This is a genomic window from Phaeobacter sp. B1627 (assembly GCF_006265095.1).
Taxonomy (GTDB): domain Bacteria; phylum Pseudomonadota; class Alphaproteobacteria; order Rhodobacterales; family Rhodobacteraceae; genus Epibacterium.
In genome coordinates, this window is record NZ_VCNK01000018.1 from 115,344 (window position 1) to 202,000 (window position 86,657).

The 86,657-nt window shown below is 62.5% G+C and carries 78 protein-coding genes, 1 tRNA gene and 1 pseudogene (1 of these 80 only partly in view); 33 read left to right on the top strand and 47 right to left on the bottom strand.

Going from position 1 to position 86,657, the window contains the following annotated elements:
* On the bottom strand, nt 1-736 hold the 5' portion of the coding sequence (locus FGE21_RS10565; RefSeq protein WP_255731501.1) for a Hint domain-containing protein. 287 nt of this gene lie to the left of the window's left edge; 736 of the gene's 1,023 nt are visible here — the first part of the coding sequence; it begins with the start codon at nt 734-736; its stop codon lies beyond the left edge, outside the window.
* Between the two features lie 299 nt (nt 737-1,035).
* Between FGE21_RS10565 and FGE21_RS10570 the strand changes: the two genes are divergently transcribed.
* The 3 genes from FGE21_RS10570 (at nt 1,036) to FGE21_RS10580 (ending at nt 4,261) form a co-directional block, all read left to right on the top strand.
* Entirely contained in the window at nt 1,036-1,815 is a 780-nt protein-coding gene (locus FGE21_RS10570) for an SDR family oxidoreductase (RefSeq protein WP_139663256.1), read from the top strand.
* A gap of 6 nt (nt 1,816-1,821) precedes the next feature.
* Nucleotides 1,822-2,940, top strand: coding sequence for a hypothetical protein (locus FGE21_RS10575; RefSeq protein ID WP_139663257.1), 1,119 nt, complete (start codon nt 1,822-1,824; stop codon nt 2,938-2,940).
* Between the two features lie 181 nt (nt 2,941-3,121).
* Nucleotides 3,122-4,261 carry an ABC transporter ATP-binding protein gene (locus FGE21_RS10580; RefSeq protein ID WP_255731502.1) on the top strand — a complete coding sequence of 380 codons (1,140 nt, stop codon included), beginning with the start codon at nt 3,122-3,124 and terminating at the stop codon, nt 4,259-4,261.
* An 85-nt stretch (nt 4,262-4,346) separates the two neighbouring features.
* Here the strand turns inward: FGE21_RS10580 and FGE21_RS10585 are convergent, their stop codons facing one another.
* Nucleotides 4,347-5,030, bottom strand: a complete 684-nt coding sequence (locus FGE21_RS10585; protein WP_139663258.1) for a YafY family protein — start codon at nt 5,028-5,030, stop codon at nt 4,347-4,349.
* A gap of 389 nt (nt 5,031-5,419) precedes the next feature.
* Here FGE21_RS10585 and FGE21_RS10590 point away from each other — a divergent pair, with 389 nt between their 5' ends.
* Genes FGE21_RS10590 through FGE21_RS10600 form a run of 3 tightly spaced genes read left to right on the top strand, consistent with a single transcriptional unit; the run spans nt 5,420 to nt 7,003 of the window.
* Nucleotides 5,420-5,635 carry a twin-arginine translocase TatA/TatE family subunit gene (locus tag FGE21_RS10590; protein WP_139663259.1) on the top strand — a complete coding sequence of 72 codons (216 nt, stop codon included), beginning with the start codon at nt 5,420-5,422 and terminating at the stop codon, nt 5,633-5,635.
* A gap of 7 nt (nt 5,636-5,642) precedes the next feature.
* A complete protein-coding gene (tatB, locus tag FGE21_RS10595; protein ID WP_139663260.1) occupies nt 5,643-6,119 on the top strand; it encodes a Sec-independent protein translocase protein TatB in 477 nt (158 codons plus the stop codon).
* Entirely contained in the window at nt 6,116-7,003 is an 888-nt protein-coding gene (locus tag FGE21_RS10600) for a twin-arginine translocase subunit TatC (protein ID WP_139663261.1), read from the top strand. Before tatB ends, FGE21_RS10600 begins: the two co-directional genes overlap by 4 nt.
* A gap of 162 nt (nt 7,004-7,165) precedes the next feature.
* Here FGE21_RS10600 and FGE21_RS10605 read toward each other — a convergent pair whose 3' ends face one another.
* Genes FGE21_RS10605 through FGE21_RS10615 form a run of 3 tightly spaced genes read right to left on the bottom strand, consistent with a single transcriptional unit; the run spans nt 7,166 to nt 9,914 of the window.
* On the bottom strand, nt 7,166-7,936 hold the full coding sequence (locus FGE21_RS10605; RefSeq protein ID WP_139663262.1) for an ABC transporter ATP-binding protein: 771 nt from the start codon (nt 7,934-7,936) through the stop codon (nt 7,166-7,168).
* A gap of 8 nt (nt 7,937-7,944) precedes the next feature.
* Nucleotides 7,945-8,901, bottom strand: a complete 957-nt coding sequence (locus FGE21_RS10610; protein ID WP_139663263.1) for an iron chelate uptake ABC transporter family permease subunit — start codon at nt 8,899-8,901, stop codon at nt 7,945-7,947.
* Complete coding sequence (locus tag FGE21_RS10615) at nt 8,898-9,914, bottom strand: iron ABC transporter permease (protein WP_139663264.1); 1,017 nt, start codon at nt 9,912-9,914, stop codon at nt 8,898-8,900. The genes FGE21_RS10610 and FGE21_RS10615 overlap by 4 nt, the downstream gene beginning before the upstream one ends.
* A 251-nt stretch (nt 9,915-10,165) precedes the next feature.
* On the opposite strand from FGE21_RS10615, the gene FGE21_RS10620 reads away from it, so the two are divergent.
* Both FGE21_RS10620 and FGE21_RS10625 read left to right on the top strand, forming a co-directional pair.
* Nucleotides 10,166-11,155 carry an ABC transporter substrate-binding protein gene (locus FGE21_RS10620; protein WP_176695413.1) on the top strand — a complete coding sequence of 330 codons (990 nt, stop codon included), beginning with the start codon at nt 10,166-10,168 and terminating at the stop codon, nt 11,153-11,155.
* A gap of 219 nt (nt 11,156-11,374) precedes the next feature.
* Complete coding sequence (locus FGE21_RS10625) at nt 11,375-13,465, top strand: TonB-dependent siderophore receptor (protein ID WP_176695414.1); 2,091 nt, start codon at nt 11,375-11,377, stop codon at nt 13,463-13,465.
* Nucleotides 13,466-13,593: 128 nt separating this feature from the next.
* Here the strand turns inward: FGE21_RS10625 and FGE21_RS10630 are convergent, their stop codons facing one another.
* Both FGE21_RS10630 and FGE21_RS10635 read right to left on the bottom strand, forming a co-directional pair.
* The gene (locus FGE21_RS10630) at nt 13,594-17,556 is read right to left on the bottom strand and encodes a non-ribosomal peptide synthetase (RefSeq protein ID WP_139663267.1); all 3,963 of its coding nucleotides are present in this window, start codon (nt 17,554-17,556) and stop codon (nt 13,594-13,596) included.
* On the bottom strand, nt 17,553-17,750 hold the full coding sequence (locus FGE21_RS10635) for an MbtH family NRPS accessory protein (protein WP_139663268.1): 198 nt from the start codon (nt 17,748-17,750) through the stop codon (nt 17,553-17,555). The genes FGE21_RS10630 and FGE21_RS10635 overlap by 4 nt, the downstream gene beginning before the upstream one ends.
* Nucleotides 17,751-18,092: 342 nt before the next feature.
* Here FGE21_RS10635 and FGE21_RS10640 point away from each other — a divergent pair, with 342 nt between their 5' ends.
* The 7 genes from FGE21_RS10640 to FGE21_RS10670 all read left to right on the top strand — a co-directional run bounded on the left by FGE21_RS10640 (nt 18,093) and on the right by FGE21_RS10670 (nt 25,914).
* Entirely contained in the window at nt 18,093-19,448 is a 1,356-nt protein-coding gene (locus FGE21_RS10640) for an MATE family efflux transporter (protein WP_139663269.1), read from the top strand.
* Nucleotides 19,445-20,635 carry a PLP-dependent transferase gene (locus FGE21_RS10645; protein ID WP_176695415.1) on the top strand — a complete coding sequence of 397 codons (1,191 nt, stop codon included), beginning with the start codon at nt 19,445-19,447 and terminating at the stop codon, nt 20,633-20,635. The genes FGE21_RS10640 and FGE21_RS10645 overlap by 4 nt, the downstream gene beginning before the upstream one ends.
* Nucleotides 20,632-21,525 (top strand): alpha/beta hydrolase, encoded by an 894-nt coding sequence (locus tag FGE21_RS10650; RefSeq protein ID WP_255731503.1) that lies wholly within the window; start codon nt 20,632-20,634, stop codon nt 21,523-21,525. The genes FGE21_RS10645 and FGE21_RS10650 overlap by 4 nt, the downstream gene beginning before the upstream one ends.
* A 211-nt stretch (nt 21,526-21,736) precedes the next feature.
* Nucleotides 21,737-22,810: a GNAT family N-acetyltransferase gene (locus tag FGE21_RS10655; RefSeq protein ID WP_218062779.1), complete on the top strand. Its 1,074-nt coding sequence runs from the start codon at nt 21,737-21,739 to the stop codon at nt 22,808-22,810.
* Nucleotides 22,810-24,132: a lysine N(6)-hydroxylase/L-ornithine N(5)-oxygenase family protein gene (locus FGE21_RS10660; RefSeq protein WP_139663270.1), complete on the top strand. Its 1,323-nt coding sequence runs from the start codon at nt 22,810-22,812 to the stop codon at nt 24,130-24,132. Before FGE21_RS10655 ends, FGE21_RS10660 begins: the two co-directional genes overlap by 1 nt.
* 222 nt (nt 24,133-24,354) lie before the next feature.
* Nucleotides 24,355-24,912, top strand: coding sequence for a sigma-70 family RNA polymerase sigma factor (locus FGE21_RS10665; protein ID WP_139663271.1), 558 nt, complete (start codon nt 24,355-24,357; stop codon nt 24,910-24,912).
* 159 nt (nt 24,913-25,071) lie between these two features.
* Nucleotides 25,072-25,914, top strand: coding sequence for an ATP-binding protein (locus tag FGE21_RS10670; RefSeq protein ID WP_139663272.1), 843 nt, complete (start codon nt 25,072-25,074; stop codon nt 25,912-25,914).
* Between the two features lie 353 nt (nt 25,915-26,267).
* Here the strand turns inward: FGE21_RS10670 and FGE21_RS10675 are convergent, their stop codons facing one another.
* The 22 genes from FGE21_RS10675 to FGE21_RS10780 form a co-directional block, all read right to left on the bottom strand.
* Entirely contained in the window at nt 26,268-27,524 is a 1,257-nt protein-coding gene (locus FGE21_RS10675; RefSeq protein WP_139663273.1) for a peptidoglycan DD-metalloendopeptidase family protein, read from the bottom strand.
* Nucleotides 27,525-27,659: 135 nt separating this feature from the next.
* Nucleotides 27,660-28,307, bottom strand: coding sequence for a protein-L-isoaspartate(D-aspartate) O-methyltransferase (locus FGE21_RS10680; protein ID WP_139663274.1), 648 nt, complete (start codon nt 28,305-28,307; stop codon nt 27,660-27,662).
* Nucleotides 28,304-29,086: a 5'/3'-nucleotidase SurE gene (surE, locus tag FGE21_RS10685; protein WP_139663275.1), complete on the bottom strand. Its 783-nt coding sequence runs from the start codon at nt 29,084-29,086 to the stop codon at nt 28,304-28,306. The genes FGE21_RS10680 and surE overlap by 4 nt, the downstream gene beginning before the upstream one ends.
* A 224-nt stretch (nt 29,087-29,310) precedes the next feature.
* Nucleotides 29,311-29,958: an SDR family oxidoreductase gene (locus FGE21_RS10690; RefSeq protein WP_139663276.1), complete on the bottom strand. Its 648-nt coding sequence runs from the start codon at nt 29,956-29,958 to the stop codon at nt 29,311-29,313.
* Nucleotides 29,959-30,109: 151 nt separating this feature from the next.
* Nucleotides 30,110-30,367, bottom strand: coding sequence for a hypothetical protein (locus FGE21_RS10695; RefSeq protein WP_139663277.1), 258 nt, complete (start codon nt 30,365-30,367; stop codon nt 30,110-30,112).
* A 176-nt stretch (nt 30,368-30,543) separates the two neighbouring features.
* Nucleotides 30,544-31,107, bottom strand: coding sequence for a DUF2199 domain-containing protein (locus tag FGE21_RS10700; RefSeq protein WP_139663278.1), 564 nt, complete (start codon nt 31,105-31,107; stop codon nt 30,544-30,546).
* 219 nt (nt 31,108-31,326) lie between these two features.
* Nucleotides 31,327-32,847 carry an amidophosphoribosyltransferase gene (gene purF, locus FGE21_RS10705; protein ID WP_139663279.1) on the bottom strand — a complete coding sequence of 507 codons (1,521 nt, stop codon included), beginning with the start codon at nt 32,845-32,847 and terminating at the stop codon, nt 31,327-31,329.
* 540 nt (nt 32,848-33,387) lie between these two features.
* Nucleotides 33,388-34,104 (bottom strand): Hint domain-containing protein, encoded by a 717-nt coding sequence (locus FGE21_RS10710; protein WP_139663280.1) that lies wholly within the window; start codon nt 34,102-34,104, stop codon nt 33,388-33,390.
* Nucleotides 34,105-34,503: 399 nt separating this feature from the next.
* On the bottom strand, nt 34,504-35,058 hold the full coding sequence (locus FGE21_RS10715; RefSeq protein WP_139663281.1) for a CvpA family protein: 555 nt from the start codon (nt 35,056-35,058) through the stop codon (nt 34,504-34,506).
* A 41-nt stretch (nt 35,059-35,099) separates the two neighbouring features.
* Nucleotides 35,100-36,476, bottom strand: coding sequence for a DNA repair protein RadA (gene radA / locus FGE21_RS10720; protein ID WP_139663282.1), 1,377 nt, complete (start codon nt 36,474-36,476; stop codon nt 35,100-35,102).
* Between the two features lie 220 nt (nt 36,477-36,696).
* Nucleotides 36,697-37,185, bottom strand: coding sequence for a paraquat-inducible protein A (locus FGE21_RS10725; RefSeq protein ID WP_139663283.1), 489 nt, complete (start codon nt 37,183-37,185; stop codon nt 36,697-36,699).
* An 83-nt stretch (nt 37,186-37,268) separates the two neighbouring features.
* A complete protein-coding gene (locus FGE21_RS10730; RefSeq protein ID WP_370285627.1) occupies nt 37,269-38,027 on the bottom strand; it encodes an ABC transporter ATP-binding protein in 759 nt (252 codons plus the stop codon).
* Entirely contained in the window at nt 38,024-38,806 is a 783-nt protein-coding gene (locus FGE21_RS10735; RefSeq protein ID WP_139663284.1) for an ABC transporter permease, read from the bottom strand. The genes FGE21_RS10730 and FGE21_RS10735 overlap by 4 nt, the downstream gene beginning before the upstream one ends.
* Nucleotides 38,803-39,840, bottom strand: a complete 1,038-nt coding sequence (gene alr / locus FGE21_RS10740; protein ID WP_139663285.1) for an alanine racemase — start codon at nt 39,838-39,840, stop codon at nt 38,803-38,805. Before alr ends, FGE21_RS10735 begins: the two co-directional genes overlap by 4 nt.
* Before the next feature lie 353 nt (nt 39,841-40,193).
* The gene (locus FGE21_RS10745) at nt 40,194-41,711 is read right to left on the bottom strand and encodes a replicative DNA helicase (RefSeq protein WP_139663286.1); all 1,518 of its coding nucleotides are present in this window, start codon (nt 41,709-41,711) and stop codon (nt 40,194-40,196) included.
* A gap of 252 nt (nt 41,712-41,963) precedes the next feature.
* Nucleotides 41,964-42,644 carry an orotate phosphoribosyltransferase gene (locus FGE21_RS10750; protein WP_139663287.1) on the bottom strand — a complete coding sequence of 227 codons (681 nt, stop codon included), beginning with the start codon at nt 42,642-42,644 and terminating at the stop codon, nt 41,964-41,966.
* Between the two features lie 77 nt (nt 42,645-42,721).
* Nucleotides 42,722-43,774 (bottom strand): dihydroorotase, encoded by a 1,053-nt coding sequence (gene pyrC, locus FGE21_RS10755; RefSeq protein WP_139663288.1) that lies wholly within the window; start codon nt 43,772-43,774, stop codon nt 42,722-42,724.
* A 66-nt stretch (nt 43,775-43,840) separates the two neighbouring features.
* Complete coding sequence (locus FGE21_RS10760) at nt 43,841-44,800, bottom strand: phosphoadenosine phosphosulfate reductase (protein ID WP_139663289.1); 960 nt, start codon at nt 44,798-44,800, stop codon at nt 43,841-43,843.
* 194 nt (nt 44,801-44,994) lie between these two features.
* A complete protein-coding gene (locus tag FGE21_RS10765) occupies nt 44,995-46,083 on the bottom strand; it encodes a glycosyltransferase family 2 protein (RefSeq protein ID WP_139663290.1) in 1,089 nt (362 codons plus the stop codon).
* Between the two features lies 1 nt (nt 46,084).
* Nucleotides 46,085-48,478 carry a glycosyltransferase family 2 protein gene (locus FGE21_RS10770; protein ID WP_139663291.1) on the bottom strand — a complete coding sequence of 798 codons (2,394 nt, stop codon included), beginning with the start codon at nt 48,476-48,478 and terminating at the stop codon, nt 46,085-46,087.
* Nucleotides 48,478-49,137 carry a sulfotransferase gene (locus FGE21_RS10775; RefSeq protein WP_139663292.1) on the bottom strand — a complete coding sequence of 220 codons (660 nt, stop codon included), beginning with the start codon at nt 49,135-49,137 and terminating at the stop codon, nt 48,478-48,480. The genes FGE21_RS10770 and FGE21_RS10775 overlap by 1 nt, the downstream gene beginning before the upstream one ends.
* Complete coding sequence (locus tag FGE21_RS10780; RefSeq protein WP_139663293.1) at nt 49,134-50,165, bottom strand: glycosyltransferase family 2 protein; 1,032 nt, start codon at nt 50,163-50,165, stop codon at nt 49,134-49,136. Before FGE21_RS10780 ends, FGE21_RS10775 begins: the two co-directional genes overlap by 4 nt.
* 240 nt (nt 50,166-50,405) lie before the next feature.
* On the opposite strand from FGE21_RS10780, the gene FGE21_RS10785 reads away from it, so the two are divergent.
* The 7 genes from FGE21_RS10785 to FGE21_RS10815 all read left to right on the top strand — a co-directional run bounded on the left by FGE21_RS10785 (nt 50,406) and on the right by FGE21_RS10815 (nt 58,957).
* Nucleotides 50,406-51,353 carry a MoxR family ATPase gene (locus tag FGE21_RS10785; protein ID WP_139663294.1) on the top strand — a complete coding sequence of 316 codons (948 nt, stop codon included), beginning with the start codon at nt 50,406-50,408 and terminating at the stop codon, nt 51,351-51,353.
* Nucleotides 51,354-51,530: 177 nt separating this feature from the next.
* Nucleotides 51,531-52,787, top strand: a complete 1,257-nt coding sequence (locus tag FGE21_RS10790) for a VWA domain-containing protein (protein WP_139663295.1) — start codon at nt 51,531-51,533, stop codon at nt 52,785-52,787.
* Nucleotides 52,788-52,910: 123 nt separating this feature from the next.
* Complete coding sequence (locus FGE21_RS10795) at nt 52,911-53,912, top strand: XdhC family protein (protein WP_176695416.1); 1,002 nt, start codon at nt 52,911-52,913, stop codon at nt 53,910-53,912.
* Nucleotides 53,909-54,910 carry a molybdopterin-binding protein gene (locus FGE21_RS10800; protein WP_139663297.1) on the top strand — a complete coding sequence of 334 codons (1,002 nt, stop codon included), beginning with the start codon at nt 53,909-53,911 and terminating at the stop codon, nt 54,908-54,910. The genes FGE21_RS10795 and FGE21_RS10800 overlap by 4 nt, the downstream gene beginning before the upstream one ends.
* Nucleotides 54,911-55,046: 136 nt before the next feature.
* Nucleotides 55,047-55,532, top strand: a complete 486-nt coding sequence (locus FGE21_RS10805; protein WP_139663298.1) for a (2Fe-2S)-binding protein — start codon at nt 55,047-55,049, stop codon at nt 55,530-55,532.
* A 167-nt stretch (nt 55,533-55,699) separates the two neighbouring features.
* Nucleotides 55,700-58,078: a xanthine dehydrogenase family protein molybdopterin-binding subunit gene (locus tag FGE21_RS10810; protein WP_139663299.1), complete on the top strand. Its 2,379-nt coding sequence runs from the start codon at nt 55,700-55,702 to the stop codon at nt 58,076-58,078.
* A 90-nt stretch (nt 58,079-58,168) separates the two neighbouring features.
* Nucleotides 58,169-58,957: a xanthine dehydrogenase family protein subunit M gene (locus FGE21_RS10815; RefSeq protein ID WP_139663300.1), complete on the top strand. Its 789-nt coding sequence runs from the start codon at nt 58,169-58,171 to the stop codon at nt 58,955-58,957.
* An 86-nt stretch (nt 58,958-59,043) separates the two neighbouring features.
* Here FGE21_RS10815 and FGE21_RS10820 read toward each other — a convergent pair whose 3' ends face one another.
* Together FGE21_RS10820 and infC are read right to left on the bottom strand one after the other, a co-directional pair.
* Nucleotides 59,044-59,682, bottom strand: coding sequence for a methyl-accepting chemotaxis protein (locus FGE21_RS10820; protein ID WP_139663301.1), 639 nt, complete (start codon nt 59,680-59,682; stop codon nt 59,044-59,046).
* A gap of 172 nt (nt 59,683-59,854) precedes the next feature.
* Nucleotides 59,855-60,403: a translation initiation factor IF-3 gene (infC, locus tag FGE21_RS10825; RefSeq protein WP_139663302.1), complete on the bottom strand. Its 549-nt coding sequence runs from the start codon at nt 60,401-60,403 to the stop codon at nt 59,855-59,857.
* Between the two features lie 192 nt (nt 60,404-60,595).
* Here infC and FGE21_RS10830 point away from each other — a divergent pair, with 192 nt between their 5' ends.
* Entirely contained in the window at nt 60,596-61,291 is a 696-nt protein-coding gene (locus tag FGE21_RS10830; protein ID WP_255731510.1) for a hypothetical protein, read from the top strand.
* A gap of 331 nt (nt 61,292-61,622) precedes the next feature.
* On the opposite strand, the gene FGE21_RS10835 is transcribed toward FGE21_RS10830, so the two are convergent.
* From FGE21_RS10835 to cobA, 6 genes are all read right to left on the bottom strand, one after another.
* Nucleotides 61,623-62,477 carry a ferredoxin--NADP reductase gene (locus tag FGE21_RS10835; RefSeq protein ID WP_139663303.1) on the bottom strand — a complete coding sequence of 285 codons (855 nt, stop codon included), beginning with the start codon at nt 62,475-62,477 and terminating at the stop codon, nt 61,623-61,625.
* Nucleotides 62,478-62,592: 115 nt separating this feature from the next.
* Nucleotides 62,593-62,997 (bottom strand): DUF934 domain-containing protein, encoded by a 405-nt coding sequence (locus FGE21_RS10840; RefSeq protein WP_139663304.1) that lies wholly within the window; start codon nt 62,995-62,997, stop codon nt 62,593-62,595.
* A 3-nt stretch (nt 62,998-63,000) separates the two neighbouring features.
* A complete protein-coding gene (locus FGE21_RS10845) occupies nt 63,001-63,762 on the bottom strand; it encodes a phosphoadenylyl-sulfate reductase (RefSeq protein WP_139663305.1) in 762 nt (253 codons plus the stop codon).
* A 3-nt stretch (nt 63,763-63,765) separates the two neighbouring features.
* Nucleotides 63,766-65,433: a nitrite/sulfite reductase gene (locus tag FGE21_RS10850; RefSeq protein ID WP_139663306.1), complete on the bottom strand. Its 1,668-nt coding sequence runs from the start codon at nt 65,431-65,433 to the stop codon at nt 63,766-63,768.
* Nucleotides 65,426-65,734, bottom strand: a complete 309-nt coding sequence (locus tag FGE21_RS10855; RefSeq protein WP_139663307.1) for a DUF2849 domain-containing protein — start codon at nt 65,732-65,734, stop codon at nt 65,426-65,428. Before FGE21_RS10855 ends, FGE21_RS10850 begins: the two co-directional genes overlap by 8 nt.
* Entirely contained in the window at nt 65,734-66,501 is a 768-nt protein-coding gene (gene cobA / locus FGE21_RS10860) for a uroporphyrinogen-III C-methyltransferase (protein WP_255731519.1), read from the bottom strand. The genes FGE21_RS10855 and cobA overlap by 1 nt, the downstream gene beginning before the upstream one ends.
* Nucleotides 66,502-66,725: 224 nt before the next feature.
* On the opposite strand from cobA, the gene FGE21_RS10865 reads away from it, so the two are divergent.
* A complete protein-coding gene (locus FGE21_RS10865) occupies nt 66,726-67,205 on the top strand; it encodes an Lrp/AsnC family transcriptional regulator (protein ID WP_139663309.1) in 480 nt (159 codons plus the stop codon).
* A 114-nt stretch (nt 67,206-67,319) separates the two neighbouring features.
* On the opposite strand, the gene FGE21_RS10870 is transcribed toward FGE21_RS10865, so the two are convergent.
* Nucleotides 67,320-68,504 (bottom strand): cytochrome P450, encoded by a 1,185-nt coding sequence (locus FGE21_RS10870; protein WP_139663310.1) that lies wholly within the window; start codon nt 68,502-68,504, stop codon nt 67,320-67,322.
* A 61-nt stretch (nt 68,505-68,565) separates the two neighbouring features.
* On the opposite strand from FGE21_RS10870, the gene FGE21_RS10875 reads away from it, so the two are divergent.
* From FGE21_RS10875 to FGE21_RS10895, 5 genes are all read left to right on the top strand, one after another.
* Entirely contained in the window at nt 68,566-70,317 is a 1,752-nt protein-coding gene (locus FGE21_RS10875) for an ATP-binding protein (RefSeq protein WP_139663311.1), read from the top strand.
* Nucleotides 70,314-71,555, top strand: coding sequence for a sigma-54-dependent transcriptional regulator (locus tag FGE21_RS10880; RefSeq protein WP_370285631.1), 1,242 nt, complete (start codon nt 70,314-70,316; stop codon nt 71,553-71,555). Before FGE21_RS10875 ends, FGE21_RS10880 begins: the two co-directional genes overlap by 4 nt.
* 243 nt (nt 71,556-71,798) lie before the next feature.
* Nucleotides 71,799-72,803 (top strand): DctP family TRAP transporter solute-binding subunit, encoded by a 1,005-nt coding sequence (locus FGE21_RS10885; protein ID WP_139663312.1) that lies wholly within the window; start codon nt 71,799-71,801, stop codon nt 72,801-72,803.
* A 183-nt stretch (nt 72,804-72,986) separates the two neighbouring features.
* Nucleotides 72,987-73,664: a TRAP transporter small permease gene (locus FGE21_RS10890; protein ID WP_139663313.1), complete on the top strand. Its 678-nt coding sequence runs from the start codon at nt 72,987-72,989 to the stop codon at nt 73,662-73,664.
* Entirely contained in the window at nt 73,664-75,040 is a 1,377-nt protein-coding gene (locus FGE21_RS10895) for a TRAP transporter large permease (RefSeq protein ID WP_139663314.1), read from the top strand. The genes FGE21_RS10890 and FGE21_RS10895 overlap by 1 nt, the downstream gene beginning before the upstream one ends.
* A 128-nt stretch (nt 75,041-75,168) precedes the next feature.
* Here FGE21_RS10895 and tpiA read toward each other — a convergent pair whose 3' ends face one another.
* The 6 genes from tpiA to rimK all read right to left on the bottom strand — a co-directional run bounded on the left by tpiA (nt 75,169) and on the right by rimK (nt 80,026).
* Complete coding sequence (tpiA, locus tag FGE21_RS10900; RefSeq protein ID WP_139663315.1) at nt 75,169-75,918, bottom strand: triose-phosphate isomerase; 750 nt, start codon at nt 75,916-75,918, stop codon at nt 75,169-75,171.
* Between the two features lie 183 nt (nt 75,919-76,101).
* The gene (locus tag FGE21_RS10905) at nt 76,102-76,458 is read right to left on the bottom strand and encodes an iron-sulfur cluster assembly accessory protein (protein WP_139663316.1); all 357 of its coding nucleotides are present in this window, start codon (nt 76,456-76,458) and stop codon (nt 76,102-76,104) included.
* A 113-nt stretch (nt 76,459-76,571) separates the two neighbouring features.
* Nucleotides 76,572-76,934: an SUF system Fe-S cluster assembly protein gene (locus FGE21_RS10910; RefSeq protein WP_139663317.1), complete on the bottom strand. Its 363-nt coding sequence runs from the start codon at nt 76,932-76,934 to the stop codon at nt 76,572-76,574.
* A gap of 267 nt (nt 76,935-77,201) precedes the next feature.
* Nucleotides 77,202-77,474, bottom strand: coding sequence for an NfeD family protein (locus FGE21_RS10915; RefSeq protein WP_139663318.1), 273 nt, complete (start codon nt 77,472-77,474; stop codon nt 77,202-77,204).
* Entirely contained in the window at nt 77,471-78,361 is an 891-nt protein-coding gene (locus FGE21_RS10920) for an SPFH domain-containing protein (protein WP_139663319.1), read from the bottom strand. Before FGE21_RS10920 ends, FGE21_RS10915 begins: the two co-directional genes overlap by 4 nt.
* A 249-nt stretch (nt 78,362-78,610) precedes the next feature.
* The gene (gene rimK / locus FGE21_RS10925; protein ID WP_139663320.1) at nt 78,611-80,026 is read right to left on the bottom strand and encodes a 30S ribosomal protein S6--L-glutamate ligase; all 1,416 of its coding nucleotides are present in this window, start codon (nt 80,024-80,026) and stop codon (nt 78,611-78,613) included.
* Nucleotides 80,027-80,096: 70 nt separating this feature from the next.
* Here rimK and tgt point away from each other — a divergent pair, with 70 nt between their 5' ends.
* Nucleotides 80,097-81,227, top strand: a complete 1,131-nt coding sequence (tgt, locus tag FGE21_RS10930) for a tRNA guanosine(34) transglycosylase Tgt (RefSeq protein ID WP_139663321.1) — start codon at nt 80,097-80,099, stop codon at nt 81,225-81,227.
* 350 nt (nt 81,228-81,577) lie between these two features.
* Nucleotides 81,578-83,986: an endopeptidase La gene (lon, locus tag FGE21_RS10935; protein WP_139663322.1), complete on the top strand. Its 2,409-nt coding sequence runs from the start codon at nt 81,578-81,580 to the stop codon at nt 83,984-83,986.
* A 232-nt stretch (nt 83,987-84,218) separates the two neighbouring features.
* On the opposite strand, the gene FGE21_RS10940 is transcribed toward lon, so the two are convergent.
* Entirely contained in the window at nt 84,219-85,283 is a 1,065-nt protein-coding gene (locus tag FGE21_RS10940; protein ID WP_139663323.1) for a Glu/Leu/Phe/Val dehydrogenase, read from the bottom strand.
* Nucleotides 85,284-85,411: 128 nt separating this feature from the next.
* Here FGE21_RS10940 and FGE21_RS10945 point away from each other — a divergent pair, with 128 nt between their 5' ends.
* Nucleotides 85,412-85,879 carry an Lrp/AsnC family transcriptional regulator gene (locus FGE21_RS10945; protein ID WP_139663324.1) on the top strand — a complete coding sequence of 156 codons (468 nt, stop codon included), beginning with the start codon at nt 85,412-85,414 and terminating at the stop codon, nt 85,877-85,879.
* 170 nt (nt 85,880-86,049) lie between these two features.
* Nucleotides 86,050-86,124, top strand: a tRNA-Val gene (locus FGE21_RS10950).
* Nucleotides 86,125-86,197: 73 nt separating this feature from the next.
* Here FGE21_RS10950 and FGE21_RS20385 read toward each other — a convergent pair.
* Both FGE21_RS20385 and FGE21_RS20390 read right to left on the bottom strand, forming a co-directional pair.
* Nucleotides 86,198-86,473, bottom strand: a complete 276-nt coding sequence (locus tag FGE21_RS20385; RefSeq protein ID WP_370285634.1) for a tyrosine-type recombinase/integrase — start codon at nt 86,471-86,473, stop codon at nt 86,198-86,200.
* Nucleotides 86,413-86,657 (bottom strand): annotated as a pseudogene (locus FGE21_RS20390) (hypothetical protein); the annotation flags it as partial. The gene FGE21_RS20385 and the pseudogene FGE21_RS20390, both read right to left, overlap by 61 nt.

Below are 86,657 nucleotides of genomic sequence, written 5' to 3' on the forward strand. Positions count from 1 at the left end.
GTGCGCGGACCAGAATCTCTGGTGTGCCAACACCAATGGCGTCGGTGCGTTGATACAGCATCAGCCGGTGATCCGGACTGACCTGCAGATCGTGATCGTTATTCAGTGCCCCTGCGCGGATCAGGATGGGCGCCATCGACCCTGTTGCCCGCGCCGTTGTGCGGCCAATCCAGACCACCGGCTGCACACCGCTGTCACGGGTGAGGACCCGATCGCCCGGCGCCAGGTCTTCAATCGCGATTTGTGCGCCGGTTCCCAGGGTGATGCGGGTGCCGCGGGCGAAAGAGACGCAGGCCATCTCGGCGAGCCGGCTCCGCGCCTGCTTCCGGTCTGCGCTCAGGAGCCGGTACCCGGTCTGGGGCGCGAGCGGTGTCTGCGGCACCAGGTAAGTGGCGTCGATCAGACCGTCTGTACCAACCTCAACCATGATGAGAGCGTCGACCGCCTCGCCCACCTCGGGCATCAGCGAAATGGCGCAATCCAGATGCAGGGTCGAGCCGGCACGCCCCAGTTCGCTGTCTTCGGACACGCCAAAGGTGCCATCCGCTCGCGCCGCGATCCCAAGACGACAGGGCGGGCGCGGATCGGCCAGCTCATAGACGTCATCGAGCACCAAATCCTCCATCACGCCCAAGGGATCGCCGGTGTTTGCGCCGAATTCCACACGGATCTGATCGGCAGGATAGGCCTGGACCGACTGGGTGGCGGATGCGTCACGGGGCAAAGGACTGGGCAAAGCGGTCTGACTTTCGCAAGGGTGTGATCGGCGCAAGGGTGTGATCGGCCAGCTGACACCTTCCTGCGCCGGAGCCGGAAACGGCCTGTGACACAGGGGCGGTCAAGTGAGCCGGTCAACTGAGCAGGTCAAATGTCGTCCCATATTGTGGCCTCATAATGGTAAACAGCAGGTTGACACTGCGGCGGGATCCCGGCGGGCCGATGAAAAAACCGGCCCGGTTTCTGAAAGGTCTCTGGCCAATCGGGCCTGTGGCTGGCAGGTTCCCGACAATATCGGCCATTAGGGGGAGGATCAGGATGGATCTGGGTATTCGTGGAAAACGCGCGCTGGTTTGTGCATCAAGCAAAGGCTTGGGGCTGGGCTGCGCGGAGGCACTGGCCGCGGCCGGGGTGGATCTGGTGATGAACGCACGCGGCGCCCCGGCGCTGGAAGCGGCCGCCGATGATCTTCGCACCCGCTTCGGGGTGGAGGTAGAGACCCACGCCTGTGATGTCACCGATGCCGACGCCCGCGCGGGCCTGATTGCAAAGGCGCAGGACGTGGATATTCTCGTGACCAATGCAGGCGGGCCGCCGCCGGGTCTTTGGAGCGACTGGGACCGGGAGGATTTCATTGCGGCCCTGGACGCCAACATGCTCACGCCGATCGACCTGATGAAAGCGCTGATGCCCGCGATGATCGCGCGGGGCTGGGGGCGTGTGGTGAATATCACCTCACAGTCGGTCAAGGCGCCGATCGCGGTGCTGGGCCTGTCAAACTCCGCTCGCGCCGGGCTGACGGGCTATGTGGCCGGCACCTCGCGTCAGGTAGCGGGACAGGGCGTCACCATTAACAACCTTTTGCCGGGTATCCATGCCACTGACCGGGCTGATTCTCTGGATGCCGGGGTTGCCGAGGCACGCGGCATTACCCTTGCCGAGGCCCGCGCGCAGCGCGCAGCCACCATCCCGGCCGGGCGCTATGGCAGCCGGGAAGAATTCGGCGCCGCCTGTGCTTTCCTCTGTTCGCAGCATGCGGGTTTCATTGTCGGCCAGAACATTCTGCTGGATGGCGGTGCCACCAATATGACGATCTAGACCCCGATGGCAGAGCCCCTCTTGCTGAAGGACCAGCTCTTCAATCAGGCAAAGCTCCGCTATCTGGCGGGGCTTTTTGAAGCCGCTGACCCGGCTTTCGCCGCCGGGCGATTTGAGGCGGCAGTGATGTCCCGCCTGCCTGCGCTGGAACTGAAGGCCCGGATCCACTGGATCGCCGAGCAACTGGCGCTGCATGTTCCGGGGTCTCTGGCCGAGGTCGCGCCGCTGATCCTGAAGGCGCTGCCGCCGCCGCTGGACCCCGCGCGTCAGGATGACGACTTCGGAGATTTCATCTTCGCCCCCTTGGGGGAATGGGTGACCTCCCTGACCATCAACGACGGCGACCTGCCGTTGGCCCTGGATCTGCTGCAGGATCTCACCCAGCGGTTCTCGATGGAATATGCCATTCGTCCGCTGTTGAAACGCTGGCCGGAGCCGGTGCTGGCGCGGATGAGAGACTGGGCGGGTCACGACCATTACCACGTCCGCAGGCTGGCGAGCGAGGGCAGCAGACCGCGTCTGCCATGGGGGCTGGGCGTGGACCTGCCGCTGCGGGCGACCGTGCCGATCCTCGACCGGCTCTGCGCTGATCCGACCCGTTTCGTCACCCGCTCTGTGTCCAACCATCTGAACGATATCGCCAGGAAAGACCCCGAGATCGTCATTGACTGCCTGACCGATTGGCAAGGGCGCGCCGTGCAGACGCAGAAAGAACTGGACTGGATGACGTCACATGCGTTGCGCGGTCTGGTCAAGGCGGGCGATCCCCGCGCGCTGCGGCTGTTGGGATATGATCCTGATCTGGCGCTGAGCGCCCGGCTGACGCTGCCGCAGACCGCGCGCATCGGCGGCAGGCTTGATCTCGGCTGTCACATCACCGGCAGTGCCGGGGCGCGGGTGCTGGTGGATTATGCCGTCACCTTTCAGCGCGCAGGCGGCAGGACCGCGACCAAAGTCTTCAAGTGGAAGACAGCAACACTGGGGGCAGACGGGCTGCGGCTGACCAAGGCGCATCCCCTGCGGGCGCAGGCGTCGACCTTCACCCTGTTGCCCGGCACCCATGAGGTGACGCTGTTGGTCAATGGCCGCCCCTGCGCAAAAGACGGGGTGGAGTTTCTGATCTGACCTGGACCAAGGCTGAGACCAAGACCGGGATCAAGGCTGGGACCAAGACCGGGAACAGGACTGGGACCTGCACCCCCCGCCACAAGGGCGAACGGGCGGGGGCGCTTGCGCGGGTCTGTCCCCCTTGGTATCAGCGCAGAACCCCGATGTTGTGCCCGATAACCAGGACAAGGCTCCCAGTATGACCGCCACAATGCCCCACAGGACGACACAAAACCCGCGGCCGACCGAGCTGGCGACCGGTCAGGATGTGGTGCCGCGACTTGAGATCCGCAACCTGCGGCGGTTCTTCGAAGGGCGGGCGGTGGTGGACGACGTATCGCTGCGGGTGCAGCCAGGGCAGGTCACATGCCTGCTCGGTCCGTCGGGCTGCGGCAAATCCACCACCCTGCGGATGATTGCAGGGGTGGAAATGCAGGACGAGGGAGAGATCTATGTCGATGGCCGGCTGATCTGCGACACCGTGTTTCGGGTGCCGCCGGAGCGGCGTGAAATCGGCCTGATGTTTCAGGATTTCGCCCTGTTCCCGCATCTCAGCGTTGGTGACAATGTGGCCTTCGGTCTCAAAGGCACGAAGGAACACAAACGCAGCCGCGCACGGGATCTGCTGGACCGCGTCGCGCTGGGGCAGTATTTTGACGACTACCCGCATCAGCTTTCGGGCGGTGAGCAGCAGCGGGTCGCGCTGGCGCGTGCGCTGGCGCCGCGGCCAAAGATCATGCTCATGGACGAGCCGTTCTCCGGTCTGGACAACCGCCTGCGTGACGGCATCCGGGATGAAACGCTGAGCCTGCTGAAAGAGGAAGACACCGCCGTGCTGCTGGTCACGCATGAACCAGAAGAGGCCATGCGGATGGCCGATGAAATCGCACTGATGCGGGACGGGCGGATCATTCAGCAGGGCGCGCCCTATAACGTCTACACCCGTCCTGTCGACAAGGCCGCCGTTGCCTTTTTCTCCGACATCAACCTGCTGCATGCACAGGTCAACGGGGCGCTGGCCGAGACGCCTTTCGGCCAGTTCCTTGCCCCTGGTGTGCCGGATGGAACCGACGTGGAGATCGTCTTTCGCCCGCAACACCTGCGTATTGATTTTGACCGCAGCGGCCGTGGTCCCGAAGCCACGACCACCGAGGGCGTACCTGCGCGCGGCGTTGTGCAGCGAGCGCGGTTTCTCGGCAACGAGAGCCTGGTGGAGTTCCGGATGGATTTCGATGGATCGGTACTGAAGGCAACCGTGCCCAATGTTTTCCTGCCGGCAGAGGGGCGTGCCATGTGGCTCACCGTGCCCCGCAACCGCTGTTTCGTCTTTCCCCGCTGAGGCAAGCCGAAATCCAGGCCGCCATAGGCCGGGCTGTCAGTCATAGGCGGGGCCGGGCGATATGGCCGAAGGGCTGCCCTTGCCACTAGTCAGCGCTCTGTCGGCCCGAGGCATAGTCCTGCAAGCGCTTGCCGGGTTCATCAACGAAAAGTTCCGGAAGCGCCTGGGCCTCCTCGATCAGGTCCACGCGGAACACCCGGAATTCCTGTCGCAATTCGCACCAGGCCGTCAGCATCCAGACACGTCCCCAATATTCCATATGAAGCGGCCGGATCACCCGTGCGCTGAGCGTACCGTCGGGGCGCCGATAGGCCAGCGACAGCTTTTGCCGCGCTTTGATCGCGGCGCGCAGAGTGGGCATCTGGGCAAGGCCCCGCGCCGCGTCGGCAAAGGGGTAGACCGCGAACTTCCACGCATCGGCGGAGGCAACCGTCTCCACCGGCAGAACCGCGTCGACCTTGGCCGCGAGCGACTCTGCGGCGGCTTTCAAATCGGTGTCGGCTGCCTCTGCCACAATGGCCATGCCGAGGTTCAGCGCCTCCAGCTCTGCGGGCGTCAAGGTCAGCGGCGGCAGGGTGATCGCCTCGCGGACCGTATAGCCGACACCGCGCTCGCCCTCGACCGGCACGCCAGAGGCCACCAGCGTCTCCATGTCGCGATAGATGGTGCGCTGGGAGACCTGCAGCCGCGTGGCAATGTCCTGCGCCCGGTGCAATTTGCCGTCGCGCAGGATCTGCAGGATTTCAAAGAGGCGGTCGGTACGGCGCATGACAACAGCTTTCGCCCAGGCAGCACCGAAAGGTCAAGCCGCTGCTCCCCACACGTGGGCAGGGTGCACGCCCCTGTTGCGAGGATCGGGCCGCGCAGGATCAGGCCCTGCGGCTTTGGGACCGGAAGCAACGTGGCGTGCAGCACTCGTTCGGGCCGCATTCGGGCTGACGTGATCACCGCAGGGGCCATCCTGCGCCCCGGACAACTGACAAAAACCTGTCAGTAGTAGCGTGTGGCAGCGGAAATACGGCTTGCACCGGTGAACTCTTGCGCCTCTGAGGTCTGCGCAGGCTTTGCGCCGGGATCTGCAGGCCGTATCACTCAGGGCAGGTTTAACGGACACCGGCGCATCCAACGGCTGCCGCGTATACAAGAAAGGCACATCCCATGCTCAACAATATCGGCCTTCCCGGCATTCTCCTGATTGCTGTCGTCGTTCTGGTTCTTTTCGGTCGTGGCAAGATCTCATCGCTGATGGGGGAAGTTGGCAAAGGCATCACCTCGTTCAAAAAAGGCATCAGCGAAGGCAGCAAAGAGCTGGAAGAGGACATTGCGGATGGCGCCCGCGACGTCACCCCGGATGCTGAAAAAGACAAGGCGTAAGATCTAGATGTTCGATCTTGGCTGGACCGAGCTTCTGGTCATCGGCGTTGTCGCCCTGATTGTCGTAGGCCCGAAGGATCTGCCTGTGTTGTTCCGCAACGTGGGCCGGTTCGTCGGCAAGGCGCGCGGAATGGCGCGCGAATTCAGCCGCGCCATGAGCGATGCCGCCGATGAGGCGGGTGTCAGCGACATCCAGAAGACCTTCAAATCCGCGACCAATCCCATGGGCGCGGCGATGGACAGTATGAAAGACGCCACCCGAGAGCTGACGTCATCGCTGGACCCGACGAAATTCGACTCTGCGAGCGAAACCGGAAAGCTGGCCGCAGATCGGGCAGAGAGCGCCAAGAAAATTCAGGCGGCCACTGCGCGTGCCGCCGCCGAGCGCAAGGCCCGTGAGGCTGCGGAGGCTCTGGCCAAGGCAGAAGAAGCCGAGGCGGCCCTCGCCCCACCAGCCGCCCCCGACAGTGAGACCAAGGCATGAGCCAAACCGAAGATATCGACGATTCCACGGCCCCGCTGATCGAGCATCTGGCGGAACTGCGCACCCGGCTCATCCGCGCGGTGATCGCCTTTGCGGTGGGGATCATCCTGGCGTTCATGGTGGCCGAGCCGATCCTGCAATTTCTGGTGCATCCGATCGAGGCGACCCTGCGCGAGCTGGGCGACCCGTCTCCGACGCTTCAGTATACGTCGCCACAGGAATATCTGTTCACCCTGTTCCGGATCTCCATGGTGTTCGGTTTTGCACTGTCTTTTCCGGTGATCGGCTTTCAGCTGTGGCGGTTTGTGGCGCCGGGGCTCTACAAAAGCGAAAAGGGCGCCTTCATGCCGTTCCTGGTCGCGTCGCCGTTCATGTTCCTGCTGGGGGCATCCTTTGCGCAATTCGTGGTGACACCGCTGGCCATGCAGTTCTTTCTGGGCTTTGCGGATGTCAGTTCGATCTTTGCCGATCTCCTGTCGCGGGCGTCGGGAGAGGTGCCGGTGGATGTTGCGGTGGTGCCGGAGACCAGCGAAGGCATCAAGATCACGTTTTTCGGCAAGGTCAACGAGAGCCTCGACATTACGCTGAAGTTCATCATGGCCTTTGGTCTTTGCTTTCAGCTGCCGGTGCTGCTGACCCTGATGGGCAAGGCCGGGCTGGTCAGCGCTGCGGGTCTCGCGGGGATGCGCAAATATGCGGTGGTGGCGATTTTGCTGCTGGCTGCGGTGGTGACGCCACCGGATGTGATCACCCAGCTCATTCTCTTCACGGTTGTCTACGGGCTCTACGAGATTTCGATATTCCTGGTCGGCCGGGTCGAGAGATCGCGTGAGGCCAAGCTGCGGGCCGAAGGCTACTATGACGATGAGGTCGATGAAGATTAACCACCGTCCTGCGCGCGGTCCTCTACGCCGCCCTGCACTTTGAACCGGAAATGGCGCGCCCCCTGAGCAGGCGCGCCATTTTCTCTTGTGGACAGGCCAGAGGACAGGCAACAGGACGGGCAACAGGAGAGGGGCGAAACTGCCGCGCGCGTAGCGCATCCCTCAGGCGGGGAGCACTACAGGGGTTGCATAGCGGGGATCCGGCAGGATCTGACAGGGCAGATCAAAGACCCGCAGCATGGTGTCCTGTGTCACCACCTCTGCGGGCGGGCCTGCGGTGATCACCTCTCCGGCCCTGAGGGCGACCAGATGATCGCAGAACCGGGAGGCCAGATTGAGATCATGCAGCACCGCGATCACCGTCTTGCCATGGCTGCGGGCGAGGTCCGTCACCAGCTCCAGTATGTCGATCTGATGGTGCAGATCCAGAAATGTCGTCGGCTCGTCAAGCAAGACCAGCGGTGTGTCCTGGGCCAGTACCATGGCAATCCAAGCGCGTTGACGCTGACCACCGGACAGGGACGCGACGGCCCTGTCGGCAAGATCCGACAGGCCGACCCGGGCGATTGCCGTCCGGACCGCCTGCCGGTCATGCTGGGTCATCGGGCGAAAGGCGCGCAGATAGGGGGTGCGGCCGCGTGCGATCAGATCCGCGACGGTCATGCTGTCGGGGGCCTGAGCGGATTGCGGCAGGATCGCGATCTGGCGGGCGCGCTCCGTGGCGGACAATGCGGACACCGGCTGATCCTGCCAGTTTACGGCACCGTGCTGCATCGGCTGCAGCCCGGCAATTGTGCGCAGCAATGTGGTCTTGCCGCAGCCATTGGGGCCGATCAGCCCGGTCACCTTTCCGGTGGGGAGGGCCAGCGACAGGTTCTGCAGGACAGGTTGCCCGGCCAGCGACACGCTCAGGTTTTCGATCACAACGCTCATATGGCCTCCTAGAGCTGACCTGTGCGGATGCGCCGCGTCAGGATGTAGATCAGCCACGGCGCGCCGATCATTGCGGTGTAGATCCCCGCCGGCAGCAGGGCCGATGGGGCAAGCGCCCGTGCCGCCATGTCCGACAGGGTGACAAGGGCGGCCCCCGTCAGCGCCGTGCCAATCAGGTTCGGTCCGCCACGGCCAAGGCGGCGCGCCACGGGGCCGGATACAAAGGCGACAAAGGCGAGGGGGCCTGCGACTGCGACCATCGCCGAGGCCAGCAGGGCGGCGCCTGTGGCCAGAGCCGGGCGCCACGCCCTGAGCCGGATGCCCCAGGCGCGCGCCAGATCATCGCCCAGTTCGATCCGGTCCAGAACCCGTTCGCTGCCGGCCAGCCCAAGCCCGAGTGTGGCGGTGACCCCGGCGGCAAGGGCGGCTTCGGGCCAGCCGATGCTATTGAGGGACCCTGCAAGCCAGGCCATGGCCTGGCCGGCGGCTGCGTCACCTGCGCGTATGATCATGATGTTCAACCCCGCCGAACAGGTGATCCCGCAGCCAATCCCGTAGAGGACCAGCCGCTGTGGATCGATACCGCCCGAGCGTGACAGCGAGAGCGAGAAGATCAGCGCCATCGTCAGAAGTCCCCCGGCAGCGGCTCCGGCCATCGCCGCGCCGCCGGCCAATTGCAGGGCAACGCCGCCGAATGCCGCGCCTTGGGTGATGCCGACAATATCGGGAGAGGCAAGCGGGTTGCGGAGCAGGGACTGAAACACCGCGCCCGACAGGCCCAATCCGGCTCCGATGCTCAGGCCCGCAACCACGCGTGGCAATCGCAGCTCCCAGATCAGGAAATCGCCATTTGGTCCCGCGATGAGACCGTCCCACAGGGCGTTTGGCCCGAGCCAGATCCGTCCGGCCGCCAGCGACAGGGCCGCAAGCGCCAGCAGGGCACAGATTGCGACGGTCATCCTCATGTTGCGGGCCTCAGGACGCGTGAGAGCAGCACCATGAACGCAGGCCCTCCGATGACAGCCAGCACAAGGCCGATCGCGATCTCCGAGGGGCGCGCGGCCACCCGCCCCAAGGTGTCGCAGGCCAGCACCATGGCCGCGCCAAGCGGCAAGGCGGCAACCAGGGTCAGGCCGGTGGCCGAACCGGTCAGACCCCGCACCAGATGCGGGATGATGAGGCCGACAAAGCCGAGCGGCCCGGCCAAAGCGACCGAGCCGCCGGACAGCAATGTCACAGCCAGAAGGGCCGCGGCCGCCGCGCGGGCAGGCCGGGCCCCGAGGCCTGCGGCGACATCGTGGCCGAGGGCAAGGGCGTCCAGACCTCGGGCCGCAGCGAGCGCCAGCGCGACACCGGCTGCAAACACCGGCAGCAGGCGGGTCAGAGTGTCGAAGGTTGCCTGTCCCAGCGATCCGACCATCCAGAAGCGATAGAGATCGCGGGTCTCCGTATTCAGCAGGACAACGGCGGCCACCATCGACAGGCACAGGCTGCTGATCGCAGTGCCGGCAAGGGGCAGGCGGATCGTCAATGCCCGGTTGTCGGAGGCCTCCTGTCCGCCCGCCAGCGCCCAGACCGCAGCCGCCGACAGCCCCGCACCGATGATCGCCGCAAGAGCGATGGCAGGCACATCCTGCGGACCAAAGCTCCAGAGCACCGCGACCACCGCCAGCGCCGCCCCGGCATTGACCCCCATCAGACCGGGATCGGCGAGCGGGTTGCGGGTCAGCCCCTGCATGATCACTCCGGCCCCTGCCAGCGCGGCGCCGCAGATGGCGCCGCTCAGGGCGCGCTGCAGCCGCAATCCGCGCAGGACACCATGGAGCGGATCACCGGGGTCAAATGCTGTCAGCGCCTGCCAGAGGGTCGCCACCGGTATCGAGCGCGCGCCAAAGGCCAGCGAGGCCGCAAAGGCCGCGAGAAAAACACCACAGGACATGGCGAGGATCAGCAGGGGCGAATGGGATCGGATGCGCATGAGTTGGCCGGGAACACGGAACGGAACGGGCTTGCACTGCGCTGGCTGCCCCTGAGTGAACCACTCGGTCTGCGGGGTCAAGGGGCCGCGCGCTTTGGCTGGACTGGACCCCGACCTGACCCCGAGCCGACCCTGACTTGGCCCCGACCTTCCCAAGACTTGACCCGGGCCCTGCAGGGCGCTAGCCGGATCGGGTTCCCAGCCGCCTGTCCATCCCCGGCCAGGCTGTTCTCCAAGTTGAAGGAATGACCATGCGGGTTTTGCTCACCACACTCCTGATCCTGTTGTTTGCTCCCATCACCCAGGCGGCAGAGTTTCCGGTCCGGATCGTCCACCAGTATGGGGAGACGGAAATAGCGGCGGAACCCCGGCGGGTGATCTCCGTCGGCTATCATGAGCAGGACTTTCTCTATGCGCTGGGCATTGCGCCGGTGGGTGTCCATGAGTGGTTTGGCGGCTATGACTACGCCACCTGGCCCTGGGCAGAACCTGCGCGGCGAGCCCTGGGGGCGGTGCCGGAGGTGCAACATGGCTTTGAGATCGATATTGAATGGGTGCTGGCTCAGGAGCCGGACCTGATCGTTGCGACATTTGCGCCGCTGGACGAGCGCAGCTACCGGTTGCTGTCGCGGATCGCGCCTGTGGTTGCGCCGCCGCTGGGCTATCCCGCATGGGGCGCCCCCTGGGAGGCCGAACTGCGCCTGATCGGGGAGGCGACCGGGCGGTCGACGGCCGCCGAGGAGATCATTGATCAGCTGGATCAGCGCCTCGACGACCTGGTGGCGACGCATCCTGAACTGGCCGGACAATCCGGAACCGCGGCGCATTTCTCGGGTGGGCGGATTGTTGGCTATCGGCCGAGCGACGGCGCGAACCGGTTGTTGGCGCGCCTTGGGGTCGAAACGCCCGAGACCTTTGAGGAGCTGGCCGGACCGGGGGGGAATTTTGGCGTCAGCCCGGAACGGCTCGATCTGTTCGACCTCGATGTGGTGCTTTGGCTGACGGATGAGCCATCGCGGGGCATCATCGAAGGGTTGCCGGGGTTCGCTGGCTTGCGTCTGTCCCGAGAAGGCCGATCGGTTTGGGCGGATCGGGAGCTGATGGGGGCCATGAGCTTTCAGTCGCCCCTGTCCATAGATTGGGCGTTGAACCGTCTGGTCCCGGCGCTGGTAGCGGCGGTGGATGGCAAACCTGCGACACTGGGTCAGGAAGTTCAAACTCTGGCTCCTGTGACCCGTTGACCGCATCGCGCGAGTTTAATAACTGGTACTCAACCGAGGCACAGATCCAATCTCTTACCAAGGCGGCCACCGGGCACATTGCCCGAAATTTTAATTTACGCTGACTCGGTGCTCTTTTCAGATTTTGTTGTCGAAGGCGAGAACCGCCCGGGTCGGCCAGATTGAGACCGGACCGAAATGAAAATTAGATGCCTATTTGTTCCCCTCGGGAGCAAACGCATGGTCGCGCTTTTTCTAAGTTCGACCATGCTGTGCCATCCTGCGCTGGCGCAGGATCCCCTGATCCAGTTGCAAGACATCAATGTCAGCCAGGCTGAGGAAACACCCATCTCCGGCGGCGATGGGTATCGCGCGTCCGAAACCACAGCGGGTTTCAAAGGTGGCGTGCCTGTCACCGAGGTGCCACGCTCCGTATCGGTGGTGACGGCGCAGGAAATTGAGGATCGTACCCCGGCGCAGATTGAGGATGCCGTTGCCTATACCCCCGGTCTGAACGCCTCCAACTGGGGCGTTGACGATCGCTTCGATCAGTTCATGATCCGCGGCTTTGAAACGGGGTCGACCGGGATCTTCCGGGATGGGTTGATCCAGAAAACCCTCAACTTTTCCGGCTTCAAGACCGATCCCTATCTGGCGGAGCGGATCGATGTCCTGCGCGGCCCAAGTGGCGTGATGTATGGCCCCGGCGATGCGGGCGGCATGATCAACATCATCACCAAACGCCCCCGCTTTGAGAAATTTGGCGAGGCGCGGTTGCAGTTTGGCTCGCACAATACCGCTCAGGTCGCTGTCGATTTGGGCGACCACAATGAAGCGGACACGCTGGCCTGGCGTCTGACGGGCTTGACCCGCAACGGCGGCAATGAAGCGGAGGGCGTGGAGGATGACCGGACCCTCGGCGCGCTGGCGCTGACATGGGCCCCGACCGACCGCACCGAGGTGACCTTCCTCGGTCACTATCAGGAGGACAGCCTCGCCCCGAACATGTTGCTGCCCGTCGCGGGCGAGGACTATGCCGCAAGCCTCGGTGCCTTGCCGGAGAGCTTTGTCAACAGTCAGCATGACTTCAACCAGTTCGATACCGAGGGCTGGTCGGTCGGTTATCAGGCCCGGCACGAGGTGAACAGCCAACTCAGCCTGCGCCAGAACCTTCGGTACGCGAAGCAGGACACCGAGTATCGCCACCTCTATTTTGGCGGCATGGCCAATGCCAACACGATGCAGTTCTGGGATTTCACCGTCTTTGAAGAGGCAACAGTCCTCGCGGTGGATACGCAGGTCGAATATCGCGGGACCTTTGGCGGCGCTGAGAATACGCTGCTTGCAGGGATCGACTATACCCGGCGGATCCTGGACGGCACTCAGGGGTTTGGCTCCGGCTATCAGATCAGCGTGACCAACCCGAGCTATGATTTCGGCGTCAGCGATCCGGGCAATTATCTGGACCGCAAGGAGACCGAGGATCAGATCGGGCAGTATGTTCAGAATCACACCCGGTTCAGCAATGGGGTGACGGTGACTGCAGGGCTGCGCAAAAGCAGGGTGAGCACGGAAACCGAGGACCGTCTCGGCGGCACCATCACCACGCAGGACGATGATGCGCTGACCGCGTCACTGGGCGCGACCTGGGATCTGGGCAATGGGTTTGTCCCCTACGCAAGCTACGCCGAAGGGTTCACGACAAACATCGGCAGCGCCTTTGACGGCAGCCCGTTCAAGCCCACCGAGAGCAAGCAATTCGAGGCCGGGCTGCGCTATCAACCCTCCGGCCGCAACATGCTGTTGTCGGCGGCTGTGTTCGACGTGACAAAAACCAACGTTCTGACCACCGATCCCACCAATTCCGGCTTCCAGGTTCAGACCGGTGAAATCCGCCACAAGGGGCTTGAGCTTGAGGCCCGCGGTCAGGTGACCAACACTCTGGCGGCGATCTTCAGCTATTCCTACATCGATGCGGAGATCACCCAGTCAAACAACGGCGATGCCGGCAACCGGACTGGCAAAGTTCCGGAGCATCTGGCCGCGCTGTGGCTGGACTATGCCTTTGACGGGCCGATGTCCGGGCTGAAACTGGGCGGTGGTCTGCGCTATGTCGGTGAAAGCTGGGGCGACAATGCGAATACGCGCCAGGTCGAGGACTACGTTCTTGCCGATCTCTCGGTCAGCTATGCCTGGGATGACTACCGCGTTTCGCTGGGGGTGACCAACCTGTTTGACAAGGACTATGCCGCCACCTGCGAAAGCGTGGGCTATGGCTGTATCAGCGGTGAAGGCCGCGAGATCACCTTTGCGCTGAGCCGGAAGTTCTGAAGGTCCTGACGGACCGGCAGCGAGTCAAATGAGAACGGGCCGGAGAATACTCCGGCCCGTTTTCGTGTGTGCCGTTTTGCCTGGGTCTGACCTGAGACGGTCAAAGCATGCGGGCCAAGCCATGCCGGTCACAGAGCGAAGGCGCGCTCCAGATCCTGCCGGAACTGTTCATGAAACAGCCGGTCGCCAATGATATGCAGATGGTTGGTGCCGGGCACCACCGCAGAGGGTCTGGCCTGTGAGGAATAGCGCCGCCAATCCACCAGATTGAGCCCCCGGCTGAGGCTGTCGCCTGCGCTGTAGGAGGTGACGGGCACCTGCAGCGTTTCCAGCTGATACCGGCGAAACACCAGCGCGTTGTCAATCAATACCCAAAAGGTGTGTTCACGGCTGGAAACCTCTGGCCCGTCAAAGGGCAACGGGTCTGCTTCATTGCCGATAAAGCGCAGGAACTGGTCATAGCACAGCCGGTCCATTGCTCCGATGAGCGAGTCCCACTGCGGCCGCATCCGTGTTTTGGCAAGCCATGCGTGCAGTTCCGCTTCGAGCGCCTGCCGCTCGCCCGCCGCGAATTCCGGCTCCGCGCCGGGCGCGAAATCGCGGCCGAGGTCGCAGACGTCGACCATGCCGATCATGCCGATCTCCGTCTCAGCCTGCAATTGCCGCGCCGCTTCCCATGCGAGCAACCCACCCCAGCTCCAGCCGAGGAAGGCACAGGGGCGGCCTGCGCTTTCCCTGCGGATATGCTCCACATAGGGGGCAACGACGTCGGACACCGACACATTCAGGTGTTTCTCCTCGTTGAGGGAATGGCAGAGAAACCCGGTGACGGGCTGATCCTCGCCCAGATGGGCCGTCAGGCGCATATACTCGCGGGTGGAAACCAAAAGCCCCGGGAAGCAATAGAGCATCGGCCGCGATCCCGTGCCCCGCAGGGCGATCGCCTGCCGCCCGGTGGCGCTGCCCGAGTCAATCCGGCGCGCCAGCGCCCGGGCGGTCGGGGCATCAAAGAGATCGGCGATGGTCAGGGGCGTGTCCGGCCAGCGCCTCCGCATCAGTGCCAGAACTTTCAGCGCGGTCAGGGACTTGCCGCCCATATCAAAGAAATCGTCAGTGACGCCCATTTCCGGGTTGCCGATTTCCCGCCGCCAGATGTTCAGGATGCCTGCCTCCGTCTCTCCTTCGGGGGCGACACCGGCCGATGTGCGACGGCGGGCCCCGGGCATGGGCAAGGCTGCGCGGTCCAGTTTCGCATTCGGATTGGTGGGCATCCGGTCCATAACGACAATGGCCGAGGGCACCATATGCTTCGGCAGCCGGGCTTCGAGGGCCCGCAGCAGGTCCTCTTCACGCACCGTTTCCGGGGCCACGGCGTAGCCGATCAGACGTTTGTCTTCGCCCTCGCCGCGCAGCAGAACCAGCGCCTCCGAGACACCGGGATGCTCCAGCAAGGCGGCCTCGATCTCGCCCGGCTCGATCCGATAGCCGTTCAGCTTGACCTGCAGGTCAACGCGGCCGAGAAACTCAATGGTGCCGTCTTCGCGCCAGCGACCGAGGTCGCCGGACCGGTAGAGGCGGGCCCCTTCGCGGCCGTCCAGCGCAGGGGCAAAAGGGTCGGGGATGAAGCGCTCTGCGGTGGTGCCAGGGCGATTGACATAGCCGCGCGCAACCCCTTCGCCGCCCAGATGGATTTCGCCAACAACGCCGATCGGGCAGGGCATCATCCGACTGTCCAGCACATAGGCGCGCCGATTTCCCACCGCGCGGCCCAGCGGTGCATAGGCGCCGTCAAACCGGGTTCCGGCCCGGACCTTCCAGACCATCGGCGTCATGATCGTCTCTGTCGGCCCATAGCCATTGATCAGCAACGGCGCCCGCAATTCCCGCGACAGCAGGTCAAATGTGGTCTGCGCCAGCCCCTCGCCGCCAAAGGAGTAGAGACGCATGTCCGGGGCTTCGCCGGTCTGTTCGGCCCATTCCGCCAGTTGCTGCAGATAGGTGGTCGGGATCGAGGCATTGTTGCAGCCATATTTGCGCATCGCCTCAAAGGTCTGCTCCGGTGTCCAGAGCGGCCCGTCGGGGATCACCGCCGACCCGCCCATCATCAGCGGGTTCATCCAGCGTTCGTGGCCGCCATCCGAGGAAAACGGAAGAAACGGCAATTCGCAGCTCTCGCTGCTCATCTCATAGACCCGCGCGGTGTCCTGCAGGTGATTGCTCAGCGGGCCATGCTCGACCGCGACCCCCTTGGGTTTGCCGGTGGAGCCGGAAGTATACATGATATAGGCCATCTGATCCGGGTGGATCGTCACCAGCGGGTCAGTCTCCGGGCTGCCGGCACCGGGATCATCGTCCAGACACAGCACAGAGGCATCGATGCCATCGGGAAGCCGATCAAGGTAGCTCCGCCGGGTGATCACCACCTGCACGCCGCCGTCGGATAAAATATGGTGATTGCGGCTTTCGGGATGGTCGGGTTCGACCGGAATATAGGCGCCGCCTGCCTTGAGAGTGGCGAGTATGGCCATCACCGCCTCTATGCCGCGCTCCACCATGATGGCGACGGGGACTTCGGCGCCGACGCCCTGCGCGATCAGGCTATGGGCGAGGCGGTTGCTGGCGCGGTTCAGTTTGTCGTGGCTCCAGATGCGGCCCGCGCAGATCAGCGCTGTCTTGTCCGGGCTCTGCCGGGCGTGATCGGCGATGATTTCATGCACCGCACGGGGATCATTGGCGGTCTGGTCTTCATAGGGGGCGGACAACAGGTCCAGCTCATCCGGGGCGACAAGCGCGATCCTGTCCGCAGCCAGGTCAGGCGTGTCCAGACCAGAGGCCAGAACCCGTGTCACATGCATCAGCAACCGGTCGATCAGATTGGGTTCGAACAGGCCGCGTGCGTAATTCGCCCGCAGTTCCAGCTTGCCATCGGCGCGACTTGCGGACAGCAGGCATTCACCCCGCGCCGCCGGTTGTGCAATATCAAGACGCCGGACGCCGTCGGGCAGGGCGGGCGTTTCAAGGACATGCAGGGTGATGGCGCCCAGCACATGCCGGTCGGCACCGTCACGCCGCAGCATATCCTGGACCAGAACCTCCGAGGGCAGCGCCTGCGCGCGCGCCTCAGCCAACGCGCGTCCGGTTTCCGCCAGCGCCGCGCCAAAGGGATCCCCGAGCTGCAGGGTGAGGCACAGGGGCAGGATATCCTCGCTGCGCCGGGGGCTGCCGATGTGCTGCTCTCCGATGGCGAACCGCAGCCTGTTCTGGCCGGTGTAGCGTGCGAGCACCACGCCAAGCGCGGCGGCGATCAGAACCTCCAGCGGCTGCTCGTGTTGGTCCAGACCTGCGGTCGTTGCGGTGTCCACAATCCGGCAGGCGGTGCCGCGTTCGGGATCCTCGGTGCCGTTGTAGCGATGGGGCAGCCGGGCATTCAGCACCGTTTCATCGCTCAGCAGCGGGCGCCAATACTCAAGCCGGCCGCGCTGATCTTCCGAGGACAGCGGGATCGGGACAGGGAGCAGCGGTGACGCCAGCGGCCCGTCCTGCGATGCTGCGGTATCCTGCAGGGCAGCGAAACCCTGCAGGGCAGCGCCGAGGGCGACCGCGATGGTGTTCAGGACACCGGGGTCCGCTATTGACGGATGCAGCGCGACCGCAAAGCGGTGCGTTTGATGGGCGGCGTCGGCCGGGGCGACAAGCATCATCGCCAGCGCGCCGCCGGTCATATCAAACTTGGCTCTCTTCAGGCGGTGTTCCACCTCGTCGACGGGGCATACGACCAAAGCGATCCGGTCGCCGTCGTCCTGAGAGCGAAAGATCTCTCCGCCCGCGCGCCGGTGCAGGCGGGCCGCAAAGACCGGGTGATCGGCCAGCACCCTCTCGGCCGCCTGGCGCAATTGTCCGAACTGCCAGGCAGAGCCGATCTCCAGATGGAGGAGCTGGATGGAATACGGGGCCAGTTGCCCCACCTGATCATGGGCGCATATCTGTTTCTCGCCGGGGGTGAGGGGGATCAACTCAGCGGCGTTTCGGGTCTGATGTGCTTGGCCGGCCGACGGGACCCGGCGCGCTTCGAGGTCGGTTTCGGTGGTCATGCCATCGCCTCCTTCAGGGCAATCGGGCGCGGATCGCTCCAGCGGGTCTCCAGATCAGCAAGGCAGTCCTCGTGACGGGCGGCGGCGCCTTTGGCCGTCCATCCCTGCGGGACCGGCAAGTCCGCAGGCCAGACGGACCAGCGTCCTTCGGTGTTCACTACGCAAAGCCACAGGCCAACATCGGGTGAGGTCATCAGAATCTCCATCAGAGTCTTGTCCCCTGCAAGACGCAGGCCGCACGGCGGAATTCACCTCCCGCCAAATAAAGTTTCTGCGGATGTGAATTTCCACAGCACTTCCCCGTCTCAACCTCGACCGCTCACCCTGGACTGCAACCTCCGGCCGCGGCGCCGGAACTTTTGAAGAGACCCTCCACTTGCCCCATTTGCCCCCGGCCTATTTGCCCTCGGCCCATTTGCCCTCGGCCCGTTTGCCTCCGGAATGGCTGCGCCCCATCCATTTGCCATCCACGCGCCCATCCGATTGCCGACCCATTCGCCAGCCTGTGCGCCAGTCCATTTGTCAGAGCGTGGCCGATGATGACGCCAATTGATCTGGGCAGCCCGGCCTTGCTGAAGACGCTGCTGCGCACGGCGCTGCCTGCTGTGGGCGGGCTGTCGATCAATGCCACCCATCAGGGGGTCGATGCCTTCTTCGTCGGACAGTTGGGGCCGGAGGCGCTGGCGGCGGTCAGCCTCGCCTTGCCCCTGACGGGGGTGACGGCTGCCATCGGCGTCGGGCTCGGGGTGGGCACAGCGGCAGCGGTTGCGCGCGCGCTCGGGCGGGCGGAGACATCGCAGGCGCGGCGGGCCGCAGGGCAGATTGCGTCGACGGCGATGGTGTTGTGCGTCTTTCTGGCGGTCTGTCTGGTGGCGCTGCTGTGGGGCATGCGCGGGCCGCTTCTGGACCTTCTCGGGGCCACGCAGACCGTGCGGGCGCCGGCTTCTGAATATCTGTCGGTGATGGTCTTCGCGGCCGGGTTCGGGATGGTTCAGATCCTGTGCGATTTCACCGCGATCGGCGAGGGGAACGCCCGCTTCAGCCTGGCAAGCCTGGTTCTGTGTTTTGGCCTGAACATGGCGCTCGATCCGGTGCTGATCTTCTGGTTTGGCTGGGGGGTGAAGGGCGCGGCACTGGCGACGGTCGCGGCACAGCTTGCCACGCTGGCGCTATACGCAATCTATTTTACCCGCGGTCGCGGCAGGATCCGGCTCACGCCGAGGTTGTCGTCCTCCTCCCTGTTGCGGCTATGGGAGGTGCTGCGCGTTGGCTTGCCGGAGGCGGGCTCTGTCCTGTTGGCAAGTGTTGCCTTCGTGCTGTTGTACCGTCTGGCCGGGAACCTGCAGGGGGCCGAGGGGCAGGCCGCGATGGGCATCGCTCTGCGGCTCTGGGTGCTCGCCTGCCTGCCGGTCGAGGGGTTCTGTCTTGGGGCGCAACCGGTTCTGGCCCATGCGGTCGGCGCAGGAGAGGGCAGGCGGCTCAGTCTGGCGGCCTTTTGGGTGGCGGCAATCGCGGTTGCCTGTGCCTTTCTGTTCATGGTGGCGGGGCTTGCGGTTCCGCTCCGTCTGGCTGGTCTCTTTGCACAGGATCCTGCAGTGCTGGCGCTTGCCGTTCCCGCCATCGGGGCATTGGCGCTGTCCCTGCCGGCAATGGCTTTGCGCCACGCGGCTCAAATCACCCTGCAGGCCACAGCCAGAGCTCGTCTGGCCGCTATTCTCGGCCTCGCACCGCTGGGCTGGCTGTTCCTGCCGGTGCTGATGCTCTCCACCTCTCTGCGCGGTTTCGACGGGCTTGCCGTCGGCCTTGCGACATCTGCGCTGCTGACCGGCATTGGCGCCGCCGTGATCCTGTGGCGGTTGCCACGCTTCTCCCTGAAAGGAATTCCCGCATGAAAGACCAGCACACGCTTTGTGATATTCCCGCATCGAACCGGATGACGGCGGAGCTGATTGCCCCCCGGACCCCGATGCCCCATGACGCCAGTTCGGTGCCTATCTTCCAGACCTCGTCGTTTTTGTTCGACCGGTACGAGGACATGGCTGCGGTCTTCGCAGGCGAGTCCGAACGCTATATCTACACCCGCGGAGACAATCCCACCGTCGCCGAGCTCGAAAGTCTGATCGCCCGGATGGAGGGGGTTGACGCGGCGCGCGGATTTGCGTCGGGCATGGCGGCAATTGCCGCTGCGGTTCTGCCCTTTGTAGAGGCCGGCAGCCGCGTGGTCGCGGTCGAGAACCTCTATTCGGATGCCTTCCGCCTGTTTGAATGCGTGCTGAAAAAGTTCGGCGTCACCACCCAATATGTCGACGGCACGGATACCCAGGCGGTGGTGGACGCGCTGCCGGGAGCCAGTCTGGTTTATCTGGAAAGCCCGACCTCATGGAGTTTCACCACACAGGACCTGCGCGAAATCGGAGCGGCGGCCCGGGCGCAGGGGGTGATCTCTGTGATCGACAACAGCTGGGCCACACCGCTGTTTCAACGCCCGGCGGAATTCGGCATCGACCTGATCGTGCATGCGGCCTCAAAATATCTGGCGGGTCATTCCGACACGATTGCCGGTCTGGTGGCGGGACCGAAATCCCTGATCGACCGGATCAATCACGAAGCCTATCACTATCTCGGCGGCAAGATGTCTCCCTTCGATGCCTGGCTGGTCCTGCGCGGACTGCGAACCCTGCATCTGCGGATGTCGCGCCATTCGCAGAACGGGCTGGCGCTGGGTCGGGCCCTGTCGGGGCATCCCGCAGTCACCCGGGTGCGCCATCCGGCGTTCGAGGCCAACCCGGGCAATGCCTGCCTGTCCGGATACGGCGGCCTGTTCGCTTTTGATCTGGAGGACAGTGTCGATATCGCCCGCTTCACCAATGCGCTCAAGGTGGTGAAGATCGGTGTCAGCTGGGGCGGGCCGGAGAGCCTGGTCATCCCGGCCCAGGCGGCGTTGGGGCTGTCGGGCGCGGCCAATGTGTTTCAGCGATTTGGCACTCCCGCCGGATCGGTGCGGCTTGCGGCGGGGCTTGAAAATGGCGATGCACTGGTAGAGGACGTGGTGACTGCCATCGAAGAGGCCCGGACGTGACATTTGATACCCCGATAGATACGCCGCTTGACCCCATGGTACCTGAGGGCGAGGTATGGACTGGCGCCCGCTGGTACGATCTGACTGATACTGACAGCGGTGCCATCCGGCGCGTTTTCATTTGGGTGCCTCCGGGCGATGCCCCGACAGAGGGCTGGCCTGTGCTGGTCCTGACCGACGGAAACGCGGTGATCGGCACCGCCATCGATGCCATGCGGGCGCAGGCCTGCTATCCGTCGGGCACCAATGTCGAATGGGGAGTTCTGGTCGCAGTCGGATACCCCACGCCGGATGCCTATGACCCGTTTCGCCGCAGCTGGGATCTTGGCCCGCCGCCGGGGCAAAGCTATCCGCCCTTCTGGGAGGGGGGCGACGAGGTGCGCACGGGGGGCGGTGCGGAAATGGCGCGCTTCCTGCTGGAGCAGGTCCGCCCGTTCGTCGCCACCAAAGCGCCGATCAACCCGGCGCGTCAGGGGCTTTTTGGCCACTCCTTTGGCGGATTGTTCGCCCTTTGGCTGATGTTCACCCGCCCCGAGGCCTTCAGCCACTGGATCGCCGCCAGCCCTGCAATCACTTGGGAGGACAGCTTCCTGCTGGATCACCTGGCGCGGTTCGATCCCCGCGAACAGGCCATCTACGTCCATCTTTCGGCGGGCGAATGGGAGGGGGACCGACTTGCCCCCTTTCAGGAAGCGGCGGAAGATGCGGCAACCCGCCTGGCGGAAAAGGCAAAGACACGGACGCTGACCGCCGCGCAGGAAATGGCGGCTCAACTGGCGGACTATCCCGGTGTGAGGGCCGAATATGAAACCTATGCGGGTGAAAATCACATGTCGGTGCTCGCCGTGGCGGTCAACCGCGCGGTGCAAAAGGTCTTTGCCATCAGCTAGCCGGCAGGCCGCCCGACGGTCGCGGCCATGCGAAGTTCGCGGGTTTCCGGTATGACGGAAATCCGTGGCGCGGCCAGGCAATATGGCGATTGCCGCCGGGCCAAAAAAATCTCAAGATAATCACGTTTTATCGTGAATTTCCCCTGTCCTCCTTCGTTTTATTGATGAGCCTGCGCATTGGGCCAGGCATCAACGAACGGAGGATTTCCCCGTGTCTCTGGATACCACTGTTGCCGTGGAGTTGCCCTGTTGGGCCAGGCGGAACGGCGACCGCGTAACTGTTTTCGAACAGGGCACCCGACTGGAGCTTGAGGTTTGCGATGCAGGCGGCGGGCGGCTGGAGCTCTTGCCGCCCAAGATGGGGAGTGCAACCCTTGCGGGAACACTGGCCGCCTGTGAAGCTCTGTCGAACCACAACAGCGGCGAGGTGTTGATCGTCTTGAACCGGGACGGGTGGCAGGCGTTGGAAGCCGACCTCCTGCGCCGTGGCGCGGCTCAGGTTCTGGACGCTGACCGGCTGGCTGTGTTCCCTGAACTGCTGTGGCAGCTCCCGGATCTATGGTTGCCGGACCGCCAAATCGGATTTCCGCAGGTGATGGTGGCGGGGCCGCACGGGCAGCATCCACTGCGCCCGCCAAAGGGGCAGGGGCTTTTGTATCATCGCTATATTCCCTGGCTCGATCAGGTGTTCTCGCTGCGGGCGTTGGACGGTGACGCGGATCTGGACCTGTTCCATCGCTGGATGAATGATGAAAGGGTCGCCGCCTTTTTCGAGGAGGCCGGCTCGCTGGATCAGCATCGGGCCTATCTGGCGCGGATGGCGCAGGATCGGCATATGATGCCGGTGCTTGGCTGCCTGTCCGGCCGCCCGTTTTGCTATTTCGAACTCTACTGGGCCCGCGAAAACCGCGTGGGCGCCCATTACGATGCGGGCCATTGGGACCGGGGATGGCATGTGCTGGTGGGCGATGACACGGCGCGCGGCGCTGATTTCATCACCGCCTGGCTGCCGTCCCTGATGCACTACATGTTCCTGTCGGAGCCGCGCAGCCAGGCCTTGGTCGGAGAGCCGGCCGCAAGTCATGATCAGCAGTTGCGAAACCTGACCAGGGCCGGGTTCGCCAAGGTCAAAGAGTTTGATTTCGCACATAAAAGAGCAGTGCTGGTGCGGTTGGAACGGGACTATTTTTTCAAGGCCCGTCTCTGGGCGCGACCGGCGCCGGACGAGCCCGGCCGTCCCCTGCAGCTATCCCTTTCCGCCCTTCTGAATTCCGGAGATGAGTGATGACCGATCAAGAAAAAATTCACGATGTAATTGGTGTCGGCTTTGGCCCGTCCAACCTCGCACTCGCCATTGCGCTGAAGGAACGCAATGCGGCGCTGGATGCGATCTTCCTCGAAGCCAAGGACAGCTTCGCCTGGCATCCTGACATGCTGCTCGACAATTCCGATATGCAGGTGTCCTTTATCAAGGATCTGGTGACGCTGCGCAATCCGGCCAGCCCGTATTCCTTCCTCAGCTACCTGCACGCGAAGGGACGCATGGAGCGGTTTGTGAACCGCAAGACCTTCTTTCCCAGCCGTCACGAATTCAACGACTATTTCACCTGGGCGGCAGCGCACCATCAGGACTATTGCCACTACAATCAAAGCGTTGTGCGGGTGGCCCCGGTGCAGGGACCAAATGGTGCGGTGGAGCTTCTGGACGTGGTCTCGGAGGATCCTGCAGGTGTTCAGACCCGGCGCCGGACCCGGGATCTGGTGCTGGCTGTCGGTGGCAGGCCCAATGTGCCGGAGGTCTTTTCCGAACTGCGGGGCCACCCGGCGGTGGTGCACAGCTCCGCCTATCTCAGCACCGTGAAGCCGAGGTTGGCGGCGTCCGGCCGTCCTCTGAAGGTGGCCGTCATCGGGTCGGGGCAAAGTGGCGCCGAGATCTTTTGGGATCTGGCAAACGATGTCGCCCGTCCGGAGGTGGATTTCATCTTTCGCAGCCACGCGCTGAAACCGTCGGACGACAGCCCCTTCGTCAACGAGATCTTTGACGCAGGCTTCACCTCCTATGTGTTCAATCAGCCGCCTCAGCGCCGCGCAGCGGTTCTGGCTGAATATGCCAATACCAACTATTCGGTGGTTGACGGTGATCTGATCGAACAGATTTACGGGCTGTTTTACGAACAGGACGTGGTCGGCGGCAACAGCCACGCCCTCCTGCGCAGCACGCGTGTCGTTGCAGCCGAGTCGGGGCCTGCGCCAGAAACCGGGCAGCATCCGCAGGTGGAGCTCCTGCTCGCTCCGGTGGAGGGGGGCGAGGAGCTGCGCTGCCGCTATGATCTCGTCATCCTCGCCACCGGGTTCAGGCGCCGCCTCGGAGAGACGTTGCTGGCAGGTCTCGAAGAGTTCCTGACCGGTGTTGAAACCGACCGAGGCTACCGGATTGGCACCACTGCGGGATTCGGGCCTCGGATCTTCCTGCAGGGCTATAGCGAAAACACCCACGGACTGAGCGATACGCTGTTGTCGGTTCTGCCTGTGCGCGCGGATGAGATCGCCAGTGGGCTGATGTCGCCCCGGGACAAGGATCGCCAATTGCTGACCGCAGCAGAATAATATTTGATCCGCCCGCCGGGAGTGACCTCTGCGGGCGGGTTCTTGGCGGGCGCAGGTCAAGGCGCGGCCCATTTCACGGTCTGTTTGCAAAGTTATATTTGACCTGGTTGAGCCAATCCGGCATAGAGGCACTGCAACCAATGGTAATGTATACCTAAGGCAGTTCCCCAATAAGTAGAATTCGTGTCGGGCAGTGCCCGACCCTATGCCCTTGGAAGAACCATGTCACACTGCACTTCGTTGCCGGTTTGCGAAATCCTCGTAGGTGAACTGATTTCGCGCCGGAAACTGCACCTTTCCCACGCCTTGAAATATGTCGGTCGCCCGGACGCGGCCGAAGATATACTGCAAAACACGGCGCTGAAATGCCTGAGCAGCCCGCCGCAGACCCCGCCGGATAGCCCGCGCTGCTATGTGTCCAGAATGGTGCGCAACGCCGCGATCGATTATCTGCGAAAACACGCAAGAGAGGTCTCGACCTCCTTTGAGGAGGAGGGGCAGCTGGCCAGGGCGGGAACGACCTCGCTGTGCGGGCATGTGTGTCTGGAGGACAAACAGGAACTGGCCGCCGTGGCGCGGGCGCTCTCGCGTCTTCCGGCCCGCAAGAGGGATGCCTTCCTGCGGCACAGGCTGTCAGAGGTGCCGCAGAAGCGGATCGCCGAAGAGCTGAAGGTGTCGCGGGCATTGATCAACGTCATGATCAAACAGGCTGACCGCCACTGTGCGATGGCGTTGACGGAGGGAGACGCGGCCTATGGCGCACAATTCTTTGCGCAATAGGGCGTGTGCCACTCCTTCCTGCCTGCCTCTATATATCTCTCTCTAGCCGCACCGATCGAGATGGTCTGTCGCCGTCTGAGCGCGCAGGCCGAGCTCAGGCTTGCTGCTTCCGCCGGAACATGATTTGTCATCGCGCAACTGATGATGGAGGACGGCGGAATGGATCTGGAAATGCTGAAGCGGATTGCAGAGGCGATGGAGCGTATGGCGCCTGCGCCACTCTCGACGCCGGAATTTTCAGCAGCGTCGGGGTTCGTCTGGCATGTGGCCCCGGACCGGTTGGAACCGGTGCCGGAGATCAGCCGGGTTGACCTGAACCTTTTGCTGGGGATCGACCGGTCCCGCGATACATTGCTGGAGAATACCCGTCGGTTCGCGGCCGGACATGCGGCAAACAATGCCCTGTTGTGGGGCGCGCGCGGGATGGGAAAGTCGTCTTTGGTGAAGGCGATCCATGGCGCGCTGGCTGTCGATTTCCCAGAGCTGAAATTGGTGGAGCTGCAACGCGAGGATCTGCCGACGGTGGCGCGGCTTCTGAATCATCTCCGTGGGGCGCCTTACCGCTTCATTCTGTTCTGTGACGATCTGTCGTTCAGCCACGACGACCAACATTACAAGAGCCTGAAGGCGGTGTTGGACGGAGGCATTGAAGGGCGGCCGGAGAACGTGGTGTTCTATGCGACCTCCAATCGCCGCCATCTGATGCCGCGCGATATGATCGAGAATGAACGCTCCTCTGCGATCAACCCGGCCGAGGCCGTGGAGGAAAAGGTCTCCCTGTCTGACCGGTTCGGGCTGTGGCTCGGGTTTCATCCCTGCAACCAGGATGCCTATCTGGCAATGATTGACGGCTATTGCGAGGCCTATGGGCTGACGGTCGATGCCGAAGAGCTGCGGGCGGAGGCCATCGAATGGCAGGCCACACGGGGCGCGCGTTCGGGCCGGGTGGCCTGGCAGTTCTTCACCGATCTGGCGGGGCGACACGGGGTTTCTCTGCGCTGACATACGGTCAGTCGCACGCTGTGGCGCCCCTTCGGGGCGCCACAGCGCCCGGCCCAAGGAGCACGAACGCCGGTCAGGCGGCAGTCCTGCGCGGGAGAGCACCCCGATCCCGGGTGCAAACGCCTGCATTGACGGGCAATCGGGTGTTCCCGCGGACCAGAGCACAGTCTGGGAGCAGACGCATCATCGGGATTTTCGTGGTCGCCGAGGCAGCCGGAGCTGCCTTGCGGGTGCGCTGCAAAAGAGGGGGGGCTCCCGCCCGGCGGGCCGCCTTTGTAAAAGACAGCCCTCCCGTTGGGCCGGGCGCCGGGCCTGAAGGCCCGGCGGGGTGGCTCCTGGAGGCGAGGGTTTCGCTATTGCAGATAGGGCAGCGGATCGACGCTGTCGAACCCGTCACGCACCTCAAAATGGACATAGGCCTCTTCGGGGGTGTTGCGCAATTGGGCGATGGTCTGGCCACGGTTGACGCGGTCGCCCTTGGTGACCTTGATGTCGTCTACATTGGCGTAGACCGACAACAGATTGCGGTCATGGCGGACCACGATGATCGGGATCTTGTTCGAATCGGCGGTGATGGCCGCAATGGTCCCGGCCTCAGCGGCCTTGACCGCGCTACCGGGCGACGCAGAGATATCGATGCCGTCATTCTTGCCCTTGGAGTAGGCGCGAATGATCTTGCCGGTGACCGGATAGGCCATGGCGCTTTGTGAGGTGCGGGTGGGCGCTTCGATATCAACGGTCGGTTTGGGCTCGGCGCGGGCTTCGGCTGCGGGAGTGACGTCTTCGTCCGGTAGTGGCTGGGCGGCACTGGGCGGCGTTGGTGTGGCACTGCCGACGCCGGGGGCTGCGACTGCGACATCCGCCGACGGGGCGGTTGACGGCGCCGTCTGGTCCTTCAGCGGAATCAGCAGGTATTGCCCTTCGCGGACGGTGAATTCACTGTTCAGACCGTTCCACTCGGCCAGCGATTTGACCGGGATCTGGTAGAGCCGCGCGATGGTATAGGCGGTTTCGCCCCGGGTGACCTTGTGACGCACCGGCTCGGGCCCGTCCTGCACCGCGACAGGCGCGGATTTCTGCGGTGTCTCCTGCAGCGTGGTGGTGGTCACGGAGCCGGGATTTGGTGAGGTGGCAGGCGCGCGGGCAATGGCGTCGCCCGCCAGCGATGCGATATCGACGCCACCGGGGGTCGTGTTGCCGCCGCGTACAGAAGCCTCTGGCGCGCGACGGGGCAGCACCAGAACCTCGCCTTTGCGCAGGGTGTCGTCGGTCTGGACGCCGTTGAACCGGGCGACATCAATGGCGGGGAGCCCCACGCGGGCCGCTAGGTCGGAGACGCTGTCGCCGCGCTGCGCCACCGCCACCTGATAGGAGGGATAGGTGATCAGACCACGCGCGTCGGGTGCGGGGCGCGCCTCGGTTGCGGTCTGGGCCGCGCTGGTGGTGTTGAAGGCACCGATCTGGCCGCGCAGATCATAGTCCAGCGGCGCGGTGCAGGCAGCAGCCATCAGCACCACCGGCAATAGGGCGGCGATTTTGCGGCGAACTGGACGAACAGGGTGAACGGCGCGAACACCAGTAGGGCGAAGGACCTTGCGGGGACGGGTCATGTCTTTGCTCTCCTCGAATTATGTCTCCTGTCAGACGGAGACTTGGTCGGCAACGATATCCAGCATCCCGCATGGGTCACCGGACCGGCAGATCGCGGTGGCGCAACACCGGGACTGCTCCCGGCATAGGACAGCTCAGGTCTCTTTTCCAAGCCCTTCCAGCAGCGGAACAAAGCGAACCGGGCGCAATTCGTCGTATTCAAGCCCGATTTCGGTCTTTCGCACACGAATGAGGGTCTGGACAGCATCGGACTGCCCCACCGGGACCACCATGATGCCGCCGACCTTGAGCTGGCTCAGCAGCGGTCCCGGCGGATCCTCTGCGGCAGCAGTGACGATGATTCGGTCAAACGGTGCCTGATCCGGCAGGCCGTAGCTGCCATCGCCCACCAGCGAGGTGATATTGGCAAGGCGCAGCGACTGGAACACCTGACGCGCCTCACGTACCAGCCTGTTGTGACGATCGATGGTGTAGACCCGCCGGGCCAGTTTGGCGAGGATGGCAGCCTGATAGCCGGAGCCGGTCCCCACCTCAAGCACGGTGTCGCGAGGGGATACCTGTAGCGCCTGTGTCATCAGCCCGACCACAGAGGGCTGCGAGATGGTCTGGCCGCAGGAAATGGGCAGCGGCACATCCTCATAGGCACGGCTGGAGAAAATTCCCCGCAGGAACAACCCCCTGTCCACCGCTTCCATGGCCGCAAGCACAGAGGCCTCGGTCACGCCGCGCGAGCGCAGCGCGAAGAGGAATTGCATCTGGGTTTCTGCGTCGGGGGCTGTCATTCGAGTGTCTTGAGAGCCTCCAGCGCGTCATGCGCGGTCAGATCGGCACGCATCGGGGTCACCGAGATATAGCCGCCCAGATTGGCGTGGGCGTCGCTGCCGGGGGCGGTGGCGATCTGCTGGTCACCGCCCCGCATCCAGACAAAGCGGCGGCCATTCGGGGAGAGTTGCTCCTCGGCGGAAAACCCGGTTCCGGCACGCAGGCCCTGCCGTGTGATCCGCAGGCCCTGCACCTCTGCCGCAGCGACCGGCGGGAAGTTGATGTTGTAGAACAGGCCGTAGTCCTCGGTGTTTTCAGGCTGGGCGGCCAGGATTTTCTGCACGACCGCCGCGCCATGGGTGCGGGCCGCTTCGAAGGGGTCGTGAAGGTCGCGGTTTCCAGCGCCATAGTATTGCGACAAGGCCATCGCAGGCAGCCCCTGCAGGGCGCCTTCCATGGCGCCACCAAGCGTGCCGGAATAGAGCGCGTTTTCAGCAGAGTTGTTGCCCCTGTTGACGCCGGACAATACGAGATCGGGGCGATGATCGCGCATCACCACATGCAGGGCGGCGAGGACGCAATCGGCCGGTGAGCCTTCGGCTGCGAACCGGCGCGGGCCGAGTTCGGAGATCATCGAGGGGTGCGTGTAGCTGATGCAATGGCCAACCCCGGATTGTTCAAAGGCCGGTGCCACGGTCCAGACCTCGCCCTCGGGACCCGCCAGAGCCGTGGCGATCTGTTCCAGAGCCTTGAGACCCGGGGCGCTGATGCCGTCGTCATTGGTGACCAGTATGCGCATGTGGACCCCTTGCATGGTTGCGGAGTTTGTCGGATTTGCGGCGAATTCTACAGCCTTCCGAATGGGATCCTGAATAGGCTGCGGGCTGCGGCAGGGCAAGGTTCTTGCCCCTTGAATTCGGGCACATCCGGCCGGGGTGTGGCCAAATCACCCGCACTGGGCGGGCATGGAGCGCCGGGGCGCTGCCCCGGACCCCGAGGTATTTTTGAAAAGATGAAAGGAGATCAGTCGGCGAGGATCTGGGGCAGCAGCCTGAATGCGGCATCGGCAACCGGTGTCAGTGCATCGCGGTCTTCACCGGGGAAAAAACGGGCGCGCAGGGCTGTTGGCATGGCAGGCGGCGTCAGCAGGCGAACCTGGGGCCCGGTGCGTGCAGTTTCGGCCTGCCAGCTGCGCACCAGTGCCAATTGGGCAGCTTTGGTGGCGCCATAGGCCCCGAAGAATTTCTCGCCGGCGCGGGGGTCGTCGAAAAACACGGCCGTGCCCGTTTGGCCCAGCAGGGGGGCCACGTAGGGGATGAGTACTGAGGTGGCTGTTGCGTTGATTTCGACCGATTTGCTCCAGTCCTTTGGCGCCACATGATGCGCGGGGCTGAGCGGAGCGGCGTGGATGGCGCTGTGCACCCAGAGATCCAGCTTGCCCCAGCGGTCGTAGATGCCGCGGCAGAGCGTGGCCATGGCCTCGGGCAGGGTGATGTCCATGGGCGCCAGAGTGGCGGAACCGCCGCGGGCCTTGATCCGGTCGTCAAGCTCTTCGAGCGCGCCGGTGGTGCGGGCGACGGCAACGATGTGATGGGTGGGCGCGAGCGCTTCGGCCAAAGCGGCGCCAAGGCCCCGCGAGGCCCCGGTGATGAGGGCGAGTCTGTCGGTCATGGACGCCTACATGCGGTGCCGCCGCGCCGGGGTCAAGCCCCGGTCTGATTCCCGGTTTCGCGGTCGCTTTGACTGGGCGGGCATTGACTGGGCAGGCTTTGACGGTGCGGGCATTGACAGGGCGGGTCGGGCGGGCCGCTGGGCTTGGGGCTCAGTCGGAGAGGATTGGCAGGCGGGCGACCGTGCCCCTGCGTTCCACCAGCAGGCCTTCGGCATCGATTGCGACAATCTGGCCGATGGTGAGGCGTTCGCCTGCCTCCACGGTTTTGATCCGTCCGGACGACAGCCGCACCAGACCCTGCAGGGCATCCTGTGGGCCGAACAGGCCGATCAGGGCAAGGCCGCGATCGGGCAGGGCGTTTTCTTTGGTTGCAAGGGCTTCGGCGGTCGTTGTTTGGGAGTTGGCCATTCGGAGTCCGGATATGGCACCGTCCTTCCGGTTTCCCGGGGAGGTGCGAAAATGTGGGTGGCAGCGGGGTGCTGACGGGCTGCTATCAGGATGGGGGCGCCGGGCAAAGAGCATGCTGGGCGCAGATAGCGGAGATCTGCCGATCCTGCCTCGGGCGAGGCTGCCGTGAAGGCCCGTCAGGAATCATAGACCAGCGAGGCGAGATCGTGTCCGTAGGCGTGCAGGACCCCCAGCAGATCGTCGAGGTCGAGGCCCAGTTCCTGCATGCGGGCAAGATCGTGGTTGACCTCGGACACCTGAAGTTCCGGGTATTCGCCTTCGGGGCGCATATGCAGCATGCAGGCCAGCGGGCCACCGCTTTCGGGGGGGATCTGGTTGGAGAGCCAGGCAGGGCGGCTGCCCATGCTTTCGATCTCGCGCAGTTCGAAAAGGTCGAGATAGTCGTCGAAAACATCCTCGCTGACGCCGGCCCAGGTGCCCAGAATGAATTCTTCACCGCCGGTATCGGCCAGCGGAATCGCCAGAACGGCGCGCAGAAAGCGCAGGGATCCGAAGCGGCAGAAGTCTTCGGTCAGAACATCCCCGTCGGTGGCGAAAACGGCGGTGTTGTCCTGCACCGGCATGTCAGCTGGGCAGATGTCCGGCCGATCGCAGGAGAGGCTGAGAAGCTGGGCAAATGTCGCGCCGCAGCAGCGGCATTGACGCGAAGAGCTCAGCATACGGGCAAGATGCGCGTCCACGAAGGCGCCCCTTTCGAAAGTGAAATAGAGAAAGGCGCTGACCGGATGGGTCAGCGCCGATGGGTATGCGTCCGCGCTCCCTTACGCCTGTTGGGAATAAAGTGCAATCACCGGGGGCGGACGGCCACCAAACCGGCGGATCCAAGCCCGCGACGGCCCGAGCAGAGGCTGGGGCGATACCCTGTCCCGACGGGCCACGTATGGCGGACCGCTTTGGGATCAAGAGGCCAGAGTTGCGCCATTCCAGGACTTGCCCGCATCCGGCATGTCATTGATTTTCTTGCTGACGCGGCTGCTGCTTTCGAGGGAGTCGAGGTAATCCGGGCTGACGCTGCCGGTGATGTATTTGCCATCAAAGCAGGAGCAGTCGAAATTCTCGATCGCGGGATTGCCTTCTTTCGCGGCCCAGACCAGATCCTCGAGGTTTTGATAAAACAGCGCATCCGCACCGAGTTCCTGGCGAATCTCTTCGAGGCTGAGGCCGTTGGCGATCAACTCGTGTTTGGTGGGCATGTCGATGCCATAGACATTGGGGTATTTCACCGGCGGCGAGGCAGAGGCGATGTAGACCTTTTTGGCCCCGGCCTCGCGACACATCTGGACGATCTTCTTGATGGTATTGCCGCGCACGATACTGTCGTCGATCAACAGGATATTGCGGTCCTTCATTTCCAGCGGGATGGCGTTCAGCTTGCGACGAACGGATTTTTGCCGCTCCTGCTGGCCGGGCATGATGAACGTGCGCCCTACATATCGGTTTTTCACCAGCGCCTCGCGATAGCGGATGCCGGTGGCATTGGCGACTTCTAGCGCCACGGGGCGGGCGCTGTCGGGCACCGGGATGATCGCGTCAATCTCCAGCCCGGATGCGGCGATCTGACGGGCCAGCGCCTCCCCCATGCGGATCTGGGTTTTGTAGACGGAAATGCCGTCAAGCATGGAATCGGGGCGCGCGAGGTAGACATATTCAAATATGCAGGGAGTGAGTTGGCCTTCAACGGCCTGGAATTCATGCATGTTGCCCTCAAGATCGACGAGGATCGCCTCGCCGGGCTTGAGGTCGCGAAGCTTTTCGAACCCGTTGATGCCGAAGGCCACGTCCTCAGAGGCAAAAGCGTAGTCGGACGCGCCGTCTTTGGCATCGCGCCGGGCCACGGACAGAGGGCGGATGCCGTGGGGGTCGCGGAAGGCCAGCATGCCGATCCCTGCGATCAGGCAGATCACGGAATAGGCGCCCTGCACGCGCTCCATCGTCATCTTCACGCCGGCCTGAATGTTGCGGATCGGATCGGCATTGCCGTTGACCTTGATCGCGTCGGCGACCTTGTCCGCGAGGACGTTCAGCAGAATTTCCGAATCCGAGGTCGTGCGTAGATGGCGGCTGTATTTGCCGGTCACCTTTGCCCGCTGTTGTTCGGTATTCGTGATGTTGCCGTTGTGTACCAGATAAATCCCATAGGGCGCGTTGACAAAGAACGGCTGGGCCTCGGCTGCGGACAGCGATCCGGCGGTGGGGTAGCGGACATGCCCCATGCCAATGGAGCCGGTCAGCGTGTCGGCATCCTGCGCGCCAAAGACGTCCTTGACCAGACCGTTGGCCTTGCGTTCCCGAAAGAAGCCATCGCCGTAGGTGACGATGCCTGATGCATCCTGGCCGCGATGCTGCAGCATCAGCAGGCCGTCGTAGAGTTCCGCAAACACTTGTTCGGTTCTGCTTGCAATGCCCAAGATACCGCACATGGCGTGGCTCCAATATTTCAGTCGAGTTGGCTTGCAACCCGGAGGTTGCTGCGAAAGAGGCGCGGGCCCCGCGTATGACACAGGGGGGCGCGATCCGGGGCTGGTGTCCGGGTCCAGGTCCGAGGGTGGAGAAGGTGGCGGGGAAAGCCGAAAACGGAGGCCCCGGATCTACGAACCGGAAGGGACGAACCGCTTGGGACGAAAACGGCCGTGGCGGCTGCAGAGAGGCTGGGACATGCCGCGCGGGCAGGGCCTGCAACCAGAGGCTGGCTGCGCAAGTCGTCGGCGTGGTGCTGGGTCAACACAGGGGCGTCGGCTCCGAATCCGGTCGAACATGGACGGCCTTCACATAGGCGCTCTGGCGCTGAATGTCATCAAAGGATCACAATACAGACGAGGATATCTGGTGGATTTTAAGAAGGGAGCAGGGGACGCCGTGAAAAGGGGCGCAATTTACCGTCAGATCCCGTGGTCGGGCGGCGGCGAAGCAGGGCATATCGGGCGTGGTTCTGGTCGGCCTGTCAGGCCGGTGCCGGGAGATCAGGCGGCGTAGCGCCCGAACAGCAGATCGATGGGGTCAAAAGCCGGGGCTGCGGTGGCCGTCAAAGCCAGAAAATCCTCATCAGCCTCATCTTCGTCCATTTCGGTGGTCCGCAGGGCGATTGCGCGACTGGCTTCGACGATCAGGCGCGCCTCGGCGAGCGGCAGGATGTCGTAAAACCCGTTCGGGTTGGTTTCGCCGGCATTGATCAGCAGGCCGCCTTCGGCCCAGAGCAGCTCTTCTTCTTCGCAATCGATGTGAAGACGGGCGATACGTTGGGGCAGCGCAGTGGAGATCCCGTTGTGGCCCACAATCGCAATCAACTTGACCGACACGACCGGCAGATCGAACAATTCAAGCGCCAGATCGCCTTCCAGCGCGACGACAGTGTCAGAGGGCAACTCAAGCGCGGAGTCGTTGCCAATGGCGCCTGCCGGAATATGCACCATGGCGGTCAGGCGCGGAACCGAGTGGCGGATATTGAGCACCTCGCGCAGGCCGCCATCGAAGGTCTGCACCATGTCACCGGGACGCAACGCGCGGGCCTGTGTAAATCCTGTCGCGGTTTCAATCAGGGTTCCGGGGAGCACGCCGCCGTGCAGGGGCCGGGCACGCGGCTCACCAGCATCCTCTGCCTCTGCCTCGTTCGACCGCAGATCCAAAAGAAGGTCTACCGGCTGATAATCTGTAAACGCGGTGGTGTGATCCAGCAGCATATCTGTGTGTCCCTTCTGAGAGCAGCGAGGCGTTTTGCCTTCGTTGATCTCAATTGGCCCCCGAATTGGGCCGAAAATGGGGCAGGCTTGGGACAGTTTTCGCACCAAGAGGGCTTTTGGGACGGAAAAACACAGTATTTCCCAAAGGTTAACGAGAGGTCTGGGGGTAATTAAGGCTTTGTTAAGGAAATCCGACGGGTGTTAATGATGTGTTTCGAAGCGCCGTGATTGATTCTTTATTATTAACAAATGGTTAATATTTGAATTTCGGCGTTAACGCACCCGGATGTCTTGTGGATAACTCTGTGAATGGTTCTGTGGCTCAGCTCCTGCCATTTGCGGAAAAACAAAAAGGCACCCGCAACAGGTGCCTTTTCCAGAAACGCGCGTGGGGCCGTGTCAGCCCTCGCAGGAGGAGATCAGATCTTCGTACTTCTGGGTCACCCAGCCAAGGGCCTGTTCCGGGTTTTGCTCTTCGACCTTGCCGATGACCCGGTTGAAGACCGCAGCCGAGCGGCTTTCGTCCACGATCGTGAAGCTCTGGCCGGTCATGATGACGTTGTAGACGAAAAAGCCGATCACAACGAGCAGGATGCCGCGCAACACGCCAAAGAAGAACCCGGCGCCCTGATCAATGCCGCCGAGGGCAGAGCGCTGGACCAGACCTGCGAGAAGTGGCGTAAAGAAAGACACGATGATCAGCGCGACTGCAAAAACAGCGAAAAAGGCCGCAATCAGGGACAATTCACAACTGTCGGCAATGAAATCGCCCACCACGGGGATCTCTGCCATCAGGGGTTCGGCCTGAGCGGCGAACATATAGGCAAGCACGCCCGCAGCGACCCAGCCAATAATGGCCATGATCTCGCGTACAAAGCCGCGTGCATAGGCAAGAAGCGCTGAAACTACGATAACCAGCGCCACTGCGCCGTCTAATATGGTGAAACCTTCCATGTTCCTCGCCTGTTGCCCGCAAAATATTCGTTGGTGGCCGTTTAGCCTGCTCCGAAATATTCGCCAACAAATCCTGTGAGGTCAGAGGCCGGGCGCAGCGTCAGGCCGGGGACGGAAACGGATTTGCCGCCACTCGGAGCGATCGCTGCCGTGAAACCAAGTTTTTGCGCTTCTTTCAACCGGTTTTCGGTCTGCGGGGCCGGCCTGAGTGCACTGGATAGGGATATTTCTCCAAAAATCACCGTATCGGCCGGCAGGGCGGTGTCTTCGCGGGCGCTCAGGAGGGCGGCGGCAACGGCCAGATCGGCGGCGGGCTCGGATATTTTCATGCCGCCCGCGACGTTCAGATAGACGTCCAGCCCGGCAAAGGGGATACCGCAGCGCGCCTCCAGCACGGCGAGGATCATGGCCAGGCGGGAGGAGTCCCAGCCGACAACGGCCCGGCGCGGTTGCGAATGCGGGGACGGCGCGACGAGGGCCTGCATCTCGACCAGAACCGGCCGCGTGCCTTCGATGCCTGCAAAAACCACCGAACCGGGAGAGGGCTGTCCGCGCTCGGAGAGAAACAAGGCCGAGGGATTGAGGACCTGGGCCAGCCCGGCGCCGGTCATCTCGAAGACGCCGATTTCGTCGGCAGGCCCAAAACGGTTCTTGACCGCGCGCAGGATACGGAACTGATGGCCGCGCTCGCCTTCGAAATAGAGCACGGTATCAACCATATGCTCGACCACGCGGGGGCCTGCGATCTGGCCTTCTTTGGTGACATGACCGACCATGACGATGGAGACACCATTGGTCTTGGCAAAGGTGGTCAGCTCGTGAGCGGCGGCGCGCACCTGACTGACAGACCCCGGCGCGCTGTCGACATTGTCGGCCCACATGGTCTGAATGGAGTCGATGATCGCAAGCTGGGGTTTTTCCGCTTCAAGCGTTGTCAGGATGTCGCGCAGGTTGGTTTCGGCTGCGAGCTTCACCGGCGCGTCGGCCAGACCAAGGCGCTGCGCCCGCATCCGGACCTGCGCCGATGCTTCCTCGCCAGAGACATAGATCGTCTTGAGGCCTGCATTGGCGAATTGGGCCGCCGCCTGCAACAGCAGCGTTGATTTCCCGATGCCGGGATCGCCGCCCACGAGAATGGCGGAGGCTTCGACCAGGCCACCGCCCAGCACCCGGTCCAGTTCGCCCACGCCGGACAAGGTGCGCGGAGGCGGTGCTTCCTGGGTGGCGAGATCAGTGAGCGGCAGCCGTTTGCCGCGCATCGCGCCGAGGGATTTCTTGGCCGGACCTGCGGAGGTGAGGCCCTTGTCCTCTGAAATCGTGTTCCAGTCGCCGCAGCCTTCGCAGCGCCCGGACCATTTTGAATAGGAGGCTCCGCAGGCGGAGCAGGAGAAGGAGGTCTTTGCCGGTGATTTTGCCATGCAGGATCTGTGGCAGATGTTTATGGTTTGTTCAAGTGGGTGGTGTAGTCTGTCCGATGTTGCAGCCGACGGTGTTGTACGGTGTTGTTTGGGTCGACAGGCGTCTGTGTTCTACGGAGCGCGGTGCTTGAGGGGCTGTCAGGGAAGCGCTCCCGCCCGTCGGTCGATCCTCTGCGAGGATCTCCTCCCGTTGGGCCGGGCGCGCCGCTGCGCGGCGCGATCAGGTTGCGTCAGGTTTTTTGGGGCCCGGAGACGGCGCAGCGGGGACATCGGGGATGGGTTGGAAATGGCGTTCGGTCAGGAGCGAAAGGACAAGTGATGCGAGGATGCAACCGGTGAAGAGGTAGAGTCCCCATGCGATTTCGATCGTGGCGTAGCCGATGCCTTTGACCAGCGTGATATAGAGGGCGATCAGAAAGATATCCGCCATCGCGAGTTTGCCGAGGACATGCAGCGCAGGCAGGGTGCGGGTGTCCAGCAGGTTCGATTGCACCAGCACAAGGCCGATGGTCTTAACGACAGGCGCGATCAGCGCGAAAACGGTGACGATGAGGGCGAGGGGGATATCGCTGGCCCACAGCGACTGCAGGCCGGTCATGACCGAAATCTCCGACAGGCCGAAGATCGGCAGCAGCCCGGCCCGCATCAGAGGGGCGCACCAGGCGATGGGGTAGAGAACCAACAGGCTGAGCGTGGCGAGGCGGAGCACCCGGGGCAGAGGGCGGGCAGGGTCTCCTTCGGGGGCTCCTCCTGGGTCTCCAGAGGGGGGTGACGCAGACGGGGGGGCGTCCGTCACCGCACGGCCTCGATCGGCCCCTCTGCGCTGCCGGAGATGAATTGCTCCACATAGGGGTCGCCCGATGTGTCCAGGGTGCTGACCGGACCGGTCCAGCGGATCTTGCCGCCATGCAGCATCGCGACATTGTCGGCGATGGCGCGTACGGAGGTCATGTCATGGGTGATCGTCATCGCTGTCGCCCCCATTTCGACCACGATCTCGCGGATCAGGTCGTTGATGACACCGGCCATGATCGGATCCAGGCCGGTGGTGGGCTCGTCAAAGAAAATGATCTCCGGCTCGGCGGCAATCGCGCGGGCAAGGCCGACGCGTTTCTGCATGCCACCGGACAGTTCGGCGGGCAGGCGGTCCGCGACGTCTGCTTTCAGACCGACGCGGCGCAGTTTCTCGATGGCAACCTCGCGGGCTTCGTCCCGGGGGCGCTTGAGAGAGCCACGCAGCAGACGGAAAGCGACGTTTTGCCAGACGGGCAGGCTGTCAAAGAGCGCGCCGCCCTGAAACAACATGCCGAACCGGGCCAGAAAGGCGTCGTGATCCCCGGCTGTGGCGTCCTTGCCATCGACCACGATCTTGCCTGCATCCTGCGGAATCAGGCCCAGGATGGTCTTGAGCATCACCGATTTGCCGGTCCCGGAGCCGCCGATAATCACCATTGAGGTGCCTTTGTCGATCGCAAGGTCGACATCGCGCAGAACCTCGTTGCTGCCAAAGGCCTTCTGGATGGAGCGCATTTCGATCATTGGGTGGGTCATAGCGAGAAAAACACCCCTGTGAGCACGAAATTGGCGGCGAGCAGCAGGATTGCTGCAGCTTCGACCGAGCCTTTGGTGGCCTTGCCGACACCCTGGGCGCCGCGCCCCGACTGCATGCCGTAGTAACAGCCCATCACCGCGGCGATGGTGCCAAAGGCGGCCCCCTTGACCAGCGAGGAGACGATATCGCGGGTTTCGAGAAAATCGACGGTGTTCTTCAGATAGGCGGCGGCGTTGAAATCCAGCGTTTCGGTCGCCACCACATAGCCGCCGAGGATGCCGATAATGTCGCCCACACCCACCAGGATCGGCACCGTCAGCAGCGCCGCCAGAACCCGGGGCGCCACCAGATATTTCATCGGATTGGTCGAGAGGGTCACCAGTGCGTCGATCTGTTCGGTCACCTTCATTGTGGCGATTTCGGCAGCGATCGAAGAGGTCACCCGCGCGGCGATCATCAGGCCCACCAGAACAGGCCCCAGCTCGCGCACCATGCCGATGGCCACGATCTGCGGCACCACCGCTTCGGCGTTGAAACGGGCGCCGCCTGCGTAGATCTGCAGCGCCAGCGCGCCGCCGGTGAAGATCGCCGTCAGGGCCACCACCGGCAGGCTCAACCAGCCGACCTGCAAGAGCGCCACGGCGAATTCCCGCGGGTAGAAGGGGGGGCGGACCATGTGGCTGAAGCTGGAGGCGGCGAAGCGGGAGATCCGCCCGAGCGCTGCGAGACGCCCCAGCGCAGTTCGCCCGATTATGCCGAGAGCAGAGGTTGGGGTCATGCGGAATATGTCCGTGCGTAGCGGTGGCCGAGGGAGGTCAGAACCTCATAGCCGATGGTGCCTGCCGCCTGCGCGAGCCTGTCAACGGTCTGTTGCTCGTTCATCAGCGAGAGCATTGCGGGGACCTCAGGCAGGTCGGTGACGTCCACCGTGATCAGATCCATCGAGATCCGTCCCACCACCGGGCAGGGGGTGCCCTCCGCATAGGCCATGATGCCCTGACGTTGGAACGCCCGCTGCAGACCGTCGGCATAGCCAGCCGCGAGCGTGGCGATCCGGGTTTCGCGCTTGGCGATCCAGCTGTTGCCGTAGCCGACGCTTTCCCCCGGTGCGAGGTCGCGTGTCTGGATCACCGGGATCTCAAGCTCCACCACAGGCAGGGCGCCGTCGTAGGGGGCGCCGCCATAGAGGCCGATGCCCGGCCGGCAGAGGTCAAAGTGGTAATCCCGCCCCAGCAACAGACCACCGGTCGCGGCGAGGGAACGGGGCAGGTTCAGACCTTCGGTCATTTCGATGAAGTTCTGGAGCTGATATTGGTTCATCCCGTGGTTTGGGTCATCGGCACAGGCCAGATGGGACATCAGCAGGACCGGGCTCTGCTGCAAGGCGATGTCGCAGACGGCGGCCCATTCGGCGGCCTCCATGCCAAGGCGGTTCATACCGCTGTCGAGCTGTACTCCAAAGGGATGACCGGGCAGGGCCTCGAAATGGCGCAGCATCTGGTCGAGCGAATTGAGCATCGGTGTGAGCTGGAAGTCGCGCAGGAGCTTGGCATCGCCCTCCATATGTCCGGAAAACACCGAGATGCCGGGGCCGGGGCCCAAGGCGCGGCGCAGCGCGATGCCCTCTTCCGCCACCGCAACAAAAAAGTTACGCGCGCCGGCCTGAGCCAGTGCCTTGCCCACACGGCCTGCATCCAGACCATAGCCATTGGCCTTGACCACAGCTGCGGTTTCGCAGCCGGTCTTGGCATCCAGATTGCGCCAGTTGATCGCAAGCGCATCGAGGTTGATTTTTAAACGTGCCGTACTCATGCGTTGTTCATGACATGGGCGACACCGGGGTCAAGAGGGAAACCGCAAAAGACGCGCTTTGGGCGGATCTGGGGCCATGGGGTGCGGCGAGAGGCCGACGGAAATTCTGTCGTCGAGGGCCGGTCGCCACTGGCCAAGAGGACATTCAGGTATTTATGAAAAGATGAAAGCAACGGCCGAGATCCGGCTCCGGTGTGACGCTTGGCTGCGCCGGGACGTCCGCCACCGGGGACTTGTGTTTTCGGTGGCGTGGCGGCCAGGGTGGCGGTCAGGGTGGCTGTCAGGCGCCACCGGGATTGTGCGTGGGCGGCGCGCCGGGCGGGGGGGCAACCGCCCGAGGCGTAGGAGGCTTCTCAGTAGCCCTCTGGCGGCTGTTGCCAGGCTTTGGCAAGATTTCCGAAGCGGGTGAACTGCGCCTCGAACGACAGTTCAACCGTGCCAATCGGGCCGTGACGTTGCTTGCCTACGATAACTTCGGCCTTGGCGTGCAGGCGTTCCATCGCCTGTTTCCATTCTTCCATCTTGTCCAGTTCGTGATCGCCCGGTTTTTCCCGCTCTTTGTAGTATTCTTCGCGAAACACGAACATCACCACATCGGCATCCTGTTCGATGGAGCCTGATTCCCGCAGATCTGACAGCTGGGGGCGTTTGTCGTCGCGGCTTTCCACCTGACGCGACAGCTGCGACAGGGCGACGACCGGGATGTTCAGTTCTTTGGCGATCGCCTTCATCCCCATGGAGATCTCGGCGATTTCGTTGACGCGGTTTTCGGCCATGCCCCGGCAGAGCTGCAGGTAGTCGATCACCAGCAGATCGAGGCCGTGGGTGCGCTTCAGGCGACGGGCGCGGGCGGCGAGCTGGGAGATCGGAATTGCGGGCGTGTCGTCGATAAACAACGGACAGCTTTCGAGATCCTTGGCGGCCTGAACAAAGCGGCGGAACTCCTCCTCGGTCATGTCACCCTGACGGATCTTGTGCGATGAAATCTCCGAAGCTTCGGCGAGGATCCGGCCTGCCAGCTGCTCGGCGGACATCTCCAGCGAGAAGAACCCCACGACGCCGCCGTCAATGGCGCCTTCGGTGCCGTCGGGTTTGGCGCCGCGCTTGTATGCTTTGGCGACGTTGAAGGCGATGTTGGTGGCAAGCGATGTCTTGCCCATCGAGGGGCGCCCGGCGAGGATCAGCAGGTCGGACGGGTGCAGGCCGCCGAGCTGCTTGTCGAGATCATCCAGCCCGGTCGAGATCCCGGCCATGCCGCCGCCGCGCTGGTAGGCTTCGTTGGTGACATTGACGGCTTCGGTGACTGCGCGCAGGAAGGATTTGAACCCCTGTTCGGTCTGGCCCTGTTCCGCCAGCGAATAAAGCTGTTGTTCCGCCTCGACGATCTGCTCCTTTGGTTCGGAGGCGACGTCAACGCGGCGGGCCTTGTCGGCGATGGTATGGCCGAGCGCGATCAGCTCGCGGCGGATGGCGAGATCATAGATCATCTGCGCATAGTCGCGCACGGCAAAGGCGGAGATCGAGGCGGAGGCGAGCTTGGCCAGATAGGCGGGGCCACCCAGTTCCTTCAGCCCGATGTCATCTTCCATGAACGCCTTGAGCGTGACAGGGGACGCCAGCGCGTTCTTTGAGATGCGCGCTGCCGCGACCTCGTAGATGCGGGCGTGTACGGGATCGTAGAAATGCGACGAATTGATGATCGAGGCGACTTTGTCATAGACGTCGTTGTTGGTGAGAATTGCCCCCAGGAGCTGCTGTTCCGCCTCTACGGAGTGGGGCAGTTCCGATGCCTGCATGTCCTGTGCCTGGCCACCGGCCGACGGCGGCGCTGGTGGTTGCGGATCGCCGTTGAAAGGGGTGATCTCGTTCATCTCTTCTCTCTTTCGTTAGGCTCGATATGTAGGCCGGAAGCGGGTTGGAGTTCCATCTGGAAATCTCTGTGGATGGTCTGGGGGTAACTGCTGATGCGCGTGTGGGCAATTTCGGGCGTCCTGGCCGGGTTCTGCGCCATGGTGTATATGTTGTGTGCGAAATGCGCGTCATCCACGCAATATAGCAAAGACCGCTCCGATTCGGGGCGGTCTTGTCCACAAGGCACAGCTCATCTGGGGACGAATTTACCCTCAGGTGGTCTTGTTGGCCTCCTGCCAGGCCCGTGGCGCACGCAGGAAGGTCTCAACCTCGTCAAGTGTTTGAGCCGAAAACGCGCCCTGTGTCCGGGCTTCGGTGAGAACGTCCCACCAGGTGCAGAGGTGATGCAGTTGGACTCCGTGGTCGCCCAGGGTCTTTGTGGTCTCCGGGAAGATGTCATAGTAGAAGATCACGGCCGTGTGCCCGCATGTGGCGCCGGTTTCGCGGATCGCATCGACGAAGGACAGTTTGGAGCCGCCGTCGGTGGTCAGATCTTCGACCAGAAGGACACGTTCCCCTTCGTGCATGGCGCCCTCGATACGGGCGTTTTTACCATATCCTTTGGGTTTCTTGCGCACATAGGTCATTGGCAGCGCGAGCCGCTCTGCCACAAGCGCGGCGAAGGGAATGCCCGCGGTTTCGCCACCGGCGATATTGTCAAAGGCCTCAAAGCCTGCGTTGCGCATGACGGTGACGGTCATGAAATCCATCAGGGTGGACCGGATCCGCGGGAAGGAAATCAACTTGCGGCAGTCGATGTAGCTGGGGCTCGGCAGGCCCGAGGCCAGCGTATAGGGCGTATCGACGTTGAAATTCACGGCGCCGATTTCCAGCAGCATGCGGGCCGACAGGCGGGCGATTTCCTCGGCGGAGGGATAGGAGGAGGGGATCATGGCGTATCCTTCGTGAGGCTGGGCGCGGTAGGCTGGGGGCGGGAGCCTCCGGCGGAGGTATTTTCAAAAAGGTGAAATCAGGCGACGGTCCAATGGATCGGGAAGCCTGGGTCGAAAACTGTCACTGGCCCATCCGGCGTCACGATGCTCTGGGGCACATGTACGGGCTCGTCTGTTTTGACCAGGGTCAATGTCGACGTGTTTTCCGGCAGTCGGTAGAATGCGGGGCCATGTTGTGAGGCGAAGCCTTCGAGATGATCGAGGGCGCCGTCTTCTTCGAACACATGCGCGAGGAGCGCCATGGTGTTGGTGGCGGTAAAACAGCCGGCGCAGCCGCAGGCGCTGAGTTTGTTTGCATCCGTATGGGGTGCCGAGTCGGTGCCGAGGAAAAAGCGTTTGTCGGCAGAGGTGGCAGCAGCCCGCAGCGCCAGGCGGTGTTCCTCGCGTTTGGCCACGGGCAGGCAGTAGTAATGGGGCTTGATGCCCCCGACCAGGATGGCGTTGCGATTGATGATGAGGTGATGGGTGGTGATGGTTGCACCGAGATCGCCGCCGTCGACCGTTCCGTGACTGCGCACATAGTCTGCGGCATTGGCGGTGGTTATGTGTTCCATCACCACGCGCAGTCCGGGAGTGGCCTGGCGGATAGGATCGAGAACCCGGTCGATGAAGACGGCCTCGCGGTCGAAGATATCGATGTCGGGGTCGGTGACCTCACCATGGGTGCAGAGCGGCAGGCCGATCTCGGCCATTTTTTCAAGCACCGGGCGCACTTTGTCGAAATTGGTGACACCGGAGGCCGAGTTGGTGGTGGCCCCTGCGGGATATAGCTTGACTGCAGTCACGAGGCCCGAGGCATGGGCGGCGGCGACGTCGTCCGGGTCGGTTTCTTCTGTGAGGTATAGCGTCATGAGCGGGGTGAACGACATGTCCTCGGGCAGGGCCGAGAGGATGCGGTCGCGGTAGGCTGCGGCCTGATCCCCGGTCACTACCGGCGGTACGAGATTTGGCATGATGATGGCGCGGCCGAAGTGGCGGGCGGTTTCTGGCAGAACCGCGCGCAGCATGTCGCCGTCGCGCAGATGCAGGTGCCAGTCGTCGGGGCGGGTGATCGTGAGGCTGTCGGTCATAGGCAGGCGTTAGCATACCGTTTTTGACTTTGGAAGCCGCGCGCCGCCTGATTGCCTATGTTATGATCACGCCCGGGAAGGTGGGACGCGGAATTCACCGCTGGCGGCGCGCGCTTCCAGGTTTTGCATCCGGCGCCGGAAACGGGGCATTCGCAGACGCTCATTGACATTGCGGCACATCAGCATGGTCAGATAGGGGCGATCCTGGAATTCCAGCCGGGCGAGGAGATTGCGCAGATAGACAGGGTTGTGGCGCCGCGCCCGTGCCAGCCTGTGGAAGGCATGTGGCGTCAGCCGCCTGCTGCCTGCGAGCGATATGATCCGGTAGAGCAGTTCCATTTCGATCAAGCGGGTCTGGATGGCCTCGCCCATGCAGGGCAAGCGCAGGCGGGTCACATTCTCGCGCGCAAAAAGGGCCGCATGCATGGCATCGAACTGCTGGTAGGGGTCATAGAGAATATAGGCATGTTCTGCGGCGTCGATCATATCCGGCGCGTAGCCATAGCGGTCAATAAAGGAGACCCGGCGCATCTCTGTAAAACGGTCATCCCATTCGGTCATCCGCGGATCCAGCGTGGCTTGTGGCTGGATCGCGACGACAATGGCGCCCGGCGCCGCAACCGAGAACGCGGCGGCCGCATAGCCACAGGGGCCAGCGCCGTAGAAAACCACCGTGTCGAACTCTTCAAAGAAACCATCGTCGACCAATTGATCAAAGAAACCGTAGATCCGGTTTTCCCGAAACCAGGTATCGCCGTCGGAAATCAGGCACAGATGGGACCAACCGAGGTTCTTGACCAGATCGAAACCAAGCGGCTGTGCCGTTTCCGAAAAGCTCTGGATGCCCTGGCGGCTTTCGAATGTGACCAGCAGGGTATTGCCCTGATCGATGAACGTCGCGAAATGGCGGTCACCCAAGGGCTGATACATGCCATTGTCTTCTGCCATTTCAGCCAGACGCGCCTGCCATTCGCCAGGTTGCAGGCCAGAGAGGTCCTGTTCGAGGATATCCGTGTCGTCTTGCATGCGCACTATCTGCCACTCATTTGTCGGCCGGTGTTTGACATGGTGTTTGATATGACCTTGCCAGACAAACACTGAGGCCAGACAAACACCCTGTCCTGATCAAGCTAGGTCATGATTAAGGCCAAATTTAGAAAAAGCTGAGCCCAATTGCCGACTACTGTTGCCAAAACAGGGATAACGATCGGCCAATGGGGTCAATCCTGTGCATCTGGCGCGCCGGAGGTCGTCGCGGTCGCACGCGCTTGTCGGCGGCCAAGGGTGGCGAAGCCCGCAAGCGTGCGTCCGGTGACGTCGCTGACCGGGCGGGAGGGGGGCGTCATCATCAGACGGCCGAACAGGGCCCGGAAGGGTTCCTCCCGCATCAGCTCCATGAACCGGTCCTTGCGCCATTGCACGGCGCGCTCCTGTTGCTCGGCCAACTGCGTGTCTTCCAGAAACATCGCCATGATCGCATCCCGCGCCGGTCGGTAGCGCGAGATCGTGGTGTCTTCATCCGTATTGAAGTTGCGCTCGACCCAATAGTCGATATCCAGCATTTGGTCAGAATGAACCGCTCGGCCCCGGTCGGCCTTCAGAATATAGCTCTCCATCGCGCCCAGCGGATAATGATTGAGCTGAGCGAGAGCGTAGTTATCCTGTCCGTAGTTGGAGAACACCCGCTTGGTCTTGAAGTCGCCCATCAACTCACGGCCCACGCAGTCGAACCAGCGAAAACCATCGAGGGCTGCGTCATCGCGTAGGCTCCGGGGACGGTGAATGCCGATTTTGCGGTACACTCCGTTGTTTCGGTACAGAGTCTTGAACATCGATGCGCGCCAGGGCCAATGCATGATCCCCGGTGCCGCTCGGGTAAAGCGGTCGGTGATCCTTTCGCCTTGGTATCGAACCTGATCCGCGTTGCCGAACAACCGCCAGGTCAGTGTGATGGCATCGGCCTCGGGCAGGGCGGAAAACAGGTCGGCCAACTGGCCCTGACCGGCGTGGATATTGACGAATTCGTCGATATCCAATGCCAAGATCCAATCGGCGCGTTTCGCCAGCCGGTGTTTGTCGGCCCGCTTCATTGCCGAAAACTGGATGCCGCTCTTGTCGTGGGGGGCGTTGTTTTCCACATGGGCCAGGTGACCCAAGGCGTCGAGCCGGTCCAGGAGCTCCACCGTATTGTCGTCGCAATCGTTTGAAAAGACAAGAAAATCGGTAAACCCAACGGCCTTGTGATGGGCCAGCCACTCCAGCAGGAAGGCGGCTTCGTTGCGAACGGTCAGAACGGCCAATGTACGCATGTCAGCTTTCCATATCCAGCGCCAGCGACCAGGCAACGCGTTCTGTTGCACTCAGCTTGATCTGCAGCGCCTGGGCATAAAGGGACTCAAATTCCGGGATCAGATGTAATTCCCGGGCCTTGTCGCGATGCCACTGAAGGCCGTCGTCATGCAGGCGCTTCAGGATGGGGTCCCGGAGCAGACGGGACATCTCGGCCTCGAGGCGCGGCAGGTTGCGTTGGATCGTGACATCCTTGTGATCGTTCCAATCCATGCGAATCCAGTAGTTGAGCCCGATGGACCGATCCACATGCAACGCCCGGCCGCGCTGACGTTTCACCAAAAAGCTCTCGGCGGAGCGCAGCGCATAGTGATTGAGCTGCAGCAGGTCATAGCCGATGGATTTCTTTGAGTTGCGCCAGCCATTGTCCACGGCCTCGGTGGTCATGTCCCGCGCCGACCCATTGACCCATTTCACGCTGCCGCGTCTGTCTTCCTCAAGCTTGTTGGGCCGGTGACAGGAGATCTTTTTGTAGGCGCCGATGTTTTTGAACATGGTCTTGAAGCCCCAGACCGTGTGCGGTTTCGGGCAAAATTGCGGGGCGCAGTGGTCAAATTGCGCGATCACCGGCTGATCCGAGAGCCCGGAGATGCCGTTGTGCCCGAACAGACGCCATGTCATGGCGACATTGGTGGCGTCAGGCGCATGGGCGAAGAAATCGGCGAGGGTTCCGTTGCCGCAGCGCACGTTGATGAACTCATCCACGTCGATGTGGATCACCCAATCGGCGTTTCTGATCAGCGGTTCCCGGAGCGATTGGTTCAGCGCGTACTGCTGTGGGGAATTGCCCTTCCAGTTGTCGTTGGCGCGATGTTGGACCAGACCAAGGTCCTGCAACCGCCCCAGAATTTCCGACGTCCCGTCGGTGCAGCCATTGGTATAGATCAGAAAACTGTCGACCCCGATCATGCGGTGATAGGCGATCCATTCCAGAATATAGGGCGCCTCGTTTTTCATGCAGCCGACGATGACATTGCCGCTCTGTCCGGGGGCGAGGGTGCGGGGGGGGATTTCGCCATAGGGGGCGGCAGGCGTCTGTTCGTCAACGGTGCCGATCCTGTTGTGTGGCTTGAACGAGGAGGTCTGCAGCTGTTCAAAATTCTCGATTGCACGGGGCGGCATCATGTGGCGGGCGGTGGCTGACAATCCGGCCTGCGGTTGAGCGGCCTCTGCCTGTGCGACACCATGCTGCCGCTGATGCGCCGCGCCAGGGTGACGTTGCGCCTGCAGTTCGCCCTCGCGCGCGGCGCGCTCGTCCTGAGTTGCCTTCTCGATCCGGTGCAGGAAGGCGGTCAGGTATTGCGAGGCACGAAACCCCATCTGCGGATCGGCTTCCTGCCATTCGCCCGGCGTGGCGGGCAGATCGAACAGCGCCGGCCGCAGGGCCGGGTGACGCTCACAAAGAAGCGCAGTGTCCTTGGCAAAATAGCGGGTGATCGCGCCCAGATCGGCCGGATCAATCGCGTCCCCGTCGATGTGCAAATCCTGGATCATCTGACGCCACAGTTTGCGCGGCAGGATATGGTCGCCCCGCGCCAGCAGCTTCAGCAGCAGAGCGTTGAACTGCCGCCCCCGCGTCAGCCAGGCCGCAGAGGCCGGGGCCGGGCGGTTGACGGCGGTGGCCCTGCCGGTCGGCCCTGGCAGATCAAAGGCCGTTTTGATCTCGTCCGTCACCCCGGCGCTGTCAAAGAGCGCCGCGTCATAGGGCCGGTAGCTGAAGCAGCCGGTTCCAAAGACCTCTTCCCAGAAGTGCTGCAACGCGCTGAAATCCAGCCAGAATGGCGCGCCCTGAATCTCGCTGAACTGACCTGCGCGGGGATCGGTGGTCGGGAATGTCTCCAATGCGGCCTGCCACCAGCTGTCCTGTCGGGTCAGGTCGAGATCCCGTGCAAGAGCCGCGCTCCGCCCCTCCAGGATCTGTTCCGCATAGATCTGCGGCAACAGTCGGGCCTGAGCGTCCACATGGGCAATAATGCGGATGTCGCCGGACAGGGGCTGCAACATGGCTTGCAGTCGCCGCAGTTCACTCAACCGTGAAATCCGGGTGCCCAATTGATGCGCGGAGAGGATCAGACTGTCAGGCCGGTGGTTGGCAATATCCCGGCTCAGCGCCTCGGTCAGCCTGTCGCGCAGCTGAGCCTGTTTCGCTTCGGTGATATAGCCGCGGTTGTAGCGCAATGTGTCGATATGATCGGGGTCGGTCACCGCCATGAACAGCCGGGTATGGTTCTGCGCCCCGGCGGCCCGTGGCACCAGAACCCCGCCGGCCAACAGCTGATCACGCTTTGCCCGCAGCACCGATTGCAGGCGGTCCGCGCCCACATGCGCCAGACCAATATGGAGGTAAATACGCATCAGAGCGGCTCTTTCGGGGGGGCTGGCCGGAGGTCTGTCTCGCGGTCTTTGGGATTGATGTTGGCCTGTCCCCACCAGGGTATTTCCCGCCCCAGAAAGCGTTCCAGCTGCATGGCGGCATCGGGCGCGGCCACGTCCAGCTCCAGATAGAGCGGGTCGTCGCGAAACCAATGGGCCAGCGCCTCGTAGTGGCCATCGATCCAGATCATCTGTTCGTCGATCTCATGTCCATAGCCGGGGGGCAGCCCGGGCACCGTCGAGCGCGGGATGCGCTGGGTGCCAAGGTTGCTCCAGCGCATGATCGAATGTGCCAGCGCTTCGGTGTCGCGTCGGGTGGCAACGAACCGCAGCTCGGGATGCAATTTGCGCAGCGCCAGCAACATGGCATGATCGCATTGCGGCCAGATCGAGTGGCCGCCGTAGATGGAGCTGATTTCCGACAGGGCTTGAACCCCCTTGAACAGCGCGGCCGGGTCGCCGTATTTATAGAGCCCCTCATACATCAGCGCCCCGACGAACACGCGGTCCGCCGGGTTGGTCTTGTCCTCAAGCGATTTGACACGGTGGTCGGCCACGGAATAGCCGGCCTCGGTCAGCGCCCGTTTCAGCGTTGTCGTACCGGATTTGGGCAGGCCGAGATTGATGATTTCAAGGCTCACGGCATCAACCCCAGACGCAGGAGCATCGCCTCTTCTGCGGGGGGCAGGGGGGATGCGCTTTGTAGGTGCAGCCGCATGTCCTGATAGTCCTTTCGGGTCAGCAATTGATCCCTCCGCTGCCGGTGCCCTGCCACACAGATCTCGTGCAGGCGGGAGATCTCCGGATCGGATTTCAACTGCGCGATCTCCGCCGTCAGCGCGGGCAGGAGGCGATGAATGGAGCGGTCCTCCCAGGCCGGGTCATTGCGCTCGCGCCAATAGGTGTCGTCAAAGGCGCGATGCTCCCGGTTGACATCGCCCCGGTCGGTCTTGACCAGATAACTGTCCAGAGACCGCAGCGCGTAGTGGTTGAGGGTCGCAAACTGCCGCGCGCCCTTGGCGGGAAACTTGCGGATGCGGCGCTCTGTCGCGGCGGTGAGGAAGCGGTGCGGGACCGCGCGGCCACTGCCATCGGTCCATGGCGGACGTTTGTCTGCGGGGGTGTTCTTGCGCAGGAACGGGCGATGGGCCCCGTAGTAGCCAAGCGGAAAATCACGGCGCACCAATGTCTTGACCTCGATCGCGGTCTCGCCGCACCAGATGTCCGGGTTATGGCAGCGGGTAAATTGTTCGATGACCGGCCGATCCACAAAGCCCGTGATCCCGGCATTGGCAAAGAACTGAAACGTCAGCGAAATCGCCTGCGGGTTGGCGCAGGCCTCGATCAGGGCGGGGATGGTGTGATCGCCGGTGTGGATGTTCAGGAATTCGTCAACATCGGCGATCCACAGCCAGTCAGCCTGCCGGACCACCGGCTGATGGGCGCAGTCCCTGAGAGCTTCCATCTGATAGGCCCGCCCTGCCGCCGGATTTGGAAGATGGGTGACGTATCCGCGCGCGGCCAGGCCCTCAAGCAACGCATCCGAGCCATCGCTGCAGTCATTGGAATAGAACAGGAAATCGGTCACCCCGATCAGCCTGTTGTATGCGATCCATTCCAGCAGGAACGGTCCCTCGTTCTTGACGCATGTCACCGCAGTGATGCGCATGGCCGTTGTCCCTTCTTCCCCTCGCCCGATCCCCGGCGCCGCGCGTCACCTGCGACGCGGGGCTGACGCCGCTCGGATTGGCATGCGGACGCGCCCGTCTTGTCGCATCCGGGTCGGCCTGACGTCAATCAGTGGCGCGCGGATCGCGGCGATCTGTTGCTGCCGCTCCGCTTGACGGGAGGGGGGTGCACGTGGCCTGTTAGCTCCAGACCAGCGGAAGCCAGGGGGAGACGGTACGATATGGCGGGTGAAAAAGGGCGCGATTGGCCGGAGTTTTCTTCCATCGATGAGGTGCAGTCGGCGCTGTCCCAGGTGGGATATGTCTGTGGGCGTGCCCTGGCGACGGTTCTCTATCTGTCGGTGCGCCTCGGTCGCCCCCTGTTTCTTGAGGGCGAGGCGGGGGTCGGCAAGACCGAGATTGCCAAGGCCTTGGCGGCGGTGACCGGTCGTCGCCTGATCCGGCTGCAGTGCTTTGAGGGGCTGGACGCCGCCAGCGCGGTCTATGAATGGAACTTTGCGGCGCAGATGGTGGCGATCCGCACAGCCGAGGTGTCCGGGCAGGCCGACCGGCAGGGGCTGCAGGCGGAGCTGTTCTCACGCGAGTATCTGATCGAACGCCCCCTGTTGCAGGCCATGCAGCCGGATGCGGCCGGGGCTCCGATCCTGTTGATTGACGAGATCGACCGCACGGATGAGCCCTTCGAGGCGTTCTTGCTGGAAGCCCTGTCCGACTATCAGGTCACGATTCCCGAGCTGGGCCCCATCAAGGCCCCGGAGCCGCCGATGGTGATTTTGACCTCCAACCGCACCCGCGAGGTGCATGATGCGCTGAAGCGCCGGTGCCTGTACCACTGGGTGGACTACCCGGATTTCGATCGGGAGCTGGATATTCTGAACGCGCGGGTGCCGGACGCGGCCACCGCGCTGAGCCGGGAGGTCGTGGCCTATGTTCAGGCGCTGCGCACCGAGGATCTGTTCAAGAAACCCGGCGTGGCGGAGACCATCGACTGGGCGAACTGTCTTCTTGCGCTGGATGTGGTCACCCTCAGCCCCGAGGTGATCGCCGACACTTTGGGCGCGATCCTGAAGTATCAGGATGACATCGCCAGGCTGCAGGGATCGGAGGCGAAACGAATTCTCGATGCCGCCCGTGCGTCGCTGCCCGAACAGGAAGGACGTCCCGCATGACCGGAGCACAGTCCGGCGACGACCCGGGGGTCCGAGCGGGTGGCCCGCTGATAGCCCGTCTGGTGGCCGCATCGAAGGTGCTGCTGACGGTGCTGCTGAAAGTACCGCCGAGGATGCCTTGCGGGAGAGCCAGTCCCGCGCGGGAGTATCGGATGTCATGGGACGCGCGGTGTCACAATGGCTGAATATGCCCCGCTCAGCTTGCCGGACAATCCAAAACTGGTGGCCAATATCACCCATTTCGCACGGGCGCTGCGCAAGGCCGGGCTGCGTGTGGGAACTGGCCGGGTGATGGATGCGGTGGAGGCGATTTCGGCGGCGGGGTTCACCTCACGGAGGGATTTTTACTGGGCGCTGCATGCCTGTTTTGTGTCCCGGCCAGAGGACCGCGTGGTGTTTGCACAGGTTTTTCGTCTCTACTGGCGTGATCCACGCTATCTTGAACATATGATGGCCGCGATGTTGCCTGCGATCCGGGGCGTTCAGGAGCAGCGCGCGGCCAAACCGGCCGAAAAACGCGCGGCGGAGGCGCTACTGGACGGGCAGGGTCCGGATGAGCCGCAGGAGGGCGGGGACAGGGAGAGTGACGGCACCGAGATCGAGATCGACGCCAGCCTGACCCTATCGCCGCAGGAACGGCTGAAGACGCTGGATTTCGAGCAGATGAGCACGGCGGAGGTGGCGGAAGCGAAACGCCTTCTGTCGAGGTTGAGCTTGCCTGTGAAGCCCTTGAAAACGCGCCGCCTTCGGGCGTCTTTGCTGGGCGCGCGGGCGGATTGGCGGCGCACGTTGCGCAGCGCTGGGCGCACCGGTGGCGACATCCACCGGATCGCCCGGGTCGCACAGGCCGAGCGCTGGCCGAACCTTGTCGTGCTGTGCGATATCTCCGGCTCGATGAGCCAATACAGCCGGATGGTTCTGCATTTCCTGCATGCGGTTGCCAATGCCAAGGGTCAGGGTTGGTCGCGGGTATACGGCTTTACCTTCGGCACGCGGCTGACGAATATCACCCGCCACCTGGCGCAGCGGGACGTTGACGCGGCGCTCGCGGCGGCGGGATCCGAGGCGCAGGACTGGCAAGGGGGAACTCGAATCGGGGCCTGTCTGCATCACTTCAATCGGGACTGGTCCCGCCGGGTGATGGGATCGGGGGCGGTTGTGCTGCTGGTTACCGATGGGCTGGATCGCGAGCAGCCCGAGGATCTCGCGCAGGAGATGCAGCGCCTGCAGCTTTCGGCCCGGCGCGTGATCTGGCTCAATCCCCTGATGCGCTGGGACGGCTTTGCCCCTCGCGCACAGGGAATACGTGCTATGCTGCCCCATGTGGACAGCTTTCGGGCCGGGCACAACATCGCATCTCTCGCTGAATTGGCCGAGGTCATATCGCGCCCGGAAGATGCGGGCGACAAGGCCCGGTTGATGGCCATGCTATGAGAGCGCGATCCGTGCGGGCGGCCGGGCGGACACGATTTGACCTTGAACTCTGTTGCGTCAGGCACAACCTGTCACGCAGCTCAAATGAACAACAGGCACCGGGGGATCTTCATGGCATCTGGCATGGCATCTGGCACTGAACAGGTTGAGACATCTCGTTTTGATGCGGCGCCCGAGCGCGCGCTCGCCTGGCACCGCGCGGGAACAGGCGCGGTGCTGGCCACTGTGGTGGAGACCTGGGGGTCGGCCCCGCGCCGCACCGGGGCACAGTTGGTTGTGGCGGGCGACGGCCGCATGGAGGGCTCGGTCTCGGGTGGCTGCGTTGAGGGGGCTGTCATCCTCGAAGCGCAGGACGCCCTGCAGAAGGGTCTTCACAAGCTGCTGGAGTTCGGGGTCAGCGACGAGGATGCATTTGCCGCGGGCCTTGCCTGTGGTGGCACCATCCGGGTGTTGCTGGAACCGGTCGGCAAAACCCTGGCGGAAGAGACGCTGGAGGCGCTGGTTCTGGCACGCAGCGAACGGCGGGCGCTGGCCTATGAGGTCAACCTGCAGAGCGGAGAGGGGCGTTTGGTGAACCCGGCCTCCTACCCTGAACGGATGAAAACAGACCGCTCCGGCGTGGAGGAGGATGGCGAGACCTTTGTGGCTGTGCACAATCCCCCTCTGCGGCTGATTGTGGTGGGTGCGGTTCACATTGCCCAGGCGCTGGTGCCGATGGCGCGGATTGCAGGCTATGACCCGGTGTTGATCGAGCCGCGCGCGGCTTTCGGCTCGGCCGACCGGTTTCCCGGCGAGACGATCCTCGACGACTGGCCCGACGAGGCGGTGGAGCAGCTTGGCCTGGATGCCCGAACGGCGCTGGTTTTGCTGACACATGACCCGAAACTGGACGATCCCGCGCTGGAGGCCGGGCTGCGCGGGGATTGTTTCTATATTGGCGCGCTGGGCTCCTCGCGCACCCATGGTCAGCGACGGCAACGGATGATCGGCGCCGGCTTCTCGCAGGAGGATATCGCGCGCATTCACGGGCCTGTCGGGCTGGATATCGGCGCCGCCAGCCCGGCGGAAATCGCCCTGTCGATTCTGGCTGAGATGACGGCGGTGCTGCGGGGCAAAGCGGCATGAAATTTGGGCCGGTTTCGGTTCAGAACGCCGAGGGCTGCCTGCTTGCGCATTCGTTGCAAGGGGCGGGCGGCCGCATCGCCAAGGGCACCAGATTGGGGCGCGAGGATGTGACGTCGCTGCAGGCGGCAGGATACGACGAGGTCATCGTGGCGCGGTTGGAACCGGGCGATCTACACGAGGATCGCGCCGCACAACAGCTGGCCGAGGCCATCGCGCCTGAGCCACAGACCCTGGGCCTGCGGATCTCGGGTGCGGGGGCCGGGCGGGTCAATCTCTATGCTACGACGCCGGGCGTGGTGCGGATCGAGACTGCGCGGATCATGGGCATCAACAGTGTCGATCCGATGATTTCTGTGGCCACGGTGCCGGAGTATCACCGGGTAGACGCTGACGGCATGATCGCAACGATCAAGATCATCGCCTATGCGGTGTCGCAAACGCATCTGCAGAGCGCCATGGCTGCCGCCGCCGGGGCGATCCGGGTGCTGCCGCCGGTCTTTCGCACCGCGACTTTGATCGAAACCCGCGTCAGCGAAGATATCCCGTCCGACAAGGGGCGCGCAGCTATGGCGGGGCGGCTGGCGCGGATGGGCATCGACCTCAGCGGCCGTGTGGTGGTGCGCCATGAGAGCTCGGAGATTGCCGCGGCCCTGCGCCAGGCTCCGGGCGAGATCCTGTTGATTTTGACGGGGTCTGCGACCTCCGATCCGATGGATGTGGCACCCGAAGCCCTGCGACAGGCGGGGGGCGCGATGACGCGTTTCGGAATGCCGGTTGATCCGGGTAACCTCTTGTTTCTTGGGCATCTTGGCGACAGGCCGGTGATTGGCCTGCCGGGATGTGCGCGCTCGCCTGCGCTGAACGGAGCCGATTGGGTGTTCGAGCGGGTGGCCTGCGGGATCCCTGTTTCCTCCTTCGATATTGCCGCGATGGGGGTGGGGGGCCTGTTGAAAGAAATCCCGACGCGCCCACGCCCGCGACGTGAGGACACCGCGTGAGTGGCCTCGCCTGCCGTCAACCCCGTTGATCTGCGCCGCAGCGGGGCGGCAGGTGCAAAAATTCCTCGCACCAATTCTTTACGCGTGGTTAACTGTAGCCAGCCAGATATTTTAGAATTCAGCTAGGGAGGAATTTATGACGAAGGTCACGATGACCGTGAACGGCAAACCCGCATCGGGTGATGTCGAAGGTCGCACTTTGCTGGTGTCGTTCCTGAGGGAGACATTGGGCATGACCGGCACCCATGTGGGCTGTGATACCAGCCAATGCGGTGCCTGTGTGGTCCATGTGGACGGCAAGGCAGTGAAATCCTGCACCATGCTGGCCCTCGAAGCCGAAGGGGCAGAGGTCGCAACCATCGAAGGTCAGGCTGCCGCAGACGGTACGCTCAACACCATTCAGGCGGCGTTTCAGGAACATCATGGGTTGCAATGCGGCTTTTGCACGCCCGGCATGGTGATGTCCGCTGCTGCGTTGTTGAAAGACAACCCAAAGCCCTCCGAGGCCGAAATTCGGCACTATCTCGAAGGGAACCTGTGTCGGTGCACCGGCTACCACAACATTGTAAAGGCGATCATGGCGGCCTCGGGGCAGGATGTCTCTGCCATAGCGGCAGAATAGCGCCATCAGGATTGAGCGTCGGGGCCTCGTATTTCACCAAGGGCCCCGTGTCACCCGAGATATTCGGACAGACCGATCGGTCAGGCCTTGCGATCAGGGGAAGAGGAGCCCCCGACCCCATGGCCCCTGACGCCGAGGTCTGAGATCCATTGGGAGGAGATTTGACTATGCCTAAGGATATTGACGCCAAGGAGAGCGGCATCGGTGCTGCCAGCAAGCGGCGCGAAGACATCAGGTTCCTGAGCGGAACCGGCAATTACACCGACGACATCAATCTGAATGGCCAGGCCTATGTGCATTTCCTGCGTTCGGATGTGGCGCATGGCCGGATCACCAGTATTGAGACCGCCGCTGCCGCCGCCATGCCCGGGGTGCTTCGGGTCTTTACCGGCGCGGATTTCGAAGGGGTGGGCAGCATTCCCTGCGGCTGGCAGGTGACTGACCGTTTCGGCGAGGTGATGCAGGAGCCGGCGCATCCGGTGCTGGCCCAGGGCAAGGTCCGTCACGTCGGAGACCCGATTGCCGCCGTGGTTGCAGAGACCGCAGAGGCGGCCCGTGACGCGGCCGAGGCGATTGAGCTCGACATCGAAGAGCTGCCCGCCGTCGTCGACATGAAGGCCGCATTGGCGGAGGGCGCGCCGAAGGTACATGACGATCTGACCTCAAACCTCTGTTATGACTGGGGGTTTGTCGAGGAAAACAAGGCGGCGGTTGATGCGGCCTTTGACGCGGCGGCGCATGTCACCTCGCTGGAGCTGGTCAACAACCGTCTGGTCGCAAATCCGATGGAGCCGCGTGTTGCGGTCGGGGATTTCAATCGCGCCACAGGGGACTCGACGCTCTATACGACCAGCCAGAACCCCCATGTCATCCGTCTTTTGATGGGCGCATTTGTCCTTGGCATTCCTGAACACAAGCTGCGTGTGGTGGCGCCGGATGTCGGCGGTGGCTTTGGGTCAAAGATCTTTCACTACGCCGAGGAAGCATTTTGCACCTTTGCCGCCAAGGCACTGAACCGCGCCGTCAAATGGACGTCGTCGCGCTCTGAGGCCTTCATGAGCGACGCCCATGGTCGCGACCATGTCACAAAGATCGAACTGGCGCTGGATGCGGACAACAACTTTACCGCGCTGCGGACCGATACGCTCGCCAATATGGGGGCCTATCTGTCCACCTTTGCGCCCTCCGTGCCGACCTGGCTGCATGGCACGCTGATGGCCGGCAATTACAAGACACCGTTGATCTATGTGAATGTGAAAGCAGTGTTTACAAACACTGTGCCGGTGGATGCCTATCGTGGTGCCGGACGTCCCGAGGCAACCTTCCAGCTGGAGCGGGTCATTGACAAGGCGGCGCTGGAACTGGGGGTCGATCCGATCGCGCTGCGCCGTCAGAATTTCATCACCGAGTTTCCCTATGCCACGCCGGTGGCGGTGGAATATGATACCGGCGACTATGTCGCGACAATGGACAAGCTGGAAGAGATTGCCGACATTGCCGGATTTGCGGCGCGCCGCGCCGAGAGCGAACGGGCGGGGAAACTCAGAGGGCTTGGCGTCAACTGCTATATTGAAGCCTGCGGGATCGCGCCTTCAAACCTGGTTGGCCAGCTCGGTGCCCGGGCCGGGCTCTATGAAAGCGCGACTGTCCGTGTAAATGCCACCGGCGGGATTGTTGTGATGACCGGTTCCCATAGTCACGGGCAGGGGCATGAGACGTCCTTTCCGCAGGTGATTGCGTCCATGATCGGCATCGACGAAGACATGGTCGAGATCGAGCACGGCGATACCAACAATGCGCCGATGGGCATGGGGACCTACGGCTCCCGGTCGCTCGCGGTGGGGGGATCGGCGATGGTGCGGGCCACCGAGAAGATCATCGCCAAGGCCAAGAAAATTGCAGCCCATCTGATGGAGGCCGCAGATGCGGATATCGAGCTTAAGGATGGACAGTTTTCCGTCGCAGGGACCGATAAATCGGTCGCCTGGGGGGATGTGACTCTGGCCGCCTATGTGCCCCATAACTACCCGCTGGAAGAAATCGAGCCCGGGCTGGAGGAGACCGCATTCTATGATCCGGCAAACTTCACCTATCCGTCAGGCGCCTATGCCTGCGAGGTCGAAGTGGACCCGGAAACCGGCAAAGTCAGCATCGAACGGTTTGCTGCGGCAGATGATTTCGGCAATATCGTTAATCCGATGATCGTTGATGGCCAGGTGCATGGCGGCATTGGCCAGGGGATCGGTCAGGCGCTTCTGGAGGGCTGTGTCTATGATGAAAATGGCCAGCTGTTGTCGGCCTCGTTCATGGATTACGCGATGCCACGGGCGGACGATGTGCCGTTCTACGCGGTCGATCATTCCTGCCAGACGCCCTGTACCCACAATCCGTTGGGGGTGAAGGGCTGTGGCGAGGCAGGGGCTATCGGTTCACCGCCCGCGGTGGTCAATGCGGTGGTGAATGCGCTGCGGTCTGCGGGGAAGGATGTGACCCATATCGATATGCCACTATCGCCGGCTCGGGTCTGGGCCGCGATGCAGGGATGAGGGCGGGAACGAGGGGCTCTGCCCCTCGCGCTCCCCGAGGTATTTAGGAAAAGATGAAAGCCGGACGCCGGTTTTTGGAAAGGATATGTGATGTATGAATTCGAGTTCACACGCCCGGCGAGCGTCGCTGAGGCCGTTGCCGCATTGAGCACGGAAGACGCACAGGCTTTGGGCGGCGGGCAGACGTTGATCCCCACGCTGAAGCAACGCCTTGCGATGCCGACAACTCTGGTGAGCCTGAGCGGTGTGGCTGAGATGCAGGGCATTCGCTTGGAGGGGGATGGCCCGTTGGTGATTGGTGGTGCGGTCACCCATGCGCAGGTGGCGTCGGGGGCAGGGGCCTATCCAGCCTTGGCGGCTCTTGCGGGGCAGATTGGCGATCCTGCGGTGCGAAACCGGGGGACAATCGGCGGATCTCTGGCGAACAACGATCCTGCTGCCTGTTATCCGGCGGCCGCGCTGGGGTCGGGCGCGACCATTGTGACCAACATCCGGGAGTTGGCCGCAGATGATTATTTCCAGGGTATGTTTACCACTGCATTGGAAGAGGGGGAGATTGTTGTTGCGGTGAAGTTTCCGATCCCAGACGCCGCCAACTACCAAAAGTTCGTCCAGCCGGCATCGAGATTTGCAATGGTCGGGGTCTTTGTGGCGCGATTTGCGGATGGCGTGCGTGTTGCCGTAACCGGCGCATCAGAAGAGGGCGTTTTTCGCTGGGCCGAGGCGGAAGCGGCGTTGACGGCGAATTTCACGCCGGACGCGATTTCCACTCTGACGGTCGATGCAGATGGGATGATCGGAGACATTCACGGTACGAAAGCATACCGCGCCCATTTGGTAAATGTGATGACCAGACGCGCAGTTTCAGCCTCTGCGTGACGCAGTGAACGTGCGGATATGAAACCGCCTAGGGCGCCATTGTTCTGTGCACTGGCGCTCTAGGCGCGGTATCTGAAGGCTGCAGTTCAGGCCCGCAAGAACGTCGCGATATTGTTCAGCAGGGATTGTGTCCGGTCGGCAAGGGTCCGGATCTCGGTCGCAATAACGGCAAAGCCTTTGCCTTGATCACCGATACGCGCTGCCTCGATAGACGCGTTGAAAGCAATCAGACGGATGTTGCGGCCTACCGCTTCGGCATTCTTGACCGCCTCCAGCATTTCGCCGGATCGTTTTGCTTCCCGGTCACGTTGAACCTTCGTGAGTTGCGCCACCAGGTCGTCGAGAAATCTTGAAGTCAGTGGTTCGAGCGAATGAAGGCATAATTCTGCTACGTTTGGAATAGCAGATATGCGGGCTATGACGGCGCCGTCATGACCCTCGACCGCCTCGTGCAAGGGGGTCAGTGCCTCGACACAGGCCAGACGTCTGGCCTCCAATTCCGGAGGCATTTCGTAGTCTTGCTCTGCCAGCTGAACAATCAGATCGTTGGTGATCATCCGATATGCGGTGGTAATCCGGGTCGTTGACAGCTGTAGTGCGCGTTCGCTGGGTTCATGTCCCGTGACATCGGCATCCTGATGCACCAACGCCACCAAGGATAGGGAGGCGATACGGCAAGGCCCAATGGCCATGACGGCTTTACTCTGGATGTCGATGAGGCTCATACGAATTCCGTTCTTGAGGATGATGTTCCATCCTACGCCGCATTATCTTAAGGCTCCGATAACGAAAACAATCATTTAAGAGATTCAGAGACAAAAGGGGAGAGACGAAAACAAAAAGCCCCGCATCAATCTGCGGGGCCTTGGTGGCAATCGTGAAGATCCCGGAGGGGATCTATTTTGCAGGAAGCGGACCGATCATCATGATCATCTGACGGCCTTCCATCTTCGGCATATTCTCGATTTTGCCGATTTCCTTTACGTCAACAGCAACGCGTTCCAGCAGTTCACGACCAAGGTTCTGGTGAGCCATCTCGCGACCGCGGAAACGGAGGGTGATCTTCACTTTGTCCCCGTTTTCCAGGAACTTGAAGACATTCCGCATCTTCACGTCATAGTCGTTGGTATCCGTATTCGGACGGAACTTGACCTCTTTGACCTCGATGATCTTTTGCTTTTTACGCGCTTCGCTTTCGCGTTTCTGCTGTTCATACTTGAACTTGCCATAGTCCATGATCTTGCAGACCGGCGGGGCGGCATTCGGCGAAATTTCAACCAGATCCAGCCCGGCTTCTTCTGCCATTTGCATGGCCTTCGCGGGATGCACCACGCCTACGTTTTCGCCGTCTGCACCAATCAGGCGAATTTCGGGAGAGCGAATTTTGTCGTTGACGCGCGGGCCGGTTTCACGGGTTGGCGGCGCGTTATGAGGTCTGCGAGCTATGGGTTCTATCCTTTGATAATTGCAGAATTTCGAGTGCAGAATTTAAGCGGTGTGGGGCCGTCATGCAAGGTGGAAACGCCGCAGTTCCTCCGATTGGCGCGATAATTCTCGTTTATGCGCCAGCTCAGGCGGAACCTGGCCCGGGGAGCGCTGCCAAAGACTTCCCCCTTGCCGGATCGCACGGCAAGGTTGATGAACAATTCCATAACGTCCCTTGTCGGGACATTGCCATGGGAGAGCATTGCCATGAAAATCGCAGGAGTAGGTCTCGCGGTCGCCCTCGTCGCCGTCGCGGGGGGCGTCTGGTATCTGAATCGTTCTGAGGAAGAGGGCCTGACCGAAGCCCCCACGGAGGCCGCAAACGAACAGACCGCACCCGCGCCCTCTGCCAGTGCGGAAACCGAGGTTCAGGTCGAGGCCGACGTGGAGGAGGCGGTCACAGAAGCGGAAGACGCGGTGACCGAGGCGGAAGAGGTGCTTCAGGATGCCGGTGACGCGGCTGCAGAGGCGCTGGAAGACGCAGTCGAAGACATTGAGGAACAAGCTACTGCGCTCGGCGCGGAGGCCAGTTCGGCGGTGGAGTCGGCGCAGGAGGGTCTGTCGGACGCTCTGTCGGACGCCGTATCAGATGCCCTGCCTGAAGGGGACACATCCGCATCTGCGAGCGTAGAGGCCGAAGCAGGCGTCGCTGCCGACGGGGCGGACACGGCGGCCAGTTTCCTGACGGCTGACGGGTTCAACTACGACAAGGTGATTGAGATGATCGACGGGTCCGATCTCGACCCGCTGAAGAAAGTGGCCGTGAAATCGGCAATCACCCAGGCCCGGGACAATCCGGAGCTTTTGAAGGTCGCACTGGAGCAAGCCCGCAGCGCGTTGGGCTTCTGAGCCCTCGTGCTCAGGTCCTCGTGATCAGGTCCGAATGATCAAGTCTGAGTGGTCAAGTGTGAGTGATCCGGCCGCAGGAGGCCGAAATCCTGACCACACAATCCTGACCACACAATCCTGATCCACACAATCCTGATCCACAGAGTGGGACCGAAGTGGAACGGAAAACCGCCCTCGCGACCTGATATGACTTGGGTCATGAGGGCGGTGAAATCGAACCGGAGCAGCCCGGTCTCTGCCTGTCTTGCGGGGTCTGCCTTGCGGACAGCAGCCTGAACACAGCCGCGCCCGCAGGGCATCGCCGCAGGGTCACCCCCGCGGCAGACCGGTGTCAGTCGAGAAACGCCTTTTCCACCACGAAATGGGCCGGTTTGGAGTTGGCACCTTCTTCGAGACCATATGTGTTCTCAAACAGGTCCTTCAACTCAAGGTTGAACGCGAGGTTGCCGCAGATCATGGCGCGGTCGCTTTCCGGATTGAGCGGCGGCACACCGAGATCCTCGAAGGCTTCGCCCGAGCGCATCAGATCGGTGATCCGGCCCATCTTGGGGCTCTCTTCCCGTGTGGTGGTCGGGTAGTATTTGATCTTCTTCCAGAACCCATCGCCAATCAGCTCGTTCAGCAATTCGTCGGTCTTCAGGCTCTCGATCAAATCGTGACCGTACTGCAGCTCGCCCGCCTCGCGGCAGGTGTGGGTGATGATGACCTCGTCATAATCCTCATAGGTCTGAGGTTCCCGCAGCAACGAGGCGAAGGGGGCAAAGCCCGTGCCGGTGGCAAAGAACCAGATGCGTTTGCCGGGGATCAGCGCGTCATGCACCAGGGTGCCGACGGGCTTTGGACGCAGGATGATCTCATCCCCGACCTTGATGTGCTGGAGCTTGGATGTCAGCGGGCCGTCCTGGACCTTGATCGAATAGAATTCCATTTCCTCGTCCCAGCTGGGCGAGGCGATGGAATAGGCCCGCAGCAGCGGCTTGACCTTGCCGGTCTTCGGGTCGGGATCGTTCATCAGGCCGATCATGACGAATTCGCCAGAGCGGAAGCGAAGCGAGGCAGGCCGGGTCACGCGGAAAGAAAACAGCCGGTCCGTCCAGTGTTTCACTTCGGTGACGGTCTGGGCGTCGGGCAGGGTTGGGGTCGCCTTCGGGGCGGCAGCATCGGTCACGGGTGCAATCTCGTTCATCTAGTTCTTGCCGACAGTCATGGGCCGACACCTCTGATTAAGCATTGATTCAAGTCAGGTAAACCCGTCCTGCGCCGGGCAGGCAGGGGCTGACGATTCTGGTTTTTGGGCTGGCTTAGCGCGCTGCGTTGGATTGAGCGCGCAGGCGGGCCTGATAATTATGGCTCTGCCAGTTGGCACGAGAGAGCCAGTCGCCTTCGGGTTGGCGGGTGGCCTGATCATCTGAAATTTCCACCTCATCAAATCCCACACGGCGGGCCATGGCGTATTGATCGGAGATCACATGACCTTTGGCCCGCAGACGTCCAGTGTATCCCATGAGACGCAGCATCCGCGCAATGGTGAACCCGCGCCCATCAGCAAAAGACGGGAAGTCGACCCGGATCATTTCGAGACCGCCGAGTTGGTCCTTGAGGCTCGCCGGGTCAGTGTCAGATGCGATATCGAGCACAGTTGCGCCCTCAAAACCGCCGGTCCAGTCATCATGGGCAAAGCCCGCGTCAGTTACGATAACGCTCATCTTTTAAGCTCCTGTACGGATGAATTTGCCATCCACCACGTGGATGCCGCATTCTTCCTTGTTCTGGTTGCGCCAGCGGCCGGCGCGGGGGTCTTCGCCTTCCTTCACCGGCGATGTGCAGGGGGCACAGCCGATCGACGGATAGCCCTTGGCCACCAGCGGGTGACGGGGCAGGCGGTTTTCATCCATGTAGGCGCGCACATCCTCGGGGGCCCAATGGGCGAGAGGATTGACCTTGATGCGGCCCGTTCCATCCTCGACCTCGAAGAAATCGAGGGCAGCGCGGGTGCCGGACTGGAACCGTTTGCGTCCGGTGATCCAGCCTTCATAGCCCGCGAGCGCCTTTTGCAGCGGGATGGTCTTGCGCAGGCTGCAGCAGGCATCGGTATCCGAAAACCGCAGCGCGCCATAGGGGTCTTTTTCGGCGATGTCATCGGCCTTGATGACGCGGATGTTGCGCAGCCCCAAACGCTCGCTCACCTCTTGCTGGTAGACCAGCGTTTCCGTGAACAGCAGCTCGGTATCCACAAACAGCACCGGCACCATCGGATCGATCACGGCGGCCATATGCAGCAGCACCACCGATTCCGCACCAAAGGAGGACACCAGAGCGACATTCCCGGCATCGCTCAGGGCGCCCTCCATCACGGAGGTGGCCGAATGGTGCTTGAAGCGCGTGTTCAGCGCCCTCACTTTTTCGGCCAGATCCTCCCCGACGCGGGCTGCGCCGGGAAGATCCTGAATATCCTGAACGAGACGGGCCATGGCTCAGGCCACCTTTTTCTCGGCTGCGGGATAGAGCGCAGCTTTGAACGGGTCCATGCCAACACGGCGGTAGGTCTGGAGGAAGGTCTCCTCCTCACTCTCGCGCAGCTCAAGATAGGCGGTGATGATGCGCTCGATTGCGGGCACGATCTCGTCATAGGCGAAACCCGGGCCGGTGCGGGTGCCGACGGCGGCTGTCTCTGTTGCGTCGCCGCCGAGGGTGATCTGATAGTTCTCCACCCCGGCGCGGTCCAGACCAAGGATCCCGATGTGACCCACATGGTGGTGGCCACAGGCGTTGATGCAGCCCGAGATCTTGATCTGCAGGTGACCCACGTCATGCTCGAGTTTCAGGTCCTCAAAGCGGGTGGCAATTTCCTGAGCAACCGGGATCGAGCGGGCGGTGGCCAGCGCGCAGTAGTCCATGCCGGGGCAGGCGATAATGTCCGAGATCAGGCCAATATTGGCGGTCGCCAGATCCGCCGCCTTGAGGCGGGCGTGAATGGCCGGCAGGTCGTTCTTGTGGACATGCGGCAGGATCACGTTCTGCTCGTGGCTGATGCGCAGCTCGCCATAGGCATAGGCCTCTGCGATGTCGGCCATTTCACGCATCTGTTCGGCCGTGGCGTCGCCCGGCGTCGCCCCGTGCTTTTTGATCGAAATCGTGGCGATTGCATGTCCCGGCGCCTTGTGGGCGGCGAGGTTGGTATCGGCCCAGGCGCGGAACACCGGGTCGCTTTCATAGGCGGCGTCATAGGCCTCGGTGCCACCCTCGCGGAAGTCGGGTGCGGCAAAGTGGCGTTTGATATCCTCAAACAGCGCCTGATCGGCCCCGCCAAAGGTCGGGCGCACCTGTGCGAAGCGCTCTTCGGTCAGCTCGCGGATCTTGTCGAGCCCGAGTTCATGCACTGTGATCTTGATGCGGGCCTTGTATTTGTTGTCGCGGCGACCAAGCTGGTTCCAGACCGAAATCACGCTCTCGATGTAGGGCAGCAGATCGTCGGCCGCGACATAGTCGTTCAGCACCTTGCCGATCATGGGGGTACGGCCCAGACCGCCGCCCACCAGCACCTGATAGCCGATCTCGCCCGCGTCATTGCGGACGATCTTCACCGCCAGGTCATGCGCCTTGAGAACCGCGCGGTCATTGGCAGCACCAGAGACGGCGATCTTGAACTTGCGGCCCATGAACTGGAATTCCGGGTGGTCCGTGGACCATTGGCGGATCAGCTCGGCAATCGGGCGGGGATCTTCGATCTCATCGGCGGCGGCACCGGCGAAATGGTCGGCGGTCACGTTGCGGATGGTGTTGCCCGAGGTCTGGATCGCGTGCAGGTTCACCTCTGCCAGCGCGTCCAGCATGTCCGGCACGTCTTTCAGTTTCGGCCAGTTGTACTGGATGTTCTGGCGGGTGGTGAAATGGCCATAGCCCTTGTCCCATTTCTGGGCCAGCAGCGCCAGCGCCCGCATCTGATCGGGGTTGAGCGTGCCATAGGGGATCGCCACGCGCAGCATATAGGCGTGCAATTGCAGATAGAGACCGTTCATGAGGCGCAGCGGCTTGAACTCGTCCTCGGTCAGCGCGCCGTCGATACGGCGTTCTACCTGGGCACGGAACTGACGATTGCGTTCTGCAAGGAAGGCGGTGTCAAAGTCGTTGTACTTATACATTGGCTGCGGCCTCCTGTTTGCCGTGGCGGTAGTTCGAGGGGCCGGTACGGCGGAATTCCTCGCGGAAGTGGGTGGGCTCTGGTCCCTGCTCGCCTGCCTTGGCATCGGCCAGATAGGCGCCGACGGCAATCTTGGGCTGGCTCTGGGCATCCAGCAGACGCAGCTGGGCCTCGGCCTCGTCGACAATCAGTTCGGCCTCTGACAGTTCACGGGTCCAGCCACCGGCCGCAGTGAGATAGATCACGTCGCCTTCCAGCAGATCGTTGGCGGTGACCACTTTGGGTGTGAAAGCGCGGGGCATCAGGCAAGCTCCATCTGTGTTTGGTCCCGAAGGTGGGGCAGGGCGGCGGCGTGTTGGCGCGGGGCCAGCCCCAAAAAGGTGAGCGCCGGGCCGCCAAAGTCAGCGGCAGCCAGATCGGCGGGCAATTGATCAAGGGTCGTGGCCAGCACGCGCTGATCGGCGCGGGAGGCGTTTTCGACCACGGTCACGGGGGTGGCGCGATCAGCCCCATGCATCAGCATGCGCCCCTGGACGAAACGGGCGGATTTCTTGCCCATATAGACGGCGGCAACTTCGCCCGGACGGGCCAGCTGTGCCCAGTCGTGATCGGCAAAGCCTTTCATGTCATGGCCGGTCAGGAACCGCACGGAGGAATTGCGCCCCCGTTGCGTCAGGCTCTGGCCAATGGCGGCAACGGCGGCCGAGGCGGCAGTGATCCCCGGCAGGATGACCGTGCCAACATCCGCCGTCTCGCAGGCGGTGAGCTCTTCGTCCAGTCGGCCAAAAAGGCTGGGGTCGCCCGATTTGAGGCGCAGCACTTTGCGGCCCTTCCGGGCGTGATGCACAAGGCGGGCGCAGATGTCTTCCTGCGCCATGGAGGGGCCAAAACCCTCCTTGCCGACGTTTTCGAGGATAGCACCATCATGGGCCAGCGCCATGATCTCGGCGCTCACCAGCCGGTCGAAGAGAATGACATCGGCCTCCTGCAGGGCCTTCAGGACCTTGAGCGTGAGCAGATCAGGATCGCCGGGGCCGGAGCCTGCAAAGGCGACCACACCCGGGCACATCACACCGGGGCACATCACACCTGTTGCTCCGGGGAGGGGCGAAAGGGGGGCGGGGATATGGCTGCTGTCACGCGGCATCTGTAGATCCGTTCCTGGTGTTTGACTTGAGCTTAGATATAGGAAATATTCCCACCTGATCGCTATATGCGTGGGGAAATAAGGACACGTGTCCCGGCCCTGAGAGGGGTGCAGTCCGGATGTCCTCGCCATGGGAGAAATTTGGAATGACAGTGCGGATAGACGCCACCGACAAGAAAATTCTGGCCGAACTGCAGCGCGACGCGGGGCAATCGCTGGACGAAATCGCCAAGCAGGTGGGCAGTTCCAAGACCCCGGTCTGGAATCGCATCCGCAAACTGCGCGAAGCGGGCGTGGTGGGAAACCAGACCATGATCCTTGATGCCGAGGCGTTGGGGTTTGAGGCCTGTTTCTTTGTGCTGATCCGCACCTCGGAACATGAGGCGGACTGGCAGGCGCGGTTCCTGCGGGCGCTGCAGGAACGTCCCGAGGTCCAGGAGGCGCATCGTCTGGCAGGAGACATCGACTATATCCTCAAGGTGCGGGTGAAGAATGCGCGCGCCTATGACAAGTTCTATCAGGCGCTGATTTCCGAGGTGCGGGTGCACAATGTGACCGCGCTTTTGTCGATGGAAGAGATCAAGTCCACCACCCACCTGCCGCTGGATCAGATCCGGGTCGATTGAAGAGCAGGAGACTGACGGCGGCAGGCTCCGGTCGGTGATCACGGCGGGCTGATCGCGGCGGGCCGGGCAAGGTCATCCGCTCGCCAAGGCCCGCCGGAACCGGAAACCCGCCAATCAGATCTCGACCAGAAGCCGGGTGAGCCCGTGGAAATGAAAGGTGTTGGAGAACTGAGGGCGCTCCGCCAGCCTCAGGTTCGGGCAGCGATCAAACAGAATTGGCAATGCGATCTGCATTTCCAGTCGTGCCAGCGGCGCGCCGACACAGAAATGAAGCCCGCCTCCAAAGCTCTTGTTCACCTTCGGCGGTCTGGCGGGGTCAAACCTATCCGCAGCCTCCAGCGCCTCCGGGTCGCGATTGGCCGCGGCCAGCATCAGAGCAACCTGATCTCCGCGCTGAAACCTGTGGCCAAGGACCTCGACGGGTTCGTAGGCATAGCGTGTGAACATATGAAGCGGCGGATCAAACCGCAGGATCTCCTCGACCAGCCCGTCGATCCCCTCCGGCAGCAGCCAGTCGGTCTTCCACCCCTGCTGCAGCATCGTGCTGACCCCATTGCCGAGGGAATGGACCGTGGCCTCGTGGCCTGCGTTGAGCAACAGGATACAAGTGCCGATCAACTCGTCCGTTGACAGGCTCTCGCCGTCTTCCTCGGCCTGTATCAACCGGGTGATCAGATCCTCGCCAGGAGTGGCACGGCGCTCTTCAACATAGGCGGTGAGGAAATCGATGAAGTCCTGGCTCGCCTTGGCGGCTGCGTGCTCTGTCTCGGTGGTTTTGGACGCCTGATACATCGCCACCATCTTGTGTGACCACTCCAGCAACTGCGGCGCCATGTCTTCGGGAACCCCCAGCAGGCGACAGATCGCGATCACCGGCACCTGAGTGCAATAGGCTTCCAACAGATCAAAGGGCGCGTCCGTCGGAAAGGCGTCCACCAGAGCATGACAGAGGGTCTCCAGTCCCGGCGCCAGCGCCTTGATCTCGCGGCTGGTGAACGCACGCAACACCAGTTTACGCAGGCGGGTGTGCCGGGGCGGCTCGGCATCAAGCAGGGAATGCGCCTCGACCTGCAGAAAGGGGGCCAGATGCGGCGGCCCCTCTGTCGCCATCTCCGGCGGCACCTCCCGGCCAAACCGGCGGTCCCGCAACAGCATATGAACAGCGTCGTGGCTGAAGGCCGCCACCATCCCGTAGTCCTGCCAATAGCCGAGCTTTCCGGTCGCGCGGGCCCTATCGTAGAACGGGTAGGGGTTTTGGACAAAGTCCGGCTCGGTCGGGGATTGGGTCAGTGTCTTCATGGGACTAGCTTTTTGCCGAGGTGGCTGGCCTTGGCAAGGGGGGCTTTGCTACTGTGCGGGAATGATTGAAACGCGACACCCCCGTCTTGCCCTCGTTTTGGGCGTTGCCCTCGCCATCGTGGTCTTGTCGGTCGCGGTCTGGTCGTCGGCCTACCGCCAGGCCCTGACCGCATTGGCGGAACGCAGCGCCTCTGATCTGGCGCTGGCCTCCGACAGGGTCAGCACGCAATTGCAGATCTACCGCGAGCAGGCGGTGCTGACGGTCGACCACCCGGCGCTGCTGACGCTGGACAATCAGGCGGGGCGGCGGCTGGCCACCGATCTGCTGCGCCGGATTGCGGACAAGACCGGGGCGATGGATGTGTTCTACGCCGATGCAAGCGGACGGGTGCTTGCCGCAGCAGATGGCGTCGCCGGAGAGAATGTCGCCGCCAGCGGGTATTTCCGCAGGGCCATGCAGGGGGCCTTGGGCGCAGAGCCGATGGTGCTGCCGGGCGGCGCGCGCCGGGCCTATTTCTTTGCGGCTCCGGATTTCGGCCCTGACCGCCGGGTCAGGGGGGCATTGGTGGTGGTCGCCAATATCGAAGAAGTGGAACAGACCTGGCGCGGCTCCCTGCCTGCGGTCTATTTCACCATCGAGGACGGGCGCGTCTATATGTCGAACCGTTCCGAACTGCTGTTCTGGCAGCGTGACGAAGCCGCGCCGGGCCTGTTGACCGCCAGTGGCGAGCAGCTGCCGCTCCGGGTGCGCAGGATTGGCGATCATCAGATCTGGCGGCTCGGGTGGAGCCCCTATCTGCCCGGCGATGCGCTCCATCTCAGCATTGATCTGCCAACCATCGGCATGAAGGGCGAAATTCTGGTGGATGTTGCTCCGGCGCGGCGCCTGGCGTGGGTCCAGGCGATGGCAATGGCGGCGGTCTGTCTGGCCTTTGGCACCATCCTGTTTCTGGCGGCCGAACGGCGCCGCACGCTGGCCCAGGCCAATGCCGCCCTGGAGCTGCGGGTTGCGGCGCGGACCCGGGCCCTGTCTGACGCGAACGAGCAACTGCGCCGCGAGGTGCACGAGCGCGAGGAGGCCGAGGCCGCCCTGAAAAAGGCCCAGGCCGAACTGGTGCAGGCGGACAAGCTGTCGGCCCTCGGGCAGATGTCGGCGGGGATCAGCCACGAGTTGAACCAGCCCTTGATGGCGATCCAGCAATACGCTGAAAACGGGCAGGCGTTTCTGGCCCGAGGCCGGGCCGACCGGGCCGCCGAAAACCTGAACCGGATTTCGCAGATGTCGCTCAGAATGGCGCGCATCATCAAAAACCTGCGCGCCTTTGCCCGCAATGAAAGCGAGCCCGTCGGGCGGGTGGATCTGGTGCAGGTCATCAACGCGGCCGCCGAGCTGACGGAGACCCGCCTGCGGGATCATGGCGTCAGCCTGGACTGGCAACCGGAGGCAACCGGGCCGGTCTTCGCACGCGGTGGCGACGTCCGGTTGACGCAGGTTTTTGTCAACCTTATCAACAACGCAGCTGACGCGATGATGGATCAGACCGAACGCCACATCCGCATCGTGATCAACACCGGACATCGGCTTTCGGTGACGGTGCGCGACATCGGACCGGGCCTGAAACAGCCGGAAAAAGTGTTTGAGCCGTTTTATTCAACCAAGGCAGTGGGCAGTTCCGAAGGGCTCGGGCTGGGCTTGTCGATCTCCTACGGGCTGGTGCAGAGCTTCGGTGGGAATATTCGCGGGACCAACACCGATCAAGGTGCGCTTTTCACCGTAGAACTGGACTATTGGAAAGAGGAAGATGCCGCATGACGCGCCCAATACCCTGCAAGGTTCTGCTGGTTGATGACGATGCCGCAGTGCGCGAGGCCCTCGGCCAGACGTTGGAGCTGAACGATCTGGAGGCGGTGACCGCAGGGTCCTTCGTGGCTGCCAAGGATCAGATCACCGCCGGGTTTGAAGGGGTGATCCTGTCGGACATGCGGATGCCCGGACGGGATGGGTTTCACCTGTTGGACTACGCACAAAAGGTCGATGCGGAGCTGCCGGTGGTGCTGCTGACGGGGGAGGGTGACATTCCGATGGCGGTGAAGGCGATGTCCCAGGGCGCCTTTGATTTCCTGGAAAAACCCTGTGCGACCGCGACCCTTCTCGCCGTATTGGATCGGGCGCTGCGCACCCGCGCATTGGTGCTTGAGAACCGGCGCCTGAAAACTCAGCTCGAAAGTGGCGATCCCGCCGCGCGGATGCTTTTTGGCTCGTCAGCTCAGGCCCATGAGCTGCGCGCGCGGGTGCGCTCGGTTGCGCCCACCGATGCAGAGGTCCTCGTCAGCGGAGCACCGGGAAGCGGAATTCCCAAGGTCGCCGAGGTGGTGCATCTGATGTCGCGGCGCGGGCAGGGCGCGTTTGTCAAACGCCCCAGCGCCGGGCTCACGCCCGAGGTGTTCGATGGCCTGTGCCGCAGCGCCGAAGGGGGCTCCCTGTTTCTGGACGAGCTGTCGGCGATGCCCGAAGACACCCAGTTCGCGGTTCTGGAGCAGCTGGAACAGGGCGGAGCCGTACGGATCATTGCGGGCTCGGCGGTGGATCTTGCCGATCTTGTCGCGGCGGGAAAGTTCAATGCGGATCTGTTTTACCGGCTCGACGTGATGCGTGTGCGGATCCCGTCGCTAGCAGAACGGCGCGAGGATATTCCGGTGCTGTTTCGCCACTATGTCAGCCAGGCGGCTGAGCAGGCGGGAATCGACGCCCCTGAAATCAGCTCCGATATGCTGGCGGCGCTGATGGGGCAGGACTGGCCCGGCAACGCCAGGTCGCTGATGTCGGCGGCCATGCGGTTCGTGCTTGGCATGCCGGATGAAATTACCGAAGGCACCGATCTGGGGCTGGCCGAGCAGATGGCACAGGTGGAGCGCTCTTTGCTGATCGCCTCCCTCGGGCGCCAAAACGGCCGCGCCTCGGCGGCAGCACAGGCGTTGAAACTGCCTCGCAAGACATTTTACGACAAATTGTCCCGATACGGGATTCGCCCCGAGGATTATCGCCGCTGACGGATGTGCGGATTTCCGCACAGAGGCGCAGTGGCATGTGCGAAATTCCGCACAATCTCCGCTGGGCGGAGCTGTGCGCGCTTCAGAATACGCCCTCAATGCACTGATAACGAACAACAAATCAAACTGACCTGCGAATGTGGAATCGCAGCTTGAGCGGATCGCTCCCTTTCCTAATTCTAGCGCCCAAGCCCGAGGCATTGCTTCGGCTTGGAGGAAAAATAGATTCTTGGGAGGATCACCATGAAGTTCCTGACTGCTGCCGCCACTGCGCTGGCGCTGACCGTGACCGCTGGCACCGCATCGGCCGACGCCTGCGACGAAGGTGAAATCGTTGTCAAGTTCAGCCACGTCACCAACACCGACAAACACCCCAAAGGCATCGCTGCGTCGCTGCTGGAACAGCGGGTCAATGATGAGATGAACGGCACAATGTGCATGGTCGTCTATCCGAACTCCACCTTGTACGATGACAACAAGGTGCTCGAGGCGATGCTGCAGGGCGATGTCCAGCTGGCCGCGCCGTCGCTGTCCAAGTTCGAAAAATTCACCAAGCAATTCCGCCTTTTTGACCTGCCGTTCATGTTCAAGAACATCGACGCCGTGGATGCGTTTCAGGCATCGAGCGACGGTCAGGCGATGCTCGACAGCATGCAGCGCCGTGGCCTGCAGGGGCTTGGGTATTGGCACAACGGCATGAAGCAGATGTCGGCCAACAAGCCGCTGGTTCTGCCCACCGATGCCAACGGTCTGAAATTCCGCGTACAGTCATCCGACGTTCTCGTGGCTCAGATGGAAGCCATCGGCGGATCGCCCCAGAAAATGGCGTTTTCCGAGGTCTACGGCGCCCTGCAACAGGGTGTTGTCGATGGTCAGGAAAACACCTGGTCCAACATCTATGGCCGCAAGTTCTTTGAAGTGCAGGACGGTGTGACCGAAACAAACCACGGTGCGCTGGACTATCTGGTCGTGGCCTCGGTGGATTGGCTCGACAGCCTGGATCCGGCGGTCCGGGATCAGTTCATGACCATCATGCATGAGGTCACCAATACCCGCAACTCCGAGTCCTCCAAGGTGAACAATGCCGCCAAAGAGGCGATTATCGCCGCAGGCGGCACCGTGCGCCAGCTGACCCCCGAACAACGTCAGGCATGGGTCGATGCCATGAAGCCGGTCTGGGAGAAGTTCTCCGGGGATGTTGGTCAGGAAATGATCGACGCGGCTCAGGCCATCAACGCGGGTCTGTGATCCGAACACAGGGATCCGAACACAGGGATCGGAACACTGGGATCCGAACATTGGGATCCGAAAATACGGTGATCTGAAGTGACCTGAAAACAGTGATCGGAGCGTGCATACTGTGCGCTCCGACACATCGGCGCCCCTTCGCGTGGTCGCCACCCTTAATCCTGAAAAACTGGGGAGATGACAATGTCGGGGGCAAACGCCAACCCGCCGGGGGTTATCCATAGGTTGGAAGAGACGCTGATCGCGTTCCTCCTGGGCGGTATGACGCTTTTGACATTTGCCAATGTCATTGCGCGCTACGTCTTCAATTCAAACATTTTGTGGGCGCTGGAGCTGACGGTGTTCCTGTTCGCCTGGCTGGTGCTGTTGGGGGCCGCCTATGCGGTCAAGGCCCACGCGCATCTCGGCGTCGATGCCATTATCAACCTGCTGCCGCGCTCTGCCCGCCGGTTGATCGGCCTGATTGCGGCGGCGGCCTGCATTGTGTTTTCGCTGCTGATGCTGAAGGGGGCCTATGACTATTGGTCGGTCTTTGCCGATCTGCCGCCAACCTCCGGCCGCTGGTTTCCCACCGGGCTGGACCTGAAGGCCCGCAGCCAGAGCTTCTACGAAGTGCAGGACGTGCCGATGGTTGGCGCCCTGCGCTTTCTTGAAGATCTGATCAACTACGGCGAGTCCTACGAGAAACTGCCCAAAGTGGTTCCCTATGTGGTGCTGCCGCTCTCCATGCTGCTGCTGGTGGTGCGGTTCATTCAGGCCGCAGTGCAGATCGCCCGGGGCGAGACCGACCGGTTGGTTGCCAGCCACGAAGTCGAAGACGAACTTGAGGCGGTGCGCGCCCAACACGGGGAACAAGACTGATGGAAGTTGTCCTGCTTTTTGCCCTGGTCATCGGGCTGCTGTTGATCGGGGTCCCGATCGCGGTCTCTCTGGGCCTCAGTTCCACACTGTTTTTGCTGTTCTTCTCCGACAGTTCCCTGGCCTCGGTCGCGGGAACGTTGTTTCAGGCCTTTGAGGGGCATTTCACGCTGCTGGCGATCCCCTTCTTCATTCTCGCGTCGAGTTTCATGACCACTGGCGGCGTGGCGCGACGGATCATCCGGTTCTCCATTGCCTGCGTCGGCCATCTGCCCGGTGGTCTGGCGATTGCGGGCGTGTTTGCCTGCATGCTGTTCGCAGCCCTGTCCGGCTCTTCGCCGGCGACGGTTGTGGCCATCGGCTCCATCGTGATCGCGGGGATGCGCCAGGTTGGCTACACCAAGGAGTTCGCGGCCGGGGTGATCTGTAACGCGGGGACGCTGGGTATTCTGATACCGCCGTCCATCGTGATGGTGGTTTACGCGGCTGCAGTCGAGGTCTCTGTCGGTCGGATGTTCCTCGCGGGGGTGATCCCGGGCCTGATGGCCGGCATCATGCTGATGGTGACCATCTTCGTCATGGCCCGCGTGAAGAACCTGCCCAAGGGCGAATGGCACGGCTGGGGCGAAGTGTTCCGTTCGGCGCGTGAGGCGGGCTGGGGCCTGTTCCTGATCGTCATCATTCTGGGCGGAATTTACGGCGGCATCTTCACCCCGACCGAGGCTGCGGCGGTCGCAGCGGTCTATGCCTTCGTGATTGCCTGCTTTGTCTACAAGGACATGGGACCGCTCTCAAATGGTGAGGGGCAGGCAAAAACATCGCTGATGAAAAAGCCATATGCCCTGGTCACGGCGTTCTTTCATGCCGACACACAGCGCACCCTCTTCGAGGCAGGCAAGCTGACGGTGACGCTTCTGTTTGTGATCGCCAACGCCTTGATCCTGAAGCATGTTCTGACCGATGAGCAGGTGCCCCAGCATATCGCGAATGCCATGCTCTCGGCGGGCTTCGGCCCGGTGATGTTCCTGATTGTGGTCAATGTCATCCTCCTGATCGGGGGCCAGTTCATGGAACCTTCGGGGCTTCTGGTGATCGTTGCGCCACTGGTCTTTCCGATCGCGATGGAACTGGGCATCGATCCGATCCACCTTGGGATCATCATGGTCGTGAACATGGAAATCGGGATGATCACCCCGCCTGTTGGTCTCAACCTGTTTGTGACCTCCGGAGTGGCCGGAATGCCGATGATGGCAGTAGTGCGCGCAGCCCTTCCGTTCCTGGCGGTGCTCTTCGTGTTCCTGATCCTGATCACCTATGTTCCCTGGCTGTCCACGGTGCTGCCAAACGCGATCATGGGGCCGGAGATCATAACAAACTGACCGCTTGCTCAGAACATCAAACAGAAAAACGCCCGGGGCTCAGCGCTCCGGGCGTTCTTTTTCATCGGTGGGGTGGATCCTGTCGCCAGCCTCGGGTGGCCTTCGACGAGCCGCAGACCGGTGACAGCTTATTCGGCGACAGTCGCAGCGAGAGCCGAAATGATCGGGCGGAAGTCGGCAGCTTTCAGGCTCGCGCCTCCGACCAGTGCGCCGTCCACGTTGGGCACGGCAAAGATATCCGCCGCATTGCCCGCCTTTACGGACCCGCCATAGAGCAGCGGGATGTCGCCGCCTGCCGCACCGAAACGGGCGACTAGAGCCGCGCGCAGGGCGCTGTGAACCTCGCCGATTTGCTCCAGCGTCGGAACCTTGCCGGTGCCGATGGCCCAGACGGGCTCATAGGCCACCACCGTATTGCTGGCGGAGGCAGTGTCGGGCAGGGAGCCTGTGAGCTGCGTTTCCACGACCTGCAATGTTTGCCCTGCTTCGCGCTCGTCCAGAGTTTCGCCGATGCAGACAACCGCCTGAAGACCGGCACCGGCAGCGGCCTCGGCCTTGGCGCGCACCACAGCGTCGCTTTCGCCATGGTCGGCTCTGCGTTCAGAATGGCCGAGGATGACATATGAGGCGCCCGCGTCCTTCAGCATTATCGCGCTGACATCGCCTGTATGGGCGCCGGACACAGCCGCGTGGCAGTCCTGACCGCCGATAGCGATATCCCCGGCCAGGGCGGCCGCGCGCGTCAGCAGGGGGGCGGGCGGACAGATCAGCACCTCAACCCCCTGCGGAACGCCCTCTGAGACCAGCGCTTCGAGTTCACCGAGGCTTGCGCCAGTGCCGTTCATTTTCCAGTTGCCTGCAGCCAGTTTGCGAGCCATGCCGCCCCCCTTTGATATCTCCTGCGTTCCGACCGGTGGTAGCATCGGCGCGGCGATGGGGCAATCAGGCCCGTGTTTTCGCAACAAAAAAGGGCGGCTCCCGGCCACCCTTTGTCCTTTGTACCTGCGCCGTCCGGATCGACGTCGTTCGGATCTGCGCCGTCCACACCCGTCCGCTGGATGCTATTGCTCGCCAACCTTGAAGCTGATGGATTCGCCGCATCCGCAGGCTTCGGCAACGTTTGGATTGTTGAACTTGAAGCTCGCCTCCAACAAAGAGACCTCATAGTCGATCTCGGTGCCAAACAGGAACATCTGCGCCATCGGGGCGATCAGCACCCGGGCGCCGTCCTGTTCGACAACCTCGTCGTTGGGGTCTGCCTCGTCGACATAGTCCATGGTGTATTCCATGCCCGCGCAGCCGCCCTTCTTGATGCCGATGCGCAGACCCGCATGGCCCGCGCGGTCCATCAGCTTGGAAATCTGCGACGCTGCGCGCGGGGTCATCGTGACAGCTTGTTTTCCGGGTATGGCAAACATTGGAAGCTCCGTTTCGTTCTCATACAGAACGTAGGGGTAGAGATCTTTGCTCACAAGGGGGCGTGGATCACAGGGGCGTGGATCACAGGGGCGGGGATCACCGGGGCTGCGCGTTACATGAAACCGAGCTCAAGCCGGGCCTCATCGGACATCATATCCATGCCCCAGGGCGGCTCCCAGGTCAGCTCGACATCCACCGTCTTCACGCCGTCGACGGGCGAGATGGCATCGACAATCCAGCCGGGCATTTCGCCAGCAACGGGGCATCCCGGAGCGGTCAGGGTCATGATGATCTTCACATCATTCTCCGCAGAGATATCAATGGTGTAGATCAGTCCCAGTTCGTAGATGTTCACCGGGATTTCAGGGTCATAAACAGTCCGGCAGGCCTCGACCACCGGTTCATAGAGCGGATGGGACACGGAGGACGGTGCGATCAGGGGCGCGCCTTCAAGCGGTTCGGATGCGTTGGTCATGGGACTCTCGGTCAGTTCTCTGACGGTTTATATAGGTATTCTCTGCGCCACAGTCCACCCGTTGCGCATTTTCTGCATGTGCCTCCGGGCGGCGTTTTGCGGGCCGCCAACAGTCCCCGGAGCAATCCTCCGAGCAATCCCCCGAGCGATCCTCTGAGCAAGTCTCTGAGCAGCCAGTCGCGGCCGGGGATGGAATGTGCCGCAACAGGGGGGCGCTGGCCGAGGATCGTCCCCCTGTGAGCCCCCCCTGTGCGCCGCCCTCAGATCTCAGTCGTTGATGTCCGTGTCGAAGGTCTTCACCTGTCCCCGGGGCAGGGCGAACAGACGTCGCAGCACCAGCCAGGCGACCAGCGAGAAGGCCGCAAAGAGAAACAGGATCGCGGGCAGGCCCGGTGCCAGTGTCAGCAACAGCATTGCCGCGACCCCCGCCGCGCCTATGGCAAACCCGAGGAAGATGAACCCCGGCAGCAGGACTTCCACGATGCCCAGCAGCAAGGCCAGCGCGCCCCAGATCCACCACACGGTCCACAGCGCGGTCATGAGGAACCTTTCAGCATCTTGAAGGCATCGCCAAAGGCTTCGATCGCCTGAGCGGGAACAAGGATCGTTTGCTTGCCCGCGCCGTTGCCAAGCGCGTTCAGCGCCTCGACCTGTTTGAGCGCCACCTGATACTGCGCCGCCTCCACGCCATTCTCGGCAATGGCCTTGGCCACGACCCCGGTGGCATAGGCTTCTGCATCCGCCTGGATGCGGCGCGCCTTGGCGGTCTGCTCCGCCGCGTATAGCTCCGCATCCGCCGCCAGTTCGACTGACCTCTTCTTGCCCTCCGCCTCGGTGACCTGCGCACGGCGGGCACGCTCGGCATTGAGCTGCTGCAGCATCGCGTCCCGGGTGGCCTGATCCAGGTTCACATCGAGGATCTCGGCCCGCGTCACCTCAATCCCCCAGTCATCGACGGCGCTTTCGACACTGTGCTGGATCTGACCGATCAACTGCGAACGGTTGGACTGAACCTCATCCAGATCCATTTTGCCGATCTCGGCGCGCACGATACCGGCGACGGTGGTTGCGATGGCCCCGTCTACATCCCGGATCCGGTAGACCGTCTTTTCGGGTTCCAGAATGCGATAAAAGACAGAGGTGTCGATCTGCACCAGCACATTGTCGCGGGTGATGGCGTCCTGACTGGCGTTGGGCAGCTGGCGCTCGAGGATCGAAACCTTGTGACGCACCACATCGAGAAAGGGGACGATGAAGTTTATGCCCGGTCCCAGCACGGCCAGCAGACGCCCGAAGCGCTCCACCACGAATTTCTCTGATTGCGGGACAATACGGACCCCCTTGAAGACCACAATCACAAGGAAAACCGCGCCGATGATATAGAGCAGGCTGCCGGACAGGGAATTGAGGATGTCTTGTTCGCTCATGGTGCAGAATCCGATTATGTTAAATCAAGCTAGGCCGAAGGTCCCCCTTGCCCGGCCCCGGGTCAAGGGGAAACCAGGTCAAGGGGACAGCCCTCCGGTCCGGCGGCAGTCCCCGGTCAACGGGGCTGCGGCTCAGTAGGCCAACGGCAGACCAACAGCAGACCAACGGCAGGCCAACAGCAGACCCGAAATCGGCCCGAAACCCGCCAGTGATCGACCCGCCAGCCATCCCACAGTCGCGGGAGGCTGTTATTCTGCGGCGTTGTCCAGCGCCTTGCGACTGCGCATTGGGGTCGGGCGGACATTGTCCTCGATTTCGTCGTGGATCAAGGCGGAGATGTCTTTTTTCGATGTCTTTTCAATGCCCTCAAGCCCGGGCGAGGAGTTCACCTCCAGAACCTTGGGGCCGCTCTCCGAACGCAGCAGATCCACCCCCGCAACGCCGAGACCAAAACACCGGGCGGCCCGGATCGCCGTGGCGCGCTCTTCCTTTGTGATCCGCACAGAAACGGCGCTGCCGCCCAGATGGAGGTTGGACCGGAAGTCCCCCTCGGCGCCGGAGCGTTTCATCGCCGCGACCACTTTGGAGCCGACAACGAAACAGCGGATATCGACGCCCGCCGCCTCTTTCACGAACTGCTGCACCAGAAAGTTGGCCTTGAGGCCCCGAAAGGCGGTAATGACGCTCTCGGCGGCTTTTTTCGTCTCGGCCAGAACCACCCCTTTGCCCTGGGTGCTCTCCAGCAGTTTCACAATCAATGGCGCGCCGCCGACGATGTCGATCAGGGCGTTGGTGTCCTTGGGGGAGGCCGCGAATGCGGTCAGCGGCATGCCGATCTTGTGCCGTGCCAGCATCTGATGCGCGTGCAACTTGTCCCGGCTGGCGGTAATGCCCGCACTGCCGTTCACGCAATAGGTGCCGATGGTTTCAAACTGGCGCAGAAGTGCGGTGCCATATTGCGTGATCGATGCCCCGATCCGCGGGATGACCGCATCATAGCGCGGCAGCCGTTTTCCGTCATAGTGGATTTCCGGAGCGAGCGCATTGATCGACATGTAGCAGCGGGTCGTATCGATGACCTCGACCGTGTGGCCCCGTTTTTCGCCCTCCTCCACAAGCCGCTGGGTGGAGTAGTTGTCCTCCCGGCTCAGGACCGCAATGCGCAGGGCCCGGTTCGGGGCCTTTTTGCGGATGGCGGGGGTCGCGTAGACCGAATAGTCCAGTTCCGGCTGGCAATAGCGTTCGGACGGCACGATCGAGATATTCTCATTCAGCGCCTGGCGTCCCAGAAGCATATGCAGCGCCATCCCGCGCCTGTCGGTCAGCGTCACCTCGACCGGCCAGAGCGCATCGCCAATTTCCAGGTTGGTTTCGATCACATAGCGCAATTCCCGCTCGCCGTTTGACGAGGTGACCTCGCGCCGGTCCTTGATCAACGCAGAGCAGGGGATCAGCAGGTCGTCGCTGCCGGGGATCGGATGTACGGTGAAGCGGACCTTGGGCGCGGACAGGGAGCCGAAGGTCTCGATGTTGGTGGCGTGCAGGGCTGAGGTACGGGCGCCGGTGTCGACTTTTGCACGCAGGGCGGGCAAGCCGAGATCCGGTAAACGCACCCATTCCTCCCATCCCAGACGCAAGTTTGTGTTGGGGTCATCGGTGGACATGGGGACGTCTCCTTGGCATTAGGTGGGAATCACCGCGTATTTGGTGATCGCAGTGACGCAGGAACATGAGATGGCAGAGCTTTTCAACTTTGAAATGACAGCGCAGGACGGCAAGGCGCGGACAGGTGTGATCCATACCCCCCGGGGCGATATCCGCACCCCGGCCTTCATGCCGGTGGGCACCGCTGCCACGGTGAAGGCGATGATGCCTGAAAGCGTGCGCGCCACCGGCGCCGACATCCTTCTGGGCAATACCTATCATCTGATGCTGCGCCCCACCGCAGAGCGGATTGACCGTCTCGGCGGGCTGCACAGGTTCATGAATTGGGACCGTCCGATTCTGACGGATTCCGGCGGGTTTCAGGTGATGTCGCTCGCGGGTCTCAGGAAGCTGACCGAAAAAGGCGTGACGTTCAAATCCCATATCGACGGGTCCAAACATGAATTGACCCCTGAACGCTCGATGGAGATCCAGCGCCTTCTGGGATCTGACATCGTGATGTGTTTCGACGAATGCCCGGCGCTGCCTGCGGACCGCGACCGGATTGCCGAGTCGATGCGCCTGTCGATGCGGTGGGCGGAACGGTCGAAAGACGCCTTTGGTGATCGCCCCGGTTATGCGCTGTTCGGTATTCAGCAGGGCGGGCTGGAGCGGGATTTCCGCGAGGAAAGCGCCGCTGCCCTGATCCAGACCGGATTTGACGGCTACGCGGTCGGCGGGCTGGCGGTCGGCGAGGGGCAGGAGGCGATGTTCGACTGTCTTGATTACGCGCCCGACATGCTGCCTGTGGACAAGCCGCGCTACCTGATGGGGGTTGGCAAACCGGACGATATCGTCGGCGCGGTGGCGCGCGGTATCGACATGATGGATTGCGTGCTGCCCTCGCGGTCGGGGCGCACGGGGCAGGTGTTCACGCGCCACGGAGTCGTCAACATCAAGAACGCGCGCCACCAGGATGACCCCCGTCCGCTGGACGAAAACTGCACATGTCCGGCGTGCAGCAATTATTCGCGCGCCTATCTGCACCACGTATTCCGGTCGAACGAAATGATCTCCGGTATGCTTCTGACATGGCACAACCTGCATTACTTTCAGGACATCATGGCAGGTATGCGCGAGTCAATTGCTGCGGGCTGTTTTGAGTCGTGGCAACGGAATTTTCACGAAAGCCGGGCCCAGGGCGACATCGAACCGCTCTGACGCCCTGCGCTGTGGTCTCGGAAAACGCCCCCCAGACCATGGCGGTTTATGGCGGTGGCCCGGAGTGCATGGCAACGCGCGTTGCATTGTAGGGAGATTTTACGGTAGCTGCCGATTTTTTCCGTCCGTTTTGCAGTCATATTCTGCGGCGCGGCAGGGAATGTAATTTCCGGCAAAGTGAAGGCATTGCGCTCTTGTGGTCATGCGCCGCTAGGGGCATGCTCGGCACCAACACCTGAGGCAGACGGTTGAAATACACCAACCGCCAGACCAGATAAAGAAATCAAATGTGGAGATGACCGTGCCGCCGAATCCGGGGCTGGATCGTCTTGCCAAGAAAAGGACCGAGTATGCAAGAGCCTCTCAATTCCTCCTATCCTGTCCTGCCGCTGCGCGATATCGTTGTGTTCCCCCACATGATCGTGCCGCTGTTCGTCGGGCGGGAAAAATCCGTGCACGCCCTCGAAGAGGTCATGGCCGATGACAAGCAGATCCTGCTGTCCAGCCAGATCGACCCCTCCGAGGATGATCCGGATATGGATGGTATCTATCGCACGGGTGTTCTGGCGAATGTGCTGCAGTTGCTGAAATTGCCCGATGGCACTGTCAAGGTGCTGGTCGAGGGGCAGGCCCGCGTCAAGATCACCGAATTCCTCGACAATGACACGTTTTTCGAGGCCCGCGCCGAGGCCCTGCTGGAAATGCCGGGCGACGTCACCACGACCGAGGCGCTGCTGCGCGCGGTCGGGGACGAGTTCGAGCGGTATGCCAAGGTGCGCAAGAACATCCCCGAAGAAGCGCTGACCGCGGTTGGCGAAACCACCGAGCCCGCAAAGCTGGCGGACCTGGTGGCCGGACATCTCGGCATCGAGGTGGACCGCAAACAGGAGCTGCTTGAGACCCTGCCTGTCAGCGAACGGCTGGAGAAGGTCTACGCGCTGATGCAGTCCGAGCTCTCGGTTCTGCAGGTCGAGAAAAAGATCAAAACCCGCGTCAAGACCCAGATGGAGAAGACCCAGCGCGAATATTACCTGAATGAGCAGATGAAGGCCATTCAGAAGGAGCTGGGCGACGGCGAGGACGGAGCCGGCGAGATTGCCGAGCTTGAGGAAAAGATCGAGGCGACCAAACTGTCGAAAGAGGCCCGTGAAAAGGCCGATGCCGAGATCAAGAAGCTGAAGAACATGTCGCCGATGTCGGCCGAGGCCACCGTCGTGCGCAACTACCTCGACTGGATGCTGTCGATCCCGTGGGGCACCAAGTCCCGCGTCAAAAAGGATTTGACCCGGGCGCAGGACATCCTTGATCAGGACCACTACGGGCTTGAGAAGGTCAAGGAACGTATCGTCGAATACCTCGCAGTGCAGCAGCGCTCGGCCAAGCTGAAGGGGCCGATCCTGTGCCTCGTCGGACCTCCGGGCGTCGGGAAAACCTCGCTGGGCAAATCCGTCGCAAAGGCCACGGGGCGCGAATTCATTCGCATCTCGCTCGGCGGCGTGCGTGACGAGAGCGAGATCCGGGGCCACCGCCGGACCTATATCGGCTCCATGCCCGGCAAGATCATCCAGGCCCTGAAAAAGGCCAAGACCACCAACCCCCTGATCCTGCTGGATGAAATCGACAAGATGGGGCAGGATTTCCGGGGCGACCCGGCGTCGGCGATGCTTGAGGTGCTGGACCCTGAACAGAACTCGACCTTCGTGGATCACTATCTTGAGGTGGAATATGACCTCTCCAACGTGATGTTCCTGACCACGTCGAACAGCTACAACATGCCTGGCCCACTTCTGGACCGGATGGAGATCATCCCGCTGTCCGGCTACACCGAAGACGAAAAGCGCGAGATCGCCAAGCAGCACTTGATCAGCAAGCAGATCAAGAACCATGGCCTCAAGGCCAAGGAATTCGAACTGACCGACGAGGCGCTGACCGATATCATCCGGACCTACACCCGTGAGGCGGGCGTGCGGAACCTGGAGCGTGAGATTGCCAAGGTGGCGCGGAAATCGCTGACCTCCATCGTCAAGAAAGAGACCGAGAGCGTCACGGTCACTTCGGACAATCTCGATGACTTCCTTGGGGTGGCGAAATACCGGTATGGACTCGCCGAGATGGAGGATCAGGTTGGTGTGGTGACCGGGCTCGCCTATACGTCTGTCGGCGGAGAGCTGCTGTCCATCGAGGCGCTGCGCCTGCCCGGCAAGGGGCGCATGAAAACCACCGGCAAGCTCGGCGATGTGATGAAGGAATCGATCGAGGCGGCCTCATCCTACGTGCGCTCGGTGTCGCCAAAGCTCGGTATCAAGCCGCCGCGCTTTGACAAATGGGACATTCACGTGCACGTCCCCGAGGGGGCAACGCCAAAGGATGGCCCCTCGGCCGGTCTCGCCATGGTGACCTCCATCGTGTCTGTCCTGACGGGTATTCCGGTGCGCAAAGACATCGCCATGACAGGCGAAGTCACCCTGCGCGGGAATGCGCTGGCGATCGGCGGCCTGAAGGAAAAACTGCTGGCGGCACTGCGCGGCGGCATCAAGACCGTTCTCATTCCCAAGGAGAATGAGAAGGACCTGCCGGATATTCCGGACAACGTCAAAGCCGGGCTCGACATCATTCCGGTTGAAAACGTCTCTGAGGTTCTGAAGATCGCGTTGGTGCGCCAGCCTGATCCGATTGAATGGGATGAGGAAGCCGAAGAAGCCGCTGCTGCTGCGGCGGCGCTCAAGGGCGGCGATGCCAGTGGCGCGACCGCGCATTAGTCGGGCCTGATCCGGCCGGCGGCTCTGTGCGGGCTCTGTCCTGACGATATATCTGTCCTGCCGATATAGCTGTATAACTGCGAACGAGCGACCCTACCGGGCCGCTCGTTTTCTTTTGCGGTGGCGCTGCCGCGTGGGAGCCATTGAAGTCGCTGCCTGCATCGCGCAGGCGGTGCTGCCCCCCGAGGTGGCCGGTCCTTACTCGGTCCCGAGCGCCACTCGGCCAGCCTTGTCAACCGGCCGCGCGCGAGGCCATGATGCGGTTCACCGTGTCGATGGCGACCCTGTCCGGGCTGACGCCCTGCGCCTGTGCTTCGGTCAGGATCCGTCGCAGCGTCTGATCCAATGCATCGAGCTTTTGCTGCACAAAGCCCTCCCGGTCCTCGATCTTCAGGATTTCGGTTGCGACGTTGATGATGCCACCGCCGTTTGCGACGAAATCCGGCGCATAGAGAATGCCGCGTTCATGCAGCCTCTGGGCGTCGGATGGCGTCGCCAGTTGGTTGTTTGCCCCGCCCACCACCATGGTGGCCTTCAGCCGTGAAATCGTAGCCTGGTTGAGGATGCCGCCAATTGCGCAGGGCGCAAAAATGTCGGAGGGCGCGTCGTAGATCTCCTCCGGTGCAACGGCCACCGCTCCCAGCTCACGGACGGCGGCCTCGATCCGCTCCGGGTCCGTGTCGGTCACAATTAACTTCGCACCGGCCCTGCGCAGCAGGCCCGCCAGATGCCAGCCCACATGGCCCAGACCCTGTAGGCTGACGACGCGACCGGCGATGTCGCGTGTGGAGTGACAGGTTTCATGGGCCGTCAAAATCGCATTGAAGATCCCCCGGGCCGTGATGGGCGAGGGGTCCCCGCTGGCAAACGCGCCATCCGGCAGTCCTGCTACAAAGGGGGTTTCCTCGCGGATCAGCGCCATGTCCTGAGGTGACATTCCCATGTCCTCGGCGGTGATATAGCGGCCGTGAAGTGTCTGCAGGGCCCGGCCAAAGGCGCGCAGCAGCTCTGGCGTTTTCTGCCGCGTCGGATCGCCGAGGATCACGGCCTTGCCCCCGCCCAGCGGCAAGCCGGCGGCAGCGTTCTTATAGGTCATGCCGGCGCTCAGCCGCGACACATCCTCCAGCGCGTCGGAGAAACTGGTGTAGGGCCGCATCCGCAGCCCGCCTGCAGCCGGGCCAAGCTGCGTCGAATGAAGGGCGATGAGCCCCAGCAAGCCACTGTCGGGATCCTCGACGCGATAGATGGCCTCATGGGTCGAACCTGGGGTGGGGGAGGGGATCAAGGTGGTGAACATGGCGTCTGCTCCTACTGCCTGCGGCAGAGACTACCCCCGGCAGGCTAGAGAAAAGCTCCAAATGCATCCTGTTTTGAGATAAATATTGGAGGATAGTTCCACTATTGGCGACAAGATTGGTGAAAAACATGGATGCCCTTGACCGAAAGATCATTTCAGCGCTGCAGCGTGACGGCCGGATGACCATGGCTGATTTGTCCGACAAGGTCGGTCTGTCCCCGACGCCCTGCGCCAGACGGGTGGCCAATCTTGAAAAATCCGGCGTCATCACGGGCTACGGCGCCCGAATTGATCAGAGCAGGCTTGGCTTGCCCGTGACCATCTTTGTCGCTGTGGAGCTTGAGGCGCAGTCCCGGGACGCGCTGTTGCAATTCGAGGCCGCAGTGCGCCGGTTTGACCAGGTTATGGAATGCTATCTCATGACTGGAACCCGCGATATTCTGTTGCGGGTGGTTGCGGCCAGCCTGGCGGATTTCGACGATTTCCTCGAGAACCGTCTGATGTGTGTGCCGGGTATTCGCAATACGCGCTCAAGCTTCACCCTGCGCACGATGGTTCAGCGCAGCACGCTCCCCGACCGCGGCAGCCGGGAATGATCCCGCGCAAGCCCGGTTGCCAGCAGCAACTCCGGATGCCTGGAGAATGATGCGGTGAATGTTCCTGCACTTCCGCGCCGGGACCGGAAAGGCAGACAAACGGGCCAAGAGGAAAAATTTGACGACCACCTCTTGCAGAGGGCGAAACGGAGCGATAATAACCGGCCCACGGGTGATTAGCTCAGTGGTAGAGCGCTTCGTTCACATCGAAGATGTCAGGAGTTCAAATCTCTTATCACCCACCATTAACTGCCTTGATATATTTAGATTTTCTCGATCACCTCTGTGCTATGCGAAGTGCGCTGTGGTTCAGTGAACCTAACGCCCTACTTTAGGGTTCAAAACGTCTAGGATATCGACGGCGTCAGCCATGTGCTCCGGTAGGTAGCGGCCGTACGTCGAGAACGTAATTGCAGTGTTGCTATGCCCCAGAACTTGGCTCACTTTTTCAAGCGGGACTCCGCTGGACAGCATTGTTACCGCTGCTGTGTGCCGGAGATCGTGGATCCGAACATGCCCGATCTTTGATCTGGTCACGGCACCTTGGAAACCCTTCCGGATGGATTTGATCTGACCACCGGCATATTCGACCACATGATCTGAAAGAGCGGCTTTGTGCGCACCACGGCGCGTCCCTTTCTTGTCTGCGAGTCCTCGATCCGCAAATTGATGGTTCCGCGATTAAAATCCACCCGGTCCCATGTGAGGTCCAGAAGAGCTCCAACCCGTCCCGCTGTGCCCAAGAGCAGGATCAAAGAGAGGCGGATGTGGGGGTCGA

What these genes read in the sequence shown, in the direction of transcription:
- FGE21_RS10570 (WP_139663256.1), top strand. Translation starts at nt 1,036, where the DNA reads ATGGATCTGGGTATTCGTGGAAAACGCGCGCTGGTTTGTGCATCAAGC.
- FGE21_RS10575 (WP_139663257.1), top strand. Translation starts at nt 1,822, where the DNA reads ATGGCAGAGCCCCTCTTGCTGAAGGACCAGCTCTTCAATCAGGCAAAG.
- FGE21_RS10580 (WP_255731502.1), top strand. Translation starts at nt 3,122, where the DNA reads ATGACCGCCACAATGCCCCACAGGACGACACAAAACCCGCGGCCGACC.
- FGE21_RS10585 (WP_139663258.1), bottom strand. Translation starts at nt 5,030, where the DNA reads ATGCGCCGTACCGACCGCCTCTTTGAAATCCTGCAGATCCTGCGCGAC.
- FGE21_RS10590 (WP_139663259.1), top strand. Translation starts at nt 5,420, where the DNA reads ATGCTCAACAATATCGGCCTTCCCGGCATTCTCCTGATTGCTGTCGTC.
- tatB (WP_139663260.1), top strand. Translation starts at nt 5,643, where the DNA reads ATGTTCGATCTTGGCTGGACCGAGCTTCTGGTCATCGGCGTTGTCGCC.
- FGE21_RS10600 (WP_139663261.1), top strand. Translation starts at nt 6,116, where the DNA reads ATGAGCCAAACCGAAGATATCGACGATTCCACGGCCCCGCTGATCGAG.
- FGE21_RS10605 (WP_139663262.1), bottom strand. Translation starts at nt 7,936, where the DNA reads ATGAGCGTTGTGATCGAAAACCTGAGCGTGTCGCTGGCCGGGCAACCT.
- FGE21_RS10610 (WP_139663263.1), bottom strand. Translation starts at nt 8,901, where the DNA reads ATGAGGATGACCGTCGCAATCTGTGCCCTGCTGGCGCTTGCGGCCCTG.
- FGE21_RS10615 (WP_139663264.1), bottom strand. Translation starts at nt 9,914, where the DNA reads ATGCGCATCCGATCCCATTCGCCCCTGCTGATCCTCGCCATGTCCTGT.
- FGE21_RS10620 (WP_176695413.1), top strand. Translation starts at nt 10,166, where the DNA reads ATGCGGGTTTTGCTCACCACACTCCTGATCCTGTTGTTTGCTCCCATC.
- FGE21_RS10625 (WP_176695414.1), top strand. Translation starts at nt 11,375, where the DNA reads ATGGTCGCGCTTTTTCTAAGTTCGACCATGCTGTGCCATCCTGCGCTG.
- FGE21_RS10630 (WP_139663267.1), bottom strand. Translation starts at nt 17,556, where the DNA reads ATGACCACCGAAACCGACCTCGAAGCGCGCCGGGTCCCGTCGGCCGGC.
- FGE21_RS10635 (WP_139663268.1), bottom strand. Translation starts at nt 17,750, where the DNA reads ATGACCTCACCCGATGTTGGCCTGTGGCTTTGCGTAGTGAACACCGAA.
- FGE21_RS10640 (WP_139663269.1), top strand. Translation starts at nt 18,093, where the DNA reads ATGATGACGCCAATTGATCTGGGCAGCCCGGCCTTGCTGAAGACGCTG.
- FGE21_RS10645 (WP_176695415.1), top strand. Translation starts at nt 19,445, where the DNA reads ATGAAAGACCAGCACACGCTTTGTGATATTCCCGCATCGAACCGGATG.
- FGE21_RS10660 (WP_139663270.1), top strand. Translation starts at nt 22,810, where the DNA reads ATGACCGATCAAGAAAAAATTCACGATGTAATTGGTGTCGGCTTTGGC.
- FGE21_RS10665 (WP_139663271.1), top strand. Translation starts at nt 24,355, where the DNA reads ATGTCACACTGCACTTCGTTGCCGGTTTGCGAAATCCTCGTAGGTGAA.
- FGE21_RS10670 (WP_139663272.1), top strand. Translation starts at nt 25,072, where the DNA reads ATGGATCTGGAAATGCTGAAGCGGATTGCAGAGGCGATGGAGCGTATG.
- FGE21_RS10675 (WP_139663273.1), bottom strand. Translation starts at nt 27,524, where the DNA reads ATGACCCGTCCCCGCAAGGTCCTTCGCCCTACTGGTGTTCGCGCCGTT.
- FGE21_RS10680 (WP_139663274.1), bottom strand. Translation starts at nt 28,307, where the DNA reads ATGACAGCCCCCGACGCAGAAACCCAGATGCAATTCCTCTTCGCGCTG.
- surE (WP_139663275.1), bottom strand. Translation starts at nt 29,086, where the DNA reads ATGCGCATACTGGTCACCAATGACGACGGCATCAGCGCCCCGGGTCTC.
- FGE21_RS10690 (WP_139663276.1), bottom strand. Translation starts at nt 29,958, where the DNA reads ATGACCGACAGACTCGCCCTCATCACCGGGGCCTCGCGGGGCCTTGGC.
- FGE21_RS10695 (WP_139663277.1), bottom strand. Translation starts at nt 30,367, where the DNA reads ATGGCCAACTCCCAAACAACGACCGCCGAAGCCCTTGCAACCAAAGAA.
- purF (WP_139663279.1), bottom strand. Translation starts at nt 32,847, where the DNA reads ATGTGCGGTATCTTGGGCATTGCAAGCAGAACCGAACAAGTGTTTGCG.
- FGE21_RS10710 (WP_139663280.1), bottom strand. Translation starts at nt 34,104, where the DNA reads ATGCTGCTGGATCACACCACCGCGTTTACAGATTATCAGCCGGTAGAC.
- FGE21_RS10715 (WP_139663281.1), bottom strand. Translation starts at nt 35,058, where the DNA reads ATGGAAGGTTTCACCATATTAGACGGCGCAGTGGCGCTGGTTATCGTA.
- radA (WP_139663282.1), bottom strand. Translation starts at nt 36,476, where the DNA reads ATGGCAAAATCACCGGCAAAGACCTCCTTCTCCTGCTCCGCCTGCGGA.
- FGE21_RS10730 (WP_370285627.1), bottom strand. Translation starts at nt 38,027, where the DNA reads ATGACCCACCCAATGATCGAAATGCGCTCCATCCAGAAGGCCTTTGGC.
- FGE21_RS10735 (WP_139663284.1), bottom strand. Translation starts at nt 38,806, where the DNA reads ATGACCCCAACCTCTGCTCTCGGCATAATCGGGCGAACTGCGCTGGGG.
- alr (WP_139663285.1), bottom strand. Translation starts at nt 39,840, where the DNA reads ATGAGTACGGCACGTTTAAAAATCAACCTCGATGCGCTTGCGATCAAC.
- FGE21_RS10745 (WP_139663286.1), bottom strand. Translation starts at nt 41,711, where the DNA reads ATGAACGAGATCACCCCTTTCAACGGCGATCCGCAACCACCAGCGCCG.
- FGE21_RS10750 (WP_139663287.1), bottom strand. Translation starts at nt 42,644, where the DNA reads ATGATCCCCTCCTCCTATCCCTCCGCCGAGGAAATCGCCCGCCTGTCG.
- pyrC (WP_139663288.1), bottom strand. Translation starts at nt 43,774, where the DNA reads ATGACCGACAGCCTCACGATCACCCGCCCCGACGACTGGCACCTGCAT.
- FGE21_RS10760 (WP_139663289.1), bottom strand. Translation starts at nt 44,800, where the DNA reads ATGCAAGACGACACGGATATCCTCGAACAGGACCTCTCTGGCCTGCAA.
- FGE21_RS10765 (WP_139663290.1), bottom strand. Translation starts at nt 46,083, where the DNA reads ATGCGTACATTGGCCGTTCTGACCGTTCGCAACGAAGCCGCCTTCCTG.
- FGE21_RS10770 (WP_139663291.1), bottom strand. Translation starts at nt 48,478, where the DNA reads ATGCGTATTTACCTCCATATTGGTCTGGCGCATGTGGGCGCGGACCGC.
- FGE21_RS10780 (WP_139663293.1), bottom strand. Translation starts at nt 50,165, where the DNA reads ATGCGCATCACTGCGGTGACATGCGTCAAGAACGAGGGACCGTTCCTG.
- FGE21_RS10785 (WP_139663294.1), top strand. Translation starts at nt 50,406, where the DNA reads ATGGCGGGTGAAAAAGGGCGCGATTGGCCGGAGTTTTCTTCCATCGAT.
- FGE21_RS10790 (WP_139663295.1), top strand. Translation starts at nt 51,531, where the DNA reads ATGGCTGAATATGCCCCGCTCAGCTTGCCGGACAATCCAAAACTGGTG.
- FGE21_RS10795 (WP_176695416.1), top strand. Translation starts at nt 52,911, where the DNA reads ATGGCATCTGGCACTGAACAGGTTGAGACATCTCGTTTTGATGCGGCG.
- FGE21_RS10800 (WP_139663297.1), top strand. Translation starts at nt 53,909, where the DNA reads ATGAAATTTGGGCCGGTTTCGGTTCAGAACGCCGAGGGCTGCCTGCTT.
- FGE21_RS10805 (WP_139663298.1), top strand. Translation starts at nt 55,047, where the DNA reads ATGACGAAGGTCACGATGACCGTGAACGGCAAACCCGCATCGGGTGAT.
- FGE21_RS10810 (WP_139663299.1), top strand. Translation starts at nt 55,700, where the DNA reads ATGCCTAAGGATATTGACGCCAAGGAGAGCGGCATCGGTGCTGCCAGC.
- FGE21_RS10815 (WP_139663300.1), top strand. Translation starts at nt 58,169, where the DNA reads ATGTATGAATTCGAGTTCACACGCCCGGCGAGCGTCGCTGAGGCCGTT.
- FGE21_RS10820 (WP_139663301.1), bottom strand. Translation starts at nt 59,682, where the DNA reads ATGAGCCTCATCGACATCCAGAGTAAAGCCGTCATGGCCATTGGGCCT.
- FGE21_RS10830 (WP_255731510.1), top strand. Translation starts at nt 60,596, where the DNA reads ATGAACAATTCCATAACGTCCCTTGTCGGGACATTGCCATGGGAGAGC.
- FGE21_RS10835 (WP_139663303.1), bottom strand. Translation starts at nt 62,477, where the DNA reads ATGAACGAGATTGCACCCGTGACCGATGCTGCCGCCCCGAAGGCGACC.
- FGE21_RS10840 (WP_139663304.1), bottom strand. Translation starts at nt 62,997, where the DNA reads ATGAGCGTTATCGTAACTGACGCGGGCTTTGCCCATGATGACTGGACC.
- FGE21_RS10845 (WP_139663305.1), bottom strand. Translation starts at nt 63,762, where the DNA reads ATGGCCCGTCTCGTTCAGGATATTCAGGATCTTCCCGGCGCAGCCCGC.
- FGE21_RS10850 (WP_139663306.1), bottom strand. Translation starts at nt 65,433, where the DNA reads ATGTATAAGTACAACGACTTTGACACCGCCTTCCTTGCAGAACGCAAT.
- FGE21_RS10855 (WP_139663307.1), bottom strand. Translation starts at nt 65,734, where the DNA reads ATGCCCCGCGCTTTCACACCCAAAGTGGTCACCGCCAACGATCTGCTG.
- cobA (WP_255731519.1), bottom strand. Translation starts at nt 66,501, where the DNA reads ATGTGCCCGGGTGTGGTCGCCTTTGCAGGCTCCGGCCCCGGCGATCCT.
- FGE21_RS10865 (WP_139663309.1), top strand. Translation starts at nt 66,726, where the DNA reads ATGACAGTGCGGATAGACGCCACCGACAAGAAAATTCTGGCCGAACTG.
- FGE21_RS10870 (WP_139663310.1), bottom strand. Translation starts at nt 68,504, where the DNA reads ATGAAGACACTGACCCAATCCCCGACCGAGCCGGACTTTGTCCAAAAC.
- FGE21_RS10875 (WP_139663311.1), top strand. Translation starts at nt 68,566, where the DNA reads ATGATTGAAACGCGACACCCCCGTCTTGCCCTCGTTTTGGGCGTTGCC.
- FGE21_RS10880 (WP_370285631.1), top strand. Translation starts at nt 70,314, where the DNA reads ATGACGCGCCCAATACCCTGCAAGGTTCTGCTGGTTGATGACGATGCC.
- FGE21_RS10885 (WP_139663312.1), top strand. Translation starts at nt 71,799, where the DNA reads ATGAAGTTCCTGACTGCTGCCGCCACTGCGCTGGCGCTGACCGTGACC.
- FGE21_RS10890 (WP_139663313.1), top strand. Translation starts at nt 72,987, where the DNA reads ATGTCGGGGGCAAACGCCAACCCGCCGGGGGTTATCCATAGGTTGGAA.
- FGE21_RS10895 (WP_139663314.1), top strand. Translation starts at nt 73,664, where the DNA reads ATGGAAGTTGTCCTGCTTTTTGCCCTGGTCATCGGGCTGCTGTTGATC.
- tpiA (WP_139663315.1), bottom strand. Translation starts at nt 75,918, where the DNA reads ATGGCTCGCAAACTGGCTGCAGGCAACTGGAAAATGAACGGCACTGGC.
- FGE21_RS10905 (WP_139663316.1), bottom strand. Translation starts at nt 76,458, where the DNA reads ATGTTTGCCATACCCGGAAAACAAGCTGTCACGATGACCCCGCGCGCA.
- FGE21_RS10910 (WP_139663317.1), bottom strand. Translation starts at nt 76,934, where the DNA reads ATGACCAACGCATCCGAACCGCTTGAAGGCGCGCCCCTGATCGCACCG.
- FGE21_RS10915 (WP_139663318.1), bottom strand. Translation starts at nt 77,474, where the DNA reads ATGACCGCGCTGTGGACCGTGTGGTGGATCTGGGGCGCGCTGGCCTTG.
- FGE21_RS10920 (WP_139663319.1), bottom strand. Translation starts at nt 78,361, where the DNA reads ATGAGCGAACAAGACATCCTCAATTCCCTGTCCGGCAGCCTGCTCTAT.
- rimK (WP_139663320.1), bottom strand. Translation starts at nt 80,026, where the DNA reads ATGTCCACCGATGACCCCAACACAAACTTGCGTCTGGGATGGGAGGAA.
- tgt (WP_139663321.1), top strand. Translation starts at nt 80,097, where the DNA reads ATGGCAGAGCTTTTCAACTTTGAAATGACAGCGCAGGACGGCAAGGCG.
- lon (WP_139663322.1), top strand. Translation starts at nt 81,578, where the DNA reads ATGCAAGAGCCTCTCAATTCCTCCTATCCTGTCCTGCCGCTGCGCGAT.
- FGE21_RS10940 (WP_139663323.1), bottom strand. Translation starts at nt 85,283, where the DNA reads ATGTTCACCACCTTGATCCCCTCCCCCACCCCAGGTTCGACCCATGAG.
- FGE21_RS10945 (WP_139663324.1), top strand. Translation starts at nt 85,412, where the DNA reads ATGGATGCCCTTGACCGAAAGATCATTTCAGCGCTGCAGCGTGACGGC.